The sequence below is a fragment of the Sphingobium sp. AntQ-1 genome, from assembly GCF_028538045.1.
Classification (GTDB): domain Bacteria; phylum Pseudomonadota; class Alphaproteobacteria; order Sphingomonadales; family Sphingomonadaceae; genus Sphingobium; species Sphingobium cupriresistens.
On record NZ_CP117158.1, the window covers coordinates 1,631,892 to 1,746,146 of the forward strand.

111 protein-coding genes, 1 tRNA gene, 1 riboswitch and 1 other annotated feature (2 of these 114 running past the window's edge) are annotated in these 114,255 nt (G+C 62.8%); of the genes, 57 read left to right on the top strand and 55 right to left on the bottom strand.

All coding sequences use genetic code 11. The features are described from left to right. Positions 1-164, top strand: a riboswitch (yybP-ykoY riboswitch); it begins 27 nt to the left of the window's first position. 17 nt (positions 165-181) lie between these two features. The 5 genes from sphantq_RS08120 (at position 182) to gltB (ending at position 8,833) form a co-directional block, all read left to right on the top strand. Then, entirely contained in the window at positions 182-760 is a 579-nt protein-coding gene (locus sphantq_RS08120) for a TMEM165/GDT1 family protein (RefSeq protein ID WP_066606593.1), read from the top strand. A gap of 79 nt (positions 761-839) precedes the next feature. Continuing rightward, entirely contained in the window at positions 840-1,766 is a 927-nt protein-coding gene (locus sphantq_RS08125; RefSeq protein WP_272799988.1) for a complex I NDUFA9 subunit family protein, read from the top strand. Positions 1,767-1,824: 58 nt separating this feature from the next. Next, positions 1,825-2,634 (top strand): undecaprenyl-diphosphate phosphatase, encoded by an 810-nt coding sequence (locus tag sphantq_RS08130; protein WP_129926762.1) that lies wholly within the window; start codon positions 1,825-1,827, stop codon positions 2,632-2,634. A gap of 164 nt (positions 2,635-2,798) precedes the next feature. Further along, complete coding sequence (locus sphantq_RS08135; protein WP_272799989.1) at positions 2,799-4,244, top strand: NAD(P)-dependent oxidoreductase; 1,446 nt, start codon at positions 2,799-2,801, stop codon at positions 4,242-4,244. Positions 4,245-4,294: 50 nt separating this feature from the next. After that, positions 4,295-8,833 (top strand): glutamate synthase large subunit, encoded by a 4,539-nt coding sequence (gltB, locus tag sphantq_RS08140; protein WP_272799990.1) that lies wholly within the window; start codon positions 4,295-4,297, stop codon positions 8,831-8,833. 7 nt (positions 8,834-8,840) lie between these two features. On the opposite strand, the gene sphantq_RS08145 is transcribed toward gltB, so the two are convergent. Continuing rightward, positions 8,841-9,338 carry a hypothetical protein gene (locus sphantq_RS08145; protein ID WP_129926759.1) on the bottom strand — a complete coding sequence of 166 codons (498 nt, stop codon included), beginning with the start codon at positions 9,336-9,338 and terminating at the stop codon, positions 8,841-8,843. A 160-nt stretch (positions 9,339-9,498) separates the two neighbouring features. Between sphantq_RS08145 and sphantq_RS08150 the strand changes: the two genes are divergently transcribed. The 4 genes from sphantq_RS08150 (at position 9,499) to sphantq_RS08165 (ending at position 16,433) form a co-directional block, all read left to right on the top strand. After that, positions 9,499-9,585 (top strand) — tRNA-Leu (locus tag sphantq_RS08150). A 124-nt stretch (positions 9,586-9,709) separates the two neighbouring features. Then, a complete protein-coding gene (locus sphantq_RS08155) occupies positions 9,710-13,069 on the top strand; it encodes a transglutaminase family protein (RefSeq protein WP_272799991.1) in 3,360 nt (1,119 codons plus the stop codon). After that, positions 13,069-15,540: a circularly permuted type 2 ATP-grasp protein gene (locus sphantq_RS08160; RefSeq protein ID WP_272799992.1), complete on the top strand. Its 2,472-nt coding sequence runs from the start codon at positions 13,069-13,071 to the stop codon at positions 15,538-15,540. Before sphantq_RS08155 ends, sphantq_RS08160 begins: the two co-directional genes overlap by 1 nt. Further along, positions 15,537-16,433 carry a transglutaminase family protein gene (locus sphantq_RS08165; protein WP_272799993.1) on the top strand — a complete coding sequence of 299 codons (897 nt, stop codon included), beginning with the start codon at positions 15,537-15,539 and terminating at the stop codon, positions 16,431-16,433. Before sphantq_RS08160 ends, sphantq_RS08165 begins: the two co-directional genes overlap by 4 nt. Here sphantq_RS08165 and sphantq_RS08170 read toward each other — a convergent pair. Further along, the gene (locus sphantq_RS08170; RefSeq protein ID WP_272799994.1) at positions 16,426-17,787 is read right to left on the bottom strand and encodes a cytochrome P450; all 1,362 of its coding nucleotides are present in this window, start codon (positions 17,785-17,787) and stop codon (positions 16,426-16,428) included. The genes sphantq_RS08165 and sphantq_RS08170 overlap by 8 nt on opposite strands. Continuing rightward, positions 17,784-18,917 (bottom strand): hypothetical protein, encoded by a 1,134-nt coding sequence (locus sphantq_RS08175; protein ID WP_272799995.1) that lies wholly within the window; start codon positions 18,915-18,917, stop codon positions 17,784-17,786. Before sphantq_RS08175 ends, sphantq_RS08170 begins: the two co-directional genes overlap by 4 nt. 22 nt (positions 18,918-18,939) lie before the next feature. Here sphantq_RS08175 and sphantq_RS08180 point away from each other — a divergent pair, with 22 nt between their 5' ends. Further along, positions 18,940-19,233: a hypothetical protein gene (locus tag sphantq_RS08180; protein ID WP_066606615.1), complete on the top strand. Its 294-nt coding sequence runs from the start codon at positions 18,940-18,942 to the stop codon at positions 19,231-19,233. A gap of 5 nt (positions 19,234-19,238) precedes the next feature. After that, a complete protein-coding gene (kdsA, locus tag sphantq_RS08185) occupies positions 19,239-20,066 on the top strand; it encodes a 3-deoxy-8-phosphooctulonate synthase (protein WP_272800202.1) in 828 nt (275 codons plus the stop codon). 82 nt (positions 20,067-20,148) lie between these two features. On the opposite strand, the gene sphantq_RS08190 is transcribed toward kdsA, so the two are convergent. The 4 genes from sphantq_RS08190 to sphantq_RS08205 all read right to left on the bottom strand — a co-directional run bounded on the left by sphantq_RS08190 (position 20,149) and on the right by sphantq_RS08205 (position 25,926). After that, positions 20,149-21,414, bottom strand: a complete 1,266-nt coding sequence (locus sphantq_RS08190; protein WP_066606618.1) for a glutamate-5-semialdehyde dehydrogenase — start codon at positions 21,412-21,414, stop codon at positions 20,149-20,151. 220 nt (positions 21,415-21,634) lie between these two features. Next, positions 21,635-22,735 carry a helix-turn-helix transcriptional regulator gene (locus sphantq_RS08195; protein WP_129926754.1) on the bottom strand — a complete coding sequence of 367 codons (1,101 nt, stop codon included), beginning with the start codon at positions 22,733-22,735 and terminating at the stop codon, positions 21,635-21,637. Positions 22,736-22,843: 108 nt separating this feature from the next. Beyond that, complete coding sequence (locus sphantq_RS08200; protein ID WP_066606622.1) at positions 22,844-23,488, bottom strand: class I SAM-dependent methyltransferase; 645 nt, start codon at positions 23,486-23,488, stop codon at positions 22,844-22,846. A 143-nt stretch (positions 23,489-23,631) separates the two neighbouring features. Beyond that, the gene (locus sphantq_RS08205; protein ID WP_066606624.1) at positions 23,632-25,926 is read right to left on the bottom strand and encodes a CDC48 family AAA ATPase; all 2,295 of its coding nucleotides are present in this window, start codon (positions 25,924-25,926) and stop codon (positions 23,632-23,634) included. Between the two features lie 153 nt (positions 25,927-26,079). On the opposite strand from sphantq_RS08205, the gene sphantq_RS08210 reads away from it, so the two are divergent. From sphantq_RS08210 to sphantq_RS08220, 3 genes are read left to right on the top strand one after another with little or no spacing between them, the layout of a single operon-like run. Beyond that, on the top strand, positions 26,080-26,256 hold the full coding sequence (locus sphantq_RS08210; RefSeq protein WP_165363622.1) for a hypothetical protein: 177 nt from the start codon (positions 26,080-26,082) through the stop codon (positions 26,254-26,256). 6 nt (positions 26,257-26,262) lie between these two features. Then, the gene (locus sphantq_RS08215) at positions 26,263-27,141 is read left to right on the top strand and encodes a LysR substrate-binding domain-containing protein (RefSeq protein WP_272799996.1); all 879 of its coding nucleotides are present in this window, start codon (positions 26,263-26,265) and stop codon (positions 27,139-27,141) included. Between the two features lie 58 nt (positions 27,142-27,199). Further along, entirely contained in the window at positions 27,200-28,357 is a 1,158-nt protein-coding gene (locus sphantq_RS08220; protein WP_066607460.1) for a GGDEF domain-containing protein, read from the top strand. Positions 28,358-28,362: 5 nt separating this feature from the next. Here the strand turns inward: sphantq_RS08220 and sphantq_RS08225 are convergent, their stop codons facing one another. Further along, positions 28,363-29,034 carry a glutathione S-transferase family protein gene (locus sphantq_RS08225; RefSeq protein WP_066606631.1) on the bottom strand — a complete coding sequence of 224 codons (672 nt, stop codon included), beginning with the start codon at positions 29,032-29,034 and terminating at the stop codon, positions 28,363-28,365. 184 nt (positions 29,035-29,218) lie between these two features. Here sphantq_RS08225 and acs point away from each other — a divergent pair, with 184 nt between their 5' ends. Together acs and sphantq_RS08235 are read left to right on the top strand one after the other, a co-directional pair. Further along, a complete protein-coding gene (acs, locus tag sphantq_RS08230) occupies positions 29,219-31,162 on the top strand; it encodes an acetate--CoA ligase (protein ID WP_272799997.1) in 1,944 nt (647 codons plus the stop codon). A gap of 96 nt (positions 31,163-31,258) precedes the next feature. Further along, positions 31,259-31,771 carry a cytochrome b gene (locus tag sphantq_RS08235; protein ID WP_272799998.1) on the top strand — a complete coding sequence of 171 codons (513 nt, stop codon included), beginning with the start codon at positions 31,259-31,261 and terminating at the stop codon, positions 31,769-31,771. A 15-nt stretch (positions 31,772-31,786) separates the two neighbouring features. Here sphantq_RS08235 and sphantq_RS08240 read toward each other — a convergent pair whose 3' ends face one another. The 3 genes from sphantq_RS08240 to sphantq_RS08250 all read right to left on the bottom strand — a co-directional run bounded on the left by sphantq_RS08240 (position 31,787) and on the right by sphantq_RS08250 (position 35,907). Beyond that, positions 31,787-33,268 carry a SulP family inorganic anion transporter gene (locus sphantq_RS08240; RefSeq protein WP_066606635.1) on the bottom strand — a complete coding sequence of 494 codons (1,482 nt, stop codon included), beginning with the start codon at positions 33,266-33,268 and terminating at the stop codon, positions 31,787-31,789. A 67-nt stretch (positions 33,269-33,335) separates the two neighbouring features. Next, positions 33,336-33,391 (bottom strand) — a sequence feature (sul1 is cis-regulatory element that is thought to sense ions involved in sulfur or methionine metabolism; They are found in Alphaproteobacteria). 82 nt (positions 33,392-33,473) lie between these two features. After that, the gene (locus tag sphantq_RS08245; RefSeq protein ID WP_066606638.1) at positions 33,474-34,682 is read right to left on the bottom strand and encodes an FAD-dependent monooxygenase; all 1,209 of its coding nucleotides are present in this window, start codon (positions 34,680-34,682) and stop codon (positions 33,474-33,476) included. A 133-nt stretch (positions 34,683-34,815) separates the two neighbouring features. Next, a complete protein-coding gene (locus sphantq_RS08250) occupies positions 34,816-35,907 on the bottom strand; it encodes a branched-chain amino acid aminotransferase (protein WP_066606641.1) in 1,092 nt (363 codons plus the stop codon). Between the two features lie 157 nt (positions 35,908-36,064). Here sphantq_RS08250 and sphantq_RS08255 point away from each other — a divergent pair, with 157 nt between their 5' ends. Together sphantq_RS08255 and sphantq_RS08260 are read left to right on the top strand one after the other, a co-directional pair. After that, positions 36,065-37,084, top strand: a complete 1,020-nt coding sequence (locus tag sphantq_RS08255; RefSeq protein ID WP_272800000.1) for a threonine aldolase family protein — start codon at positions 36,065-36,067, stop codon at positions 37,082-37,084. After that, positions 37,077-37,973, top strand: coding sequence for a DMT family transporter (locus sphantq_RS08260; protein WP_272800001.1), 897 nt, complete (start codon positions 37,077-37,079; stop codon positions 37,971-37,973). Before sphantq_RS08255 ends, sphantq_RS08260 begins: the two co-directional genes overlap by 8 nt. Here the strand turns inward: sphantq_RS08260 and sphantq_RS08265 are convergent. The 11 genes from sphantq_RS08265 to sphantq_RS08315 all read right to left on the bottom strand — a co-directional run bounded on the left by sphantq_RS08265 (position 37,970) and on the right by sphantq_RS08315 (position 46,230). Next, positions 37,970-38,122, bottom strand: a complete 153-nt coding sequence (locus sphantq_RS08265; RefSeq protein ID WP_165363621.1) for a hypothetical protein — start codon at positions 38,120-38,122, stop codon at positions 37,970-37,972. The two genes, sphantq_RS08260 and sphantq_RS08265, sit on opposite strands and share 4 nt — an antisense overlap. Positions 38,123-38,198: 76 nt before the next feature. Further along, positions 38,199-38,996: an SDR family NAD(P)-dependent oxidoreductase gene (locus tag sphantq_RS08270; RefSeq protein WP_272800002.1), complete on the bottom strand. Its 798-nt coding sequence runs from the start codon at positions 38,994-38,996 to the stop codon at positions 38,199-38,201. Positions 38,997-39,042: 46 nt separating this feature from the next. Continuing rightward, positions 39,043-39,405, bottom strand: coding sequence for a HesB/IscA family protein (locus tag sphantq_RS08275; protein WP_066606657.1), 363 nt, complete (start codon positions 39,403-39,405; stop codon positions 39,043-39,045). A 108-nt stretch (positions 39,406-39,513) separates the two neighbouring features. Next, complete coding sequence (locus sphantq_RS08280) at positions 39,514-39,975, bottom strand: SUF system Fe-S cluster assembly protein (protein WP_129926747.1); 462 nt, start codon at positions 39,973-39,975, stop codon at positions 39,514-39,516. Continuing rightward, complete coding sequence (locus tag sphantq_RS08285) at positions 39,968-41,179, bottom strand: cysteine desulfurase (RefSeq protein ID WP_272800003.1); 1,212 nt, start codon at positions 41,177-41,179, stop codon at positions 39,968-39,970. The genes sphantq_RS08280 and sphantq_RS08285 overlap by 8 nt, the downstream gene beginning before the upstream one ends. Then, positions 41,176-41,928: a SufD family Fe-S cluster assembly protein gene (locus tag sphantq_RS08290; RefSeq protein WP_129926745.1), complete on the bottom strand. Its 753-nt coding sequence runs from the start codon at positions 41,926-41,928 to the stop codon at positions 41,176-41,178. The genes sphantq_RS08285 and sphantq_RS08290 overlap by 4 nt, the downstream gene beginning before the upstream one ends. Beyond that, positions 41,925-42,671: a Fe-S cluster assembly ATPase SufC gene (gene sufC / locus sphantq_RS08295; protein ID WP_066606672.1), complete on the bottom strand. Its 747-nt coding sequence runs from the start codon at positions 42,669-42,671 to the stop codon at positions 41,925-41,927. Before sufC ends, sphantq_RS08290 begins: the two co-directional genes overlap by 4 nt. A 3-nt stretch (positions 42,672-42,674) precedes the next feature. Next, entirely contained in the window at positions 42,675-43,130 is a 456-nt protein-coding gene (locus sphantq_RS08300) for a hypothetical protein (protein ID WP_066606675.1), read from the bottom strand. A gap of 39 nt (positions 43,131-43,169) precedes the next feature. Continuing rightward, the gene (sufB, locus tag sphantq_RS08305) at positions 43,170-44,669 is read right to left on the bottom strand and encodes a Fe-S cluster assembly protein SufB (RefSeq protein ID WP_129926744.1); all 1,500 of its coding nucleotides are present in this window, start codon (positions 44,667-44,669) and stop codon (positions 43,170-43,172) included. Further along, positions 44,666-45,076: an RrF2 family transcriptional regulator gene (locus tag sphantq_RS08310; protein ID WP_066606680.1), complete on the bottom strand. Its 411-nt coding sequence runs from the start codon at positions 45,074-45,076 to the stop codon at positions 44,666-44,668. Before sphantq_RS08310 ends, sufB begins: the two co-directional genes overlap by 4 nt. Before the next feature lie 212 nt (positions 45,077-45,288). Continuing rightward, positions 45,289-46,230 carry a helix-turn-helix domain-containing protein gene (locus sphantq_RS08315; RefSeq protein ID WP_066606682.1) on the bottom strand — a complete coding sequence of 314 codons (942 nt, stop codon included), beginning with the start codon at positions 46,228-46,230 and terminating at the stop codon, positions 45,289-45,291. 352 nt (positions 46,231-46,582) lie between these two features. On the opposite strand from sphantq_RS08315, the gene sphantq_RS08320 reads away from it, so the two are divergent. Continuing rightward, positions 46,583-47,638, top strand: coding sequence for a quinone-dependent dihydroorotate dehydrogenase (locus sphantq_RS08320; RefSeq protein WP_129926743.1), 1,056 nt, complete (start codon positions 46,583-46,585; stop codon positions 47,636-47,638). Positions 47,639-47,961: 323 nt separating this feature from the next. After that, positions 47,962-49,662: a gamma-glutamyltransferase gene (ggt, locus tag sphantq_RS08325; protein ID WP_129926742.1), complete on the top strand. Its 1,701-nt coding sequence runs from the start codon at positions 47,962-47,964 to the stop codon at positions 49,660-49,662. Between the two features lie 121 nt (positions 49,663-49,783). Here the strand turns inward: ggt and sphantq_RS08330 are convergent, their stop codons facing one another. The 3 genes from sphantq_RS08330 to sphantq_RS08340 form a co-directional block, all read right to left on the bottom strand. After that, positions 49,784-50,278: a hypothetical protein gene (locus sphantq_RS08330; RefSeq protein ID WP_272800004.1), complete on the bottom strand. Its 495-nt coding sequence runs from the start codon at positions 50,276-50,278 to the stop codon at positions 49,784-49,786. Positions 50,279-50,336: 58 nt separating this feature from the next. Further along, complete coding sequence (locus sphantq_RS08335) at positions 50,337-50,762, bottom strand: SufE family protein (protein WP_129926740.1); 426 nt, start codon at positions 50,760-50,762, stop codon at positions 50,337-50,339. Between the two features lie 104 nt (positions 50,763-50,866). Next, a complete protein-coding gene (locus tag sphantq_RS08340) occupies positions 50,867-51,403 on the bottom strand; it encodes a hypothetical protein (RefSeq protein ID WP_129926739.1) in 537 nt (178 codons plus the stop codon). Between the two features lie 124 nt (positions 51,404-51,527). Here sphantq_RS08340 and sphantq_RS08345 point away from each other — a divergent pair, with 124 nt between their 5' ends. Both sphantq_RS08345 and sphantq_RS08350 read left to right on the top strand, forming a co-directional pair. Then, a complete protein-coding gene (locus sphantq_RS08345) occupies positions 51,528-52,418 on the top strand; it encodes an aldose 1-epimerase family protein (RefSeq protein ID WP_242496037.1) in 891 nt (296 codons plus the stop codon). 121 nt (positions 52,419-52,539) lie between these two features. Beyond that, complete coding sequence (locus sphantq_RS08350) at positions 52,540-54,117, top strand: peptide chain release factor 3 (RefSeq protein ID WP_129926737.1); 1,578 nt, start codon at positions 52,540-52,542, stop codon at positions 54,115-54,117. Here the strand turns inward: sphantq_RS08350 and sphantq_RS08355 are convergent, their stop codons facing one another. Both sphantq_RS08355 and sphantq_RS24380 read right to left on the bottom strand, forming a co-directional pair. Then, the gene (locus tag sphantq_RS08355; RefSeq protein ID WP_272800005.1) at positions 54,118-54,315 is read right to left on the bottom strand and encodes a hypothetical protein; all 198 of its coding nucleotides are present in this window, start codon (positions 54,313-54,315) and stop codon (positions 54,118-54,120) included. Between the two features lie 202 nt (positions 54,316-54,517). Continuing rightward, positions 54,518-54,943 (bottom strand): DUF6538 domain-containing protein, encoded by a 426-nt coding sequence (locus tag sphantq_RS24380; protein WP_443021541.1) that lies wholly within the window; start codon positions 54,941-54,943, stop codon positions 54,518-54,520. A 560-nt stretch (positions 54,944-55,503) separates the two neighbouring features. Between sphantq_RS24380 and sphantq_RS08360 the strand changes: the two genes are divergently transcribed. Beyond that, positions 55,504-55,812: a hypothetical protein gene (locus sphantq_RS08360; RefSeq protein WP_272800006.1), complete on the top strand. Its 309-nt coding sequence runs from the start codon at positions 55,504-55,506 to the stop codon at positions 55,810-55,812. An 84-nt stretch (positions 55,813-55,896) separates the two neighbouring features. Beyond that, the gene (locus tag sphantq_RS08365; protein WP_272800007.1) at positions 55,897-57,000 is read left to right on the top strand and encodes a Fic family protein; all 1,104 of its coding nucleotides are present in this window, start codon (positions 55,897-55,899) and stop codon (positions 56,998-57,000) included. A 300-nt stretch (positions 57,001-57,300) separates the two neighbouring features. Here the strand turns inward: sphantq_RS08365 and sphantq_RS08370 are convergent, their stop codons facing one another. Next, positions 57,301-57,822, bottom strand: a complete 522-nt coding sequence (locus sphantq_RS08370; protein WP_272800008.1) for an MgtC/SapB family protein — start codon at positions 57,820-57,822, stop codon at positions 57,301-57,303. Between the two features lie 121 nt (positions 57,823-57,943). Next, the gene (locus tag sphantq_RS08375; RefSeq protein WP_272800009.1) at positions 57,944-58,780 is read right to left on the bottom strand and encodes an IS5 family transposase; all 837 of its coding nucleotides are present in this window, start codon (positions 58,778-58,780) and stop codon (positions 57,944-57,946) included. Positions 58,781-58,950: 170 nt separating this feature from the next. Between sphantq_RS08375 and sphantq_RS08380 the strand changes: the two genes are divergently transcribed. The 9 genes from sphantq_RS08380 to sphantq_RS08420 all read left to right on the top strand — a co-directional run bounded on the left by sphantq_RS08380 (position 58,951) and on the right by sphantq_RS08420 (position 63,651). Then, positions 58,951-59,337, top strand: coding sequence for a response regulator (locus sphantq_RS08380; protein ID WP_272800010.1), 387 nt, complete (start codon positions 58,951-58,953; stop codon positions 59,335-59,337). 139 nt (positions 59,338-59,476) lie between these two features. Beyond that, positions 59,477-60,145, top strand: a complete 669-nt coding sequence (locus sphantq_RS08385) for a class I SAM-dependent methyltransferase (protein ID WP_272800011.1) — start codon at positions 59,477-59,479, stop codon at positions 60,143-60,145. Further along, positions 60,142-60,354 carry a hypothetical protein gene (locus sphantq_RS08390; RefSeq protein WP_272800012.1) on the top strand — a complete coding sequence of 71 codons (213 nt, stop codon included), beginning with the start codon at positions 60,142-60,144 and terminating at the stop codon, positions 60,352-60,354. The genes sphantq_RS08385 and sphantq_RS08390 overlap by 4 nt, the downstream gene beginning before the upstream one ends. A 15-nt stretch (positions 60,355-60,369) precedes the next feature. Continuing rightward, on the top strand, positions 60,370-60,618 hold the full coding sequence (locus sphantq_RS08395) for a hypothetical protein (RefSeq protein WP_272800013.1): 249 nt from the start codon (positions 60,370-60,372) through the stop codon (positions 60,616-60,618). Between the two features lie 224 nt (positions 60,619-60,842). Continuing rightward, the gene (locus sphantq_RS08400; RefSeq protein WP_272800014.1) at positions 60,843-61,139 is read left to right on the top strand and encodes a DUF3175 domain-containing protein; all 297 of its coding nucleotides are present in this window, start codon (positions 60,843-60,845) and stop codon (positions 61,137-61,139) included. Then, on the top strand, positions 61,126-61,422 hold the full coding sequence (locus sphantq_RS08405; RefSeq protein WP_120251133.1) for a plasmid stabilization protein: 297 nt from the start codon (positions 61,126-61,128) through the stop codon (positions 61,420-61,422). Before sphantq_RS08400 ends, sphantq_RS08405 begins: the two co-directional genes overlap by 14 nt. 240 nt (positions 61,423-61,662) lie before the next feature. Then, entirely contained in the window at positions 61,663-62,433 is a 771-nt protein-coding gene (locus tag sphantq_RS08410; protein ID WP_272800015.1) for a Crp/Fnr family transcriptional regulator, read from the top strand. 58 nt (positions 62,434-62,491) lie between these two features. Continuing rightward, on the top strand, positions 62,492-62,734 hold the full coding sequence (locus tag sphantq_RS08415; RefSeq protein WP_008992969.1) for a DUF6894 family protein: 243 nt from the start codon (positions 62,492-62,494) through the stop codon (positions 62,732-62,734). A gap of 158 nt (positions 62,735-62,892) precedes the next feature. After that, entirely contained in the window at positions 62,893-63,651 is a 759-nt protein-coding gene (locus sphantq_RS08420) for an ATP-binding protein (RefSeq protein WP_272800016.1), read from the top strand. A gap of 3 nt (positions 63,652-63,654) precedes the next feature. Here sphantq_RS08420 and sphantq_RS08425 read toward each other — a convergent pair whose 3' ends face one another. The 8 genes from sphantq_RS08425 to sphantq_RS08460 all read right to left on the bottom strand — a co-directional run bounded on the left by sphantq_RS08425 (position 63,655) and on the right by sphantq_RS08460 (position 73,816). Continuing rightward, on the bottom strand, positions 63,655-63,837 hold the full coding sequence (locus sphantq_RS08425) for a DUF6894 family protein (protein ID WP_272800017.1): 183 nt from the start codon (positions 63,835-63,837) through the stop codon (positions 63,655-63,657). 89 nt (positions 63,838-63,926) lie between these two features. After that, positions 63,927-64,781: an SDR family oxidoreductase gene (locus sphantq_RS08430; protein WP_272800018.1), complete on the bottom strand. Its 855-nt coding sequence runs from the start codon at positions 64,779-64,781 to the stop codon at positions 63,927-63,929. Between the two features lie 169 nt (positions 64,782-64,950). After that, a complete protein-coding gene (locus sphantq_RS08435; protein ID WP_272800019.1) occupies positions 64,951-67,020 on the bottom strand; it encodes an NAD(+) synthase in 2,070 nt (689 codons plus the stop codon). Beyond that, positions 67,010-67,534, bottom strand: coding sequence for a CinA family protein (locus sphantq_RS08440; protein ID WP_272800020.1), 525 nt, complete (start codon positions 67,532-67,534; stop codon positions 67,010-67,012). The genes sphantq_RS08435 and sphantq_RS08440 overlap by 11 nt, the downstream gene beginning before the upstream one ends. A 133-nt stretch (positions 67,535-67,667) precedes the next feature. Then, positions 67,668-68,051: a response regulator gene (locus sphantq_RS08445; RefSeq protein WP_272800021.1), complete on the bottom strand. Its 384-nt coding sequence runs from the start codon at positions 68,049-68,051 to the stop codon at positions 67,668-67,670. After that, entirely contained in the window at positions 68,048-69,124 is a 1,077-nt protein-coding gene (locus sphantq_RS08450) for a sensor histidine kinase (protein WP_272800022.1), read from the bottom strand. The genes sphantq_RS08445 and sphantq_RS08450 overlap by 4 nt, the downstream gene beginning before the upstream one ends. Further along, on the bottom strand, positions 69,121-70,560 hold the full coding sequence (locus sphantq_RS08455) for an ATPase domain-containing protein (protein WP_120251143.1): 1,440 nt from the start codon (positions 70,558-70,560) through the stop codon (positions 69,121-69,123). The genes sphantq_RS08450 and sphantq_RS08455 overlap by 4 nt, the downstream gene beginning before the upstream one ends. 571 nt (positions 70,561-71,131) lie before the next feature. After that, a complete protein-coding gene (locus tag sphantq_RS08460; protein ID WP_272800023.1) occupies positions 71,132-73,816 on the bottom strand; it encodes a PAS domain S-box protein in 2,685 nt (894 codons plus the stop codon). 514 nt (positions 73,817-74,330) lie between these two features. Between sphantq_RS08460 and sphantq_RS08465 the strand changes: the two genes are divergently transcribed. The 6 genes from sphantq_RS08465 to sphantq_RS08490 all read left to right on the top strand — a co-directional run bounded on the left by sphantq_RS08465 (position 74,331) and on the right by sphantq_RS08490 (position 78,845). Continuing rightward, the gene (locus sphantq_RS08465; RefSeq protein WP_272800203.1) at positions 74,331-74,924 is read left to right on the top strand and encodes an SRPBCC family protein; all 594 of its coding nucleotides are present in this window, start codon (positions 74,331-74,333) and stop codon (positions 74,922-74,924) included. Continuing rightward, complete coding sequence (locus sphantq_RS08470; protein ID WP_272800024.1) at positions 74,924-76,117, top strand: zinc-dependent alcohol dehydrogenase; 1,194 nt, start codon at positions 74,924-74,926, stop codon at positions 76,115-76,117. The genes sphantq_RS08465 and sphantq_RS08470 overlap by 1 nt, the downstream gene beginning before the upstream one ends. A 25-nt stretch (positions 76,118-76,142) precedes the next feature. Beyond that, positions 76,143-76,727: a DUF4142 domain-containing protein gene (locus sphantq_RS08475; RefSeq protein ID WP_272800025.1), complete on the top strand. Its 585-nt coding sequence runs from the start codon at positions 76,143-76,145 to the stop codon at positions 76,725-76,727. 12 nt (positions 76,728-76,739) lie between these two features. Further along, positions 76,740-77,525: an SDR family NAD(P)-dependent oxidoreductase gene (locus tag sphantq_RS08480; protein ID WP_272800026.1), complete on the top strand. Its 786-nt coding sequence runs from the start codon at positions 76,740-76,742 to the stop codon at positions 77,523-77,525. A gap of 296 nt (positions 77,526-77,821) precedes the next feature. Continuing rightward, the gene (locus sphantq_RS08485; protein ID WP_272800027.1) at positions 77,822-78,223 is read left to right on the top strand and encodes a DUF6766 family protein; all 402 of its coding nucleotides are present in this window, start codon (positions 77,822-77,824) and stop codon (positions 78,221-78,223) included. Between the two features lie 109 nt (positions 78,224-78,332). Beyond that, complete coding sequence (locus sphantq_RS08490) at positions 78,333-78,845, top strand: hemerythrin domain-containing protein (protein ID WP_272800028.1); 513 nt, start codon at positions 78,333-78,335, stop codon at positions 78,843-78,845. 295 nt (positions 78,846-79,140) lie between these two features. On the opposite strand, the gene sphantq_RS08495 is transcribed toward sphantq_RS08490, so the two are convergent. From sphantq_RS08495 to sphantq_RS08515, 5 genes are all read right to left on the bottom strand, one after another. Continuing rightward, positions 79,141-79,641, bottom strand: coding sequence for a cupin domain-containing protein (locus sphantq_RS08495; RefSeq protein WP_272800029.1), 501 nt, complete (start codon positions 79,639-79,641; stop codon positions 79,141-79,143). After that, positions 79,641-80,450, bottom strand: a complete 810-nt coding sequence (gene xth, locus sphantq_RS08500) for an exodeoxyribonuclease III (protein ID WP_272800030.1) — start codon at positions 80,448-80,450, stop codon at positions 79,641-79,643. Before xth ends, sphantq_RS08495 begins: the two co-directional genes overlap by 1 nt. Further along, entirely contained in the window at positions 80,447-81,241 is a 795-nt protein-coding gene (ligD, locus tag sphantq_RS08505) for a non-homologous end-joining DNA ligase (RefSeq protein WP_336314449.1), read from the bottom strand. Before ligD ends, xth begins: the two co-directional genes overlap by 4 nt. Next, positions 81,242-81,424: a hypothetical protein gene (locus sphantq_RS08510; protein WP_272800031.1), complete on the bottom strand. Its 183-nt coding sequence runs from the start codon at positions 81,422-81,424 to the stop codon at positions 81,242-81,244. 74 nt (positions 81,425-81,498) lie between these two features. Beyond that, complete coding sequence (locus sphantq_RS08515; RefSeq protein WP_272800032.1) at positions 81,499-82,080, bottom strand: ATP-dependent DNA ligase; 582 nt, start codon at positions 82,078-82,080, stop codon at positions 81,499-81,501. Positions 82,081-82,496: 416 nt separating this feature from the next. Here sphantq_RS08515 and sphantq_RS08520 point away from each other — a divergent pair, with 416 nt between their 5' ends. The 5 genes from sphantq_RS08520 (at position 82,497) to sphantq_RS08540 (ending at position 88,047) form a co-directional block, all read left to right on the top strand. After that, on the top strand, positions 82,497-82,673 hold the full coding sequence (locus tag sphantq_RS08520; RefSeq protein ID WP_272800033.1) for a DUF3606 domain-containing protein: 177 nt from the start codon (positions 82,497-82,499) through the stop codon (positions 82,671-82,673). Between the two features lie 723 nt (positions 82,674-83,396). Next, positions 83,397-83,948, top strand: coding sequence for a PRC-barrel domain-containing protein (locus sphantq_RS08525; protein WP_272800034.1), 552 nt, complete (start codon positions 83,397-83,399; stop codon positions 83,946-83,948). Between the two features lie 3 nt (positions 83,949-83,951). Further along, positions 83,952-84,911 (top strand): NAD(P)/FAD-dependent oxidoreductase, encoded by a 960-nt coding sequence (locus sphantq_RS08530; RefSeq protein ID WP_272800035.1) that lies wholly within the window; start codon positions 83,952-83,954, stop codon positions 84,909-84,911. A gap of 381 nt (positions 84,912-85,292) precedes the next feature. Continuing rightward, entirely contained in the window at positions 85,293-87,500 is a 2,208-nt protein-coding gene (locus tag sphantq_RS08535) for a catalase (protein ID WP_272800036.1), read from the top strand. Positions 87,501-87,570: 70 nt separating this feature from the next. After that, the gene (locus sphantq_RS08540) at positions 87,571-88,047 is read left to right on the top strand and encodes an ankyrin repeat domain-containing protein (protein ID WP_272800037.1); all 477 of its coding nucleotides are present in this window, start codon (positions 87,571-87,573) and stop codon (positions 88,045-88,047) included. A gap of 1,138 nt (positions 88,048-89,185) precedes the next feature. Here the strand turns inward: sphantq_RS08540 and sphantq_RS08545 are convergent. The 3 genes from sphantq_RS08545 to sphantq_RS24385 all read right to left on the bottom strand — a co-directional run bounded on the left by sphantq_RS08545 (position 89,186) and on the right by sphantq_RS24385 (position 91,088). Beyond that, positions 89,186-89,521: a hypothetical protein gene (locus sphantq_RS08545; RefSeq protein ID WP_272800038.1), complete on the bottom strand. Its 336-nt coding sequence runs from the start codon at positions 89,519-89,521 to the stop codon at positions 89,186-89,188. 191 nt (positions 89,522-89,712) lie between these two features. Further along, entirely contained in the window at positions 89,713-90,234 is a 522-nt protein-coding gene (locus sphantq_RS08550) for a hypothetical protein (RefSeq protein ID WP_272800039.1), read from the bottom strand. A gap of 377 nt (positions 90,235-90,611) precedes the next feature. Further along, entirely contained in the window at positions 90,612-91,088 is a 477-nt protein-coding gene (locus tag sphantq_RS24385; RefSeq protein WP_443021542.1) for a Crp/Fnr family transcriptional regulator, read from the bottom strand. A 140-nt stretch (positions 91,089-91,228) separates the two neighbouring features. On the opposite strand from sphantq_RS24385, the gene sphantq_RS08565 reads away from it, so the two are divergent. Further along, entirely contained in the window at positions 91,229-91,429 is a 201-nt protein-coding gene (locus sphantq_RS08565; protein WP_272800042.1) for a DUF5818 domain-containing protein, read from the top strand. Positions 91,430-91,606: 177 nt separating this feature from the next. Further along, the gene (locus sphantq_RS08570) at positions 91,607-91,972 is read left to right on the top strand and encodes a PilZ domain-containing protein (RefSeq protein ID WP_272800043.1); all 366 of its coding nucleotides are present in this window, start codon (positions 91,607-91,609) and stop codon (positions 91,970-91,972) included. Positions 91,973-92,139: 167 nt separating this feature from the next. Here the strand turns inward: sphantq_RS08570 and sphantq_RS08575 are convergent, their stop codons facing one another. Further along, positions 92,140-92,286 (bottom strand): hypothetical protein, encoded by a 147-nt coding sequence (locus tag sphantq_RS08575; protein WP_272800044.1) that lies wholly within the window; start codon positions 92,284-92,286, stop codon positions 92,140-92,142. Positions 92,287-92,484: 198 nt separating this feature from the next. Here sphantq_RS08575 and sphantq_RS08580 point away from each other — a divergent pair, with 198 nt between their 5' ends. From sphantq_RS08580 to sphantq_RS08600, 5 genes are all read left to right on the top strand, one after another. Further along, on the top strand, positions 92,485-92,679 hold the full coding sequence (locus sphantq_RS08580) for a DUF6961 family protein (protein WP_272800045.1): 195 nt from the start codon (positions 92,485-92,487) through the stop codon (positions 92,677-92,679). A gap of 101 nt (positions 92,680-92,780) precedes the next feature. Beyond that, complete coding sequence (locus sphantq_RS08585) at positions 92,781-93,257, top strand: MucR family transcriptional regulator (protein ID WP_272800046.1); 477 nt, start codon at positions 92,781-92,783, stop codon at positions 93,255-93,257. 52 nt (positions 93,258-93,309) lie between these two features. After that, entirely contained in the window at positions 93,310-93,588 is a 279-nt protein-coding gene (locus tag sphantq_RS08590) for a hypothetical protein (protein ID WP_272800047.1), read from the top strand. Between the two features lie 436 nt (positions 93,589-94,024). Further along, positions 94,025-94,782 (top strand): IS5 family transposase gene (locus tag sphantq_RS08595; protein ID WP_272800048.1). Its coding sequence is split into 2 segments (ribosomal slippage): positions 94,025-94,358 and positions 94,358-94,782, totalling 759 coding nucleotides; the frame shifts between segments, so codons are not numbered across the junction. 910 nt (positions 94,783-95,692) lie between these two features. Further along, complete coding sequence (locus tag sphantq_RS08600; protein ID WP_272800049.1) at positions 95,693-96,028, top strand: hypothetical protein; 336 nt, start codon at positions 95,693-95,695, stop codon at positions 96,026-96,028. A gap of 87 nt (positions 96,029-96,115) precedes the next feature. Here sphantq_RS08600 and sphantq_RS08605 read toward each other — a convergent pair whose 3' ends face one another. Genes sphantq_RS08605 through sphantq_RS08620 form a run of 4 tightly spaced genes read right to left on the bottom strand, consistent with a single transcriptional unit; the run spans position 96,116 to position 98,407 of the window. Continuing rightward, the gene (locus sphantq_RS08605; RefSeq protein WP_272800050.1) at positions 96,116-96,994 is read right to left on the bottom strand and encodes a 3'-5' exonuclease; all 879 of its coding nucleotides are present in this window, start codon (positions 96,992-96,994) and stop codon (positions 96,116-96,118) included. Positions 96,995-97,010: 16 nt separating this feature from the next. Beyond that, a complete protein-coding gene (locus tag sphantq_RS08610; protein WP_443021555.1) occupies positions 97,011-97,736 on the bottom strand; it encodes an RES family NAD+ phosphorylase in 726 nt (241 codons plus the stop codon). After that, positions 97,730-98,143: an MbcA/ParS/Xre antitoxin family protein gene (locus tag sphantq_RS08615; RefSeq protein ID WP_272800052.1), complete on the bottom strand. Its 414-nt coding sequence runs from the start codon at positions 98,141-98,143 to the stop codon at positions 97,730-97,732. The genes sphantq_RS08610 and sphantq_RS08615 overlap by 7 nt, the downstream gene beginning before the upstream one ends. An 18-nt stretch (positions 98,144-98,161) precedes the next feature. Continuing rightward, complete coding sequence (locus sphantq_RS08620) at positions 98,162-98,407, bottom strand: hypothetical protein (RefSeq protein ID WP_272800053.1); 246 nt, start codon at positions 98,405-98,407, stop codon at positions 98,162-98,164. Between the two features lie 220 nt (positions 98,408-98,627). Here sphantq_RS08620 and sphantq_RS08625 point away from each other — a divergent pair, with 220 nt between their 5' ends. From sphantq_RS08625 to sphantq_RS08645, 5 genes are all read left to right on the top strand, one after another. After that, positions 98,628-99,644 carry an IS110 family transposase gene (locus tag sphantq_RS08625; protein ID WP_272800054.1) on the top strand — a complete coding sequence of 339 codons (1,017 nt, stop codon included), beginning with the start codon at positions 98,628-98,630 and terminating at the stop codon, positions 99,642-99,644. 219 nt (positions 99,645-99,863) lie between these two features. Further along, positions 99,864-100,937, top strand: a complete 1,074-nt coding sequence (locus sphantq_RS08630; protein ID WP_272800205.1) for an IS5 family transposase — start codon at positions 99,864-99,866, stop codon at positions 100,935-100,937. A gap of 509 nt (positions 100,938-101,446) precedes the next feature. Beyond that, entirely contained in the window at positions 101,447-101,812 is a 366-nt protein-coding gene (locus sphantq_RS08635; RefSeq protein ID WP_272800055.1) for a hypothetical protein, read from the top strand. Between the two features lie 37 nt (positions 101,813-101,849). Next, a complete protein-coding gene (locus sphantq_RS08640; protein WP_272800056.1) occupies positions 101,850-102,200 on the top strand; it encodes a hypothetical protein in 351 nt (116 codons plus the stop codon). Then, positions 102,197-103,300 carry an ImmA/IrrE family metallo-endopeptidase gene (locus sphantq_RS08645; protein ID WP_272800057.1) on the top strand — a complete coding sequence of 368 codons (1,104 nt, stop codon included), beginning with the start codon at positions 102,197-102,199 and terminating at the stop codon, positions 103,298-103,300. Before sphantq_RS08640 ends, sphantq_RS08645 begins: the two co-directional genes overlap by 4 nt. A 40-nt stretch (positions 103,301-103,340) precedes the next feature. On the opposite strand, the gene sphantq_RS08650 is transcribed toward sphantq_RS08645, so the two are convergent. From sphantq_RS08650 to sphantq_RS08660, 3 genes are all read right to left on the bottom strand, one after another. Further along, complete coding sequence (locus sphantq_RS08650) at positions 103,341-104,267, bottom strand: alpha-glutamyl/putrescinyl thymine pyrophosphorylase clade 3 protein (protein WP_272800058.1); 927 nt, start codon at positions 104,265-104,267, stop codon at positions 103,341-103,343. After that, positions 104,268-105,248, bottom strand: a complete 981-nt coding sequence (locus sphantq_RS08655) for a thymidylate synthase (protein ID WP_272800059.1) — start codon at positions 105,246-105,248, stop codon at positions 104,268-104,270. 507 nt (positions 105,249-105,755) lie between these two features. After that, positions 105,756-106,697: a hypothetical protein gene (locus sphantq_RS08660; protein ID WP_272800060.1), complete on the bottom strand. Its 942-nt coding sequence runs from the start codon at positions 106,695-106,697 to the stop codon at positions 105,756-105,758. A 147-nt stretch (positions 106,698-106,844) separates the two neighbouring features. On the opposite strand from sphantq_RS08660, the gene sphantq_RS08665 reads away from it, so the two are divergent. Then, positions 106,845-107,456 carry a thermonuclease family protein gene (locus tag sphantq_RS08665; RefSeq protein WP_272800061.1) on the top strand — a complete coding sequence of 204 codons (612 nt, stop codon included), beginning with the start codon at positions 106,845-106,847 and terminating at the stop codon, positions 107,454-107,456. 2 nt (positions 107,457-107,458) lie between these two features. Here the strand turns inward: sphantq_RS08665 and sphantq_RS08670 are convergent, their stop codons facing one another. Together sphantq_RS08670 and sphantq_RS08675 are read right to left on the bottom strand one after the other, a co-directional pair. Beyond that, entirely contained in the window at positions 107,459-108,775 is a 1,317-nt protein-coding gene (locus sphantq_RS08670) for a hypothetical protein (protein ID WP_272800062.1), read from the bottom strand. Continuing rightward, positions 108,772-114,255 carry the 3' portion of an AAA domain-containing protein gene (locus sphantq_RS08675; RefSeq protein WP_272800063.1) on the bottom strand. The gene runs 792 nt beyond the window's last position, so the window shows 5,484 of its 6,276 coding nt (coding positions 793-6,276); its start codon lies off the right edge, out of view; its stop codon occupies positions 108,772-108,774. The genes sphantq_RS08670 and sphantq_RS08675 overlap by 4 nt, the downstream gene beginning before the upstream one ends.

Consider the following 114,255-nt stretch of genomic DNA (forward strand, 5'->3'; position numbering starts at 1 on the left):
CGTTCCGTGTCAGGAACGGGCCATGCGTCAACATATTCGGCCGAGAGGTCGTGGCGTATGGGAGGCGGCGAAAAGCCGCATCGGGCGAGACCAATGGCATCGGCGCTTATCTGTCCGGCCGGGCGGGAGGCGACGGTGGCATTGCGTCTGTTTCACTTCCGCCCGGCCCCGGAAATTCACGATGGAAGCTCTCTTCACTTCCGCCGCGCTCGTCGCGCTAGCCGAAATGGGCGACAAGACGCAGTTGCTGGCCATGCTGCTCGCCACCCGCTTTCGCAAGCCGGTGCCGATCATCCTGGGCATTTTCGCGGCCACGGTCGCCAATCATTTCCTCGCCGCGCTGGTCGGCCATTCGATCGCAGGCGTTCTGACGCAGGACTGGTTTCGCTACGCCGTCGCCGCTTCCTTCATCGCCATGGCCGCCTGGACGCTGATCCCCGACACGTTCGACGAGGATGCGCCGCTGAAAGCCCCGACCAAGGCAGGCGTGTTCGTGACGACGCTGGTCGCCTTCTTTCTGGTCGAGATGGGCGACAAGACGCAGGTTGCGACCGTGGCGCTGGGCGCGCGGTTCGACAATCTGGTCGCCGTCACCATGGGCACGACGTTGGGCATGATGGTCGCCAATGTGCCGGCCGTCCTGTTCGGCGAGGCGCTGGCCAAGAAGGTGCCGATGCGCGCGTTGCAGATCGGCGCGGCGTTGCTGTTCCTGGGTCTGGGCCTGTGGATGCTGGCCGATCTGCAAGGCTGGTTCGGCTAAAGGCGGTTGTCAGCGCGCGGCGGCTGTTGCAAGGGGTTGGCGGAGTCATTCCCTTAAATTTGGACATGGGACGCGCGTGATGAAGGACAGTCTGGTTACGGTGTTCGGCGGCGGCGGCTTTCTGGGCCGGCAGGTCGCCCAGGCGCTGATGGCGCAGGGCGCGCGGGTGCGGATAGCCCAGCGCGACCTGGCCACCGCGATGAAGGTCAAGACGCTGGGCAATCTGGGCCAGACCCAGTTCGTCGCCGCGGACATCCGCAAGCCCGACAGCGTAGCCCGCGCCATCCATGGCAGCGACGTCGTCGTCAATCTGGTCGGCATATTGGCGGGCGATTTCGACGCTTTTCACCACGTCGGCGCGGCCAATGTGGCGAAAGCCGCCGGCGCGGCGGGCATGCGGGCGCTGGTCCATGTCTCGGCGATCGGTGCGGACGCCGAAAGCCCGTCGGCCTATGGCCGGTCGAAGGCGGCGGGCGAGACCGCGGTCAAGGCCGCCTTCCCCACCGCGACCGTCATTCGCCCGTCGATCATCTTCGGGCCGGAGGACCAGTTTCTCAACCGCTTCGCCGACATCATCAGCCTGTTCCCGGTCGTTCCGGTGATTGCGCCTGCGACCAAATTCCAGCCGGTCTATGTCGGCGACGTCGCCGACGCGATCGCCCATGCAGCGGCGCAGCCCGGCGTGCATGGCGGCAACACCTATGAAGTCGCCGGCCCGCAGGTGATGAGTATGAAAGAAATCAACGCCTGGATCGCCAAGGCGATCGGCCGCGACAAGCCGTTGATCGATGTGCCGCGGGGCGTCGCTTCGCTGTTGGCGATGCTGCCGGGCGGACCGATCAGCCGCGACCAACTCGCCATGCTGGGCCGCGACAATGTCGTGGCGGCCGGCTCGGAAGGGCTGGAAGCGCTCGGCGTGGCCCCCACCCCGCTGGGCGCGGTCGCCGACAAATGGATGGTCCGCTATCGCCGCCACGGCCGTTTCGCCGGCCGCGCACGCGCCTGACATATCCTCGTGCTCCCGCGCAGGCGGGAGTATGCTGCGCCAAAAGGCTAGCCCATCCATGGACCTGCATTACCTCACCGTCATCCTGCTGGGCATCGTGGAGGGGCTGACCGAGTTCCTGCCGGTATCCTCGACCGGCCACCTTATCCTGGCGAGCGAATTGTTGGGCTATGATTCGGCGACCTGGGCGATGTTCAACGTCGTGATCCAGCTCGGCGCGATCCTGGCGGTGGTGGTGCTCTACTGGCGCACCTTCTGGGCAGTGGGCATGGGGCTGCTGCGACGCGAGCCGGTGAGTTGGCGGTTCCTGCGCAACCTCCTGCTCGCCTTCATGCCCGCCGCCATCGTCGGCCTGGCGCTGCACGATTATGTCGAGATGCTGCTGGGCGCGCCCAAGGTCGTCGCCTGGGCGCTGATCGTGGGCGGCGTGGCGATCCTGCTCATCGAACGCATGGTGAAGGAGCAGCGGTTTCACGGCATCGCCGACATTCCCGCCATCCGCGCGCTGGGCGTGGGCCTGATCCAGTGCATTTCGATGATTCCGGGCGTCAGCCGGTCGGGCGCGACCATCATGGGCGCGCTGACGCTGGGCGTCGAACGGCGCACCGCGGCGGAATTCAGCTTCTTCCTCGCCATCCCGACCATGTTGGGCGCGACGACATTGGAACTGCTAAAGAAGGGCGACCAGATCACCAGCGCGGCTGTGGGCTGGGACAGTATCGCGCTGGGCTTCATCGTCTCTTTCTTCGTCGCGCTGCTGGTCATCAAATGGTTCGTCGGGCTGGTGTCCAAACATGGATTCACCCCTTTTGCCTGGTATCGAATCGTCGCTGGCTGCGCTGCACTCATCTGGTTGGGGATGCGATAGGTCCGAATCGCTACTTATATCTGGTTAGTTTTTGCGATCTATTCGCAACTATGCGACAAATTGGCATTTTATTAGTAAGCTTTGCTGTCCTAAATGCTAGAATCCACGTGACTGCGTGGGTTTTTCTGCTATGCGCGCTACTGAAACAGATTCAGAGGCGATCCATGGCTGACAATCCGATGCTGAAATTTGTGGGCAAAGTGCAATCCTACCCGGAAAAGCGGGCGGCAGATGACCGCGCCGACGATTTCCTGGAAATCAGCCGCAGCTTCATTCTCGACAAAGCAGAGGAACAGGCGTCGCGCTGCTCGCAATGCGGCGTCCCCTATTGCTCGACCCATTGCCCGCTGCACAATCATATCCCCGACTGGCTGCGCCTGACCGCCGAAGGCCGGTTGCGCGAAGCCTATGAGCTGTCGAACCTGACCAGCACCATGCCGGAAATCTGTGGCCGCATCTGCCCGCAGGACCGCCTGTGCGAAGGCAATTGCGTCATCGAATTTTCCGGCCACGGCGCCGTCACCATCGGCAGCGTCGAAAAATACATCACCGACACCGCCTGGAAGGAAGGCTGGGTCGAACCTCTGGTCCCCGGCGCGGCGCGCGGCCAGTCGGTCGGCGTCATCGGTGCGGGACCGGCCGGCCTGACGACGGCGGAATATCTGCGCGTGGCGGGCTATGAGGTCCATGTCTACGACCGGCACGATCGCGCTGGCGGCCTGCTGACTTATGGCATCCCCGGCTTCAAACTGGAGAAGGACGTGGTCATGCGCCGCATCCAGCGACTCAAGGACGGCGACATAGTCTTCCATGATAATTTTGAGATCGGCCGCGACGCGACGCTGGACGCGCTGCGCGCCAAGCATGACGCGATCCTGATCGCGACCGGCGTCTACAAGCCGCGCGACATCAAGGCGCCGGGCGTCGGCGCCGCGGGCGTGGTCAAGGCGCTCGACTATCTCACCGCCTCCAACAAGGCGGGCTTCGGCGACGCCGTGCCGGAACATGACGACGGGTCGCTGCTGGCGACCGGCAAGAATGTCGTCGTCATCGGCGGCGGCGACACCGCGATGGACTGCGTCCGCACCGCCATCCGCCAGGGCGCTAAGTCGGTAAAGTGCCTCTATCGCCGCGACCGGGAAAATATGCCCGGATCGCAGCGCGAAGTCGCCAATGCGGAAGAAGAAGGGGTCGAATTTGTCTGGCTGACCGCCCCGATCGCCTTTGAAGGCACGGAGCATGTCACCGGCGTCAAGGTCACCAAGATGCGCCTCGGCCAGCCCGACGCCTCCGGTCGTCGTGCGCCGGAAGCCGATCCGGGCAGCGAACATACGCTGGAAGCCGATCTCGTCATCAAGGCGCTGGGCTACGACCCTGAAGAACTGCCCAGGCTGTTCGGCGCCGACGACCTGTCGGTCACCCGCTGGGGCACGCTTCGCGTCGATCACAAGACGATGATGACCAGCGTGGACGGCGTGTTCGCCGCAGGCGACATCGTGCGCGGCGCATCGCTGGTCGTCTGGGCGATCCGCGACGGCCGCGACGTGACCGAGCATATGCACAAATATCTAAAGGCCAAGGCGAAGACGGGCGAAAGGGTCGCGGCGTAAGCCGCCCCTCGCCCGTTCAACACCATCATCATCGGAAGGAAGGCCCGATCATGACCGACACCAATTTCATGGCCAGCCCCGAAGAACGCGCACGGATCGCGGCCGAGGGCATGTATCACCCCGAAATGGAAGGCGACGCCTGTGGCGTGGGCCTGGTCGCCGCGACCGATGGTCGCCCCAGCCGCCGCGTCGTCGCCTCCGCGATCGATGCGCTCAAGGCCGTGTGGCACCGCGGCGCGGTCGATGCCGATGGCAAGACCGGCGACGGCGCGGGCATCCATGTCGACCTGCCGGTGCGCTTCTTCGACGATGCGATCGCGGATTCGGGCCACAAGCCGCTGCCCAATCGCCTCGCCGTCGGCATGATCTTCCTGCCGCGCACGGACCTCAGCGCCCAGGAAACCTGCCGTACTATCGTGGAAGCCGAAATCATCGAGGCCGGCTACACCATCTATGGCTGGCGCCAGGTGCCGGTGGACGTGTCGGTCATCGGCGAAAAGGCGCAGCGCACGCGCCCCGAAATCGAGCAGATCATGATCGCCGGCCCGATGCCGGAGGAACGCGACCAAGCCGAATTCGAAAAGGATCTCTACCTGATCCGCCGCCGGATCGAAAAGCAGGTCATCGCCGCGCAGATCCAGGATTTCTACGTCTGCTCGCTGTCGTGCCGGTCGATCATCTACAAGGGGCTGTTCCTCGCCGAATCGCTGTCGGTCTTCTTCCCCGATCTGCAGGACGAGCGGTTCGAAAGCCGGGTCGCGATCTTTCACCAGCGCTATTCGACCAACACCTTCCCGCAATGGTGGCTAGCCCAGCCGTTCCGCACTCTCGCCCATAATGGCGAGATCAACACGATCCGCGGCAACAAGAACTGGATGAAGAGCCACGAGATCAAGATGGCGAGCCTCGCCTTCGGCGAGCAGTCGGAGGACATCAAGCCGGTGATCCCGGCGGGTGCGTCCGATACCGCCGCGCTCGACGCCGTGTTCGAAGCGATCTGCCGGTCGGGCCGCGACGCGCCGACGGCCAAGCTGATGCTGGTCCCCGAAGCCTGGCAGGCCAAAAGCGCCGACCTGCCCAAGGCCCATGCCGACATGTACGACTATCTCGCCTCCGTCATGGAGCCGTGGGATGGCCCGGCCGCGCTCGCCATGACCGACGGCCGCTGGGTGGTGGCTGGTGTCGATCGCAATGCGCTGCGTCCGCTGCGCTACACGCTGACCGGCGACAATCTGCTGATCGTAGGGTCGGAAACCGGCATGGTCGTCGTGCCCGAAACCACCATCGTCAAGAAGGGCCGCATGGGGCCAGGCCAGATGATCGCCGTCGACCTGCTCGAAGGCGAAATCTATGACGACCGCGCGATCAAGGACCGGATCGCGGGCGAACGCCCCTATGGCGAACTGATCAAGGACTTCCTGGCCGTGGAAGACCTGGCCGAAGCGCCGACCGCGCTGCCGGCTTGGGACAAGGCTGAACTGACCCGCCGCCAGGTCGCCGCCAACCTGACGCTGGAGGATCTGGAACTGATCCTCGCGCCCATGGTGGAGGACGCCAAGGAAGCCATCGGATCAATGGGCGACGACACGCCGCTGGCCGTCATTTCCGACAAGCCGCGCACGATCAGCCATTTCTTCCGGCAGAATTTCAGCCAGGTCACCAACCCGCCGATCGACCCCTTGCGCGAACGGCACGTCATGAGCCTCAAGACGCGCTTCTCCAACCTCCACAACATTCTGGAGGAAGGCGCACAGAACAGCCATGTGCTGGTGCTGGAATCGCCGGTCGTGACGAGCGCCGAATGGGCGCGGCTGAAGGCCTATTTCGGTCCGTCCGTGGCCGTGATCGACTGCACCTTCCCCGCGAGCGGCGGGCAGGAGCAACTGCGCGCCGCCATTTCCCGCATTCGCGAGGAGGCCGAGCAGGCGGTGCGCGAGGGGCGCACCGAAATCTTCCTGACCGACGAGGGCGTCAATGCCGATCGTGCGGCGATCGCCGGCGTGCTGGCGGCGGCGGCGGTCCATACGCATCTGGTGCGCAAGGGGCTGCGCAGCTACGCATCGATCAACGTGCGGTCGTGCGAAGCGCTCGACACCCATTATTTCGCGGTGCTGATCGGCGTCGGCGCGACCACGGTGAACGCCTATTTGGCTGAAGCCAGCATCGCCGATCGCCATGCGCGTGGCCTGTTCGGGTCGCTGGACCTTGACGCCTGTTTCGAACGCTATCGCACGGCGATCAACGAAGGCCTGCTCAAGATCATGTCCAAAATGGGCATCGCGGTCATCAGCAGCTATCGCGGCGGCTATAATTTCGAGGCGGTCGGCCTGTCGCGCGCTCTGGTCAACGATCTGTTCCCCGGTATGCCAGCGAAGATTTCAGGCGAGGGCTATGCCTCGCTCCATTACAGCGCGATGCTGCGCCACGAGCAGGCGTTCGACGCCGCTGCCGTACGCCTGCCGATCGGCGGCTTCTACCGCCAGCGCCAGGGCGGCGAGAGCCATGCCTATTCGGCGCAGCTGATGCACCTGTTACAGACGGCCGTGGCGACCGACAGCTATTCGACCTATCTGCAATTTTCGCGCGGCGTGCGCGATTTGCCGCCGGTCTATCTGCGCGACCTGATGGAGTTCAACTTCGCCCGCGAAGCCGTGCCCATCGATGAAGTGGAAGCCACCACCGAAATCCGCAAACGCTTCGTAACGCCCGGCATGTCGCTGGGCGCGCTCAGCCCCGAAGCGCATGAAACGCTGGCGATCGCGATGAACCGCATCGGCGCCAAGGCGGTGTCGGGCGAAGGCGGCGAGGATGCGAACCGCTTCAAGCCCTATGAAAATGGCGACAACGCCAATTCGGTCATCAAGCAGATCGCGTCGGGCCGCTTCGGCGTCCATGCCGAATATCTGGCGTCGGCCGAGGAGATCGAGATCAAGGTCGCGCAGGGCGCCAAGCCCGGCGAGGGCGGCCAGTTGCCCGGCTTCAAGGTGACCGAGTTCATCGCCAAGCTGCGCCATTCGACGCCGGGCGTGACGCTGATCTCGCCGCCGCCGCACCACGACATCTATTCGATCGAGGATCTGGCGCAGCTCATCTACGACTGCAAGATGATCAACCCGCGCGCTCGCGTCTGCGTGAAGCTGGTCAGCCAGGCCGGCATAGGCACCGTCGCGGCAGGCGTGGCGAAGGCGCACGCCGACGTCATCCTGATCGCGGGCCATGTCGGCGGCACTGGCGCGTCGCCCCAGACGTCGATCAAATATGCCGGCACACCATGGGAAATGGGCCTGTCCGAAGCCAATCAGGTGCTGACCCTCAACGGGTTGCGCCACCGGGTGAAGCTGCGCACCGATGGCGGCCTGAAAACCGGGCGCGACATCGTGATCGCCGCGATATTGGGCGCGGAAGAATATGGCATCGGCACGCTGTCGCTGGTCGCCATGGGCTGCATCATGGTGCGCCAGTGCCATAGCAACACCTGCCCGGTGGGCGTGTGCGTGCAGGATGAAAAGCTGCGCCAGAAGTTCACCGGCACTCCGGAGAAGGTCATCAACCTGATGACCTTCATCGCGGAGGAAGTGCGCGAAGTCCTCGCCCGCCTCGGCTTCCGCAGCCTGGACGAAGTGATCGGGCGGACGGAACTGCTCAAGCAGGTCAATCGCGGGGCCGAACATCTCGACGATCTCGACCTCAACCCCATTCTGGCCAAGGTGGATGCCCCCGACGACCAGCGCCGGTTCAGCCTGGACCATTGGCGCAACGAAGTGCCCGACAGCCTGGACGCGCAGATGATGCGCGATGCCAAGGCCGTGTTTGAACGGGGCGAGAAGATGCAATTGACCTACACGGTGCGCAACACGCACCGTGCGGTCGGCACCCGTCTGTCGTCCGCCGTAACCGATCGTTTCGGCATGTCTACGCTGGCCGACGGGCATCTGACCGTGCGGTTGCGCGGGTCCGCCGGGCAGTCGCTGGGCGCGTTCCTGTGCAAGGGCATCACGCTTGAAGTGTTCGGCGACGCCAACGACTATGTCGGCAAGGGGCTGTCGGGCGGCATCATCAAGGTGCGCACGACCGTATCCAGCCCGCTGTCGTCAAAAGACAATACGATCATCGGCAACACCGTCCTCTACGGCGCGACCGGCGGCAAGCTGTTCGCGGCGGGTCAGGCGGGCGAGCGCTTCGCCGTCCGCAATTCGGGCGCGCAGGTCGTGGTCGAAGGCTGCGGCGCGAACGGCTGCGAATATATGACCGGCGGCACAGCCGTCATTCTGGGCAAGACCGGCGCGAATTTCGGCGCGGGCATGACCGGCGGCATGGCCTTCATCCTGGACGAGGATGGCAGCTTTCCGGCGCAGGCCAACCCCGAAGGCATTGTCTGGCAGCGACTGGACAGCGCCCATTGGGAGGCGCAGGTCAAGGCGCTGATCGCCGAACATGCGGTGGCGACCGACAGCAAATGGTCCAACACCATATTGGACGACTGGGATCGCTGGCGCCGCTATATCTGGCAGGTCTGCCCCAAGGAAATGCTGGGCCGCATCGCCCATCCGCTCAGCGACAGCGCAGCGGAAACGGTCGCCGCCGAATAGACCTGCTTTAAGGCCGGACACCCTCCGCCGTCGTCGCCACCAGCGTCGGCGGCGGAACCGCGCTTGCGCCGGTGCGCGTCACGATGGCGGGCGGCGGCGCGTCGTCGGCGAATCGCGCGGCCTGTGGCGGCACGATACGGACCGGCACAGGCGCGGCCGCAGGCATGATGTCTTCAGGCGGCTGTTCCGCCTCGTAATCCCGCATCGCTGGATCGCTACTCCCGCCGCGGGTCATGGCGTCCAATTCTAGCCCCGCCATGTCCGCCTGCCAGCGCCGCTCGGCCAGTGTCGGGCCGCAACCTGTGCAATGGATCGCCCCCGGCCCTTTCTGCATTGCAAACGACGTGTCGGTCGCCGCCTGATCGCTGATCACCGTCTCCACATATTCACTGGCGTTGCGCGCAGGCACCTGCGGGCTGGTCACATAACTGCCCAGCCCCAGCCCCATCATGGCCGCCGCGCCCAAGGTCGCGCCGGCACCCATCCAGAAATGCGCCGTCGTCATGCGGTTTCTCCTAGGCCGCTCACGCTATGGCGCGACAGCGGCATCACCTTCTCCAACCAATCACAACGCCGACGCCGATCACTTGTTGCATGGTGTAAAAGCCTTTGCTAAGGGCCGCCTCCTACCAAGGCACCGGCCCCGCCGGTTTCCCTGTTGATGTGCGGCCATGGCGGAATTGGTAGACGCGCAACGTTGAGGTCGTTGTGGGCGAAAGCCCGTGGAAGTTCGAGTCTTCTTGGCCGCACCATCATTATCCCGCGCCATCGCCATCGGGGCGAGCGGCCGGGAAAGCTGGCCGATACAGGCAATAAACTTCGTCGCTTCAGAGATTGGCTGTTGCATTGCAACAGGGGGTGGCGTTTGATCCGGCCATGCTCAAGGCCGCCCTCCACCATCTCACCGCCTATCGCTACAACCGCCCGATCCGGCTCGGCCCGCAGGTGATCCGCCTGCGCCCCGCGCCGCACAGCCGGACCAAGGTGCCCAATTATGCGCTGAAGATCGAGCCGGCGAACCATTTCCTCAACTGGCAGCAGGATCCGCACGGCAACTGGCTGGCGCGGGTGGTGTTTCCCGATCCGGTCGATCATTTCCGCATCCAGGTCGACCTGCTTGCCGATCTCGACATCATCAATCCGTTCGACTTCTTCGTGGAGCCCTATGCGGAAAATTATCCCTTCGCCTATGACGACCAGCTAAAGACCGACCTCGCCGCCTATTTCGATATCGAGGATCAGGGGCCAAGGTTCGAGGCAATGGTCGCCCAATATGACGGCTATCAAAGCCGCACCGTCGATTTCCTGGTGGAGGTGAACCGCCGCCTGCAACAACAGGTGGGTTACGTCATCCGCATGGAGGCAGGCGTACAGACGCCGGAGGAGACGCTGGACATCGGCACCGGCTCCTGCCGCGATTCCGCCTGGCTGCTGGTGCAGTTGCTGCGCCGGCTGGGCTTTGCTGCGCGCTTCGTGTCGGGCTATTCGATCCAACTCGTCGCCGATGTCGAACCGATCGAAGGGCCAAAGGGCGTCACCCAGGACGTGGTCGACCTCCACGCCTGGGCGGAAGCCTATGTGCCCGGCGCAGGCTGGGTCGCGCTCGACGCGACCAGCGGCATGTTCGCGGGCGAAGGCCATATCCCGCTCTGCGCCACCCCGCACTACAAGTCCGCCGCGCCGATCAGCGGCATGGCCGAACCGGCCGAAGTCGATTTCGAATTTGCGATGACCGTCAGCCGCATCGCCGAAGCGGTGCGCATCACCAAGCCCTTCACCGACAATCGCTGGGACGCGGTGATGGCGCTGGGGGCCAAGGTGGATGCGGACCTGATCGCGCAGGATGTGCGGCTCACTACCGGGGGCGAGCCGACCTTCGTGGCCGAAGATGGCGGCGACGCGGGCGAATGGAATGGCGATGCGGTCGGCCCGACCAAGGCCGCCTACGCCGACCGGCTGATCCGCAAGCTGCGCGCCGAATTTGCGCCCGGCGGCCTGCTGCACCATGGCCAGGGCAAATGGTATCCGGGCGAAAGCCTGCCGCGCTGGGCCTATGCGGTCTATTGGCGCAAGGACGGCACGCCGATCTGGCGCGACGACAGCCTGATCGCGCCCGACGACGCGCCCGAAGGCGCGGCGCAGGTCACGGCCGCCGACGCGAAGGCGTTCCTCGCCCACATGGCGGGCAATATGGGCTTTTCTGACGAATACACCCATGCCGTCTATGAAGATCCGGCGGTGTGGGCGGTGAAGGAAGCCGACCTGCCGCTCAACGCCAGCCCCGACGATCCCAAGATCAGCGATCCCGAAGCCCGCGCGCGCATGGTCAAGACGTTCGAGCGCGGCCTCGACCAGCCGGTCGGCTACGTCCTGCCCGTACAACGCTGGCAAAGCCAGGCCGCGACGCCCCGCTGGCAGAGCGAAATCTGGCAGCTGCGCCGCGGCCGCCTGTTCGCGGTTCCGGGCGATTCGGCGCTGGGCTATCGCCTGCCGCTGGGGTCGCTGCCCTATGTGCCGCCGTCCGACTATCCCTATATCCATCCCCGCGACACCAGCGAGCCGCGCGAACCCCTGCCCGATTTCCGTGCGCAGGCGCCGCAACAGGCCAGCATCGAGGAAGTCCGCGCCCAGCAATCGCAGCGCGTCGCCGGGCCGGACGGCGGCGTCGCCGCGCAGGACCGGGTCGAGCAGGTCTTCATCGAGGGCGCGGTGCGCACCGCCGTCACCGTCGAGCCGCGCGGCCATTATCTGTCGGTCTTCCTGCCGCCGGTGCAGGCGCTGGAAGATTATCTGGAACTGATCGCGGAAGTAGAAGCGACCGCCGAAGCGCTGCGCATCCCCGTGCGGATCGAGGGCTATGCCCCCCCGCCGGACCCGCGCATCGACGTGCTGAAAGCCACGCCCGATCCCGGCGTGATCGAGGTCAATGTCCAGCCCGCATCGAGCTGGGACGAAACGGTCGCGATCACCGAACGCCTCTATGCGCTGGCCCGCGAATGCGAACTGACCGCCGACAAGTTCATGGTGGACGGCCGCTCCGTCGGCACCGGCGGCGGCAATCATATCGTGCTGGGCGGCGCGACGCTGACCGATTCCCCGTTCATCCGCCGCCCGGACCTGCTCAAGAGCTTCGTCCTCTACTGGCAGCGGCATCCGGCCCTCTCCTACCTCTTCTCCGGCCTCTGCATCGGCCCGACGAGCCAGGCGCCGCGCATCGACGAAGCCCGGCATGACGGCCTCTACGAACTGGAGATCGCGCTGGCGCAGGTGCCCAACCCGTTCGCGGGCAATGGTGCAGCCCCGCCGCCCTGGCTGGTCGATCGCCTCTTTCGTAATCTGCTGGTCGACGTGACGGGCAACACTCACCGCACCGAAATCTGCATCGACAAGATGTTCTCGCCCGACGGCCCGACCGGCCGCCTCGGCCTGCTGGAGTTTCGCGGTTTCGAAATGCCGCCCGAAGCGCGGATGAGCCTGGCCCAGCAATTGCTGATCCGTGCGCTCGCCGCTTGGTTCTGGCGCCAGCCGCAACAGGGCGGCCTTGTTCGCTGGGGCACAACACTGCACGACCGCTTCATGCTGCCCCATTTCGTCTGGGCCGATTTCCTGGAGGTATTGTCCGACCTGCGCGGCGCAGGCTATGACTTCGACCCCAACTGGTTCGAGGCGCAGCGCCAGTTCCGCTTCCCGATCCATGGCGCGGTCGATGCCGGTGGCGTAGGGCTGGAAATCACCCATGCGCTCGAACCCTGGAACGTGCTGGGCGAAACCGGCGCGATCGGCGGCACGGTGCGCTATGTCGATTCATCGACCGAGCGGTTGCAGGTGCGCGCCACCGGGCTGGTCGCCGGGCGGCACATCGTGACCTGCAACGGTCGCCGCGTACCGATGACCGCGACCGCCGTGCCCGGCGAAGGCGTGGGCGGCGTGCGCTACAAGGCTTGGACGCCCGCCAATTGCCTCCACCCCAATCTGCCGACCAATGCGCCGCTGACCTTCGACGTGCTGGATAGCTGGAGCGGGCGGTCGCTGGGCGGCTGCGTCTATCATGTCGCCCATCCGGGCGGGCGCAATTACGACACGCTGCCGGTCAACGGCTATGAAGCGGAGGCGCGGCGCAAGGCGCGGTTCCAGGATTATGGCCATACGCCCGGCCAGGTCGACATGCCCGCCGCCGAACCCGCCAACGAGTTCCCGATGACGCTCGACCTGCGTTTCCACTATAGCGGACTGTGATGGCCGCGGACGTCCTCGCGCCCCGCGCAAGCGGTGAAGCCTGGGCGGACGCCTATCTCGCCACCGCGCCGGCCGGCGACCTGTTCGCCGGCGCGGCCCCCGCCATGGCGACGCGCTGGCGCGACATGCTGGGGCGGCTGTCGATTCAGGCGCAGGGCGATCCCGCGACGCTGGCCGACCATGTGTCGCGGCAGGCGATCGACCTCGGCATGGCGTTCCGCCTGACCGGCGACGAACAGGAACGCTCCTGGCCGCTCGGCCCGGTGCCGCTGTTGATCGACGCGGCGGAATGGGCGCAGATCGAACGCGGGCTGATGCAGCGGGCCAACCTGCTCGAACGGGTGGTGAGCGACATTTATTCGACCCAGTCGCTGGTCCGCGACGGCAAGCTGCCCGCCAGCATCGTTACCGGCAGCCCGCATTATTGGCGCGTCATGACCGGCACGCCGCCGCCGCGGGGCCATCATCTCCATTTCTACGCCGCCGATATCGGCCGCGGGCCGACCGGCGAATGGCGCGTGCTGGCCGATCGGGTGCGGACCCCCGTCGGCGTGGGCTATGCGCTGGAAAACCGGCTCGCTTTGTCCCGCGCCACCGGCGACCTGCTCGGCGCGATGAACACGCGGCGGCTCGCCCCCTTTTTCGACGAGTTGCGCCGCGGCCTCGCCGCCGATTGCGAGCGCACCGATCCGCGCATCGGCCTGCTGACGCCCGGTCGATTCAACCAGAGCTATGCCGAACAGGCGCATCTCGCCCGCTATCTCGGCCTGTTGCTGGTCGAGGGCGACGACCTGATCGTGTCGGACGGGCGGCTGTTCGTGCGGACGATTCAGGGGCTCAAGCGCATCGATGGCCTCTGGCGCTGGATGGACAGCCGCTTCCTCGACCCGCTCGCCTTCGACGGCCGGTCGCATATCGGCGTGCCCGACCTCTATAACGCCTGTGCGCGAGGCGGGCTGATGGTCAGCAACTGGCCCGGCGCGGGCGTGATCGAATCGCGCGCCTTCGCCGCGTTCCTGCCGCAACTGGCGCGCGAGTTGCTGGGCGCGGACCTGATCCTGCCCAATATCGCAACTTGGTGGTGCGGCCAGCGGCAGGAGCGCGACCATGTGCGGGCGCAGCTCGATAAACTGGTCGTCGGCTCCGCCTTCGACCAGGATGTCGCGGGCCTGCCCGACGCCCATTTCACGCCCGGATCAGGGCTGGACACCGCGCAGCGCGCCGCCCTTCTCGACGCGATGGCGCGGCGGCCGATGGACTATGTCGGGCAGGAAGTCGTCAAGCTGTCGACTACGCCCGCGATCATCGACGGGCAATTGACGCCGCTGCCCTTCACCCTGCGCATCTTCGTCGCGCGCGACGCCGCCGGCCAGTGGCGGGTGATGCCCGGCGGCTTTGCGCGGCTGGCGGGCCATGGCGACATTCGCGCCGCGCTGATGGGTCGGGGCGACATGTCCGCCGACCTGTGCGTGATCGACAGCCATCCGGTGCCGCCCGACAGCCTGCTGGGCGTCGGTGCGCCTGCCATCCGCCGCGTCGGCGGCATGTTGCCGGCCAAGGCAGCGGACAATCTCTTCTGGCTCGGCCGCTATATCGAACGGGCGGAAATGACGCTGCGGCTGGTCCGGGCGATCGTCGGCGGATCGATCGAGGCCGATCTGGGGCCGTCGCTGGCTTCGCCCACCATGGCGCGGCTGGTCGACCAGTTGGCGCTGTGGGGCGCGATCGCGGGGCGAGGCGGCGCGATCGGCCCCCTCTGCGCCACGGCGCTGGGCGATGCGCGCCAGTCGGGCAGCGTGCGCGCGCTGATGGGCGTGGTGGCCAATATCGGCGAGGGGCTGCGCGACCGGCTCGCCAGCGATTTCTGGCGACTGGTGCGCCTGCCCCTGCCCGGCTTCGACGGGAACGTCACCGAAACCCTGCTCGACGCCTCGTCCCGCATGATCGAGCGGATTTCCGCGCTGTCGGGCCTGGCCGCGGAAAATATGGGCCGGACCGAGGGCTGGCGCTTCCACGATATGGGGCGGCGGATGGAACGGGCGGTCAACGGCTGCCGCCTGCTGACCGCGTTCGGCAACGACCAGGCCTCAGCCGACGACCTGACCGTGCTGCTGGACCTGATGGACAGCCAGATCAGCTATCGCACCCGCTACCTGACCGGCCCGGCGCTGCCCCCGGTGCGCGATCTGGTTGCTTTGGAGCCGCATAATCCCCGCGCCATCGCCTATCAGGCGGCGCGGCTGGCCGAGCATGTCGCCGCTCTGCCCACGCTGCGTGCCGACGGCATGCCCGAAGAGCCCCGCCGCCTGGCCGACGCGCTGGTCGCCCGGCTCGCGCCGCTGACCGGAGACATGCTGACCATGGGCGACATCGGCGATGTTGAAAGCCGCCTGCTGCGCCTGTCGGATGCGATCGGCCAGCGTTACTTCCTGCAATTGCGCAAGACCCAGACGCCGGACCTGCTGTCATGATCTACCATGTCCGCCACCAGACCATCGTCCGCTATGCCAGTCCCGTGCGGCTCGCCCGCTTCAACCTGCGGCTGCGCCCCGCGCCCTGGACGGGCCAGTGGACGTCCGACTATGCGCTGACCGTCGATCCCTTGCCCTCCGCCATCGAATCGCGGCCCGGCGCCTGGCCGGTCAACGTCGCCCGGCTGGTGATCGAAAATCCGATCCGCCAGTTGACGATCGAAAGCCGGTTCCGGGCCGGGGTGGATAATGGCCCACAGATCTCGCCGCAAAGCGACGACCCGACCATCGCCACCGTCGCGCAAGCCGCCCTGCTGGATCGCGACATGGGGCCTTCCGCCCCCGCCCATTATCTCTACGCCTCGCCGCGCGCGCCGCTGCTCGCCCAGATCGGCGACTGGGTGGGCGCCATGCTGGCCCCGAACCGGCCGATCGTCGCCGCCGCGCTGGACCTGACCCGGCGCATCCAGGCCGAGTTCGCCTATGAACCCGGCGCGACCGATGCCTCCACCCCGGTCGCCGACGCCTTCGCCGCGCGCCATGGCGTGTGCCAGGATTTCGCGCATGTGATGGTGGTGGCGCTGCGCCTTGCCGGCCTTCCCGCCGCCTATGTCAGCGGCTATCTGCGCACCCTGCCGCCGCCCGGCCGCCCCCGGCTGATCGGCGCCGACGCGATGCACGCCTGGGTGATGCTGTGGTGCGGCCCGACGCGCGGCTGGATCGGCTTCGACCCCACCAATGGCGTCATCACGCATGACGGGCATCTGTTCGTCGCCATGGGCCGCGACTATGCCGATGTCGCGCCGATGGACGGGCTGTTCGTCGGCGGCGCGGGCCAGAGCCTGCGAGTCATGGTCGACGTCGCGCCGGAAGAAGAAACCGCGCTCAGCTGAACAGAAGCGGCATTCCCGTCCTGGGCCGAATCGTCAGGCGGCTGATCGGTTCGGGCTTGAAGCCTTCCGGCACGGCAAGGGAAAAGCGGCGCACGACGCTGGCGATCACCGTCATCACCTCCTGCTGGGCGAAGCCCGCGCCGACGCACACGCGCGGGCCGCGGCCGAACGGGAACCAGGCCTGTTTCGCCATGTCCGCATTGGCCGGATCGTCGAAGCGATCGGGATCAAAGGCATGGGGACAGGCCCAATTATCCTTGTTGCGCTGGGTCAACCAGGGCGCGACCACCAGCATCGATCCGGCTTCCAGATGCTTGTCGCGCATCGGCATCGGGCAGGTAACTTCGCGCGGCAGGAAGGACACGGGCGGATAGAGGCGCAGCGTCTCCTTGAAGATATTGCGGACCTGTCCCATGTCCTTGAGCATCGCCGCGGTCAGCGGGGCGTCGCCTGCGACCTCCGCGATCTCCGTCCGGACCCGATCCTGGATATGGGCGCATTCGGCCAGCATGTAGAGCGCCCAGGTCATGGTGCTGGCCGATGTTTCATGCCCGGCCAGGAAGATGGTCGACACCTGTTCCATCACCTGCTGACAGGTGAAGGCTAAGCCGGTCTGCGCGTCCTTCGCCTCGATCAGCGATTGCAATATGTCGCGATGCGGCGCTTGCCCGCGGGCGTGCCATCCTTCGTAGCGCGCCTCCACGATCGGCCGGAACACGTCGTGGATCGCCCGCGCCGGACCTTCGGATCTTTTCTCGAACCAGCCCGCCGGCAGGCCGTAGAGGCGCAGCATCGATGCGCTGTGGGCGAGCCGCTGGAATTTGCCAAAGGCGGTGTGGATGATGTTCGATCGCTCGGCATCCAGCGTCTGCGAAAACAGCGTGCGAAAGATGATGTCGGCCGCGACATGGGTCATCATCGGGTCGATATCGACCGGCTTGCTGCGGTCCGCCGCGTCGAGCCGGGCGAGCAGATCGTCCGCCGCTGCGACCATTAGCGGCATCGATTTGGTCAGCGCAGTATGGGCGAAGGCGGGATTGACCATCGCCCGCTGGCTTTCCCAATCCGCGCCATTGGCGGAAAAGACGCTGTTGCCGATCAGCGGGTCGAGGTTGCGCACCAGTTCGCTATGCTTGGGATAAGCGGTGCCGCCGCGCAATATCTGGTCGACCAGCCTCAGTTCGTTGGCGATGTACATGGTGCGTCCGGGCAAGCGGATCTCGCCCATCTTCATCGTATAGCTTTTGTCGAACAGCACATGGATCCAGCTATGCCAGCCGCGCAGAAACCGCTTGATCAGGCCCCGCTTGGTGCGGGGCGGCTGCGGATAGGGGGGCGTAAAAAGATCGGTCACGGGATCGTCCTGAACGCGGCGACGGCGTCGTCCACAGTGCGGCGGCCAGCGGTCAGGCTGATGAAATCGAGCGGCGAGAGCCGATCGCCGACGCGCAGATAGTCGAAATGGGCCTCATATTTGTTCGACCATCCGCCATGATAATTGTCCGGCTCGTAGAAGAGATGGAAGCGCGGCGATAGCATATCGACCCGCGCCGCATGAGCATCGGCGACGAGCCGGAACGGATTGACGTTATAATAGGCCGCGCCATCGGGCGGGGAACTGATGTCGACATAGCGGAAGGCCTTGTCGGCCAGCGCGCGCAGATCGTCATGATACCAGGTCGCGTCGCGGCGCAGGCCGATGACTGGCACCACCTGCCCCAACCCCAGCATCACGAAATGATCGGGCAGGCTGCCGCCGCGCAACGCGATCAGGCGGCGCATCAACCGCATCCCCAATATCGTCCCCGCGCTGTGCGTGACAAGTTGCACCTCGTCCCAATTCCCATCCAGTTCCTGCGCCATCCGCGCGGCGAACTGATCGATCCGCTCATCCAGCGCCGCGCCCGGTCCCTGCGCGGCCAGCGCGCCATGATAGGTCATGAAGCGCAGCAGCCAGGGCACGACCAGCTTGGCCAGGATGCGGCCCGACAGAAAGGCGCTGAACGCGATGCCGATGATCGCCCCGATCCAGAAGGGCAGTAGCAGCGACAGCAACAGCGCGGGCGCCAGCGCCAGCAACAGCGGGATCAGCACGGCCAACAGCGGCGGATAGAGGATGGTGACGACCGGCCCCTTGCGCAGCCGGCGCATCCGCAGGAAATCCATCTGACGGGCATGGCCGGCATAGGCGCGGGCCGCGCGCAGGGCGAGGTTGAGCGGATTGCGAATCCACACCTTGCCGATCAAATCCTCCCAGCGGAGATATTCATAGTCGATTTCGACTCCAGCCTGCGGGTTATCGACGGTCCAATGCGCCGATACGATCGATCCGGCTGCCCCCGCCTGCCGACCGCCCACGGCCAGCGTTTCGCCCGTCAGTGCCGCATGGCGCGCCGCCTGCTCGCGATAGAGCTGATGGTAGAAACGCACGCCACGTGGATCGAAACCGCCGAGGTAGAAGACTTTACGCTTGAACTTTTCCAACAGCATTGCCCTAATCACGCGCATGAGCACGCCCGAACGCGACTACTGCTATTTCATCGACCACCGCAAATACAACCGCAATGTCGGCTGTCGAAAGCATGACAATATGTACGGCATCAATGGCGGCGGCAGCGAACGGGACCGGTGGCGGGCCGACCTGACCTTCTACCGCCACATGAAATCCAATGGCGATCCGATGGCAATCCCTTCCTTGCTCGCCTGCCTCGCCTTCGGCTGGTTCTGCTGGAACTATCATCCGGACAAGGGGCTGTGGCGCGGGCAATTGTTGCGCCGCTTCGCCAAAGCGCCCAAATGACCGCCATGACCAATCCCAAACATGTGACCGCAGGGCCTATCACCTTCGGCAACGACCTGCCCTTCGTCTTGATTTCCGGCCCCTGCCAGATCGAAAGCCGCGACCATGCGCTGTTCATGGCCGATGCGCTGGCCAAGACGGCCGACAAAGCGGGCGTGCCCTTCATCTTCAAATCCTCCTTCGACAAGGCGAACCGGACGTCGATATCGGGCCGACGCGGCGTCGGCATTGACGCGGGGCTGGCGATTCTGGCGGACGTTAAGGCGACGCTTGGCTGCCCGGTGCTGACCGACATCCATGGTCCCGAACAGGTCGAAGCCGCGGCGCAGGCGGTGGATATCCTGCAAATCCCCGCCTTCCTCTGCCGCCAGACCGACCTGCTGCTCGCCGCCGGGCGCACCGGGGCGATCATCAACGTGAAAAAGGGCCAGTTCCTCGCGCCCTGGGACATGGCGGCAGTGGCGCAGAAAGTCGCCTCCACCGGCAACGACCGCATCCTGCTGACCGAACGCGGGGCGAGCTTCGGCTACAACAGCTTGGTCAGCGACATGCGCGCGCTGCCGACCATGGCCCAGACCGGCTATCCGGTGATCTTCGACGCCACCCATTCGGTGCAGCAGCCCGGCGGTCTAGGCACCGCATCGGGCGGCCAGCGCGAATTTGCGCCCCTTCTGGCCCGCAGCGCGGTGGCGGCAGGCGTCGGCGCGATCTTCGCCGAAGCACATGACGATCCCGACAACGCGCCCTCCGACGGCCCGGTGATGCTGCCGCTGGACTGGGTGGGGCCAATGTTGGAGAAGCTCAAGGCGATCGACGAGGTTGTGAAGGGATAAAAACCGCCGGTTCCCGCGCAGGCGGGAAGCTAGTCCCGGCCTCAGAACTGGACTCCCGCCTGCGCGGGAGCACCCCATATCTTTAAGGCCGCACCTGCCCCGTCCCGCGCACGATCCATTTATAGGTCGTCAGCCCTTCCAGCGCCACCGGCCCACGCGCATGGAGCCGCCCGGTCGAAATGCCAATCTCCGCGCCTAGCCCAAATTCGCCGCCATCGGCAAACTGGGTCGATGCGTTCCACATCACGATCGCGCTATCCACGGCGTTGAGGAAGCGCTCGGCCGTCGCGCCATCCTCCGTGATGATCGCGTCAGTATGGTGGCTGGCATGGGCGGCGATATGGGCAATGGCATCCTCCACGCCATCGACCAATCGAACCGATACGATCGCGTCGAGATATTCGGTGTCCCAGTCCGCATCCGCCGCCGCAATGACCCGCGCATCCATCGCCTGCACATCCTCGTCGCCGCGCGTTTCGCATCGGGCGTCCAGCAACGCCGTCACCAGTGCCGCCGCCGCGCCATAGGCGCGATCGATCAGCACCGTTTCGGTGGCGCCGCACACGCCCGTCCGCCGCATCTTGGCGTTGACGACCAGCGCCTGCGCCATGGCGGGGTCGGCCGCCCCGTCGACGTAGCTGTGGTTGATACCGTCCAGATGCGCCAGCACCGGCACGCGCGCCTCTTCCTGCACCCGCGCGACCAGGCTCTTGCCGCCGCGCGGCACGATCAGATCGACAAACTCGGCGGCTTTCAGCAGCGCACCCACGGCCGCGCGATCGGTCGTGGGCACCAATTGCACGACATCGGCGGGCAGGCCGGCGGCGACGATGCCCTCGACCATCGCAGCATGGATCGCACGGTTGCTCTCCTTCGCTTCGCTGCCGCCGCGCAGGATCACCGCATTGCCCGCGCGCAGGCACAAAGCCGCCGCGTCCGCCGTCACATTGGGGCGGCTTTCATAGATGATGCCGATCACGCCCAGCGGCACGCGCACCCGACTGAGTTCCAAGCCATTGGGGCGCACCACGCTGTCGATCACGCTGCCTAGCGGATTGGCGAGCGTCGCGACCTGCTCAACGCCCTCGGCGGTGGCGGCGACGCGCTCTGCGTTCAACTTCAGCCGGTCGAGGAGCGCAGGCGAGAGGCCATTGGCGACCGCATTGTCCATGTCGCGCGCATTGGCGGCGATGATCGCCGGCGCCTGATCCCGCAACGCCTGCGCCGCGCGCCGCAGCGCGTCGGCCTTTTGCGCGTCGCTCGCCTGCGCGATCGTCGCGGCGGACGCGCGCGCCCGCGCGCCCAGCATGGCGATCAACATTTCAGGGGTCTGGGTCAGGTCGTTCATGGGAAAGCTCTCGCCGAAAGGTCGGCCGCGCCTTAGCATGAAAGCGCGCCGAAACGAAAGCGGCAGACCTTGGGGAGAAATAGTGCCGACGACCGGATCATGGGTCGCAATATGATCCGGCCGCCGGCCCAGCAGGACGAACCCGCCTGCGGCATTCTCTACCCTTTCGTGATGGCCGCCACATACCCCAAAGGGGGTAGGCAACAGAAAATTCGCAAAATCAGTGACTGATCAGGCCGACGATGCGCACCAGTTGCGATTCCCGGCTGCAACCGGTCTTGTCGTAGATGCTGCGCAGTTGCACCTTGAGCGTTTCCACCGACACGCCGCGGGCCACGGCAATGTCCTTGCGCCCCTGGCCCGCCGCCAGCCGTATGGCGATGTCCGCTTCGGCAGGGGTCAGGCGGAAGGCCCGCGTCAGCGATTGCACATGCCGGTCGGTCGGCGCGCCGACGCGGGCGATGACGATCGCGCGCGGGGCGAAGGGCAGCGCCCAAGGCCGCACCGGCAAAGGATGAAACTCCAGCATGATCGCGACCCCGCCGGCATCGTCCGCCAGCGCGACCGGATCGGCCGGCAGGCCGGGCGGATCGATCACCGCACGCATCGCCCGCACCATCGCGCGCGTTTCCTCCGCCCGATCGCTGGCCAACCAGCCGTCGCTGACCCTGATTCGGCTGGACGACAGCAACGCTTCGGCGCGCGGCGTCATGCCGCCCACCCGTCCGGTCGCGTCGAGCAGCCAGCAGGCCCGGTCCATCGCCTCGAACGTGCCGGACAGCAAGGCGAAGCCCTGCTGCTCGATCGCCTGTTGGAGCCGAACGGCGTTCCGCGCATGGCCCGCAATCTGCCCGAACAGGTCACGATCCCGCTCGCTGGTCCGCCCGTCCTTGCTGTCGCGCAACAGGGCCAGTCCGATCATCTGGTCGTCATTGACCACCAGCCGCGTCTGGCACCCATCGAAAATATCGAAGTCGGAACATAGGTCCAGATAAACGTCGGACCGCAGCGATTGCCGGGCGACGTCATAATGGGCTTCATGCACGATGGTCGGCCGATCGGCCAGCCGATCCGCCGCCACCCGGAAATTCAGGTCGGGCGCGGACTGGTCGATCAATGCCGTCTTGGTGACGACGCTGGCGTCGATATCGCTGATCCAGTTGAAGCTCGACGCGCCCGGCCCAAAGCCGATCAACTGCCCATGGCGCGATCCTGTGGCGTCGGCCATCGCCTTGATGGCTTCCCCCCATTTTTCCGGTTGCAGCGCTGCGGACAGGAACAGGTCCGCCCACGGATCGCTACCTTCGGCGCGTGTCGCCATGATCTTCCCCCATGCCCCGCAACGGGGTTAGCTCAAGCGGGGCGGAAGTCAAATTCGCTTTGGAAGGCTGCCGGTTTAGTCCGGAGACTTGATCTCGATTAGGAAATTTCAGGCGGCTTGCGCCAATGCCTCCCGCCGGACCGCGCGAATCATCCGGCAGGGCGGGATGTTGCGCCATTCCAGCGAATCGCTGACATCGCCGAACAGCGGATTGAGCAGGCGCAGCACATAGCGCGAATATTGGTAGATCAGGAACGCCCCGCCCGGCCGCAATGCGCTGCGCGTTTCCGCGCAGATCGACTCGCCCACGCCTTCGGGCAGGGTCGAAAAGGGGATGCCCGACAAGACATAATCGGCCTGATAATGGCCCGCTTCCTTGATGAAGCGGCGTACATCGGCTGCCGATCCGTGGACCACGCGCAAACGCGGATCGTCGATCTTCGCCTCCAGATAGGCGACAAAGTCGAGATTGAGGTCGATCGCGAGCAACGTGCCGTCGGTCGGCAAGCGATCGAGGATCGATCGGGTGAAGGTGCCCACACCCGGCCCATATTCCACGAACAGCCGCGTATCGCGCCAATCGACCTGGTCCAGCATCCGGTCCACCAATGTCGCGGAGGACGGGATGACAGAACCTATCATGCCGGGATGCCTGACGAACTGGCGGAAGAACATGCCCCATTGGCTGAAAAATGACCCCGCCTTACCCGCGTCGGCCTTATTCTTGTTCTTCTTCAATGGAATGGAGGCCATCAACACCCGCCTATCTGGATCATGCTCACCGCCTTGCAAATCCCGGCCTTGCTGGCAAGCGGCTTTGCGACACTATCGTCATGAACGCGGCGGCGGCGGATGGGTTCAATCCGCCGCCCCGCCCGTTCAGTCGATCCGCTCGCTCAGTCAGCCCCGTCGCGCGATCGAACCATGCCTGGCGACACGAAGCCGATCGGATCGACCTGCATCGCCCGCTGCTTCAATTGCGACTGGATCTGCTCATATTCGCGCTCCATTTCGGGCGTGACGGACGCGCGGGTGTCGCCCAGCGCGCTGTCGAAATGCGCCTGCGTCACCTTGTCGACCGACAGCGACTGGCGCAGCGCGAACAGGCCCGCGCGCCGCACCAGATCCTCTAGGTCCGCGCCGGTGAAACGCTCCGTCTCGCGCGCCATATGATCGAGGTCCACATCATCGGCCAGCGGCATCTTGCCGGTATGAATGCCCAATATGCGGCGGCGGCCCGCCTCGTCGGGGACCGGCACATAGATCAGCTCGTCGAACCGCCCCGGCCGCAGCAGCGCCGGATCGATCAGGGTGGGGCGGTTGGTCGCGCCGATGACGACCACCGACTGCAACTCCTCCAGCCCGTCCATCTCGGCGAGGATGGTGTTCACGACCCGCTCCGTCACCGCCGGTTCGCCCAGCCCCCCGCCGCGCGCAGGCACTAGGCTGTCCAGTTCATCGATGAAGATGACCGTCGGCGCCACCTGCCGCGCGCGCGCGAACAGGCGAGCGATCTGCTGTTCGCTTTCGCCATACCATTTGGACAGCAGGTCGCTCGACTTGGTAGCGATGAAATTGGCCTGCGCCTCACGCGCCACCGCCTTGGCCAGCAAGGTCTTGCCGGTGCCGGGCGGGCCGTAAAGCAAAAACCCCTTTGCCGGGCGGATGCCGATGCGGCGAAAGGCGTCGGGGTCTTTCAGCGGCAGCTCAACCCCTTCCTTCAACCGCATCTGCGCATCGTCCAGCCCGCCAATATCCTCCCAACTGACATTGGGCGCCTGCACCATCACTTCGCGCATCGCCGAAGGCTGGACGCGCTTGATCGCCGACAGGAAATCCTCCCTCGTGACGGACAATTCCTCCAGCACGTCGGCCGGAATCGTCCCGTCCTCCAGGTTCAGGCGCGGCATGAAGCGGCGCACCGTCTCGATCGCCGCCTCGCGGGTCAGCGCGGCGAGGTCCGCGCCGACGAATCCATAGGTCATGCGCGCCAGTTCGGCGAGGTCGACCTTGTCACCCAGCGGCATCCCGCGGGTATGAATGCCCAATATCTCGCGCCGCCCGCGCTCGTCGGGCACGCCGACGATGATCTCGCGGTCGAACCGGCCGGGCCGCCGCAATGCCTCGTCGATCGCCTCGGGCCGGTTGGTTGCGGCGATGACGACCAGATTGGTGCGCGGCTCCAACCCGTCCATCAGCGTCAACAACTGGGCGACCAGACGCTTCTCCGTCTCACCCGTCACCTGCCCCCGTTTGGGCGCGATCGAATCAATCTCGTCGATAAACAGGATCGAAGGCGACGCCTTGGCTGCCGCCTCGAAAATCTCGCGCAACTGCTTTTCGGACTCGCCATAGGCCGACCCCATGATCTCCGGCCCGTTGATCAGGAAGAATTCAGCGTCCGATTCATTGGCGACCGCCCGCGCCAGCCGCGTCTTGCCGGTCCCCGGCGGGCCATGCAGCAGCACCCCCTTGGGCGGATCGACGCCCAGCCGGGTGAACAATTCGGGATAACGCAACGGCAGCTCGACCATCTCGCGCAGCTGGTCGATCGCATCGGCCATGCCGCCGACATCGTCATAGGTCACGTCGGCCCGGCGCGATTCGCGCGGCTCCTCATATTCAGCGCGCAGTTCCACTTCGGTATCCGCGTCGATATGGACGATGCCCTTGGGCACCGTCGACACCACGACCAGACGGATTTCCTGCAACGCATAGGCGGGCGCGGCCAGCATCTGGCGCAACTGCGGGGGCATGTCGCCGGGCGGCACCTGCTGTTGTCCCGATGTCGCGACGACGTCGCCCGCGGTCAGCGGCCGCTGATAAAAGACGCGCTTCAAGGCATCGGGATTGCCCTGCAACCGCAGATTATTTTGTGCAGGCGCGAACACCACTCGTTGGGCGGGCCGCGGCTCCGCCTTGCCGATCTCCACGAAGTCGCCAGAGCCGACCCCGGCATTGGCGCGCTGCAAGCCATCCAGGCGCAGCACATCCAAGCCCTCATCCTCCTTATACGGCCGCACGACCCGCGCCGATGTCGATCGCTTGCCCACAATCTCGATGACATCGCCTTCGGCCAGCTGCAATTCCGCCATCACCGCCAGCGGCAACCGCGCCAAACCGCGCCCCGCATCCTCCGGCCGTGCATTGGCGACCTGAATCCGGCGTCCGCTACTTTCCTGATCGGCCACAAGCCATCCCCGTCTTTCTGGTTCCGTAACGAGATAGGAAACGCAAGGACGCGCGAAAAGGGGCAAGCCGCCGGATCGACCGACGAAAAAAAGGGCCAGCCCAAAAGGCCAGCCCTGAAAGTTTTAGGAGAGGATGCCTGAAAGGCACCTCCTATGTGCGGCGCGACACATTTTATTGCAAGTGCGAAAAGAAACGCGGAGTTGCAAAAAATGCATCTTGCCATTTTGCCCATTTTCCTGCTCAGTGCGGAGAGGATGCTTGAACCCCGGCTCGCGATGCGCCCGACAAGAAGACATGACGCGGCGCAGCGCACCGGCTTTGATATTTGACGAGATATGCGCAGATTGCCGCCCCTCACGGCCCTGGAGGCCTTTGTTCAGGTTGCTCGCCTGGGCTCCGTCAAGGCGGCGGCGGAGGAACTCGCCCTTTCGACTCCGGCGCTCAGCCGCCGCGTGCAGGCGCTGGAACGCTTCATTGGCCGCCCCCTGTTCGACCGCAAGCATCAGGCGCTGGAAATCAATGCCGAAGGGCAGCGGTTGCTGGACGATATCGCGCCCGCCCTCGATTCCCTGGCGCTGGCGCTGGAAAATATTCAGAGCGGCGGCAACCAGTTGCGCCTGCGCCTGGCCGTGATGCCGCTGTTCGCGACGCAGCGCCTTTTTCCCCATCTGGGCAAGCTGCGCCAGCAACATCCACAGCTGCATATCGACATCGAAACGACGCCCCATGCGGTCGCGCGGCTGGGCGAAGGGCTGGATGCGGCGATCGTGCTGTCGAAGGACATCGATCCCGCGCTCTACGCGCATGAGTTGGATCATGAGGAAGTCTATCTGATCGGCCGGCGCGAATTGCTGGAGGGGTCACAGGCGCTCGCCTCTCCCACCGAACTGGCGCAGCAGACGATCCTGCTCCACCGCGACATGGCGATGTCGTTCGACGCCTGGAAGGAGGCGGCGGGCCTGCCCGACCTGCAACCGCTGGCGATCGACAATTATGATTCAGGGCAATTGATGCTGGAGGCCGCCGCCCAGGGGCTGGGCGTCGCGGTGATGCACGCCAGCCATTATGAACAGTCGGGCGATCCGCGGTTGGTGCGGCTGTTCCCGATCCATGTCGAAAGCCCCTATCGCTATTTCTTCGTCTGCCGGCCCCGCGCGCTGCAGACCCGCGCCGTGCGCATTTTCCGCGACTGGCTGGTCAGCGCCGACATCTGACCCGATTATTTCGCTGTCGCCGCCTTAACCTTGTTTCCCGCCGTCCGTTATGAAGCATATGAACGGGGCACAATCTTCTTCCGCCAGCCCGCAACATGGGCTGACCGATCGTCTGGCGCGCTGGGCCAGAGGGTTTTCCGGCAAATCCGAGGAGGATAGCGTCGAAGAGGAATTAAGGCCGCGCAGCGGCACCGCATCCAACCGGGAAATCAACCGCCGCCGACAGCTTTATGGCGATATAGGCGATTTCCTCTTCGCCCATGATCTCGATCTGACTCCCATCAATTTCAGCGTCGCGCTGGATTATCTGACCGGCGCCAATATTGGCGTCGAAAAGGCGATCAGGGCGGTGATGATGGAACGCGGCAAGATCACCAATGGCTGGATCGAATCGATCGCCGCCGAACAGCGCGCCGATGAGGTGACGCCCGAATCGCTGGCGACCATGTTGGACAAGGTGGAGGAAAACCTCACCCAATTCACCGGCCTGATGCATGAGTCGCGCAATTCGGCGAAGGATTATGGCGCTGCGCTGCAGGAGCAAGCCAAGGACTTGGGCGAAGGCCGCGACAATGAACCGGTATTGGCCCGCCTGGTCGGCCTGACCCGCTCAATGGTCGAAAAGACCCGTCAGGTCGAAACCCAGTTGCGCGATAATCAGCGCCAGACCCAGGCGCTCAAGTCCAGCCTGGAAAATGCCCGCCGCGCCGCCGAACATGACCATCTCACAGGCCTCCCCAACCGCCGCGCATTCGAAGGGGTGCTGCGGGAGGAAGTGGCCCTGGCGCAGCAGAATGGCGAAATGCTCTCGGTCGCCTTTTGCGACATCGACCATTTCAAGCATGTCAACGACACGCACGGCCATGATACGGGCGACCGGGTGTTGAAATTCGTCGCCGGCCTGCTGGCCAAGGCTTCGAACGACCATTGCCACGTCGCCCGCCATGGCGGCGAGGAATTTGTGATGCTGTTCCGCGGCAAGAGCGCTGCCGAAGCCTGCGAAGCGGTGGACAGCGTGCGCGAGGATTTGGCCACGCGCAGCCTGGTCAACCGCACCAATGGCGAACGGATGGAGCGAGTCAGCTTTTCCGCCGGCGTCGCCAATGTGCTGATCTACGAAGACCCGCGCGCCGCGCTCAAGGCCGCCGACCGCGCCCTTTATCTGGCCAAGGAACATGGCCGCAACCGCGTCTATCTCGCGGCCGAAACGGACTAAAACCGCTAAAAATCCGGCTTCTCATAATGCGCCGGCGGGGTGATGACCTCCATCCGTTCCGACAATAGAGGCCGGAAGGAGGGGCGCGACTTGAAGCCCGCATACCAGCGTCTGACCGGCTCATGCCCCTGCCAGTCGATCCCACCCAGATAGTCCGCCACCGACAGATGCGCCGCCGCCGCGATGTCGGCCAGGCTCAGCGTCCCACCCGCCATCCAGCTGCGATGATCCAGCAGATAGTCCATATAGTCCATATGGACATTGGCGCGCTTCATCGCCTCGCGCAGGATGCGCGCGTCGGGCGGCGCACGCTCGATCAGCCGCTTCTTCATTCGTTCGTGCAGCAGCGGGCCGACCACGTCTCCATAGAAATTCTGGTCGAAAAAGACGGTGAGCCGCCGCACTTCCGCCCGCCCTGCGGCGGTGCCGGAAATCAGCGGGAACTTCTCTACCGTCTCTTCGAAATATTCGCAGATCGCCTGACTGTCGATCAGGGTGACGCCCTTGTCCGCGTCCGCCATCACCGGCGTCGTGCCGGCCGGGTTCAGGTCCAGAAATTCGTCGCGCATCGCCCAGGGCGATTCTCGCACCAGATCATAGCCGATCCCCTTCTCGCCCAGGAGAAGCCGGACCTTGCGAGAGAAGGGACAGAGCGGGAATTGATAAAGCAGCCACATAAGCGACCCCTGTTAGGCGCGGGCGCGCCGCGGGGGAAGCAGCAAAATCGCCGCATAATATTCCATTCATAGGGCGCTATTGGCCAAAAGGATGGTGGCGATAGGCATGGTGCGGCCTTTCGATCCTGCTATCAGCGCGATAGAAGAGGCGGCAATAACGGTTTCGCGATGGAAAGGATGCCCAATGTCTGATGATTTCTTCCCGGTCCCTAAAAGCTGGGCGAAGGGAGCATTGATGGACCGGGCGGCGCGCGACGCCGATTATGCGCGCTCGATCGAGGATAGCGACGCCTATTGGCTGGAGCGGGCACAGCGGCTGGACTGGATTACAGTCCCGACCAAATGCAATGAAAGCAGCTTCGCCGAGGGCGATTTCGGCGTCAAATGGTTCGCCGACGGCGTGCTGAACGTCAGCGCCAATTGCATCGACCGCCATCTGGCGCAGCGGGCGGACCAGACCGCCATTCTGTGGGAACCCGATTCGCCCGATGCCCAGCCGCGCCGCTACAGCTATGCCCAACTGCACGAAGAGGTGTGCCGCCTCGCCAATGTGCTCAAGGCCGCCGGCGCGAAAAAGAGCGACCGCATCACCATCTATATGCCGATGATCCCGGAGGCCGCCTTCGCGCTACTCGCCTGCGCCCGCATCGGCGCGGTCCACAGCGTCGTGTTCGGCGGTTTCTCGCCCGACGCGCTGGCCGGTCGCATCCAGGATTGCGATTCGAATATCGTCATCACCGCCGACGAAGGCCGCCGCGGCGGCAAGGCGGTGCCGCTCAAGGTCAATGTCGACGCCGCGCTCGTCCATTGCCCCAGTGTGAAGAAGGTCATCGTCGTCAAGGCGACCGGCGGAACGGTGACGATGCAGGACGGCCGCGACCTGTGGCTGCATGAGGAAGCCGCCAAGACATCGCCCGACTGCCCGCCCGAACCGATGAACGCGGAAGACCCGCTGTTCATCCTCTACACCTCCGGTTCCACCGGCAAGCCCAAGGGCGTGCTGCACACGACCGGGGGCTATCTGCTCTGGGCTGCCCTCACGCACGAACTCTGCTTCGATTATCGCCCCGGCGACATCTACTGGTGCGCCGCCGATATCGGCTGGGTCACCGGCCACAGCTATATCGTGTATGGCCCGCTGGCGAACGGCGCGACGACGCTGATGTACGAAGGCGTCCCCAACTGGCCGACCCCCAGCCGCATCTGGGAAGTGGTGGACCGGCATCAGGTGCAGACCATCTTCACCGCCCCCACGGCGCTGCGCGCGCTGATGAAGGAAGGCGACGGCTTCGTCCATTCCACCAGCCGCGCCTCGCTGCGCCTGCTCGGCACGGTGGGCGAACCGATCAACCCGGAAGCCTGGCGCTGGTATCATGAAGTCGTGGGCGAAGGCCGCTGCCCGATCATCGACACCTGGTGGCAGACCGAGACGGGCGGCGCCATGATCGCCCCGACGCCGGGCGCCACCGATCTCAAGCCCGGCTCCGCCACCTTCCCCATGCCCGGCGTGGCGCCGCAGATCGTGGATGCGGAGGGCCATGTGCTGGACGGCGCGGCCGAGGGCAATCTCGTCATCGCGCAAAGCTGGCCGGGCCAGATGCGCACCGTCTGGGGCGATCATGACCGCTTCTTCCAGACCTATTTCACCACCTTCCCCGGCAAATATACCACCGGCGACGGCGCCCGGCGCGACGGCGACGGCTATTACTGGATCACCGGCCGCGTGGACGACGTCATCAACGTGTCGGGCCACCGCATGGGCACGGCGGAGGTCGAAAGCGCGCTGGTGCTGCATGAAAGCGTCGCCGAAGCCGCCGTCGTCGGCTTCCCCCACGATATCAAGGGCCAAGGCATCTACGCCTATGTGACGCTCAACAGCGGCGAGGAAGCGACCGACGATCTGCGCAAGACGCTGGTCAAATGGGTGCGCACCGAAATCGGCCCGATCGCCACGCCCGACGCAATCCAGTTCGCCCCCGGCCTGCCCAAGACCCGGTCGGGCAAGATCATGCGCCGCATCCTGCGCAAGATCGCGGAGGGCGACGTGTCGGCCCAGGCGCTGGGCGACACCAGCACCTTGGCCGACCCGTCGGTGGTGGACAATCTGATCGCCAATCGTCAGTCCTGACGGGTCGCCCGCGCGGCGGCACGTTCAGAGTGAAGCCAGGGCCATCGGACAGGATGGCCCTGGCTTCCGGCAGACATTCGCAAGAAGGAGCCGCCCATGGCCCGTTACACCGCCGTCGCCCGCGCCCTGCACTGGGCCATCGCCGTCCTGATTCTCCTCAACCTGGCGCTGGGTTTCGCCCATGACGCCTTTCCGAAGGACTGGGCGGTGATGCCGGTCCACAAGTCGATCGGCCTCACCATATTGGCGCTGACGCTGCTACGGATCGTCTGGCGCCTCGTCCACCCCGCCCCGCGCCTGCCCGCCGCCATGCCACTGTGGGAAAAGGGCGCCGCCCATGCGACGCACTTCCTCTTCTACGCGCTGATGCTGATCCTGCCGCTTTCGGGTTGGATCATGACTTCGGCGGGCACCCGTCCGCTCAACTGGTTCTTCCTGTTCGACGTTCCGAAATTCGGCGTGGGCAAGGAAGATGCGATCGTCGGGCTGTCGCGCGGCGCGCATGAACTGTTGCCCTGGCTCTGGGCCGCCCTGATCGCGATCCACGTCAGCGCGGCGCTGCGCCACCATCTTGTGCTGAAGGACGACGTGCTGCGCCGGATGCTGTGACGCAGGGAGGCTGGACTAGTCTTTCCCGCCGCCCACCGCCGGTGCGAGCCGATCGACCAGGATGGCGCTGGCCCGGTTGAGACCGATCACGTCGACCGTGGCGCCATGATGGCGCATTTTGGTGACGACCTCCTCCAGCGCGCCGACCGCCGTAATGTCCCATAAATGACTGGCGGCCAGGTCGATGCGCACCCGGCTCGCCGTGTCGCGCAGGTCGAACCGATCGGCGAAGATATCCGCGCTGGCGAAGAAGACCTGGCCAAGGACGGTGTAGGTTCGGGTATCCGTCGTCGCGTCGTAGGTCGAGGTGACATCCATCAGCCTTGTCACCTTGAAGGCGAAGAAAACGCCGCTCAGCAGGACGCCCACGGCCACACCCATCGACAGGTCGTGGGTCGCGACGGTGACCAGCACCGTGGCGAGCATGACGACGCCCGAAACCTTGGGATGGCGCGCCAGGTCGCGGATCGACCCCCAGGAAAAGGTGCTGATCGACACCATGATCATGATGGCGACCAGCGCCGCCACCGGCACCTGCGCCACCCATGGCCGCAGCGGCACCATCACCAGCAGCAGGAATACGCCCGCGACCAGCGTGGAGAGGCGTCCACGCCCGCCGTAGCGGACATTGCCGACCGTCTGGCCAATCATGCCGCACCCGGCGATGCCCCCGAACATCCCCGCTACGACATTGGCGAGGCCAAGGCCCGTGCATTCCCGCGCCTTCGAACTGCTGGTTTCGGTCAGGTCGTCGACGACGCTGGCGGTCATCATCGATTCCAGCAGACCGACCGCCGCCATGGCGAGCGCATAGGGCGTGATGATCGTCAGCGTCTGCCAGGCGAGGGGAATCACCGGGAAAGCGAAGGACGGCAGTGACGACGGCAGGCGGCCCAGGTCCGCCACGGTGTGAATCGGCATGGGAAAGGCCATGCTGACCGCGGTCAGGATCAGGATGCAGATGAGCGGCGAAGGGATCGCCGTTGTGATGCGCGGCGCCAGATAGATGATCGCCAGCCCGCCGCCGATCATCGCATAGGTGTGCCAACTGACATCCAGCATCTGCGGCACCTGCGCCAAGAAAATGAGAATGGCGAGCGCGTTGACGAAGCCGGTACGGACGGACCGCGAAACGAAGCGCATCAATATGTCGAGCTTCAGCAGGCCAAAGACGATCTGGAACACCCCCGCCAGCAGCGTAGCGGCGAGCAGATATTGCAGCCCATGGCTATGGACGAGCGCGGCGGCCACCAGCGCCACCGATCCTGCCGCGCCGGAAATCATCGCCGGTCGCCCACCCGCAAAGGCGATCACGATGCCAATCATGAAGGATGCGAACAGGCCGACCTGCGGATCGATGCCCGCCACGAAGGAAAAGGCGATGACCTCCGGGATCAAGGCGAAGGTGCCCACCATGCCGGCCAATATGTCGCGTCGGGCGCTATCCGCACCCTGAAACCATTCGGCGCGATAGCGCGCAAAAGCTATATTGTTCATATTTTGGAAAACCGACGAGGTCACAGCAATGGCGCGAACGCAATCGCGGGAATGAGTCTGTGACGCGCGTTGTTCGGCGGATCGGCGGCCGAAATAGCCACCCGGAATTGCACCGGGTCCATGCGAATGGCAGCCCTGTATCGTGGTGGACGCGCCAGCGCAATCCACTTGCGCCCCTCGCATCAGCCGCTGCTGGTCTGCCGCCTCACACCATCTCGCCGGACAGCAGCTTGGGCAACGCCCCCGATTGCCCCCGCGCTTCCGCCATGAAACGTCCTTTCAGCGCCCCGCTGCGTTGCACCGCCGCCAGCCCCGCGCGCCGCACCAACGAGGGCAGCTTGCCCGGCACATCGAACAGCCGCACCAGCCCGTCCATCGCCACGCTCGTCATCATCGCATCCAGGCCGCGCCAGCGCTGGTAGCGCGCCAGCAACTGCGCATCGCCCGGATCGAGGCCAAGCCGCATGCCGTCCACCAGCACCTCGACGAGCGCCGCGACGTCGCGAAAGCCCAGATTGACCCCCTGCCCGGCGATCGGGTGGATGGCGTGCGCGCTGTCGCCCACCAGCGCCAGCCGCGTATCGGTGACGCGCGCGGCATGATGGAAGCCCAGCGGATAGGAGGATCGCGGACCCGCGAGCCTGATCTCGCCCAGAAAGCCGCCGATCCGCTTCTGCGCCTCGGCCAGCCAGGCGCGCTCGCCCAGTTTCATCATCGCGGGGGCCTGCTCGGTCGGCACGGTCCACACCACGGCGGACCGGGTGCCCGGCAGCATCGGCAACAGCGCGAAGGGGCCACCGACATAGAAAATCTCATAGGCCGTATTGGCGTGCGGCAGTTGATGGTCGATCGCCGTGACCATGGCGGTATGCTTATATTGCCAGCGCGTCGTGTTGATCCCCGCCGCCTCGCGCGTGGGACTATTGCGCCCCTCCGCCGCTACCAGCAGCGCGCCATGGATGGTGACGCCGCTCGCCAGCGTCAGCGTGACGCCATCCTCATTGCGATCCACATGAACCGCGCGGTCGGGCTGATGGCGAGTCAGATTGACCGCCTCGGCCGCCGTCTGCGCCAGCGCGACGCGCAGGTCGCGATTGGGCACCATCGTTCCCATCACGCCATCGTCGGCATCCGGCGCGAAATCGAGCGCCCCCGGCTCCAGCCCGTCGCTCACCCATATCCGGTCGATCGGACAACCCTTGCCCGCCAGATGCTTGCCAACGCCAATGGCGTTCATCATGGCATAGCTGGTCGAGCTGATCGCCGACACGCGGCCATCGAAACCCGCGGCGGTGGTCGAAACCGGGTCAGCCGGATCGATCACGGCGCAGCGCACGCCATGGCCGGAAAGAGCGATACCCAAGGTCAGGCCGACCAGCCCGCCCCCCAATATGACGACATCGAAGCGTTCCATGCGACGCTATCTAGGCGCTTGGCCAAGAATTGAAAAGCGATCTGGACCAAATAGCATGTACTTCCGCGAAGGCGCTGAAACGAGTAGCGTGCCTCGTCTCAGCGTCTTCGCGGGAGCACGCAGCCCTATAATCTCAGACGGTACGCACCCAGCCCGCCGGATCGGCCACGATCCCGCGCTGGATACCCGTCAGCTCCGCCCGCAGCGTCTCCGTCACCAATCCACCATCGCCATTGCCGATGGTGAAGTCGCCGTCCTTGCTTTTGACCGTGCCGATCGCGGTGACGACCGCCGCGGTGCCGCAGGCAAAGGCTTCGCGCAGCGCGCCGCTGGCTGCATCCGCGCGCCACTGGGCGAAGCTGTACGGCTCCTCGCGCACATCATGGCCCTTGGCGCGGGCCAGGTCGATGATGGAATTGCGGGTGATGCCGGGCAGGATCGTGCCGCCCAGCGGCGGGGTGACGATCGACCCGTCGTCCATCACGAAGAACACGTTCATGCCGCCCAGTTCCTCGACCCACTTATTCTCGGCGGCGTCGAGGAAGACGACCTGATCGCAGCCATGGCCGATCGCCTCCTTCTGCGCGACCAGGCTCGCAGCATAGTTGCCGCCGCATTTGGCCGCGCCCGTGCCGCCGCGCGCCGCGCGGGTATAATGTTCCGACACCCACAGCGTCACGGCCTTCTTGCCGCCTTTGAAATAGGCGCCAGCAGGGGACGCGATGACGCAGAAAATATATTCGTTGGACGGGCGGACGCCCAGGAACGTCTCGCTCGCGAACAGGAAGGGGCGCAGATACAGGCTGCCCTCGCCAGTCGGAATCCAGTCGGCGTCGATCTTCACCAGTTCCTCGACCGCTTCCAGGAACAGGTCTTCGGGCAGGGCCGGCATCGCCAGCCGTTCGGCCGACGCGGCGAAGCGGCGGGCATTTTCCTCCGGGCGGAACATGGCGATGCTGCCATCTTCCAGCCGATACGCCTTCATCCCTTCGAAGATTTCCTGCGCATAATGCAGCACCGCGCAGGCGGGATCGAGCTGGAAGGGTTCGCGCGGACCAATGGCGTGGCTGTGCCAGCCCTGCCCCTCGGTATAGCGAATCGTCACCATATGGTCGGTGAAGAGCCGGCCGAAGCCCGGATCTTCCAGCAGGACCCCGCGCGCGTCAGCCGCCACAGCCTTGGTGCTGGGGGTAACGGTGAAACGCGATGTCTGCTCGGCGGCCATGGTGAGTCTCCTGTTCTGGCGTGCAAGGCGCCCGCCTATGTCACAGAGCGGCGCATGAAACAATGGGTCATATATACTGACCCATTTTGCCGAAAAGGGCCAGCGATGCCGCGCTGGCCTCTTCCCGCCGCCGGACGCCAAGGGTATCGCTGCGGCCATGCATTATTTTTCCGACAACGCCACGCCCGTCAGCCCCGCCGTCATGGCGGCCATCGCCGCCGCCGACCGCGCCGATCATGGCTATGATGGCGACGCCTGGAGCGCGCAGCTGGATGGCGCGCTCAGCGCCCTGTTCGACACCCCGGTCAGCGCGCTGTGGATCGCGACCGGCACGGCGGCCAACAGCATCGCGCTGGCCACGCTCTGCCCGCCCTATGGCGGCGTGATCTGCCATGAGGAGGCGCATATCGTCGTCGACGAATGTGGCGCGCCCGGCTTCTTCACCCATGGCGCGACGCTGATGCCGCTGCCGGGCGAAGGCGCGAAGCTGACGCCGGACGTCGTCGCCGATCGTTTGAAGGCGATCCGCCCCGACGTGCATCAGGTGCCGGCCTGCGCGATCAGCATCACCAACGCCACCGAATATGGCCTGGTCTATAGCCCGGACGAGGTCGCCGCGCTCGGCGAACTGGCGACGGCGCATGGCTTGGGCTTTCACATGGATGGCGCACGTTTCGCCAATGCCGTTGCGCACTTGGGCTGCGCACCCGCCGACATCACCTGGCGCGCCGGGGTGGATGCGCTGTCCTTTGGCTGCGTCAAAAATGGCGGCATGATCGGCGAAGCGCTGCTCTTCTTCAGCGACTCCGCACCAGCCCGCACGGCCGAAGCAAAGCGCTGGCGCAAGCGGTCGGGCCATCTCTTCTCCAAGGGCCGCTATCTCGCCGCGCAGATACTGGCGATGGTCGAAGGCGACCTGTGGCTCCGCAACGCCCGCATGGCCAATGCAGCGGCGCAGGCGATTGCGGACGTGGCCGCCAGCCGCCTGCTCCATCCCGTGCAGGCGAACGAGCTGTTCATCCGTCTCTCCGCCGCCGAGGCCGCCACCTTGCGCGCGCAGGGCTTCGATTTCTACGACTGGGGCGACGGGGCCGCGCGGCTGGTCACCAACTGGTCGCAAGACGCGGCCAGCATCGCGCCGCTGGCGCAGGCGCTGCGGGCCTTGACCGATGGCTGAGGGAAAGCAGGGCGGCGTTTTCCTGCCCTTCATCCTGGTCACCCTGATCTGGAGTTCGACCTGGATCATCATTCGCGACCAGATCGGGTCGGTGGCGGCCAGTTGGTCGGTCTGCTATCGCTTCCTGCTCGCCGGGCTGGCGATGGCCGCCTTCGCCCGCTGGCGCGGCGTATCGCTCCGCATCGGCGGGGCGGGTCTGATCTACGCCGCGCTGCTGGGCGTGGCGCAATTCGTCCTGAACTTCAACTTCGTCTATCGGGCGGAACATTATCTGACCTCCGGCCTGGTCGCGGTCGTCTATGCGATGCTGCTTATTCCCAACTCGATCCTCGCCTGGCTAATCTTCCGCCAGCCCGTCAGCCGCGCCTTCATCGGCGGGTCGCTGGTGGCGGTGACGGGCATCATATTGATGCTGGTCCATGAATATCATGCCGCGACCGTCCGGCCGGATATGGTGCTGCTGGGTGCGGCCTTCTCGCTCGCCGGGCTGATGAGCGCGTCGGCCGCTAATGTCATGCAAGGGATGGATATCGCCCGCCGCCTGCCGATGGTGGCGGTGCTGGCCTGGGCCATGCTGATCGGTGCCGGGGTGGACGCCGCCTTCGCCTGGGCCACCATCGGCCCGCCGCAGTTCGAGCCGCGGCTGGGCTATATATTGGGCATAGGCTGGCTTGGCATCGCCGGATCGGTCGTGACCTTCCCGCTCTATTTCACCTTGATCCAGCGCATGGGCGCTGGCCGCGCAGCCTATAGCAGCGTGCTGATCCCGGTGATCGCGATGCTGATCTCGACCCTGGCGGAAGGCTATCGCTGGAGCGCGCTGGCCATTGCGGGCGCGCTGCTCGCCATCGCGGGTATGGGCATCGCGCTGCGATCGAAAACGGCTTAACGCGCGCCCGGCTGATAACGCCGCTTGGCGGCATCGACTTTGGCGAGCAGGCTGGGAATCGATTCGGAAGGAGCCAAGACAGGTCGTGGCGCAGACAAATGCTGCATCTGGTCGCTGAGCGCGGAAAAGGCCTTGTCGATACGGGTCATGGATCATCCTTGCACTATGATGACCCCGCCTTCGTCCTCGCCGGTTAACAAGCCGTAAACCATACGCCAGACCGTCTCACAAGCAGGCGGCGAGGCCTTCGCGATAGGTCGGATAGCGCGGCGCCCAACCCAGCAGCCGCTTTGCCCGGCCATTGGCGACGCGGCGATTTTCGGCGTAAAAACCCCGCGCCATCGGCGACAGCGCGGCCGCCTCCATCGTCTGGAGCGGCGGCCAGGGCAGGCCCAGCAGGTCGCAGGCCGCCTCTATCACGTCATTCTGCGCGCAGGGCAGGTCGTCGGCCAGATTATAGATGCCGGGCGGCCCGGCATGGATCGACGCGATCACCCCGGCGACGATATCGTCCACATGGGCGCGGCTGAACAACTGCCCCGCCAGGGCGATGCGATGCGCCTTGCCTGTGCGCACCCGGTCCAGCGCCGACCGCCCCGGCCCATAGATGCCCGGCAGGCGAAAGCGCCGCATGTCGGCGCGCAGCACGCCCCAATCGGCATCGGCGGCGGCGCGCGCGGTGCGCCGCCCCTGCCCGACCGGGCTGGCCTCATCCACCCAGGCGCCTGCCGCATCGCCATAGACGCCGGTGGACGACAGATAGCCGGTCCAGAGCGCCGGTGCGGCGGCGAGCGCGGCGCCATAGCGGGCAAGGACGGGGTCTGCGTCCCCTTCGGGCGGCACGGAAGACAGGATATGAGTTGCGCTGGCGATGGCGGCGCGGACGGCGCTGGCGTCATCGAAGGCCAGGATATCCGCGTCGGCGCTCCGCCGAACGCCCGTAACCCGCCACCCCTCGCCACGCAAGCAAGCCTCCAGGCGAGCGGCGGTGTAGCCTAGCCCAAGGATGAGCATATGGGGCATAGATTCCCCTTCAATCATATTCCGCCTATGCGGGAACACGGCCGCCTTAAACCGTGAAGCTCTCGCCACAGCCGCAACTGCCCTTGGCGTTGGGATTGTTGAACACGAAGCCGGCGGTGAAGTCATCCTCCACCCAATCCATCGTCGATCCGATCAGGTACAGCACCGACGCGCCGTCGATATACAGCACGCCGCCGGGCGTCTCGATCTTCTCATCGAACTTCGCCTCTTCGTTCACATAATCGACCGAATAGGCCAGCCCGGAACAGCCGCGCTTGGGCGTGGACAGCTTGACGCCGATCGCGCCATCGGGCGCCTGCGCCATCAGGTCAGCGATGCGCGCCTGCGACGTCGGCGTCAGGATGACGGCGGCGGGCCGGGCGCGGATCTTGGTCTGTACGTCGGTCATTCTCTTGTCTCCTCCCCTCCATTTAGGGAGGGGTTGGGGGAGGGCATGTTGGAGCAGCCGAACCGTACAGCCACTCCCCTGACCCCTCCCTGAAGGGAGGGGAAACTTTCAGAGCATCCCCAGTTCCAGCTTGGCTTCATCGCTCATCTTTTGTGGGTCCCATGGCGGATCCCAGACCAGGTTGACCTGCGCATCGCCCACGCCTGGCACCGCGCCCACGCGCAGTTCGACTTCGCCCGGCATGGATTCAGCGACCGGGCAATGCGGCGTGGTCAGCGTCATGGTGACGACGGCGTGGCCATCGTCCGTCACATCGACGCCGTAGATCAGGCCCAGATCATAGATATTGACCGGGATCTCCGGGTCGAAAATCTCCTTCAGCGCCTCGATGATCCCGTCATAGAGGTTGCCGCCCGGTTCACCGGCCGGCGCGGCGCTGGGCTTGGCGGACAGGAAGCCGTCCAGATAGTCGCGCTGACGCGCCTCGTCGACCCGCGCCTTGGGCGGGGCTTCCACCGCCTCGACTTCCTCGATCACGATCTTACTCTCCTCGCGATTATTGTCAGTCATTGGCGAAGATCTTCCTTACTCTTTCTAATCCCGCGACCAGCGCCTCGACATCGCTCTCGTCGCTATAAATGCCGAAACTGGCCCGCGCGGTCGCCTCGACGCCCAGATGGCGCATCAACGGCTGTGCGCAATGATGGCCGGCCCGGATCGCAACGCCCGTTTCATCCAATATGGTGCCGACATCGTGCGGATGCACCCCCTCGACCGCGAAAGACAGAATGCCCGCGCTGTCGTCCGGCCCGAACAGGCGGATGCTGTTCATCCCGCCCAGCGCCGCCCGCGCCTTGGCCACCAGCGAGCACTCATGCGCGTGGACCCTGTCCAGCCCGATGCCCTGCACATAATCGATCGCAGCGGAAAGCCCAACGACCCCGGTGATATGCGGCGTGCCCGCCTCGAACCGGTTGGGCGGGGGGGCATAGGTCGTCTTCTCGAACGTCACCTTGTCGATCATCGACCCGCCACCCTGATAGGGCGGCATGGCGTCCAGCAATTCGGTCCGTCCCCACAATATGCCGATGCCGGTTGGCCCGTACAGCTTGTGCGCGGAAAAAACGTAGAAATCGCAATCCATCGCCGCCACATCGACGGCCAGCCGTGGCACCGCCTGGCACCCGTCGATCAAGATTTTGGCACCCACCATATGCGCGATATCGGCGGCGCGGCGCACGTCCAGCACGCTGCCCAGCACGTTGGACACATGGGCCAGCGCGACCATCCGGTGCTGCGGCGTAATCATCGCGCGCATCGCGTCCAGGTCGATCTTGCCATCCTGCGTCAGCGGCACGACGTCGATCGCCGCGCCGACTTTCTCCGCGACGATCTGCCACGGCACGATATTGCTGTGATGCTCCAGCATCGACAACAGGATGCGGTCGCCCGCCTTGAGTTGCGTCCCGGCCCAGCATTGCGCGACCAGGTTGATCCCTTCGGTCGCGCCTCGGACATAGACGATCTCACCGTCGCTCGCCGCGCCGATGAAGCCGGCAACCTTGCGCCGCGCCGCTTCATAGGCGAGCGTCATGTTGGCCGACCGCTCATAGACGCCGCGATGCACCGTCGCATAATCCGGGCCATAGGCGCGCGCGATGGCGTCGATCACGGCATGGGGCTTCTGCGCGGTCGCGGCGCTGTCCAGATAGTGCCAGTCGCCCACACCGGAGAAATCATCCCGCAACCGCAAAGTCTGGGCGAGATCGTTCATACCAACGCCTCCAGCTTGGCGATCGCGGCCGCTTCCAGCGCTTGCCTGACCGCCTCGTCCGCCACATCATCAAACACACCCGCGACGAAGGATCGCAGCAGCAACGTCTTGGCCGTCGCCGGGTCCATCCCGCGGCTCGCCATATAGAACAGCGCCGCCTTGTCCAGTTCGCCCACGGTCGCGCCATGCGCGCATTTCACGTCGTCGGCGAAGATCTCCAACTCCGGCTTGGCGTTGGCCGTAGCCGTCCGGTCCAGCAGCATCGCCTTGACCGACTGAAATGCATCGGTCCGCTGCGCATCGCGCGCGACATTGATGCTGCCCAGGTAACTGCCGGTGGCGCGACCGCCCAGGATCGACCGGATCGTCTGACCGCTGGTCGAATCGGGCTTGGCGTGCGTGACGCTGGTGATGATCTCCAACGTCTGGTCACCGCCGCCCAATATCGCGCCGTTCAGCTCGAAATGCGCCTGGCTTCCGATCGTCACATGAAAGGTCACCCGCCCCAGCTTGCCGCCGATATTGAGCACATGAAAATCGCACCGCGCCCCGTCGGCGATGGTGATGACATAGTCATGCACCGCCGCCGTCCCATCCGCCGCGTCCTGCAACAGATGATGGCGCGCGACGTCCCCTGCCGCCACATCGATCCGCGTCGGGGCAGGCGTCGGCCAGATGGCGGCGACAGCCTCCACATCGCTATAGCGCCAGTCTTCCTGGCGGCGGGTTGGCAGAGCGAGAGCGTTCACGCCGCCACCACCTCGGCATAACCCTCACGCTCCAGCTCCAGCGCCAAGTTCGGCCCGCCGGACTTCACGATCCGGCCACCCGCCAGCACGTGCACATAGTCCGGTTTCACATAATCGAGCAGCCGCTGATAATGGGTAATCAGCAGCACCGCCTTGTCGGACTTGCGCATGATCGCGTTGATCCCCGCGCCCACGATCTTGAGCGCATCAATGTCGAGGCCGCTGTCCGTCTCGTCGAGGATCGCCAGCTTGGGATCAAGGATGCCCATCTGCACCATTTCGGCCCGCTTCTTCTCGCCGCCGGAAAAGCCGACATTCACCGGCCGCTTGAGCATCTCCATGTCGAGGCCCAGCAGCGCGGCCTTTTCCTTGGCCAGACGGATGAACTCGCCGCCATTCAATTCGTTCTCGCCGCGCGCCCGCTTTTGCGCATTCAGGCTCTCGCGCAGAAATTGCAGGTTGGACACGCCGGGAATCTCGACCGGATATTGAAAGCCCAGGAACAGCCCGGCCGCCGCGCGCTCATGTGGTTCCAGTTCGAACAGGTCCGCATCGTCAAACGTCGCGGTCCCGCCCGTCACGTCGTAACCCGGCCGTCCACCCAGCGTATAGGCCAGCGTCGATTTGCCCGCGCCGTTCGGCCCCATGATCGCATGGATTTCGCCCGCATTGATGGTCAGCGACAATCCCTTCAGGATCGCCTTGCCGTCGATTGCGTTGGTGAGATTGTCGATCGTCAGCATAAATTATCCCTCATGCGCCCGCTGAAGCGTCCGCGCGGTCCAGAACGCCATGTCCCGCACGTCGCCCGGCGCGGGGAACAGCGTGTCGATATGGCGCTTGATCGGCATATAGGGCCACCAGTCGGCCTCGCCCTCCGGCGGTCCCTTTTCCAGCAGCGCGACGACGAACTCGCTCACCGGCCCCATGCGGGCCAGGTTGGGCGCCTTCGCCTTGTGGAACGCCTTGTCCTTGCGCAGCTTCTCGGTCATCGCCGCGTCGGCTTTTTGCAGGGTATCGCGGCTGGTCGCCTCATAGGCGTCCAAATCGCCGAAATCGGCGCGGGCGCGCGTCTCCAGCTCGCCTTCTTCCAGCTCATAATCCTCGGTCAGGATACGGATCGCGGCGGTCCACGCCTGGCCATTGCCAACATCCTCCGCAAAATCCGCCAGGGCATCCTGAATATCGTCTTCGTCGCTCAATTTTTCTTCCTTGGTCCTGTTATGGAGCCGCGCCTGGCGTCAACCCACCGATCCTTCCAGCGAAATCCCCAGCAGCTTCTGCGCCTCGACCGCAAATTCCATCGGCAATTGCTGCAACACTTCCCGCGCGAACCCGTTCACGATCAAACTCACCGCGCTTTCCGCATCCAGCCCGCGCTGCATCGCGTAGAACAATTGGTCGTCGCTAATCTTCGACGTCGTCGCCTCATGCTCGATCTGCGCGCTGGGGTTGCGCACCTCGATATAGGGCACGGTGTGCGCGCCGCACTGGTCTCCCAGCAGCAGCGAATCGCACTGGGTGAAGTTGCGCACGCCCTCCGCCCCCGGCGCCACGCGCACCAGCCCGCGATAAGTATTGTTGCTGCGCCCGGCCGAAATCCCCTTCGACACGATGGTCGATCGCGACCCCTTGCCATTGTGGATCATCTTGGTGCCGGTATCGGCCTGTTGCAGATTGTTGGTCAGCGCGACCGAATAAAACTCCCCGACGCTATTCTCGCCGTTCAGCACGCAGGACGGATATTTCCAGGTGATCGCGGACCCGGTTTCCACCTGCGTCCAGCTTACCTTGCTGTTCTTGCCCTGACACAAAGCGCGCTTGGTCACGAAATTATAGATGCCGCCCTTGCCGTCCGCGTCGCCGGGATACCAGTTCTGGACGGTCGAATATTTGATCTCCGCATCGTCCAGCGCGACCAGTTCCACCACGGCGGCGTGCAACTGGTTCTCGTCGCGCATCGGCGCGGTGCAGCCTTCGAGGTAAGAGACATAAGACCCCTCGTCCGCGACGATCAAAGTCCGTTCGAACTGCCCGGTATTCTCCGCATTGATGCGGAAATAGGTGCTGAGTTCCATCGGGCAGCGCACGCCCCTGGGAATGTAGACGAAGGTGCCGTCGGAAAACACCGCGCAGTTGAGCGTCGCGAAATAATTGTCGTGCATCGGCACGATCTTGCCCAGCCACTTCTTCACCAGATCGGGATATTCGCGCACCGCCTCGCTGATTGAGCGGAAGATGACCCCCGCTTCCTCCAACTCCTTGCGGAAGGTCGTCGCGACGCTGACGCTGTCGAACACCGCGTCCACCGCGACCCGACGCGAACCCTTCACGCCTGCCAGCACTTCCTGTTCGGCGATGGGAATGCCCAGCTTCTTGTAGGTCGCCAATATCTCCGGATCGACCTCGTCCAGGCTGTCCAGCTCCACCTTCTTCTTCGGCTCGGCGTAATAATAGGCGTCCTGATAGTCGATCGGCGGGACGTTCAGCTTCGCCCAGTCCGGCGGCGTCATCGTCTTCCACATGGCGAACGCCTTCAACCGCCAGTCGAGCAGCCATTGCGGCTCCTTCTTCTTGGCGGAAATGAAGCGGACCGTATCCTCGTTCAGCCCCTTGGGCGCGAAATCCTGCTCGATGGCCGAAGACCAGCCATGTTCGTAGGTGGAGGCGCGATCCGCGGCCTCCTGCGCTTCCTGGTTGCGGCCAGAATAGCCTTGAACGGTGGTTGCTTGTTCGGTCATGCCATTTCTCTGCTAAGGCTGGCGATCGTCACGCCGGCCAGGGCGGATCGGATCGCTTCATTGGCCACATTCATGTGCGGGCGGATGCGGCAGTCGGTTTCCAGATTGCAGTCATGCGCCCCCAATTCGTTGCAGGCGGTCATGGCGATCGGTCCTTCGACCGCCTCCACCACATCGGCCAGCGTGATCGTCGCGGGCGGGCGCGACAGGCGCACGCCGCCGCCGGTGCCCCGGCTCGATTCGAGCAGCCCGGCCGCCGACAGCCGGCTCACCAGCTTTTGCGCGGTGGGCAGCGGGATGCCGGTTTCGGCCGAAAGCGTGGTCGCGTTCATCTTCGCCGCGCCACAATGGCGCGCCGCAGCGGACATCAATACGACCGCATAGTCAGCGAAGCTCGATAATTTCATATCAATTGCGAACCATTCTCAAATCGGATCGAATCCATCCGATTGGCCGCATGTGGCCCCGCGGGCGCGGTTAATCAAGGCATTTTTGCCTGGAAAGGCTTAGAACAACGCGCTTCACATAATCCGTTCGGGTTGAACCTGTCGAGGCATCCTGCTGGTTGCGGCCCTTCGACAGGCTGAGGGCGAATGGATATGGGAGCCGTTCTGATCGCTCAACTCAACCGATTCAGCACCGCCACGTCGCCGCCCAGCGATCGCCGCAGTAGCGTCAGTTGCGCCACCGCAGACGGCTCGGTCTGCAACTGGTGCGGGGTCAGGCCGATGAAATGCTTGATTTCCCGGATGAAGTGCGACTGGTCGTAAAAGCCGCCCTCCTCGCACAATTGCTGCCAGCTTTCCCCGTCCAGCGCGATCCGCGCCGAACAGCGCAGCGCCCGATATTTGCGCGCCAGCAATTTGGGCGGCGCGCCATAATATTTATTGGCCAGGCGGGCGAGTTGGCGCGGCGACAGGCCGGTCGTCTCCGCCAGTATTTCAATCCGCGGCGACCCTTCGTCCATCAGCCAGGCGTCGATCGCCGCCAGTAATTCCCAGGTCGCCGGGCGCAATGGCCGCGTCAGCCGCCCCAGTTCTGCCCAGCACAGCGCCGCCATGGCGTCGGCATCCTCGCCCAGCCCACGCAACCCGTCCAGCAACCGGGCATAGGCGTCGCCCCGTTCGGCGGCCAGGTCGCACAACCGGTCCGCCAACTCGCTGGCGTCGCCGCCATATAGCGCCAGCCAGCCGGCGGGCAGCAGCGAAATGCCCATCACCCGCGCCGGCCGGTCCAGTTCGAACCGGGTCGCCCCCATGGTCGGCCCCAGCAGGCAGACGTCGGGCGTCGCCATCACCGTCCCGTCCTGGAAATGATAGTCGCCGCCACCCTCCAGCATCAGCCGCAACTGCGGCACATCGGCGCGGGTGACGTCGGCATAGCGATCAGCCGACACGGTGAAATAATAAAGCGATCCGAAATAGGCGCGCAGATGCGCGGGCGGCGCGAAATAGCGCAGCCGGACAGGCCCCTGTGCGGCATCGACCGTGTAGGACAGCGGCCCGCGGTCATCCGGCAACGCGACTGCGCGCGCCACATTATCGCTGTGATGCGACCCCATGTTTTCACCCCTGCCGATCACTATGCGCCAACGCAGGCGCAGCGCAAGCGGCCGCTTGAAATATGGTAAAGTTTTTCGGCACCTAGCTTTGAAATGCGCCAAAAAAATGACCCGGCGGTTTGCACCGCCGGGTCAGTAAAAGGTCTCATTGGCCATAGGCCAGAGAGCCTTCGGGTCGCAAGGCGGCTTTACGCCCGAATCGAAGCAACTTTATTGGATGAAACGGACATTTTTGGCGCGCAAACGGTTCCATTCATGACGTTTCTTGTCATGAAATAACCTTGTCGCCGCGCTGTTGCCGCATGGCCACAGTGACTCGACGGGCCGATGGTCCGCTGGCATAGGCTTGGCGATGTCCTATCGCCTGATCCGCCCGCTGCTCTTCGCCCTGGATGCCGAGCGCGCCCACCATCTCTCGATCGCCGCCTTGCGCCTAATGCCGACCACCGCGCCGCTTGGCGTCGATCCAATGCTGGAATCGGTGGTGGCGGGAATCCGCTTCCCCAACCCCATCGGCCTCGCCGCGGGCTATGACAAGGACGGCCGGATCGCGCATAAAATGCATGGCCTGGGCTTCGGCTTCGCCGAACTGGGCACGCTGACCCCGCTGGCCCAGCCGGGCAATCCCCAGCCGCGCCTGTTCCGCTTGGTCGAGGACCGCGCCGTCATCAACCGCTTCGGCTTCAACAATGGCGGTCAGGGCGCGGCCGCGGACCGGATCGCCCGCTACCGCCAGCCCGTAAATAGCGGCGGCCCGGTGATCGGCATCAATATCGGCGCGAACAAGGATGCGACGGCGGCCGGGCGCGGCATCGCGGACTATGTGACCGGCGTCACCTGCATGGCCCCGCTGGCCGACTATCTCACCGTCAACATCTCCTCCCCCAACACGCCCGGCCTGCGCGCACTGCAGGGCCGCGCCGCGCTGGACGATCTGCTCTCTGCGGTGATGGCGGCGCGCGGCGCGGGAACGACGCCTATTTTCCTGAAGGTCGCGCCCGATCTGGAACCGGCCGACGTGGAGGATATCGCCGCGGCCTGCATCGACCATTGCGTCGACGCGCTGATCGTGTCCAACACCACTCTGTCGCGCCCGGCGCTGCGCTCGCCCCATGCGGGCGAAACGGGCGGCCTGTCCGGCGCGCCGTTGACCGACCTGTCGCTGGCGCGGCTTCGGGATTTCCGGCGCCTGGCCGGCAACCGGCTGCCGCTGATCGGCGTCGGCGGCATCGCCAATGCGACCCAAGCCTATGCCCGCATCCGCGCCGGCGCGTCGCTGGTCCAACTTTACAGCGCGCTGGTCTATGAAGGGCCGTATCTGGCCAGGCGGATCAACGCGGGGCTGAAGGCGCTGATGGCACGGGATGGCGTGAAGACGATCGCCGAATTGGTGGGCGTGGACGTCTGATATAGTGCGGCATCAATGGGTAGGCTTACCGCCATTCCGCTTTGCGCGAGGCTTCAAGCGGAAGGCGACGTAAAAATCCCGTCACCCCAGAAGGCTGGGGTCTTGTGAGGGGGGGACGCGGCGCTTCGGCTTGGCGCTTACCCAACCGCATCGCATCGTCGCCTGAGACCCCAGCCTTCGCTGGGGTGCGGTGTGGGTCATCCGCTTGCCGGTTATGCGACTGGTCTGCTGAGCGCCCGCTTCTGCCCAACCCAACGCCCTGCCATGCCCAAAAACCGCCACAAAGGGTTGCGGCGCGCAACCTTATGGCTAGGGTGACGGCCATGCTTCCCCGCCTTTCGCGCCTGCTGGCCCCGCTCGCCCTCCTTGCCCTCATCCCCGCACCTGCCGCCGCGCGCGCGCCGGTGTCGACCAACGCCACCGTGTCCGCCGCCGATCCCCGCGCGGCGCAGGCCGGACAGGAGATATTGCGCCAAGGCGGAAGCGCCACCGACGCCGCGATAGCGATGATGCTGACGCTCAACGTCGTGGAACCGCACAATAGCGGCATCGGCGGCGGCGGTTTCCTGATGCATCATGACGGCGCGACCGGCCTGCTCGAATCGATCGACGGCCGCGAAACCGCCCCCGCCGCCGCGCGGCCGGACCGCTTCATGGGCGCAGACGGCAAGCCCCTCCCCTTCATGCAGGCTTGGCCGGGCGGCTATTCCGCCGGCGTGCCGGGCAATCTGCGCATGGCGTGGGACGTGCATAAAAAATGGGGCAAGCTGCCCTGGGCCGACCTGTTCGCCCCCGCGATCCGCTATGCCGAAGATGGCTTCGACCTGGGCGAACGCACCGCCACCGCCCTGCGCGCCACCCAGAATATCTGGGCCGACTTCCCCGAAATCCAGAAGCTCTTCTGGGTGAATGGCGCCCCGCCCCCGGTGGGCGCCACACTCAAGAACCCGCCGCTCGCCGCCCTGTTCAAACGCATCGCCGCGGAAGGCCCGGACGCCTTCTATACCGGCCAAAACGCCCGCCTCATCAGCGCCGCCGTCACCAACGCCCCCAAGAATCCGGCGCCGCTCACGGAGGCCGACCTCGCGACCTACAAGGCGAAACCCCGCAAGCCCGTCTGCGGCCCCTACCGCGCCTATACCGTCTGCGGCATGGGACCGGCCTCGGCCGGCGGCGTCACCGTGTTGGAAATTCTCGGCATGGTGGAACGCTTCCCGCTGGCGCAATGGGGCAAGGATGACCCGCGTAGCTGGCACGTCATCGGCGAAGCGATGCAACTCGCCTATGCCGATCGGGAAACCTGGCTGGGCGACCCAGACTTCGTATCCGTCCCGGTCAGCGGCATGATCGACCCCGCCTATCTCAGGCGGCGCTCCTCTCTGATCCGCCTCAATAAGGCGCTGGGTGCCTACAAGCCCGGCACCCCGCCCGGCGCGCAGCCGCGCACCGCCTCGTTGCCCCAGCCCGAAAGCGGCACCAGCCATTTCGTCGCGATCGACCGCAATGGCGACATCGCCGCCTGGACCTCCACCATCGAAAGTTTCTTCGGCAGCCAACTGATCGCAAACGGCGTCATCCTCAACAATGAACTGACCGATTTCAGCTTCACCCCTGAAAAGGATGGCAAGCCTGTCGCCAACCGGGTGGAACCAGGCAAGCGCCCTCTCTCCTCTATGTCGCCCACCATCGTCTATGACGCCGGTGGCACGCCCATCTTCACCGTCGGCGCGGCGGGCGGCAAGACCATCATTATGCAGGTCGCCAAGGCGCTGATCGCCCATTTCGACTGGGGCCTCTCGGCGCAGGACTCGATCGCCCATGGCCTGCTCTTCTTCAACGGCGACGGACTGGTTCTGGAACAGGGCACGTCGCTCGAAGCCATGAAGGCGCCACTGGAGAAACTGGGCCACCGCGTCAGCGTCAACCGCATGGGCCTCAAGGCCAATGCCGCCGAGCGTCTGCCTGACGGCCACTGGCAGGGCGCCGCCGACCCGCGCAGTCCAGGCGTGTCGTTGCAGGAGTAATCCCGACAAACCCGTTCGTGCTGAGTAGGGCTGAGCTTGTCGAAGTCCGGTATCGAAGCATCCTTCGATACGCCATTTCGATTTCGCCCAATGGCTACTCAGCACGAACGGAGCATGAAGATCACCCGTTCAAATCCAGCCCCGCCAGATTAAAGTCGAACGGCGCGGTCTGTGCCTTCCCGTCCACCACCAGGTCGACCTTCATGCTCTTGGCGTCCTTGATCGCATCATAAGCCCCCTGCGACGGCGCGATCGCGATGCCGTCGTCATTGGTCGCCATCCGCCCTTTCCATTCGTGGCGCTTGCCGTCGTCAGTGGTGGCCGTGATCCGGCAGTCCGACAGGTCGCAGGTAAAGGGCGCACCGACCAGCTTGACCGTCACGTCCGCGCCGCCCTCCTTGAGCGGCTGAACCAGCAGGACCGAAAATGTGTCGGGTGCGGTCATCGTCTGCACACTGTTGGCGCTGCCGATATAGGCGACCTTGGGCTTGCCACTCTCACCGCCCTCATATTTCCATACCTGGCCGATCTGCTCGCGCTGGGTCAGCTCCTTGGGCGTGTTGTCGCTACAGGCCGCCAGCGTGGCCACAGCTGCAATCATCACAATGGCGCGCATCGCCGTTTTCCTTCCATACAGTTACGGAAGGACAATGTTTCAACCCGCCGGGAGTTTCCTATGCGGCGTAACGCGCCGCCGTGTCGCGGATCAGGGCGATCATGTTGGGAATACCCTGGGTCCGGTTGGAACTGAGCTGGTTCTTGAGGTCGAACGGCGCCAGTGCGCCCTCGATATCGGACGCGCTGATGTCGCCGGGCGCGCGATCCTGAACGGTCAGCAGCACCAGCGCAATAATCCCCTTGGTAATCGCGGCATTGCTGTCCGCCAGGAAATGTAGCCGACCATCATCCAGGACCGTAGGATAGACCCACACCGCCGCCGAACAGCCCCGCACCAAAGTCGCGTCGGTCTTGAGCGCATCGGGCATGTCCTCCAGCCCGCGCCCCAGATCGATCAGCAACCGATAACGGTCGTCCACATCGAGAAATTCATATTCTTCCTGAAGATCGGCGAGATTGGGCTGGTCGGTCATGCCCGCCATATAGGGGCAAATGGTAAAAGCGGAACCCGCTTTGCATCATGGCGCAACCTGTTCCCGCGCAGGCGGGGACAGGCATCCTCTATCTTATCTGTCCACCGCACCCGTCAGTTCGTGACCTTGCATCCCTTGGCCGCCGCATAGCCGCGCAGATAGCCGCGCCGCGCGACGCCCGCCGTCACCGCGGCCTGCAACCGCCGCTCGGCCGGGGCGGCGCCGCTGATCTCGCGCACCAGCCCGCGGAAGGGGATGAGCGAATTGACGATCGTCTTGCCGACCGCCTCGGCGATCTTGCCGGTGCGATTCTCGTTCGCCTTCGCGCCGATGGTAAAATCCTCGCCCAGCACGGCGTTGAGTTCGGCCAGAGAGGCTTTCAGCCCCTTGCAGGTCCGCGAAGGCGGCGCAGCATAGGGATTGTCCACCGCCTTGAGCAAAACGGGCGGAATCTCGTCCTTGTCCAACCCAATGTCGCGCGCCGGTTGCGTCGCGATGGTACCGGCCTTGTCCAGCGTCCCGTCACGGCGCTTTTCCGGCTCCTGCTTGGTCTGATCCGGCTTGGTCTGATCCGGCTTGGGTGCCTCCTGAGCCAGCGCCGCACCCGGCAGCATCAACATCAGGGCAATGGCGGTCGTCGTAAATTGCATGATAGTCCTCCCGGCCCATCAAACCAGCGACGGACAGGTCGGTTCCGGGCCGAAACGATTGTGGCGCAAGACAAGGCGCACCCCCCGCGCTATGCGGCACGCTCCATCCCGCAGGAGATATGTCTTGTCCCGATCCGACGCGCGCCTCACCATCGCCTCGTCCACCCTGTCCGCCGCCATCGATCCGATCGGCGCGGAACTCTGGTCTTTGCAGGACGCTGCCGGGCGCGAGATGATGACAAACGCCGATCCTCGCTGGTGGACCGGCCATGCGCCGCTGCTCTTCCCCTTCGTCGGCCGGTCGCGCGGAGACGTCTATCGACTGGACGGCCAGGACTATCCCATGCCCCAGCACGGCTTCGCCCGCCGCAGCGTCTTCCTGCCCATCGAACAGGACGATAATCACCTGCTGCTGCGGCTGGAGGCGGACCATGAGACGCGCGCCGTCTATCCCTTCGACTTCCGCCTCGACATGGCCTTCGCGTGCGAAGGCGCAACCCTGCGCATGACCGCCACCGTCACCAACCGGAGCGAAACGGCCATGCCCTTCAGCTTCGGCTATCATCCCGCCTTCGCCTGGCCGCTTCCCTATGGCGGCACAGTCGAGGATCATCGCATCCTCTTCGAAGCGCCCGAACCCGCCCCGATCCGCAAGGTCGGCAGCGAACCCGGCCTGATCGCCCGCGAACCCTTCCCCTCCCCGGTGGACGGCGACACGCTCGTCCCCACCTACGCCCTGTTCGACGGCGACGCCCTGATCTGGGACGATCTCGCCAGCCGCTCGCTGACCTGGGGTGTGCCGGGCCAACCGCATCTGAAGATCGATTTCCCCGACACCCCCTGGCTCGGACTCTGGCAAAAGCCCGGCGCGCATTATCTGTGCGTCGAGCCCTGGGCCGGCATGGCCGATCTGGTGGGCTTTACCGGCGACGTCTGGGACAAGCAGGGCATCATGGCGCTGCTGCCGGGCGACCACCGATCCTTCCGCATGGACGTGACGCTGGTGGACGTGTAACGGGCGCCTTCAAAGGATTCCGTTCGGGCTGAGCCTGTCGAAGCCCTGTCCTTTTCTCCGAAGAAAAGTGCAGCCCTTCGACAAGCTCAGGGCGAACGGATGTTTTCAAGAGCCGTTGACCATGACCATCCCATCCCGCCGCACCTTCGCGATCATTTCCCACCCCGACGCGGGCAAGACCACGCTGACCGAAAAGCTGCTGCTGGAAGGCGGCGCGATCCACCTCGCCGGTGAGGTCAAGGCGCGCGGACAAAACCGCCGCGCCAGATCCGACTGGATGAAGATCGAGCAGCAGCGCGGCATTAGCGTCACCTCCTCGGTCATGACGTTCGAACGGACCCGCGATGGGGAGACGATCACCTTCAACCTGCTCGACACGCCGGGCCATGAAGATTTCAGCGAAGACACCTATCGCACCCTGACCGCCGTCGATTCCGCCGTCATGGTGATCGACGCGGCCAAGGGGATCGAGCCGCAAACCCGCAAGCTGTTCGAAGTCTGCCGCCTGCGCAACGTCCCCATCATCACCTTCGTCAACAAGGTCGATCGCGAAGGCCGCGAAACCTTCGGCCTGCTGGACGAGGTCGCCGACCAGTTGCAGCTCGACGTGTGCCCGATGAGCTGGCCCGCCGGCATGGGCGGCGAGTTCGAAGGTATCTACGACTTCGCCACCAACCGCCTGATGCAGCCCACCGGCCCGTCCAAAGAATTTGACGGCACCCGCCACCAGTTCACCGGCCTGGACGACCCGAAACTGGCCGATTTCCTCACCCCCCATGCGCTGGAAAAACTGCGCGAGGAAGCCGAACTGGCGCAGGGCGGCTATGCCCATTTCGATCTCGACCGCTATCGCGCAGGCGACCTGACCCCGGTCTATTTCGGATCGGCGCTCAAATTGTTCGGCGTCACCGAACTGATCGACGCGCTCGGCCAGCACGCCCCGCCGCCCCGCGCCCAGCCCGCCGAACCGGCCGCGATCGAGCCGGAAAACAGCGAAGTCACCGGCTTCATCTTCAAGGTGCAGGCCAATATGGACCCGATGCACCGCGACCGCATCGCCTTCATGCGCCTCGTCTCCGGCAAGTTCAAACGCGGCATGAAGCTGACGCCCAGCGGATCGGGCAAGCCTCTCGCGGTCCACTCGCCAATCCTCTTCTTCGCGCAGGACCGCGAACTGGCCGACGAGGCGTTCCCCGGCGACATCATCGGCATCCCCAATCATGGCGCGCTGCGCGTGGGCGATACCCTGTCCGAAAAGCCCGGCCTGCGCTTCACCGGCCTGCCCAATTTCGCGCCGGAAATCCTGCGCCGCGTGCAACTCAAAGACCCGACCAAGACCAAGCAGTTGCGCAAGGCGCTGGACGACCTGTCCGAAGAGGGCGTGATTCAGGTCTTCTACCCCGAAATCGGCAGCAACTGGATCGTCGGCGTCGTCGGTCAGCTCCAGCTCGAAGTGCTGATCTCACGCCTGGAGGCCGAATATAAGGTCGCCGCAGGCCTTGAACAGTCGCCCTTCGACACCGCCCGCTGGATCAGCGGCGACGATGCGGCGATCAAGGAACTGGTCGGCCATAATGTCAGCAACATGGCCAAGGACCGCGACGGCGCCCTCGTCTTCATGGCCCGCAGCGCCTGGGACATCGGCTACCAGCAGGAACGCCACCCCAAGGTGAAATTCAGCGCGACCAAGGAACGGTAATCAGCAGCGTGCTCCCGCGAACTGGAGGCCGCCTTTGTCGTAACAGGCGAGGGCCTTCGAGGCGGGCCTTAAAACGGCATCCAAAATTCCCATGAGGGCAGCATGTCCCGTGGCGTGGATTTCGCCGCGCTTGCGAGCCCGGTCGGTGGCTTGGCGTGCGGTGAGTTTCGGGAAGCGCTTGACGGCATTGCGCGGCATGAACCGTAGCATATCGATATAGTCGCGACAGTGAGCCCGCGCGTGTGCATCGGAGCATCCTTTACAATCACCGATATAGCGAGCTTACGGCTTGTCTCATATGATTCGCGCGTTCGCGCCGACCATGCCTGTGTCGGATCGGCGAGATAACGCTCATAGGCATCGCCAAAGGTCAGGCTGGAAGGCTGGACGGGAGGTGTCGTCACCACCTGATCGATAGGGGCTGCTTCACGGATCGTCGGTCGCCTTGCCACCGCATCGTTAAGTGACGGTTCGAAAAGCGTCTGATCATGAGGGAGGCCCGCCATCCAGCGACTGTGCTCGATCTCAGCGTCGATCCGCGCCATCGCCACAGGCGACTGGCGCAGGCGACTTTGAGACTATCCGTCCGAAGCGAACGCCATATCTGCGTGCGACCGATCAGATCGCGAGCATCACGCGGAACGCGGCGACGATAGTAGAATTGTGTGCCGCGCAGACACAGCCCGACAGGCGTATTGTGTGGCAGATTTGTGTAACAGCCACTTCGACGATCACTGGCGGTTTTCCGAGGGTTTCGGGACGATTGCCGCGCAGATTGTGTAGCAAACGCGCGTCGGAGGTCGTCTGACCTACGATCTCCTCGCATTTCGAACGATATTGGGGAACTGGTGCCCAGAAGAGCTTTCGGCCGGGCGACCTAAGCGATTGATTTCGCAATAAAATCATAGACTTGCGAATTCGCCGATGGCATCATTAGCACGATCTGTATTCGTGGAAAAGGCTGGATGTGCATGGACGCTCGGCTCAGGCCCGGCTCGAGCGCCAGCCAATTCTGGACCATGCGCGCGCGACGAGCTTCCATGCGTCGAGCAATAGCCTCAATTTTATGACCCAAATAAGCTCATGGTATATTCATGGCATAAAATCCAAGATCCTTCGGACGCTGGACATAAATCGACGAACGGATCGTATCTGTCTGGACATTGGATTGTCCGAAATATGGCTACATATTTCGTACAACTGAGGGGGATCATCGCACCCGCCAAACCTGAAAACCTAAAAATCGTGCAGCAGAGAAACCTAATGGCGCGCATGACAAGGTGAACGTGGCGACCACTCCCAAAGGAGCTTCGTCGACGCGCTCTTTGCGCTTCGCGCGGTCCGGAGAGCAAGGCGCGGTGTGGGCGATATCGACAAAGTAATGCCGTGCGTGATGATCAAGCGGCCGGTTGGTTCAACGAGCGCTGGAGCGCTTCGACGGTTGCGAGGACGGCATCGCGGTCTGACAGATTGCAAAGCTTATTTGTCAGATTCATGATGCATTTTTCTGACAAATTTTGGGCCAGACAGGATGGAGATGGCAGGATTCTGGAGAGGGGAAACCTCAAGGACCCTCTTGAAACCCTGGTGATGCCCTTTGATACCGAACGCATGGATTGCTCGGCTTATGTATCGCCCAACGACGCGAAACGGGATGCATTACCCACTTGCCCGAGCGAACTGCAGCGCGACTGAAGCGCTCAAAACTGAGCGATTAAAAGAGCTTTTATAAATCAAATTTGTTGATATTATGATCGATATAAAGGTGGCCTATCGATCATGCGTTGGAACTGGCAGCAACCCGACTGGCCCAACTTCACTTACGACGCGCAGCGTCTGAGGAGTCGCGAGGACCAGTTCCTGAGAGGCGCAGGCGTTCTCATCGGTGTCTTGTCCCATCTCGACACCGGGGATCGCCAGGATTTGTCCATCGAACTCTTGGCTCAGGAAGCTGTCGACAGCTCAGCGATCGAGGGTGAGATTCTCGATCGGGCGAGCGTGCAGTCATCGGTTGCAAAGCATCTCGGAATCAAAACGGACAATCGGCGCGCCAATGCCGCCGAAGCGGGAGCGGCCGAGCTTATGGCGAACCTGTTTCGCGGCTATCGTGAGCCACTTAGCGACGCCCTACTGTTCAACTGGCATTCCCTGCTCATGAACGGCAGGCGAGATATTGCAGACATAGGCCAATATCGAAGTCATGCCGATCCGATGCAGATCGTCTCAGGCGCACTGCATGCGCCTAAGGTGCATTTCGAAGCTCCCGCGTCGGAGGCCGTGCCGGCTGAAATGAAGGCGTTCATTGCCTGGTTCAATCACAGTCGACCGGATGGTTCGTCACCCACAAGCGCTCTAGCTCGGGCCGGCGTCGCGCATTTATGGTTCGAATCCATCCATCCTTTTGAGGACGGTAATGGGCGCTTGGGTCGCGCGATCGCCGAAAAAGTTCTCGCGCAAGGACTCAATGCACCGGCAGTCACCGCGCTCGCAGAAACCATCCAACGCCACCGCAAAGACTATTATTCACAACTGCAGCGAGCGAGCCTCTCCAATCACATTGATGAATGGCTCGACTGGTTCTCGGTCATCGCGCTTGAAGCCCAGCAGCGCACGTTGGATCGAGTCAACTTCCTGCTTTCCAAAGCGAAGCTGCTCGACGGTCTTCGCGGGCGGATAAATGCTCGGCAGGAGAAGGCCCTGATCCGCATGTTCGCGGAAGGGCCGGATGGCTTCAAAGGCGGGCTGAGTGCAGCGAATTACAGGACGATCACCGACGCGGCGCCGGCGACGGCCACGCGCGATCTCGCGGAACTGGTCGAACTGAAAGCCCTTCGCAGGCAGGGAGAATTGAAGCACACTCGCTACTATCTCAATGTCGGTTGATAGCGCGTAAAGGGTAAGCCTGGTCAATCTGTCCTGACCGCTCCCCAGTCCAGCCCAAACCTTGCGAGATATTTGCGCAGCCGATCTGCATCGTTCGCGCTGGTGCGCCGCGCATGCGATGCGCCGAACAGTATCCGTCCTGCTTCTGACAACGAGCGGCTGTTGCGGCAGACACGAAGCGTTTCAGCCAGTTGCCCGTTGACGGTCGTGCCGTCGAGCAGCGCCGCCTATACCTCCCAGCCATTTCGCGCGAGGCAAGCTGGCACGATTCCAAAACATCCCGTTGGATGGCCGCTTTCCTCAACCCTTATGAATTTCTTCATCCTGCTGACTTGACGAGCCCCGCCGGTTCGGCATCCGAATATCGTCCGAAGTGCCATTGTTTTCCTGTCTATGGGACCGCGGCATGAAGCGTTCGAAGAGGAAAGCGGCAGACAGGAGAAGAAGCGCCAGGACTGTTCCGGCAAACACCAGCACATATTGTCCCGCTCCTGCCGTGATCCCTACCGCAGCGGCCATCCAAAGGCTGGCAGCCGTCGTCATGTTTCGAACGTCGCCGCCGCGCACGAAGATAAGGCCGCCTGCGATGAAACCAATCGCCTGTGCCAGGCCTTGCACGACCCTGACAGGGTCTCCCTCATTGTGTTGTTCGACCATTTCGAGCGCGGAAAGGGTTAACATCGCCGAACTGAGCGCGACGAGACCGTGGGTTCGCAAACCCGCATCATGGCCGCTTCGCTCTCGTTCAAAGCCCAGTGCCAGACCGAGGACGGTTGCGAGGCCCAATCGCGTCAAGGTGGTGGGAAGATCATTCTCAAGCATAGCGACTACCTCCCTCCCAGCAACGCGCTTCGCGCCGATGAGATGCACGGCCCCAGGTTGCGCGCTCGCAGGGCAGCGCTAGCTCTGTCGAATATGACTCAAAGCCCGATTCAGAAGTTCGTCAAATTTGACAGTACCTTGCGGTTCTGCGCGTGAGCATGCGGATTGAAGCGATGAGAGCCCAGGCCGTCGATGAGGCGATGGACCTTTCCCAATCTTTGGCCAGCCGTCGGCAACGCCCGAGCCATGCGAAGGTTCGCTCGACAACCCATCGGCGGGGTAGCACCTCGAAACCCTTGGCTTTGTCGGAACGCTTGATGATTTCGATCGTCCACTTTCCTATGCCGACGAGTGCCGACCGTAACTTTTCACCCGCATAGCCGCCATCCGCGAACACATGGCGCAGCCAGGGGAAACGGGTCCGGATTGCGGCCAGCACATCGACAGCTCCATCGCGATCCTGAATGTCGGCAGCGTGGACGAGGATGAAGATCAGAAAACCGCAGGTGTCTGTCAAAATGTGCCGTTTGCGGCCTTTGACCTTCTTGCCAGCGTCAAAGCCCGAAATTCCGCCACTTTCCGTGGTCTTCACCGACTGGCTATCGATCACTCCAGCGCTGGGCGAGGCTTCCCGTCCTTCGATTTCCCGCAAGTTCATAACCAACACGGTGTTGATGGCTTCGAACAGACTGGCATTGCGCCAGGCGTAGAAGTAGCGCCGGACAGTCGACACCGGAGGAAAGCATTTTGGTAGAAGTCGCCACGCGCACCCGCTCGCAGCTACATACAACTTCGCGTTCAGGACTTCGCGCATGTCTGCCGTTCGAGGTCGGCCTCCACGCCTTGCCGGAGGCACGAACGGCGCTGCCAACGCCCACTCAACATCGGTCATATCCGATGGATATCGCAGTCCCTCCCGGCTATGCTCGCGCCGGGAAATACCAGTCCATGTCACCATTCACTCCATCTCTTCGCAAAGAGGCGTGAATTACAACATGCTGGTATTGCTCAACAACTTTCGGATCGGGCTCTCAGCCACTTGAGCATTACCATCCACCGAACCTTTTTGAGCGGTGTGGGTTTCGATAGTTATCCAAAAGATATCACTTTGCAAAAGTGGAGGTGAGCATGGCTGAGCAACTGAAAATTCTATTCGTGGAGGACGAACCCGACATTCGCACAATCGTTGCACTAGCTTTGGGGCGGGATCCTGACTTTTCCCTCACTACATACGGCAGCGGAGTTGAAGCCCTGGAAGATATCGGAAGAAGCAGGCACTCATTTGATTTCGCCCTCCTCAACATGCGGCTGCCATCCATGACAGGCATCGAGTTACACGAAAAATTACGACAATTGCCCCACCTGTCTGGCTTGCGCACGGCCATCATCACCGCCGGAATTCGACCTCATGAGGTTGACGCTTATAAACGTCCCGGCGTTGTGGGCGTTATCGCCAAACCGTTCGACTCGCTTAGCCTTAGCGATCGGGTACGTGTGCTGGTAGCTGGTCGCTAACGATGGCTTGTCATACAAATTCTGTCGGCATAAAGTGACTTAACCAGGTTAAAGTCGCTCCATTTCCAAGCATAATCAACGGAACTGCTTGTGGACGGTCTGGTTGTCAACCTTGTCGTATTTGGCCGGCAAGGAGGACATGGTGATCAAAGCACGTGCCGACGGGATTGCGGATCGTGCCATTTCCAAGGCCACTGCTTTTCCTAGCAGTGTTCAGAGTCCTTCCCTGCGCCTGACCGTGAAGACATTCATCGAGTCTCCGACAATGGTTGGATCGGCCTTTCCAGCAAGTCATTGGCTCGTGGATCGAATGCTTGCACCAATCGACTGGCAGCGGATCCAGCTATTCGTCGAATTTGGACCGGGAACGGGGGCGTTTACAAGAGCAGTGCTGGCACGCTTGTCTACCAGCGCCGTCCTCCTCGCGCTGGACACGAGTGAGGCCTTCGTCGATCATCTCAGAGCATCAATCGACGATCCCCGGTTTGAAGCCGTCTGCGCCCCTGCGGCGAATGTCGCTGCTGTCCTGAGAGAACGCGGCCTGCCCTCTGCCGATTGCATACTCTCCGGCCTGCCCTTCTCCACGCTTGAGCGATACGAAGCCGATCGCACGATGCACGCCAGTCGCGCCGTTCTCGCATCGAACGGCATGTTTTGCGCCTATCAAATGCGCCGCACCATCGAGCCGCTGCTCGAAACATATATCGGCCCGATCCACTCTGCCTTTGAGTGGCGCAACATCCCGCCATGTCATCTCTATTGGGCTGAGGCGGGTCCTGGAAACCAGACCGTAGGAGATCACCGATGAACGAGCCGACAGACACGCCGTCAGAGGCGGTGGAAACATCCATGGACAAAAGTCCGCGCCAGGGGCCGCTGGGTGACGTTCTGCCACAGAAAGGTCCCGATCCCCGTACGCGCGGTGGCCAGCGGCAAGAGGATGTCAACGACCGTCCCGCTGTGGGGACAGTCAAGCCGGAAGACTATCCAGAGGATCAACGCGCCAAAGGCGCATGAAGGCAGGAGCGTGCCATGGAAGATGAAACGCACAGCCATGAATCTGTTCCGACCACGAAAACCCGTCGTCCCAACATCTCCACCGAGAATCAACCAGAGGGCGCCGCGCGACGGCCCAGCGATACGCTGGATCGCGAGCCGACGCGTGACCCGGTGAGCGGTGGTACCATATCGTCTGATTACAATCCCGACACTATGACGAGGCGCGGTGAGGAAAACGACACGCGGGCGGGACAAGAAATGCAGAAAGGAGGCAAATCATGATCGATGATGATGGTGTCCATCCGCGGTCCACTGAGCCAGCGGAAGGAGGCGCTGGAACGCCTCCACCGGAACAAGGTTCGCCCACGCCTTCGGACGCGGAATCCGAAAAAGGCGGCGATGACGATCAGGCTGAACCTGAAGCTGCGTCGAACCACAATCCGCTCGCACCCCCTGTAAACATAGAACCGGGAAGTTAAGCAGCTGAACGCGCCGGGAGACACGCGATGAGCAAACATAAATGGTCGCAAGATGTGACCGAGCAGAGCGACGCACTGGATCTTGATGAAGGCCTGTTCAAGCGGACTGATCCAAAAGCGATCGCCCTGTCGTTGAAACGATCCGCCGAACACAGCCATCGTCGTAAAGGCACACCCCTGCAATCTGCAATGAGCATGCTGACATTCTATATCAATCGCGCGGGGGACAATCTCAGCGCCAAGCAGCGGCACATCCTGGAGACGACCAAGGATGAGCTCCGCATGGCGTTCAGCAAGACGGAGAAACGCCATGCCCCGCGGTGACAAGTCGAGTTATACCGACAAACAAAAGCGCAAGGCCGAGCATATCGAGGAGGGGTATGAGGATCGCGGCATTCCGAAAGACGAGGCCGAGCGCCGCGCATGGGCGACGGTGAACAAGGAGTCTGGCGGTGGCAAGAAATCCGGTTCGGGGCGGGGTAAGACGGAAAGCCATGCGTCATCGAGCAAAGGCGGGCGTGTCGGCGGAGCTAGCCAGACCCATGACGAGCGATCAGCCGCTGCAAAGAAAGGGTGGGAAACCCGGCGTAAACAGGCGAAGGCCTGACGATACTCGCCGAAGCGGGGTCGCTTTTGGAGCAGGCACAGGGCGTTGTCGAGTGGGTGCCAATGTCCCGTGAAGCTGTACTGCCTATCGGTATGGCTTATCGAAACCCTCATAATGCCAGTCGATGAAATAGGTTAGGCCCTATGTTAGTGGCCATGTTAAAGACGCTATATTGCCGGGCAACTAACTGGGTGTCCCGGCGACAGAGAGATACATGTGCTCCCGCCCGGTGGAGGCTGCATGTCATCGATCACCAATTTGGATTTCTTCGCGCGACGGCTTTCGCAGCGGGCCGCGCTCGACGAAGAAGATCGCGCAGCAGTATCAGCACTCCCCTTTCAGCATCGCTACCTTAACCCAAGCGCTTATGTCGTCCGCGAGGGGGAGCCGCCCCGTCCGCATTGCAGTTTTGTCCTCTCTGGACTCGCATTTCGGCATAAGTTGACGGTGCATGGCGCGCGTCAGATCGTGTCGATCCATCTGGCTGGCGATCTGCTCGATCTACAACATTTGTTTCTCAACATTGCCGACCACAGTGTCCAGGCCCTGACCGAACTTGAGGTGGCCGACATTGATCGCGATGCTCTGCGGGAAATTGCCCTGGAGCGGCCTGCTGTCGGCCAAGCGCTCTGGATCGATGGTCTGGTGGACGCATCGATTTATCGAGAATGGGTGCTCAACGTCGGGCGGCGTGACGCAAGGGCGCGCATTGCCCATATATTGTGCGAAATCGCCGTTCGCATGCACGCTGCCGGTGTTATCGATGCGGCTGACTTTCATCTGCCGATGACGCAGGAGCAATTGGGGGACGCGACCGGGATGACCAGCGTTCATGTCAATCGAACCTTGAAGGCACTCGCGAAAGATGGCCTTATCGATCATAGCGGACGTTGGATCGCTATTCAGGACTGGAACAAGATCAGGCGAGAAGGCGACTTCAATCCGCTTTACCTGCACCTCGATCAGGTTGCGCCGCATTTACCTGGTCCCCTTTCATCGATGTTTCCTTAACCAGGTTAGAGCGTGAGTTCGGGCGAAGCATTACTGTGCGCGATGCCTGGAGGAAAAAATGCCACGCTACTTCTTTTCCGCGTCGGATGCCGATGGGGATGAAACAGGAACAGAGTTACGCGATCACGCTGCAGCAAGGCGTTTCGCCATCCAGTTTGCTGGCGAAATCATGAACGATCAGCCTGACGTACTTTGGGATGGTCGAGAGTTCAGCATCTTTGTAACGGATGAACTGAGAAGACTCTTGTTCACTATCAAAATGGTGGCCGTGAATGCGCCTGCGGGCGAAGGTACGGAGTAAATTCAGGTGAATGGCCGAATGGCGGATGAGATAGTGTCAAAACGGAAATTCTGATGCTCACATGCTCAATCCTGACCTGGACATTAACATCATGAACAATCGAGGTTAGCGACACGCCTGAACCCGCTTCCTACTCTTCTCTTGAAAGAGAGGTGCGTATGTCAGAGCGGCTCAATGGTACTCACGGGGTTGCCGGTAAACCCGCGTTGCGCGATAATATGCCCATGCATGGCACTGCCAATGAGGGCATGGGGCGGCCGCAATCATCAACTCGATCGGATGGTCGGGCGGGCGCCGAAGCGCAGGAGGCGTACAAGCGTTTGGAACTGTTATTGCGGGAGACGGTACACCGGTGCACCAACGACCTCCAACTGGTCGTCAGTCTGCTCTCCCTCCAGGCGACACGACTGAAAGATCGGGAAGGACGCGCCGCCCTTGAGGATGCGGCGGAACGGATAGCTATTCTAGCCCGAGCGCGGGCCGCCACGTCGGAAGAGGAACAGTCCGCGCTGGCGACCGCTTTGCGTCAGGTTTGCGAGGCGTTGCAGGCGCATGCGGAGCTGAGATCCGTTTTGATCTCGCTCGAAATAGGTGATGGCTGCGACGAGGTTGCTTCGCCGTTAGTCACGCCGATCTGCCTGGCCGTGAACGAACTTGCGACCAACGCGATTAAACATGCTTTCGAGGCGAAGGGTGGCAAGATTACCGTGGTCGTTCGACGGCGTGACGATGATGTCGTCGTACAGGTCGATGATGATGGCCTGCCGTTCCTCGATGCCGCTCCATCAGACGGGCATGGACTAGGCCTTGGTCTTGTCCGCCGTCTTGTGTCGTCATGTGGCGGGAAATTTCATCAGCCACCGTCGGGATCGAAGACATTCGAGATTGTCGTACCCAGCGGCCAAAACGCAAGCTAGCGTTCAAGCTCGATTGGATGCAGGCGCATCGATCGACAGCATCACGATCGTAAAAAGGAGAGCGCCCGTCTCGTTGGTGACTTCCACTCGATAGTCGCGTCCATCCCAAAGTACATCAGGCTCATCATGCATTACAGCACCGGCAAACCGGATCGCAGCCTTCCGTGCCGCGGCATCGTTCGGCAATTCAGTGCCTTCCTGGTCAAAGTCGCGCCCGCCATCAACGGTATGAAAAAAAGTAACGAGGCATCGCCTTCCCCATTCGGTAATAGATTTCAGATGAAGGGCCGCCCGCCTGTGACAGCGACCGTGGCACCCGTCGTGTAGCTGGACTCGTCGCTTGCCAGCATCACATAGGCTGAAGCCAACTCGCGGGGCTGGCCGGCGCGACCGAACGGGGTGTTTTTCCCGAAATTCTTCACGGCCTCCGGCAGCATGGTCGAGGGAATAAGCGGCGTCCAGATCGGGCCGGGCGCTACGCAATTTACCCGGATTCCCTTGTCGGCCAGCAACTGGGCAAGGCCCATCGTGAAATTCTGGATAGCGCCCTTCGTCGTTGCATAGGCAAGGAGATGGGCATTGGGCTGATCGGCATTGATCGACGTCGTATTGATGATCGAGGCCCCGGGCGCCAGGTGCGGCTCCGCCGCTTTGACAAGATAGAACATCGCATGAATGTTCGTGGCGAATGTCTGCTGCCATTCCTCGTCTGAAATGTCCCCAATCTTTTCAAAGCTCGCCTGATGGGCGGCGTTGTTGACGAGGATATGTAAATCGCCCAACTCTTCGAGTGCGCGATCGACGATCAATCGACAATGGTCGGCATCGCTGATGTCGCCAGGCACCAGCACCGCCTTGCGACCCGCCTCCTCGACCCACTTCGCCGTTTCTCGCGCATCTTCGTCTTCATTGAGATAGGAAATGAGGATGTCGGCACCCTCTCGCGCGAAAGCGATCGCAACGGCGCGCCCGATGCCGCTGTCGCCACCCGTGATGATCGCCGTCTTGCCGCTTAGCTTACCCGAACCCTGATAGCTCGTTTCGCCGTGGTCAGGGCGTGGATCCATAGGCTCGGTCAGGCCCGGCATCGATTGCTGTTGCTCTGGCTGGGGTGGTCTTGGGTCGGTCATGGTGCGCAGTCCAAATCTGTTGGGAGCAAGATTTCAACACGCAAATGCCCAATGGGTTCAACGCGATCAATCCAGTCCAATCTGACCTAAGCAGCGCTCATGCTGACGCAGGAAGCCAGGCCCGCTCAATCCCAAGGATATTGGGTGCTTGCGTAATTGTATCGGCCTTTCATGGGTCGGAGTGGTCGGGAGCGCCGGCGAACGCTGCTGCCAGTTCATCGAGCCAGACTGCTGCGGTTCCATCGGATGGTGCCCGCCAGTCTCCGCGCGGCGATAATGCCCCGCCGGATGAAACTTTGGGTCCGTTGGGGATTGCCGATCGCTTGAACTGGCTGATCGTGAAGAAGCGAAACAGGAAATTTTCAAGCCAGCGCCGGATCGATGACAGATCGTAGGAGATTTTGGCATTGTCGGGATAGCCGGGCGGCCATTCCCCCGCACCGGCATCGTGCCAGGCCTGCCAAGCCAGAAATGCCACCTTGGAGGGCGGCAGCCCGACGCGCGCCACATGGTGAAGGAAGAAATCATTGAGGGCATAAGGTCCAACCTTGCTCTCCGTGCTCTGCAGTGCGCCGCTGGCGTCGGCCGGGACAAGCTCTGGAGAGATTTCAGTGCCGAGGATAGCAGTCAGAACCGCGTCCGTGGCGGAATCGAATTGCCCTGTGGAAACGCACCAGCGTATCAGATATTGGATAAGCGTCTTGGGAACCCCGCAATTGACGGCGTAATGACTCATCTGGTCGCCCACACCATAGGTGCACCAGCCCAACGCCAGTTCGGACAGGTCACCGGTGCCGATGACGAAACCGCCGTGGCGGTTGGCGAGCCGAAACAGATAGTCGGTGCGCAGCCCCGCCTGCACATTTTCGAAAGTGATGTCGTATAGTGGCTCACCAGCAGCGAAGGGATGCTTCATGTCGGAAAGCATCTGGTGTGCAGCGGGACGGATATCGATCTCCTGGGCCGTTATGCCAAGCGCTTTCATCAGTGCCCAGGCATTCGATCGAGTCTCTTCACCGGTCGCGAAACCCGGCATGGTAAAACCAAGGATCGTCGAACGCGGGAGACCCAGCCGGTCGCATGCCTTGGCGGCCACGATCAGCGCATGCGTAGAATCGAGCCCGCCTGAAACGCCGATGATCAGATGCTTACCCGAAGTAGCTCGAAAGCGGGTGATCAGACCTTGCACCTGGATGTTGAACGCTTCGTAGCAGTCGGCATCCAACGCCATCGCGTCCGCGGGGACGAACGGAAAGCGCCGTTGCGGACGGTACAGACCCGAACGGTCGCCTTGGGCTACCCAGGAAAACTTTACGTGGCGGAACCGCTGTTCGGGGTGGCCGCATGCCGTGGCTGTATCATTGAAAGTTCCGTTGCGCATTCGTTCGAGCCGCAGACGCTGAACATCGATATCGGCCAGTGTAAGCTCCGGGTCGTCCCCGAAGCGCTTCGATTCCGCTAACAATTCCCCCAGTTCGTGCACCATTGCCTGCCCATCCCAGGCTAAGTCCGTCGTGCTTTCTCCGGGGCCTGCCGCAGAATAGGCATAGGCGGCCAAGCATCGCGCCGACTGTGAAGCCGACAACATATGCCGATCGCGCGATTTGCCGATGGTGATGTTCGACGCCGAGAGATTACACAGGATCAGCGCGCCCGCCAGCGCGCCCATCGTCGAGGGGGGCAGGGGCGACCAGTAGTCCTCGCAAATCTCGATATGAAAAATGAAGTCTGACTTCTCCTTCGCCGAAAAGATGAGGTCAGTGCCAAAGGGCGCTTGGCGGCCGGCAAGCTCGATATCGAGATCGGTCAAGCCTGCGCCGGACGCGAACCAGCGCTTCTCATAATATTCGCGATAATTGGGAAGGTAGCTTTTCGGGACCACGCCCAAAAGCTTTCCCCGGCCGATGGCCAAGGCCGCATTATAGAGCCGTCCTGCACGCCGAACAGGAGCGCCAACAAGCAGGACAGGTAAGTCGAGGCTTGCCTCGATCAGCTTGCCGATCTCTGTTTCCACGCGGTCCAGTAGCGCATCCTGCAGATGCAGATCATCGATCGCGTAGGATGATAGGCACAGCTCTGGAAACAGGACGATGTCGGCACCTGCCAATGCCGCTTTCCGCGCTAAGTCTAGGATTGCATTGGAATTGCCCCCTACATCGCCGACACTTGCAGTCGGCGTTGCCACTGCAAGGCGGATCAATCCATGCTCATCGATCAAGGCGAAGCGATCAGGCGTCACGCACGGCGTCCGTCATCATATCTAAGGCCACCGTTACGGATGCGATCCGAATGGGTCCACGGCCTACGGCACCGAAATGCTTCACCCTATGTCCTGTCGTTCCGTTTCTGCGGGTACAGGCAAAATGGACAACCCCTTCTTCTCCCCCGTCGTTGGTGGGACCTGCATAGCCGGTGATCGCAAGCGAAATGTCGGCGGCTGACTGCCGAATGGTGCCCTGCGCCATTGCAATAGCGACCTCACGACTGACGGCGCCGCACACATCAATCTGATCCCTCGCGATGCCGAGCAATTCACATTTGGCTTCTTCGCTATAGACAATGAAGCCACGCTCGAAGGCGTGGCTCGCACCCTCGACGTCGGTAAGCAGAGAGGCGAGTAGGCCCCCCGTGCAGCTTTCCGCCGTCGCAATCTTTAAACGGGCGTCGCAACAGGCACGAAGAAGCTTGGAGGCTGCGTCTTCGACCGCAGTCGGCAAGACAGGGGACAGAGTTTCTGCCGGGCTATGAGACACGTTCCCACTCCGCTCACTTACTTGCGCCGTTAACCGCTTAGATAAAAGTTCGTTCCTGTTGACATATGCTGGGCGATCCCGGAACCGCCGCAAGCATGTCGGCAAAGAGTCGATTTCTACCTGCAAACGGGGATCAGGTCCGCCCTTCCAGACGCTGGACCTTATCGGCAAAATCCTCAGCAACGATGGGTTTGGTGATCACCCCGACGACCCGGTCGGCATATAAATTCGCGATGTCCTGCTGGCCGGTCACGAAGATCGACGGAATTCCTCGTTCCTTGAGCCATGCAGCCGCATCGGGTCCGGTGCGTCCATCAGCCAGATCGATATCCACAAGCGCGCCATCTATGTTGGTCGCGCCAGGGTCAGCCGTCAGTTGGGAGAAGCTATCGGCAAAACCCGCCAGAACATGGCCTGCATCCTCAATCAGATGTTCGATATGAAACACGATCAGGGGATTATCTTCGATGCAATAGATCCGCAGTGGCTTGCGAACGCCGATGGTGTCTGATGTCATAAGCCCGAAACGCTGTCTGGTGCCTCCGAGTTGCAGGCGACGCGTCCCAATGGTCCGGTAATCTCACATCGAAGGCCTTCGGTCGCGAACATGATGTCGGGTTTGGTACCGAACAGGCCACCGAGAGCCGCACGTAGATAGCGCGTCCCATAGCCGGAGCGCGACGGCGCGACGACAGGCGGTCCATCCGTTTCCTGCCACAAGACAGACAAGTCAGGACCCAGGTCCGGCAGTATGTCCCAATGGAACGCAACTCGGCCGTTCGGCACGGACAACGCACCATATTTGATCGCGTTGGTCGTCAGTTCGTGCAGGCAGAGTGCCAGTGTTGTACCCGCCTCGCGTGTCAACATGACTGACGGGCCGGAGGCGTCGATCCGGCTGACCCCCATCTGCCGATACGGGTCGAACGTGAGCCGTGCGATCTCGGCGATCGAGATCGCCTCCCCCTTGGCCTCGAAGACGGCGGAATGTACGTTTGACAGTGCGGTCAGCCGGGCACCGAAATCATCCGCAAGCGCGTCCACACTCGTCGCGCCGCGGCGCGTCATTTCAAAGATTGAAAACACGCTCGCCAGGATATTCTTGACCCGGTGGTTCAGCTCCCTGCGGAGTTCGATCTCGCGCTCGATATGATCGCGCACTTCCCTCTGCCGCATTCGCGCCAGCAGCGCCGACTGGATGCCGCTGACCAGTTCGACTTGGGTGAGCGGGCGCTGATAGAAAAGCTGGCGCGACCGTGGCCATGCCGCCGCCAGCTGTCCACGGATTCGACTGTTCGGCGACGCGCGGTCAAGCAGGACCACGATCGGCATTTCGGACCATGGGGGCTGGGCGTTCAGATGCCGGGCGACGATATCGATGAGGGTCGGGGTCAATGCTTCATGGGTCGTCACGAACACGCCTGGCCCAGCCGCCAGATACCCCGTCAGTTCGTCTGCCGAGATGCAGGTCGCGACAGCCATGTCATATTCGGCGAGTAACTGACCCAGATAGGCCGCGTCCCGTCGATACGGCGCCAGAATAAGGACCTGGTCCAGCGCACCCGGCTCGACCAGATCGCTGCCACTCATGCCGTCGGCAGCGGATTGAACGGGACGACCCTGACGCCGTCGCTTTCGATCAACAATTCATGAACATTCAGGTCATGGGGGCCATGGCGTTTCTTGACGACGGTGATGTTGCGCCGCAGACGGCCATCATCTTCCATGATCCGCAGCAGGAGTACGGTATCGCCCAGGAAGCTCACATCGACATCGATACCGACATTCTGGCCGAGCAGACCGTGCTGGGCGACGATCAGCATTGTCAGAACGCCCGACCGCGCGAGATATTTGAGGAGAGACTGAATGTCTCGTACAGCCTTCTCGCGGTGCGGCAACGAGTTGAGGTAGCCTGTGAAACTGTCGATGACCACGACGCGGGTCTTGAAATCCTTGACGATCGACTGTGCAATCTGGGCGAATTCACCGGGAGATATCTCGTTGGGATTGAAATCCCGGATGATCAGCTGACCGTCTTCATGAAACTGCCGCAAATCCATGCCGAGGCCTTCCGATCGCCGAAAGAAGGTCTCCAGGCGTTCCTCGAACAGGAATAGCGCCACCGTTTCGCCCCGTTTGAGCGCTGCGGTTGCGTAGAGCGAGGCCATGGTCGATTTGCCGGTCCCGGACTGGCCGATGACCAGAGTGGTTGTGCCCGATTCCTGGCCGCCGCCAAACATGTCGTCGAGCGCATCGACGCCCGATTTAATTAGCTGCGGCTTGCGGGTATCGACGGCTTCGCCCGGAATGATCCGGGGGAAAACAACAACGCCTTCGCCTTCCCGGATCGCCATGTCGTGATAGCCGTCGGCAATCGGCACGCCGCGCATCTTGCTGACCTCGATCCGCCGTCGCACGGAGCCATAATCCTGCAACGACTTGTCGAAGCGGATGACGCCATGTGCAATCCCTTCGACCTCTTCTCCGTTGGGCGCTGCCTCATTGGTCTGGGTATCCAACAGGAGCGCGACGACCTTGCGCTGCGCGAGGAACGCCTTGAAGCCGAGCAGTTCGCGGCGGAACCGCGGTGTATCGCCCGTGATGAGCCGGATCTCCAGCAGCGAATCATAGACGAGGCGGTGTGGCTTATGCTCCTCGATCGCCAGCTCGATCGCCTGGCGCGTTTCGTCGAGGCGGAGTTCGGCGGTCTGGAATATGGTCTGATCGGCCGCGCCATTGATGGCGTCGGATGCGGACAGTTCCTCGATCCGAATGCCGTCCAACGTCCAGCCATGGGACAGGGCGATCGATTTCAGCTCAGCAGCAGTCTGGGAAAGGCTTACGTAGATGCATCTTTCCCCTGCTTCTACGCCTGCGCGCAAGAACTGCAGAGCAGCTGTCGTCTTGCCCGCGCCGGGCGCGCCCTGAAGCATATAGAGGTTGGATGCGGGCAGGCCGCCGCGCAGGATTTCATCCAGTCCTGCGACGCCCGTTGCAACCACAGGCTGGGCTTTGCGCTTGCTCACATATGTCTCCTCGTTTGGCATCGGATCGCACAATCGCCCCTGATTTGCCAGTACGATGGAGAAGGGTTCTCGCGCCTTCGATTAGAACATGGAAGTCTTGTCGCGTTAAGCCGGACGGGATCTCCTTGTCGTTATCCGAACCGGCGAGAAAGGAGATTTTGGGTGACACGGATCAGATGAACGGGTCGGCTCTACCTTGCGTGGCACATCCATGTCCTGCGGCCTGTCTTTGACACAAAGTAAGCGGCCATGACGACATATGTTTGCGGGAGTCGCGCCACGACGTTCCGGGGCTTCTAGAGAGCTACTCCGAAAAATAAGGTCAGGTAGGGCGGGTTCTGGTCCAATGACCAACTGGGTGCCAAGGCATGGGTAGCCGAATGTCCAAACCTGAGCAGCGAAATCGTTGCCCAGTTTCAGATTAGGTCTGGCTAGCCAGAATAACGGACATTTCACACCTAGTGACGATAAATCAGCCGAAGGTCCGGAAAAGGTCGGCTTGTGCTAAAGGATTACCCTTATGTCAGCCAGTTTGCTGCCTTTTCAAGAACTCCACGATAGGGCTGGCCCTCTATGTTTCGCCTTCCCGCCTTGACTTGTCCGCCTCGTCGATCATCTCGCGCACCTTGCCGGCGATGGCTTCTATGCCAAAGGGCTTGGTGATGACGTGCATGTCCTGACCCAGCAGGCCGTTGCCGACCACGGCATTTTCCGCATATCCCGTGATGAACAAGATTTTAAGATGCGGTCGGTGCACTCGCCCGGCGTCGGCTACCTGACGACCGTTCATTCCTCCGGGCAAACCAACATCGGTGATGAGAAGGTCGATACGCAAGTCGGACTGGAGCACTTTGAGTCCGCTCGGACCGTCCGCCGCCTCGATAACATGATAGCCGCCATCGGTGAGGACATCGACGATGAGCGAGCGAACCGAAGCCTCGTCATCGATGACCAGCACCGTCTCGCCATGGCCACCAAGCTCCAAACATAGCGACTCGCCTTCCTCCTCCGTTTCGGCCACGGCGCCGGTATGGCGGGGGAGATAAAGGCATATGGTCGTGCCGACGCCCACCTCGGAATAGATTCGCACCTGACCGCCCGATTGGCGCGCGAAGCCATAAATCATCGACAGCCCCAGGCCCGTCCCTTCGCCGAGCGGTTTGGTCGTGAAGAAGGGGTCGAAAGCGCGGGCGATCACATCGGGTGTCATGCCGGTCCCGGTATCGCTCACGCAAAGTGATACATATTGACCTTGCGGCAGTTCGCGTTCGCGCGCCATGCGGTCGTCAAGCCACTTATTAGCCGTTTCAATTGTCAGCCGACCGCCGTCCGGCATGGCATCCCGCGCGTTGATGCACAGGTTCAACAGCGCGTTTTCGAGCTGGTAGCGATCCACCAATGTCGTCCACAGCCCGCCCGACCCGACGACTTCGATTTCGACCGAAGGACCAACAGTGCGGCGCAGCAGGTCTTCCAAGCCGGAGACCAGCCGATTTACATTGACGGGCGTAGGATCGAGCGTCTGCCGGCGTGAAAAGGCGAGCAGCCTCTGGGTTAGCGCGGCAGCGCGTTTTGCCGCGCCCTGCGCCGTCTCGAGATAGCGGCTGATCGCCTCCAACCGGCCTTGCGAAATACGCAGCTCCAGCAGTTCGAGATTGCCCAGAATGCCGGCCAGCAGATTGTTGAAGTCATGGGCGATGCCGCCGGTCAACTGCCCGACCGCTTCCATCTTCTGGCTCTGGCGCAAAGCGTCTTCGGTCGCGGCGAGCGCCTCGGCCGCTTCGGTTTCAGCCGTGATGTCCCGGCCGAAAAGATAGAGCAGGCCGCCCTCAGGCACGGTGGTCCAAGCGAAGCGATGGTGGCTGCCATCCTGCGCCCGAAAGACGCTTTGGGATTCTATGACGGTCGCATCGGGCCGCGAAAGTTTCGCCAGTCTCTTGCGCGCGGCGTCCTGCTCCTCGGCCACGAACTCCAGGATATTGCGCCCGACCGTATCGGCCTCGACCCATCCGAGCACTTTCGTCCAGGATGGATTGACTGCATTGATGACGCCTTGCGTCGTCGCCACCACCTTGACGACGGGCGAGATCGCCCAGATCCGTTCCCGGTCGCGGGCAAGCAGGCGTTCCTGGGTTATGTCGCGCGCAACGGCATGAATGCGGCCGGCATCGGGAACGGCGTTCCAGTCGAGCAGCCGATAGCTGCCGTCCCGGCAGCGATAGCGATTCTCGAACAGGAGGGTAGTAACGCCCTTCGCCAGCTTTGCGACCTCCCTTGCCGTGCTGCGCAAGTCGTCGGGATGGACGAAATCGGCCAGGACCTGACCGACCATCTCATCTTCCTGCCATCCCAGGAGCCGCGTTGCCGTTGGGTTGACCGACCGGATCACGCCGTCGAAATCACACACCAGCATCAGGTCCTGACTAAGCGACCAGAGCCGGTCACGGTCGCGCCGCTGGGCCGAGACAGCATCGATCGTGGCAAGCGCGCCGGCGATCTGCACCGCGATGAGGCTGGCGAAATCGCGGGTGGCTTCATCAAGCAGGCGATAGGGATTCAAGCCGAGAATGAGCGCGCCGATGGCCCGCGCCTCTCCGGGCTGTTCGACCGCAAGGATCAACGCTTCACGCGGCGGTATCTGCCACGGTCCGGCTGGTAGGTTTCGCCCGAAACCGTCGAGCGCGATGACCGTCTGCTTCTCACCCTGTTCGACCGCGGCAACGGGCCACCGTGTCGCGTCGCCAGCGGCAGGATGGGGGCTGTCGGGCAGATCGAACAATATGAGGTCGGCGAAAGGAAAGTCCCGGCTGTCACTGCCGAAATAGGCACGAACCACCTCCCCCACGTCCGACCGGCTCTGCGCCCTGAGCAAGGCTGCGGCCAGATCGTTGAGCTGCTTGATCCGTCGTTCACTGATGACCCTGTCCGTCTCTTCGCGAACGACGCACATAAGGCCTTCTACGGCGCCGTCTCCGCCGACGAGTGGGCTGTAGGAGAAGGTGTGGTAGGTTTCTTCCGGATAGCCATTGCGCTCGAGGAACAAAAGCAGCTGCTCGTCCCACGTCGCGACGCCGTCGCGCATGACCGACACGATGCGATCCTCGACGTCCTCGAACACTTCCTTCCAGACCTGCGACATGGGCTGGCCCAGCGCGGTGGGATGTTTTGAACCCAGCGTTGGAATGTAGGCATCATTATAGAAGAAGGTCAGATCTTCCCCCCAGCCAAGCCACATCTCGAACCGCGACATGAGCATGAGCCGGAGCGATGCTTTCAGGCCTTCAGGCCACTGTTCTGGGGAACCTAACCGGGTTTTCTCCCATTCATGGGCACGCATGATGGCGCTCATCCTGGAATCACCAGGAAAAATCTCAGACATGCGGTCGGTCATGTTCCCCCAAACTACTGGTCACGAGACGGTGGCGTAACCCTAATGACTGCCTTTGCCTTAAGTTCCTCCAGCGCGGCGCTTTGCCCGCTGGACCGAGGGATATTGGCCACCATACCTTATCATTGCATTCTTGTTCTTCGCTGTGGGGGAGGCAATTCCCGCGCTGACCAAGCAGATCCTGCGCGCCCGACCAAGCATATTCCCAAGCGCTTGTTCGCCGATTGGCACATAAACCGGGCCTTGCCCTTAAGCCCACGATAATTCCTACTAACCAATGTTAATTTCGGCGTTTTTCGTCTGTGACGGACAATCAAAATTGGAACGAGCCGCCAAGAACCGGGTTGATCGGTCTATTGCCATCGTCAGCCAGGAGAGCCGCATGAGCGACACGCTTGTCCCGCCGCGCGAAGATGACGCGCCGATCACCACGTCAAAGCAGCGTAATGCCGTCGATGACGCGACAGCCAGCTTTGTCGAGGACAAGGGAGATGCGCTGATCGGCAAGACTGTCACGATCAACCGATCGCGCGCGGAGCTTTTCGCCTTTTGGCGCGACTTCTCCAATCTTCCGCGCTTCATGGAAAATCTCGTTTCCGTCGAGAAGCTCGATGATCGGCGGTCCCGGTGGGTTGTAAAGGCACCGGCCGGAAAAACGGTCGAATGGATCGCTGCGATAACCGGAGAGAAACAGGACGAATTCATCGCCTGGGCCTCGGAAGACGGCGCGGATGTTCCCAATAGCGGGCGCATCGATTTTCACGATGCACCCGGCGGGCGCGGCACCTGGGTCAGAGCGACGATCCTCTACGATCCGCCAGCCGGCATCATCGGCAAGGTCATCGCTACCATGTTTCAGCGCGAGCCCGCCATTCAGGCGCGGCGGGAGCTGCGCCGTTTCAAGCAGCTGATGGAGACCGGCGAGGTGGCGACTGCGGCTTGGACCCGTAAGCAGATGGAAGAGGAGCAGGCCTGATGCGCGCTTTGACCTGGCATGGGAAGCATGACGTGCGCGTCGATACCGTCGACGATCCGGAAATCCTGAACCCGCGCGACGCGATCATCAAGATCACATCGACCGCAATCTGCGGCTCCGACCTTCATCTCTATGACGGCTATATCCCGACCATGAAGGCGGGCGATATCCTTGGCCATGAATTCATGGGCGAAGTTGTCGAGACTGGCCCCAAATCGACACTGCGAAAGGGCCAGCGCGTCGTGGTGCCTTTCACCATCGCGTGCGGCAGCTGCTTCCATTGCAGCAAGCATCAATATTCGGCATGCGACAATGGCCTGCCAGCGGACAATCAGGATATTGCTCAGGCCGCCTATGGCCAGCCCATGTCGGGACTGTTCGGCTACAGCCATATGACCGGCGGCTATGCAGGCGGCCAGGCCGAATATGTACGCGTGCCTTTTTCCGATGTGGGACCGATCGTCGTTCCCGACGGGGTCGACGACGACAAGGTGTTGTTCCTCTCCGACATCTTGCCGACCGGCTGGATGGCCGCGGAAAATGCGGAGATCGAGCCCGGCGACACCGTGGCCGTGTGGGGCTGCGGCCCGGTCGGGCTGTTCGCGGTGCAGTCGGCTTTCCTGATGGGTGCAGAGCGCGTCATCGCGATCGACCATTTTCCGCACCGGCTCGACCTTGCGAAGAAGTTCGGCGCGGAGACGATCAATTTCGAAGAATCGAAGACCTATGAGGCGTTGATGGAGATGACCGGCGGTATCGGTCCGGACGCCTGCATCGACAGCGTGGGCCTTGAGGCGCACGGATTTTTTGCCGATAATGTCTGGGATCAGATCAAGGTCTCGACCTTCCTCGGCACCGACCGCACCCATTCGATCCGCCAGGCGATCCTCGCCTGCCGTAAGGGCGGGCGTGTCTCGATGCCGGCGGTATATGGTGGGTTCGTCGATAAATTCCCCTTGGGTGCCTTCATGGAAAAGGGCCTGACGCTCAAGACCGGCCAGACCCATGTTCAGCATTATATGCCCGGGCTGCTCAATGCGATCATGGAGGAGAAGATCGACACGACCTTTCTCATCTCGCACCGCATGCCGCTCGAACAGGCGGCGGAAGGCTACCGGCTGTTCCACGACAAGCAGAACGAAGTGACGAAGATCGTGCTGAAGCCGGGCATGGACCTGGCGCAGGCGACCTGACCCTTATCCCATAGGAGACTAGCTCATGCGTTCTTTCTTCCTTTTCACCGCAAGCGCTTTGCTTCTTGCCGGGTGCAATAGTCCCGACACATCCGATAACCAGGTCGGAGCGAATGCCATTTCCGCCAATAGCGCGTCGGAAATGGCCGATCGGGGCGTAATGGCAGACCCTGTGGCCACGCCGACCGATGCGTCTGGCTATCTTGCCAAGGCGGGTGCCGGCGACATATTTGAAATCGAATCGTCCAAAGCCCTGCTAGAAAAGAGCAAGGACGCCAAGCTGCGCGAATTTGCGCAGATGATGGTGAAGGCCCATCAGCAATCGACAGCGAAGGTCAAGGCCGCGGCAGCTGAAGCCAAGCTCACCGTGGCACCGCCAAGCCTCACCCCGGACCAGCAGAAGATGCTCGACGAGATCAAGGCTGCCTCGGCCGATACGATCGTTGCCATCTATATCAAGGATCAGAAGATCGCGCATGATGCCGCGCTCGCCCTACACGAGGGCTATGCCAGCGGCGGAGATACGCCGGCGCTCAAGCAGGCAGCCGCGCAGATCGCACCTGTCGTCAAGGAGCATATCGCCCATCTTGCGGCGTTCCCTGCCAAGTAAGGAGAAACAATCATGAGCAAATTCGCGCTCATCACCGGCGCTTCGACCGGCATAGGTTTCGAGCTGGCGCATCTGGCGGCCAAGGATGGCTATGATCTGCTAGTTGTCGCAGACGAGCCGCTGATCAATGCATCGGCGGAGGATTTCAAGCAATATGGTATGCAGGTGCAATCGGTCGAGGCGGACCTTTCCACTCTGCAAGGCGTCGATCAACTGCTCGCCGCGACCGATGGTCGACAGATCGATTTGCTCTGCGCCAATGCGGGTCGCGGCCTGGGCCATGGCTTTCTCGATCAGGATGTTGCCGACTGGCGGCGGGTCATCGATACGAACGTCATGGGTACGATCTATCTGCTACAGAAAGTGCTGAAACAGATGGTCGCCCGCGATGACGGCAGGGTTCTCATTACCGGCTCTATCGCTGGCTTCATCCCGGGTAGTTTCGAGGCGGTTTACAACGGTACCAAGGCCTTCATCGACAGTTTTGCCGATGCGATCCGCAACGAGATCAAGGAGAGCAAAGGCGTAACGGTCACGACTCTTATGCCAGGCCCCGTCGAAACGGAGTTTTTTGCGCGAGGAGATATGCTCGACACCAGCGTGGGCGCGTCGGACAGCAAGAGCGATCCCAGGGATGTGGCCAAGGACGGCTGGGACGCGCTGATGGCCGGTCATGCGCACATAGTGTCGGGCTGGAAGAACAAGGTGCAGGCGGCGGTCGCCCATGTGACGCCCGCAGCGGTTCTTGCCGAGCAGCACCGCAAGATGGCCGAACCCGGATCAGCAAAGGCGCAATAGGCAGAGGAACGAGCCGTGACCGCCCATACACGGTCTCAGGACGTAACCGAGCATGGCAATGCCGGAGGCTTGAGGCGCACAGGCAGTCGCGGCCCTGCAGCTCACCAGCCTATGGGGCGGGATGCAGTCATGATATTTTTCGGGCGGTAGGGCGCGGCGGTGGCTCCGACCATTTCAGCCATGGCGACTGACGATATGCCATTTTGGTCGTCTCCATTATCGCGCGAGAACGACATCTGTCGCGGAGCGTTGTTCTTCATGGCCGTTTCTCGAGGGTGATGAAGAGGAGAACGTTCATGAAGAAATATGCGTATGGCTGGATTACCGCCCTTTTCTTTCTTGTGTCGATTGCCGGCCACTGGATTTTTGGTTGGTATGCATTTGTCGAGGAAGCGCGCGAGCATCATCAGGTCGCGCAGGTCAGCAGCTATCTCGTCGAGATGGGCCGGGATACTTTCGAAAACTGGCAGTCGGAATTCCTGCAGCTTATCTGGCAGGTCGTTGGTCTGGCGTATTTCCTTTATATCGGCTCACCGGCGTCCAAGGAAAATGACGACCGACTCGAAGCGAAGGTGGATGAGTTGATGAAGCTTGTCGGCGGTACGGAGGCCGAAAGGCTGATCGCCACAATCGATGATCGCTATCTTCGGACCCATGGCCACGCAAAGCCGCACGCCCATGATGTAGGACACGAGTGAGACCTCGGCATTAGGCGATAGATGGCCGGATGTTTGTTGCGAGTCGTTCGCTTGGAACAACGAGCGGGTGCTCGATTTTTTGTCAGGAGCGGAGCAACAGGAGGACGTTATGGCGACCGATACATTCACCGACGCGATCGCATTGCTGAAAGCTGACCATCGCAAGGTCGATGAGCTGTTCGATCAGTTCGAGGCGACGAAGGCGGCAACGAAGAAGCAGCAGATCGCGCGCCAAATCTGTACCGAACTCAAAATCCATACTTCGATCGAAGAGGAAATTTTCTATCCGGCGTTTCGCGGGAAAATCGAGGACGATACGTTAGACGAGGCCTATGTCGAGCATGATGGTGCCAAGGTGCTTATCAACGATATCGAAGCGGGTTCAGCGGAGGATGATTTCTACGCTGCCAAGGTCAAGGTGCTGTCCGAGGAGATCAAGCATCATGTCCATGAGGAGGAAATGCCGTCGGAGGGCATGTTCGCTCAATGTCGCAAGACGGACGTCGATCTCGTCGCCCTGCGCGACCAGATGATGGCGCGCAAAGAAGAGTTGATTGCGCTCGCCGAGAGCTCCGGACTGCCAGCGGCAAAGCCAAGCGTCGTTAATCCGATCCCTGCCTGATGCAGACATGTCCGGCCGCCTTCTGACGGTCGGACATGTGGCTTCTCCGGTTACGTTCGCAACAGTGGTCAGTATCATGGCGGTGCTCACTCCGCTGGTGAACGTCGTCTTCTGGTTCGGGCGACAATTCCTGGATACAGTTCCCGCAAGAGATCAAGCATGACAGCAGATCTTCCGGTGGCGCAGCGTAACGAGTTGATTTCGCAGCCACGTCATGGACTTACGAAGTTGCCATAAGAGACGGCGCTGGGTTCTCGCGAAAGGATATGTCCGCCCCAGGATGGGCGCGCATTCGTCAGCAGCGAAAGAAGCCAGTCATTGCGCCTGCTTCTCCGGTGACCGGATCACGCCTGGGATCGGGCAACGCGTGCATCCGCGCTTGCGCCGCCTCATCGGTCGCTTCGCGGCAAATGTCCCACGCCTGCCCCTCGGGATAGGCGCCGACCACCTGGAAATCGTCGCTCGCCTCGAAGGCACGATGCCCGGTCCCGGTCGGGAGCATCACGGCATCGCCAGCGGTCACCGCGACCCGTTTCCCACCCGATCCTCCCAACTCAAGGGTCGCCTCCCCGGCGAACACGCCCAGGACCTCGTGCGCAGTCGAATGATAATGATGATAGTCGAAGATGCCATCGCGCCAGTCCGGCGGCCAGCCATGACCTTCGAACAACGCCTCGAACGCTTCGGCGAGCGCACTGCCTTCACCGCCCAGCACGTTGCGATAGAGGACAACAGGCAACCTCGCGTTGTTGGGAACCCAGCCATTTCCAGCGAGCATGAAGGTCTCAATGTGCATCAGTCAGCGCCCTTCTTCGCGCGTTTGCGTTTCGGTTTGTCCACAAGCTCGATCCACACCGGCGCATGATCGCTGGTCTTCTCCCAACCGCGGACATAGGCGTCGACTTGCGCATCAGTCAGCCGGTCGGCAAGCAGCGGGCTGAGCAGCAGATGATCGATCCTAAGGCCGGCATTGCGGCCATAGGCGTTGCGGAAATAATCCCAGAACGTGTAGATCACTTCGTCCGGGTGCATGGTGCGCAAGGCGTCGGTCCATCCCTGTCCCAATAGACGGAAATAAGCCTCGCGCACTTCAGGCGCGAACAGCGCGTCGTCGAGCCATCGCTCGGGTTTGTAGACGTCGAGGTCGGTGGGCATGACGTTGAAATCGCCCATCAGCATGACCGGCAGGCCGCTGGTGAGGAGCCCGGCGGCATGCTCGATCAATTGCTCGAACCAGCGCAGCTTATAGTCGAACTTGGGCCCCGGACTCGGGTTGCCGTTCGGCAAATATAGTCCGCCGATCAGGATGCCGTTGACCGCAGCCTCGATATAGCGGCTCTGGGCTGGATCGGGATCACCGGGAAGCCCGCGACGCGTCTCATGGATCTCGCCGACCCGGCTGAGCAGCGTGACGCCGTTCCACGATTTCTGCCCATGCCAGATTGCGTCATAGCCAACGTCACGTATCGCACTTTCGGGGAACCGCTCCTGCGGCGCCTTGAGTTCCTCCAGCACGACGATGTCGGGCTCGGCTTCTGCAAGCCAGCGCAGCAGCACCGGCTGCCGGCCGTTGACGCCGTTCACATTATAGGTCGCGATCTTCACAGGTCCGGCAACACCTGATCGGCGCGCCCCCAGCCAGCGAGCGCCTTCGAGCCGGCACGCTTGACCAGTTCGATCCCATCAAGGATCGACCAATGCGAGGGTTTGTCGATCGTCTCCATTTCCTTCCACGTGATCGGCACTGCGACCGGGGCGCCCTCGCGGGCGCGGGCGGCATAGGGCATGACTGCGGTTGCCCCCCGCTGGTTGCGCAGATAATCGACGAAAATGCGCCCCTTGCGCTGCGCCTTTGGCAAGGCCGCGGCGAAATTCTTGGGGTCTGACTGTGTGACCGCCTGCGCCAGTCGGTGGGCAAAATCCTTGACTTCAGGCCACTCGGCCTGTGGCACCAAAGGCGCGATCACATGCACGCCTTTGGTGCCGGTCAGCATCGGGAAAGTTGCGAGGCCGATCGATTTGAGGATGTCGCGGAAGTGGAAAGCCGCGGTGCGCACTGCCTCGAAGTCGAGCCCGACATCGGGATCGAGATCGAATACAAGCCGGTCGGCCTTTTCGACATCCTCGATCCGCGCACCCCAGCCATGAAACTCGATTGTGCCCATCTGCACGCAGGTCAGCAGACCATCGGCAGTGTCGATATACAGATAGGGCTCGTCATGCCCGTCCTTCTCACGAATGGCGACATGCCTGACCGCATCTCCGAAGCTGCCCGCGTCATGCTTCTGGAAGAAGCATTTCTTGGCCCGGCCCTGTGGGCAGCGCACCAGACTGATCGGTCGCGAGCCAGCGAAGGGCAGCAGGATCGGCGCGACCTGCGCATAATAGTCGGCCAGCTAGCCCTCGGTGAGCTTGCCCTCAGGGAAGATCACCCGTTCGCGACTGCTGATCGTCACGGAAGATCTCGCCATGGCGACCGTTTCAACGGGCGCCTCGGTCTCGATAACGACCGCTTCGGGCTTCTTGTCTTCGCGCATGCCGAGATAGGAGGGATGCCGCAGCGTTCCCTCATCGGTCATCTCCGTAAAGGCGATCTCGGCGACCAGCCGGGGCTTGATCTAATGCGCTCCGCAGACATCCGCGCGCGGCGCCTTCACGGTCGGTGCGTCCTGCCGAGCGGACCCATGACCGCCATCAGGTCGATGATTTCCTGGGTGTCGAAGCCGGTACCGACCTTGCCGGCATAGCGCAGCACGCCGTCTTCATGAACGCCCAGGATCAGCGAGCGAAACAGCCGAGATTTATCCGATGGGGTCCAGCCGACCACGACGAATTCCTGGCGGCGGATGCACTTGGTCTTCAGCCACCCGCCCGAGCGCGATCCGACATAGCGACCATCGATCTTTTTCGAGATCACGCCTTCGAGATTGGCATCGCAGAACTGGTGGAGCAGCTTCTCGCCATCGCCGACGATATGGTCGGAATAGCGCAGACGGTCGCCACCCTTGGGCAGGATCTTCTCGAGCCGCGCCTTGCGCTCTGTGAGCGGCAATTGCGTGAGATCCTCGCCATCAAGTTCGAGCAAGTCGACTGCACAATAATCGATATCCGCAGGCGCCCCTTTCAGAGCATTCTGCAGCGCCTGAAAGCTCGACCGGCCATCGGCATCAAGCACGACTGCCTCGCCGTCGATCAGCGCGGAGGCAACCTTGAGTTTGCTGGCCGCCTCGACCAATCCTGCGAATTTCTCCTACTAGTCGAGCCCCGAGCGTGTATAGGCAACCGCTGTGCCCCCGCCCACCGCGAGCAACACGCGGTAGCCGTCATATTTCATCTCGTGGAGCCAGCGTGTTCCGGTTGGCACGGTATCAACCAGGGTCGCCAGCTGGACCGGCCGAAACGGTGGTGGACCGGCGGCAGCGCCACTTGTGGCGGTACGCAACGTCGGCTTGTCGCTCTGCGCCGCGTTCACCCGCGCCATGATGGAATGTCTTTCGTCCACATACCTAGTAAAATTCCTGCGGCCGCGACTCGTTCCGGCGCTGGCGAGACTCGCTTCATCGCCCGGCACCGGTGGTCAGCCGCCGCCGGGAAACCAGATCTACCGTGCGGCGTTGGGACAAACAAATAACAGCTTGCAGGAGATATAGGATGGCAGACGACAAGACATTGCGCAGCCCACAGGACAGCTCGCTGATCGCAATGGGCGAAGATTATGAGGTCGCATACTGGACCGATAAATTCGGAGTCAGCCGTGAGGAGTTGGCGGATGCGGTAAAGGCAGTTGGTAACAGCGCTGAAGCAGTCTGGCAGCATCTGAAGCAATAGTGCCTACCCAACCCGTGACAACCGGTCTGGATATTGCCATCAGTGCGGTCGATAAGCCAAGATGACGGTATTTGACCGTGTTTGTCTCCATGTGCTCATGGTCCATGCCAACCGTCTCACACGTCTCGCGCACAAACCAGAAGCCGAGTCTGGGCGACTAATCGCATCACTTTGCTAAACCCATAGTATATGGTCATCAAGGACCCGGGACGGCTGACGAAGCAACGATTTTAAATCCATCCATGCGACGGGCCGAACCGCATCGAGTATCCTGAGAGTAGCGAGCTCGCCGATCTCGCCACCGCTTATTCCAAAGCCCGCAAGTTGCTCGCCATCTGTGGGCCACAGCGATATTCGAAGGCCGCGATATTGCAGTCACGCCCTTCGGGCGACCTGCAATTCGCTCCCGGCAGCAAAAGGTTCTTCATCAACAAGCTGTTGAAACCGGCAATTCAATGAACACCCAAATCCAGCTGACCAGTGTTCTACGCTACGGCACCCGTTCGGTAGGGGTTCGTATATCGACCGTCTCGCGGCGACGGATACGACTACGAAGGTCAATTCGATGGCCCTGGAAGATAGAGCGGTGCTTTTACTGCAATCCCACAGGCTTGTTCAGAATAATACCGCGGCCCCGGGCCTTCCCGCTCATCTACGCGTTTGGTGTCTGACGGGGCAGCAGGCAGACGGTGCCCGTTCGGGCAAGTACGAAGAGGAGTATCAATGGGTGACATAGCGGGATGGATCGCACTTGGCGCAACATGCCTGGCGGCCCTCATGACAGCATCGAACCTGGGACCGCGTGTGACTGGATGGGGGTTTGTTGTCTTCACGTTCGGCGCGATCGCGTGGATCGTCGTTGGCGTGGCCACGGACCAGACCCAGTTGCTCTGGAGCAATATCTTTCTTGGGGTCGTGGACCTGTTCGGTATCTGGCGCTGGCTAGGCTGGCAGACGCGGATCAGCGACACGGTCGAAGCGGAGCAGAACCGCAGCGAGACCGAAAGCGGGGAGACCCTGCTCGCTTTCTCAAAACTGGAAGGCATGCTCGTCATCGGTTCGGACGGATCGATCGTAGCCCATGCCGTCGATGCGCTGGCGGCCTGTTCGACCGGCCACTTTTCGCATCTCATCATTGCCGAAGGCGGTGTTGCCGGCGTCGGCGAAACGCTGCGCAAGCTCCCTTGGGACAAAGTCAAGATGGTGGGCGATACGCTCGTGACCGACCTGGACTCTGCGCGCATCCAGCGGCTCGAAAGTTTAGAAGCAGCATAGGGCATGGCGCCGAACCAAGAACCCGCCGCGTCGGCACCGTCCGGCGTTTGCTTAAATCCCGTCGATGTCCTGGTCGTTGGCGGCGGGCCGGCAGGCCTCACCGCTGCGATCTACCTAGCACGCTTCCATCTCAAGGTGCGTGTGGTTGATTCCGGTCAAAGCCGCGCAGCGCTGATCCCGCGCACCCGCAACCATGCCGGCTATCCTGGCGGAATTCCTGGGGTGAAGCTCCTTGGCCTGATGCGCGAGCAAGCTGCGGAGTTCGGCGTTACCGTCGAGGATGAAACGGTCGAGGCGTTGCAGATCAATGGCGACGTTTTCCATGCGCGATGCAAAACGCAGTCTATCGCCGCAAGCGCCGTCCTGCTGGCCACCGGCGTCGTTAACAACCGGCCTGAGATGGATGATGCATCGCATCAGACAGCCTTGCAGCAGGGTCTCCTGCGATATTGTCCGATATGCGACGGCTATGAGATCACGGATCGAAAGGTTGCCGTGATCGGCACCGCGACGCATGGCTACAACGAAGCGATGTTCCTTCGCACGTACACGCGCGACGTTGCGCTAATAGCGCCGGATGCGGCCCATGCGTTGACCCCGGAGGAACGCGCTCGGCTGCAAGCCGCGGGCGTCGCTATGATCGACGGGCCTTGTGGTCCGCTTGCGCTGTCAGGAGACGCCATCCTCATCCCAACTCCATCGGGCCTTGAAAGGTTCGACAGTTGCTACCCCGCCTTGGGGTCGGTCATTCGCTCAGAACTCGCGATCGCGCTGGGCGCCGAAGCAACCGAAGACGGCTGCCTGGTCATCGACCGGCACCAACGCACGACGGTTTCGGGCCTTTATGCCGCCGGCGACGTCGCGAAAGGATTGGATCAGATCAGTCATGCCATGGGAGAAGCCGCCGTCGCCGCAACGACCATCCGCAACGACCTGGCGGACAAGGCTCGCTTGCTTCGGTAGGCATCGCCTCATTCATGGGACGGAATGCAAGCATCAAGTGCCATATCTTCGCAGACTGATGCCCGATACGACGCTCACCGGGCAGAGGATCTCATGGAGCCGCGTCTCAACGGGCCGAGAGCCTACGGGCCAGAACGCCTTTGTCGTCTTCCTTCGCGATGGAGGATAGCGGGCAGAAGATCTGCTATTCTGGCTGCGGATATTGGCACACCAAGGGCGCGCATTTAACCTATGTAAGTGAAATAGTTTGGCTCGCCTCAAACATCATCTATTTTGCTCATCACCCGCAACCGTATCCCAAGTTGCAGGTTTGAAGTGGTCGGAGGCACGGCTTGTCTCATGGAGCGCGCGCCACCACCGTTTCACAAAAGGGAGCTTCTCATGGCCAAGAAACCAGCTGCACCTCGGAAAGGCGTTATTCCAGCCGACATCGCTCCTGGTGCACCGATGTCAGGAGAATCTCCCCAGAAGGCCTCTCTCATTCCCGCTGACGCGGCCGTTTCCGAAAGCTTTGCCGAGCCACAGAGTGATGGTGGCGAAACGCACCAGACAGCGGAAGGCGACATCGCGGTGCTCACCACGCAGCAGGGCGTCCCGGTCGCAGACGACCAGAACAGTCTCAAGCAAGGGGCACGCGGGCCAGTGCTGCTGGAGGATCCGCACTTCCGCGAGAAAATCTTTCACTTCGATCATGAGCGCATCCCTGAGCGCGTGGTCCATGCCCGCGGCTATGGCGCACACGGCTTTTTCGAGCTCACAGACAGCCTGGCCGACGTCACCCGCGCAGACATCTTCCAGCGTGTCGGCGAACGCACCCCCGCCTTCGTGCGCTTCTCGACGGTCGCCGGATCGAAGGGATCATTCGATCTCGCCCGTGATGTTCGAGGTTTCGCCGTCAAGCTATACACCAAGGAGGGCAATTGGGATCTGGTCGGCAACAACATTCCCGTCTTCTTCATTCAGGACGCGATCAAGTTCCCGGATCTCATTCACGCAGCCAAGCCCGAGCCCGATCGCGCCTTTCCGCAGGCGCAGACGGCGCACGACAATTTCTGGGACTTCATCACCCTGACCCCGGAAAGCATGCACATGGTCATGTGGATCATGTCGGATCGCACGATACCCCGCTCCTTCCGCACGATGGAGGGGTTCGGCGTGCACACCTTCCGTCTCGTCGATGCCGAGGGCAACTCAACCTTCGTCAAGTTTCACTGGAAGCCTAAACAGGGACTGCAGTCGGTGCTCTGGAACGAGGCCGTCAAGATCAATGGCGCCGATCCGGACTTCCATCGTCGCGACCTCTGGGATGCCATCAACGGCGGCGATTTCCCTGAGTGGGAGCTTGGCGTGCAATTGTTCGATCAGGCGTTCGCGGACAGCTTCCCGTTCGATGTTCTTGATGCAACGAAGATCATCCCAGAAGAGATCCTGCCGGTGCGCGTGGTCGGCCGACTCGTTCTCGACCGCGTCGTCGATAATTTCTTCGCGGAAACCGAGCAGGTCGCCTTTTGCACCCAGAACGTCGTACCCGGGATCGACTTCACCAACGACCCGCTGCTGCAGGGGCGCAACTTCTCGTACCTCGACACCCAGCTCAAGCGGCTCGGCGGCCCAAATTTCACGCACATCCCAATCAATGCGCCCAAGTGCCCGGTCGCCCACTTCCAGCAAGACGGGCACATGGCGATGACCAATCCACGTGGTCGGGTGAACTATGAGCCCAACAGCTGGGGTGCCACGATCGGCGGCCCGCGGGAGGATCCGGTCCGCGGGTTCACAAGCTTCGCGGCGACTGAGGATAGCGCCAAACTGCGGATCCGGCCGGAAAGCTTCGCTGACCATTACAGCCAGGCGCGCCTCTTCTATATCAGCCAGCTCCCGATCGAGCAGAAGCATATCGCCGATGCGCTCGTCTTCGAGTTAAGCAAGGTCGAACGGCCCGACATACGTGCCCGGATGGTCTCACACCTGCTCAATATTGACGAGGGCCTTGCCGCCACGGTGGCGGATGGCCTTGGCCTGCCCCAACTTCCTGCGCCGGCTCAGGCGGCCCGGCCGACCATCACCGATCTGCCGCCCTCCGACGCCCTCTCCATCGTCAAGAACGGGCCGCCCAGCTTCAAAGGTCGTAAGCTTGGCATTTTGCTTAGCGACGGGGCCGATGCCGGCTTGTTCAACGGCCTGGTGAAAGCGATCGATAAGGTCGGCGCGATCTATGAGGTGATTGCTCCAAAGATCGGCGGGGTTAATCTTTCGGACGGCACGAAGTTGGCCGCCAAGCAGAAAATCGACGGCGGGCCCTCCACTCTGTTCGACGCGGTGGCCGTTGTCGTTTCGGACGAAGGCGCTGCATTACTCGCGACCGACGCTGCCACGCAGGACTTCGTGCGCGATGCCTTCGGTCACTGCAAATATATCGGCCTGACCAAGGAAGCCCAGCCGATCTTCCTCAAGGGTGGCATCGCTGACGATCTTGACGAAGCCTGCCTCGCGCTTGCGACCGCCAAGGACGCGGCCGCCTTCGTGGATGCGATCGCTGGTCTGCGCTACTGGCCGCGGGAGCTGAAGGTCGATCTCGATGCCAAGTGAGGCAGTAGGTGGCCCAGCCAACGACGATCAGGCGCCTCCGCCACTGCCCTCGCCAGAGCGCATCCAGGAGTTGCTGTTCGATGCGGCGCGGCTAGGCCGCGACGACATGATCGCCCCGCTTTTTCAGGCGAGCGCCGACATCGCGGCGCTGGACCCGAAGGGTTACACGCCCTTGATCCTCGCAAGCTATCACGGGCATGAAGCCACGACCGCGGCGCTTTTGGTGCAAGGCGCGCCGGTCGATCAACAGGATTGCGTTCGCGGTAACACGGCGCTCATGGGCGTTGCATTCAAGGGATATACGCAGATTGCCGCACTGCTGCTCGACGCCGGTGCCAACCCCCACGTCACCAATTCGGCGGGTCAGACGGCATTGATGATGGCGGCACTCTTCGGCCATAGCGCGATTGTCGATCTGTTGATCGATCGTGGCAGCGATCCTCATGTTCAGGATGCCGCGGGCAATAGCGCGATCTCGATGGCGGAGACACAAAGCAACGAATTGATGGTCGCGCGGCTTAAGACCAGGCATCGCGTACTCGCGTGAAGTGAGGCGGCCACCAGTGTGTAGCAGCGCGTCCCGCATAAGTTGATCGACGCGGCGGTCCTCCGTCACCGCAGTAAGAGCCCGTCATGAAAGGCCACGGGTCCAGTGCCGTTAGCGCTGCCGCTTTGGCGCTGCACGCCGAAACTGAGAAAGGGCTTGCGGCCGATTGCGATGCTGAGCCTTGGCGATCAATCCGTTGATGTCAGAGCCGGTCATGATTTCCTCTGGCCGATCATCCGGCGCAACAGCGGTCCCGACAGCGGAGGCATTGCCTTACGGCTCGCCCACTGCTGGGGCGGTTGCGCGTGCATCCGCCGGACCTGCAAGCCATAGGGTGCCCTACTCGCCCTGGGCGTTGCAAGTGCGATCGGATCCCCGCAAGTGTGCTCCGCTCCAACCGCGACGCGCTCGAAATAGTACGCCTCACCATAGTGCTGACGCTGTCGCAGCCGCTGCTCATTCCTTATCTTCCACGCGACATCTCTCCGTTGGGGACTGGCGACGGTCCCCTCGATGCTCGGTCCGCGCTGACCGGCGCCAGCCGAAGGTCGTGTCGAGGCCGCGCAGCGCATGCTTTTAACCTGTCGCCGCCCCAACTTGGACAGGCATCACCTGACTCCTGGACAATGCTTACCGCCCGGTTTTGGGGTCGAGCTTGGCATCGAACGGAATCTTGTCCAGCTTCGCCATAAGGTCGGCGAACATGTCGTCCCTCGCGATGGGAAAGTGGCGTCGAAACCCTTCCCCCAACTTTACCAAGTCCCGCTCAGTCAGGAACCCTATCGACACAATCCTTTCGGACATTTTGCGCTCTCCTCAATTCACCCAACAGCCGACATCGACGGCTGTGCGCAGAATTTCGTCTGCGATACGATCGGCACCGAGCTACAGCACACCGATCCATTTCGATGCGCGCTCAGGTTCCCCCCGGCTTCGCAGACGCCCGGACAAGCTTGATCCTGTTTGAGCTCAGCCGACGGCACCTGCGCTGGCGTCGGGGCGAGGCACTTGATGGGGACTACCGGCCAGGCGGACGCGCGATGCGCAATGGCAAGCTGCAGAACAACGACGAGCATAGGGTCGGCGGATTCCAAGCGTGGCCCACGGGTGTGCGGGAATGCCCCGCGAGACCGCGGCGTTACATCGACGAAGACCCTGGAGGAAGATCGACGTCTTCTCCCGCGCCGCCTTCCTCGTTCTTGATGTCAGGCAGCGCCCTGTGCCCTTTGCCAGCATCGATCGTCGGACCGCCCCCTCCCCCTGCACTATCCTCATCATAGTCTTCCGTGCCGATCGCAGTGCCGCCAGCACCCGCGCCGCTACCGGCAACAGCGCCGGATCCTTCCTGGGCTCTGCGCCCTCTGTCAGGTCCATCAGCATCGATCAGAGGCGTGATGTTCAACTGTTCCTCGGTCGTCTTCTCGTCCCCGTCATATACCGGAGGCGAGAATGGCTTGCTGTCGTCTTTGGTCATGGTCATGAGTCCTTTGCAGGTCTAAAGGGCAATCTCGAGCCGTCGGACCAGCTGGCGCTTGACTGGCATGCATGGCGTCGGATCGTTGATGGAACTTCCAGATCGCAGGTGAGGCTGGAAGTCCCTGCCCGCCGCTTACGAGACTGGTGATCAAGATGCGACCGGGAACGCTCGCTCCCGGCCACACAGCATCACAGAGTGGCAGCCCGGGCCCGCGAAGCATTATGTCCGCCGTTGCGATAAAGAACGTCGCGGACGAGGTCCCCGTCAATGCCTGCATCGTTCACAGTGACCAATACCCTGCCATCCTTGAGGCCGCTGTTATAATAGGCTGCGTCTTCTTCTTCGATGCCATGCTTGGTCAGCACTTCGTTCAAGCTGCCCCCGACAGCTCCAAGAACAGCGCCAAGTCCGATCGCCTCAGGAACAGCCGAAGCGGCGATGGCGCCCGCGGCGGCCAGCGGACCCACACCAGGAATTGCGAGTGCCGCGACCCCCAGACCAGCCCCGAGCGCACCGCCTCCCAGAATGCCGCGAAGGACGTTTCGATGATGCTCATCGGTGATCTCGCCATCCCCCGAGCGCGTCGTCGTTGTGCCACCATGGTGGGCAATGACCGATAGGTCGGTGTCGGTCACGCCTAGCGCGCGCAGGTCGGAAACCGCGCGTTCGGCTTCAGCATGGGTGTCAAAAAGCGCTGCTGCTTGAACCATTTCCTCGATCCTCTTCTAATGTCTGGCCATCATTGTGGCTGAGACCTAACGGAGCGGGCGCATGAGTGTTCCGCTGAACACCAGGGAGGGTGCAAATCTGCTGTCAAAGGAGAACGCGGCACTGTCAGGCCAGTACCCTTGACCGGAAAGGCAAGGGGCGCAGCGGAGACTATCTGGCTCTCCCTCCGATACACGTAGTCAAACAGTCGTTAAGATTGGCCGCATGCCAAATTCCCTACAGGCAGGCCAATTGCCGACCGGAAGCTGCTGAACGCCCAATCACGTGAGTCTTGGAAGAACGGCCACGCCGCCGGGACGTCCCAAAGGGCCTGGGCGGAGGGACGTGGAGTCCCTTGCGACTATGCTTCGAGCGCAGGTCAGCCAGACGGATAGATGCCATGCAGATCGGTATCGAAATGATTTTCGATCGCTGTAGTGCATGCGCAGGCCGTCCGCCGCAGCAAATCTTCATCCTTCACCGTGAAAACGCAGCGGCGCGTTGCGATGGTGCCCTCGTCACGAAGCTTCTTGACGACACGGGTTACAAAAGTACGCCCGATACCCAGCATCTCTGCCAGCTGATCTTGGTTTATGGCGAATTCGCAGGCATAGGTGCGGCTCACGGCCGCGAGCAGCCATTTGGCGGTGCGCTGTGAAATTCTATGGGTGCCCATATCCGGCCTGTCGAAGCCAGTGGCCCCGACAGCGTCCAGAACGGTATCGCCCTGTCCGGCACCGTCTACTGGATGTTCGACCGGGGGCTTATCAGCCTCTAGGACGATCTCGACATCATGATCTCCCGTCAGGCCAATGACAGCGACAGCATCACGGGCCTTATCAACAACAGCCGCCACGCCATTCTTCCAATGCGCGCAGCAGACGGGCCACACCCCCATTTCCTGGCTTGCCACCGGGAGAATGTCTTCATGCTTTGAATGCTGAACGTGCCAAAGCAGCCTGACCCGCCCCCAACATAGCCAAGGACCATCAGCCCATGGCCAGATACCGCCCCATTATATTGGAAGGCCTGCTGATGCAGGAAGGCCGCCAGCTTATCCTGCAAATTACCGACGGTGGGCAATGGCGACTTGTCGCCCTGGGCAGGCAAGAGCATCTTCTGGGCCGCCAAGTACGCGTCGAGGGTGTGCGGGAAGACCATGATATTGTCGCCGTGGACAAGATCACCGCCAGATGATGAGGACAGCAACGGGGGCACCGCGAGCAGACCATAATGACTCTCCCGCATGGCATGCGCAGAGCGCGCAGGTGACACAATGCCGAACCCCACTGGAGCCCAAACACGACTCGGCGATCCCGACTCTGGAACAATCCAAGCGCCTGTCGGTCTTACCAAGGGGACGACAGGACAGATATGATGCGCAACGCACTTGCCCAAACACCCGAACGTCGTCGAAGTCCACGCGAGACTGCCAACGTTCCATGCACGGTCAACTGGTCAGGCCTCTATGAATTTGCCACGATCAGAAACTTGTCGATCTACGGAGCGCAGCTCGACGGGTTCGAATTTCCGCCAGCCGGTACGGCCGTTACGATCGTAGTCAATCGGGTCGAAATCTGCGCGTCGATTATCTGGGCGGACGGCGAGACATGCGGCGTGCTGCTGGCACATGATGTCGATCCCGCAGCCTTCATTCGCAAACATTCCATCCGGCCTCTGGGGCATGAAGCGCCCTCAATGGGCACCATCACGCAGATGAACGTCCTTAGCGCCTGCTGAGTGCGACGTTGCCGCACGCCTTGAGCTTCAGCTGAACGTCACAGGGGCAGGTAAAACAAAGATCCATACCGCCCGCGCTGCGTTAGACGTCCGACCAGGAGAGGCGGGGAAGGTACCTGCCAAAAATAGACCCCGTCAGCGAACGACCGCTGACGAGGCCATCGCGGCTATTGATAGCCGCCTTCCTGTTCCCGCTTTTCCGCGGCATCCTTTTGGACGTCCTCCAGTTCATCGGCGTCCTGATCTTCCTCCTCGGCATCAACATCGACGTCGACATCTTCGTCGGCGCCATCAGCGCCGGGCAGATCGTCCATGGACGTGCCCTTCATATCAGCCTGGTCATTTTCGCCTGGAATCTGTTCGGGGAACATCGCTCTCTCCTGTCAGCTATGGACTCAGCCAACCGGTGAAAGGCGAGCATGTTCCGTGCGGCTTTCGTCTGGGCCGCCACACCTCCGTCGACAGCGTGCCGGAAGGCCATCTTATTGTTGCCGGCGACAGGATCATGCCAAATGACGCTGACACAGGAGCAGATTTCATGGGGCGCGGCATCCGTGCTCATCCGCCGCCATGGCGAAGAAGCAAAAATACATGCCGACAGTAGAATTTCCGAGCTGACCGCAATCGGTGACGACCAAGGCATCGCCATTTGGAATAAAATCGCCTGCTGCATCAATGTGCTGAGCGGGACGGGACCATCAAATTAGCGTCGTCATTTGATGTTAAGCCTGCGTGACTCTATCTCGCACCTGTCGCTGTCCGTTGAAAGGCTGGCGATCTTCCTATCCTCCCTTCAGGAGCAACAAAAATGTCAGAACAGCCGGTCGCACAAGATATGCTTATCACCCTCACCGCCGACATCGTTGCGGCGCATGTATCCAACAATAGTGTCAGCGTCGGCGATCTGCCGCAGCTGATCGCCAACGTGCATCGGGCTCTTAACGGCCTGGGCACGAAAGAACCGGAAAGACCCAAGCTCGAGCCCGCCGTCTCGATCCGCGCCTCGGTGAAGCCCGATCATATCATCTGCTTAGAGGACGGTAAGAAGCTCAAAATGCTCAAGCGGCACCTAATGACCCGCTATCAGATGACCCCGGATGACTATCGCGCCAAATGGGGCCTTCCCGCCGACTATCCGATGGTTGCGTCCAGCTATGCCGCCACCCGCAAGGCGCTGGCGCTCAAAATCGGTCTGGGCCGCAAGCCCAAGGCAGCGGCTGCCGCACCTGCTGCAAAGGTGCCGGGCACCCGCAACCGCAAAGCCAAGGAACCCGAACTCGCCTGATCGAAGCGCGAGGAATCCAGAATTTCACCATGGGGTGGCATCTTACCGCCCCATGTCGTTCAAGAAGCTCTTTCGCGCTGTGCCCATTCGTGAAGGCGCGTACTATGCGGCAAGGAGGCGCAAGCGCCAGCAGCGAAGGCTTGCCGTCAAAATAGCTGCCGGAACGATGATCTTCGCTGCCGTAGGGGGCGGGACTTTCATGACGCGCGATCACCATGAAGATCGTCCCGCACGAGAACGCGGCGGCGGATGGTCCTACCCGCATTGCGATGCTGCCGCGCCGCAGGCGCTGGCCCCTTCACGTCATTGCAAAGGCCTCTCACGCGGTTGACCGAATTGAGGACGCGCCCCGCCCTGACGTCTCACCCGGTAAGTGCCGAGCTTCCTAAGTCCGGTTTTTAGGCGATCCGGACGCTAGGATCATGAGCCCTGTGGCGGTGCTCCGATAGGCTGAGGGATTGCAGGACAGCGCGGTCTTATCCGGCCCGGTGCGGTGTATGCCGTCGCCCCTCGTTATAGTAAGGAAGGCGCAGCGTGGCCCTCAGAAAATCCCAGCGATGAAAGGAGGAAAGTCCGCGGGAGCCATCGGAAAACTGACTGGTGATTTCGAGACAACATCGCCTATGAGGGCACGATTTGGAGGTCGTTACGCATGGTGAAAGTGTTTTTGGTGGTGAGACATGACGATGGCCTTTTGGAGGACCTAGGGTCAGGACCCATTGATGTGAGCGGCGCGATCTGATTCAGTCTCCTTGAGGAGACTGATTATGAGCGACCTGTACTGGCTGACGGATGAGCAGATGGCGCGTCTGCGACCGTATTTTCCCAAGAGTCACGGCAAGCCTCGCGTTGATGATCGGCGGGTGTTGAGCGGCATTGTGTTCGTCAATCGCAACGGGCTGCGATGGCGGGATGCGCCGAAGGACTATGGTCCGCACAAGACGCTGTACAATCGGTGGAAGCGCTGGGGTGAAATGGGCGTTTTCCTCCGCATGATGGAAGGGTTGGCTGCCGCTGACGCCGATCCGAAGACCGTCATGATCGACGCGACCTATCTGAAGGCGCACCGCACGGCATCGAGCCTGCGGGTAAAAAAGGGGATCTTGGGCGGCTGATCGGTCGCACCAAAGGCGGCATGAACACCAAGCTTCATGCTGTCACCGATGCAAACGGCCGCCCGCTCAGCTTCTTCATGACCGCTGGTCAGGTCAGCGATTACACCGGTGCGGCAGCGCTACTGGAAGACCTGCCGAAGGCGCGATGGCTGCTGGGCGACCGTGGCTATGACGCCGACTGGTTCAGGGATGCCTTGCAGGCGAAGGGTATCGAGCCCTGCATCCCAGGTCGAAAATCTCGGCTCCACCCCGTCAAATATGACAAGCGCCGGTACCGACGCCGCAGTCGCATTGAGATCATGTTCGGACGACTGAAGGACTGGCGCCGCGTCGCCACCCGCTACGATAGGTGTCCGACCGTCTTCTTCTCCGCCATCGCACTGGCTGCCACCGTTATCTTCTGGCTCTGATCAACGAGTCCTGACCCTAACAATCTTCGACATCCCGCACAGTCTCGGCCGTGACGAAGCAGGGCGCCGCATGACGGGTATAGGCAAGCTTGCCTCGCACATCCCAGGCGGCGCGGCCACCGTTAGCACAGCTGGCCCAGCCAGGATCAATTGTCGCTGACCGTTGCGACCATGGGCGTGGAAGTGCCATGCACGGTCGATGCTGAAGATACTCGCCTGCGTATCATCCTGCAATTGCCAGCCATGCTGAGCCTCATGTAAGGACCGATCAAGGCGATCGTTCAACAACAGGGCGAACGACTGCTGCTCGACAAGAAATCTGATCAAAGGGCCTGACCCGCGCCGCAGCGCAGGTCAGACCGTCATCTTCCTTTTCAGGCCCTTCGTTGCCGCGCGTAGAGAAGCGCTGCGACAATAGCGGCCGATCCAATCCCGACAGCGGCACCCAAGAGTTTCGCTGAACCATGTAGCTTGGCGTCCTGTTCTTCCTCGCTCGCATCGGTCGAAAGCTCATCTGCCTGTATGCTTTCTGCATGCGGCGCTGGGTGTGCGGGATAGGGTGCCGTGCTGCCTGGGGGCACGGAAGGACGATGTGTCATATTTTCTCTCCTTGGGTGGATCGAACGCGCCGGTGGCGGCGTGGTTGCGCTAGAACCCAGATCATCCGGCAACAGGCACGCCAAATGAGACAGCCTGCAACGGTGACGGTCCGACCTCGTCGTTGGAACGCGAGGTCGGACCGCCCCCGAGCCTTATTTTCGACCTTTAAGGCTGCGCCACAAGGTCGCGATGCTGGTCAGCACTGCGGCTATCCCAAGAAGAAATGATCCGTCGATTATCACCATTGCCGACTCCTTTCCTTCTCGATATGTTCGCTATATGTTCTCATGTAGGAAAGAGGGATTTTGCGATGTGCGTTTCGATCACCCCAATTCCAGATAGCGTACGCTTGGCGGTCTCCGGCGATGTCGAGACGGTGCTAACGGTGCCCTATGACGAAGATGAGCGGTTTCTGGTGGGTCTGAGCGACGGCACTTTGCTCATGGGCTATTATGATGAAGGCATGCAGTGTCGATGGGAGGTAGCACGCGACGGCGCTGGCATTGTCCGATTCGAAGGCAATGCTGCCCGAGTCGAATGGCGCGTCGAATGGCTGACTGTCGCGACGTTCGACGCGAATGTGGTGGAGCCCGGCCTGCCGCCAGCCGTACCGTTGTTTCCCGAGCTTGATCGTTGGGCGGCTTGACAGCAGGCAAGCTCAAGGACCAGTTGGCCTGATCCAGATTCTCTGAGTCCGTGCGCAATGTCCCATTGCTACTGATGATCGGGAAGTTCAGCGATGGCGCTCGCAAGCCGTGATGGGGAGGAAGGCGGGTTCGCCATATCCGCCATAGACGTCGCTCATCAGCCAGGCGCGTTCAGCGTCGCGGTCCAGCTCTGCGATGCTCTTCCACCAGAAACGCATGGTGGCATCCCAGCGATATCCGCGAGATTTCAGCCGGTCCTTGGAATCGAAAGGCGCGTCGATGGCGTTCACCCGGTAGGTCTGCTGTTCCGAGCAGGCGATCAGCTTTGCCAGGATCGTCTCTCCGTCCGGCAGGCCGTGAGAGAGCAGGTACAGAAGCGCCAGGATGTCATTCTCGGCCCTGTGCCCTTCATAAAACCAGCCGCATTGCGAAACGAGATGAGCGAGCGCGCGCCCCTCAAACCCAAGCGCCAACCAATCCAGTTCTGCCATCGAGCAGGCCCAGGGCTTGCCCGCGATGGCAGGCAGGCGACGATCCACAAACGGTCTGTCGAAAGCCGCATTGTGCGCGACAATGATGTCGGCGGAGGAGAGAATGTCGATAGCGGCCGATTCATCGATCTGCTGCTCGGCAACGTCCGCATCGGTAAGGCCGGTCAGGCTGGTGATTTTCGGATCGATCGGCATGCCTGGATCTTCGCGCCAGACCCGGGGCACCCCGACCTGGATGATTCGTCCACGCTCATCGAACCGGAAACGCTGGATCGCCAGTTCGATGATCCGATCGGTCTCTCGGTCGAGCCCGGTCGTCTCCACATCAATCGCAACCCCGATACGGCTGGAGGCCTCAGGACTTGCTGCATGGAAATGGGTGACGGGGCCAAGGCGCCGCTGCACCCGATAATCTGGATGCACGCTCAGCAGGCGTGCCGCCTGCGCGTGGGGATCGCTTGCGGCGTCGTTCATCTGGCGGCGGCTCCGCTCATGCGCCCTCTACCACCCTGAACACAGCGCCGCTTCCCGCATCCCGAACAAGATCGACCCGTTCGCCGTTCCAGTGATAATCGAGATGCCGACCTTGAACGGGGCTTGAGGCGCAATCCGGATAGAAAAGCGCGACGCATTCTCCCCCGGCCTGCCGGACGCTTGGATAGGCAATACCGTCCGAGCCTGAACTGCGCAGCGTCGCGGCGAGCTGCTGTGCTGCTTCGTAGCTGTCAGGATCGAGGCAAGGGCCCAATGCTGCTACATCCGCTCTGAGATCATGCAAATCGGCATCGACCTTCAGAATGATCTCCCGAAACTGCGATGTCCATCCGGCAGGCTCCGCCGTCCAGGCCATGAAGCGCGCATGATGATGGATCGTCTCGAACAGCGCTGTCTCATAGCTGCGCGCGACATAGAGTACGCCATGATGTCCGGCCGAGAACCGGCTTGGTCGATCGGGACTTACATGAGTGAATGACGCCATGAGATAGGAGGCGCCAACGCCGCCGACCCGTCGCGCGGGAGGGACAAGATCGATATTGCCAACCGACGTCATGATCCGCGGATTTGTCTTCTGCTCGGCGGAGATGAGGAGGGGCCAGTCTGCAGGGTCCGCAATGTCCTCGAACAGATCTATCGGAGGATAGATGCTGCGGATGATTCTGACCGCCCCCTCCCAATGGACCCTGTTGACCGGCGGACCATCAGTCACCGTCACCAGCCGCCACGCTCCGCGTCCAAATAGCGCCGCACCCGCATGATGTCGGTCAATTCGCCGCCCAGCATGACAGACAGCGCGCTTGAGCCATCAAAGACGGCGTTGGGCGCCTTGATCCAGTCATAGCCGCGCTGTGGCTCTTGAAAGATGATTCGCAGGGCCTTGTGGATGCCCATCAGGTTGGACAGCCGCGCAAGGCCGTCACGCGAGATGCGGCCCGGTCCTTCGGCCTTCCAGCGACGAAAGCTGCGCACCGGCATGTCGGTCAGCATGGCAGCCTGCTCGTCCGTGACGCCCCACTTGGCGAAAAGATTGAGGGCCGCGCGAAACATCGCGCCGCCTTCATCCTGCGTGACAGGCTCAGGCCGGAACGGCGCCGGGACCGTCTCGACAGGTTGCAACATGCTCATAACCGCCTCCATATGGCATCATATAGGAAAAATATGCCAAATGGCAATACCGAGGTTTTGTTTGCTAGCCTCGTCGAGCAATGTCCGTGATGTAAACAGGCTGGATTGAAAAACCGCCGCCAAGAGGTAGCCGAAAAGGGCGAATGGAGCGACCATGACATGCCCCAGAACATCTTCGACAGTCCCAGCTAAAGACATCAAATCGTTCGAATGCTGGACGCTGTCGGACCGTATGGACAACGAAACAGAAGAGATGTCAGCCATTCAGCCTAAGCGACTGATTTCAAAAACAAATCATGGACTTGTGAAGTCGCTGCTTTGGCATGCTTTCAATTCGTGGAAAAGACTGCACGTAGATGGAAAGGTCGCCTCCAGTCGCTGCTTTCTCTGATGCGCGTCTTAGTCTGGGACACCGCGTAATTGATGTAGCCACCCTCCTGTATGGTACGAAGTCGCATGAACGCTTCAATGCAGGAGGGTGACCATGTCGATCTACGCAGGACTGGATGTGAGTGACAAGACCACGCATGTGTGCGTGGTTGATGGCGAAGGCGCTGTGTTGCGGCGCGAGGTGTTGGCCAGCGATCCCGACGTCATCGCCAAATGGCTCGGCCGCTATTGCCCAAATCTGGTGCGAGTGGTGCTTGAGACGGGACCGCTGTCGGCGTTCCTCTATCATGGCATGGTGGCTCGCGACGTGCCGATCGAGTGCATCTGTGCTCGCCATGCCAAGGGCGTGCTGTCAGCGCGGGTCAACAAGAGTGATGTTCACGATGCTGAGGGTATTGCGCAGATGGCCCGCACGGGCTGGTTCAAGCGCATCCATATGAAGGCTTCGGCAACGCACTTCGACCGCGCAGCTGTGCGCATCCGCGCACAGTTGATCATGGCACGCACCGCCATGCTCAATCAATTGCGAGGGCTGTTGAAACTGTTCGGTCTCCGGCTCGGATCGACCAGGGCACCAGGCAAGCGCACAGAGCGTCTGGATGCGCTGTATACTCAGCGACCCGATCTGGAAGCGTTATTCGCGCCACTTCTGGCATCCATCGAAGCGATCGAGGCGCAACTGCGGACGTCGAGTCGCATATTGGAGCAGCGCGCTGCATCAGATCCGGTCTGCGCACGTCTAATGACGGTTCCCGGCGTTGGGCCGATTACCGCGCTCACCTACACCATGAGCATCGAAGATCCCCGTCGCTTTGCCAGAGGCGAAGACGTTGGCGCCTATGCTGGCCTCGTTCCGCGCCGAAGCCAGTCGGGCGAACGCGATACGCAAGGGCATATCTCCAAAGCCGGCGATCCGATGCTCCGGCGATCGTTGTACGAGGCAGCCAACATCATCCTAACCCGGGTAAAAAGGCCCTGTGCCCTTCAGAGTTGGGGCAGGAAAATAGCTGAGGCCAAAGGTCCACGGCGGGCCAAGGTCGCGGTTGCTCGCAAGCTAGCTGCATTACTGCATTCCGTTTGGTTGAACGAGACCGAGTTCCGCTGGGCCTGACCCGGCGCTCCCGATCCCGATCAGCCATGCCCGGACGATCTCGTCTGAAATGTGGAGGGTTAAACCTCGTTTGGGACCCAGAGACGTCCACCCACTACCGCTCGGCCGCGATCATGAGGCCCGGACGTTAAGCTCTCCCAGCTGGACACCCGCAAAAACTCTGGCGGATTTGTTGCATTGATGATTCATTGAGCGGGTAGCCATTGGAGGCGATCTGTGATGGATCCGAAGTCGCTTTTCAGTCTGAACGACCACCTTGAGATGCTGAGCCGTCACGGTGATCCGCTTGAGATGCTGGAACGGACGGTAGATTTTGAGTATTTTCGGGACTGGCTGGTCGAGGGGCTGGGTTATGGCGATGGGGGCAAGGGTGGTCGTCCGCCGTTTGATCCTGTCGCCATGTTCAAGATCCTGATTTTGCAGGCCCAGCATAATCTGTCGGATGCGCGGATGGAGTATATGATCCGGGACCGGCTGAGCTGGATGCGGTTTCTGGGTTTTGCACTCGGCGATCGCACTCCCGACGAGAACACAATCCGACATTTCCGCAACCGGATGACGGAGACCGGAACGCTCAAACGGGTGATGAAGGCCTTCGACTGGCAACTGCACAAGAAGGGCTACATCCCCATGTCCGGCCAGATCATTGATGCCAGCCTGGTGCCCGCGCCCAAGCAGCGCAATACCGATGATGAGCGGCAGGCCATCAAGGATGGCAAATCGGCACAGGATATCTGGCCCGACGACCCAGCCAAGGCGGCACAGAAGGACACAGATGCGCGCTGGACGCTCAAGATCGGCGGGAAGGTGCGCTACAAGGATGGCAAGCCGCTGCCGATGATCGCCTTGCCGGTGTTCGGCTATAAAAGCCATATCAGCATAGACCGCCGCTATGGGTTCATACGTGCCGGTGAGGTCACTTCGGCGGCCCATGCCGATGGGCGCATGTTGCGCCATGTGATCGCAGAAAATAGCAGCAGCGAGGTTTGGGCCGACACAGCATACCGTTCCAGGACCAACGAAACATGGCTGGCCGATCGCATGCTGACCAGTCGCATCCACCGCCGCAAGCCCAAGGGAAAGTCCATGCCCAGGGCCACCGCTCGCGCAAATGCGGCAAAGTCCGCGATCCGGGCCAGGGTCGAGCATGTGTTTGCGCATCAGAAAAACCGGTTCGGTTTGTTCATACGCACGATTGGCCTCAAGCGGGCCGAGGCGAAACTCACTTTGGCCAATCTCGCCTACAACTTCGACCGCCTGATCTTCCACGAACGACGTGCCGTCACAGCATGAGTCTGCCCTGAAACCCCCAAATTGGCATGAAATGCCCTATTTGATGACCGAAAACGGCCAAATATGGCACCCAACGCATCGGTCATTGCGACATCAGCACAACGCTCGCTTTACGTAGCCGGTTTTTGCGGGTGTCCAGCTGTCCGACGACCTCGAAGACAACCTTTGGCAATCGGGCACGGGTAAAAAGGAACCGCGATGCGAATATCAATTAGACAACATTCGCGACAGTCGGCTTCCAGGTCATGAACTCAGTGAAGCGGACGTTGGCGAAGCATGGCAGCATATCTGCTTCGCGCCAGAAACCCGCCATGTGGAGATCAAGAGGCGCTCATTTCCAGCGATCAATGGGTCCAAGCTATGCAAATTAGGTCTCCCGATGTGCAATTCGATGAATGGCGCGTAGAAATGCTGCATGTAGCAAGGTGACAACGCGTCTCGTTGAGTAACCACATTCCTCTTGTATCGTTTCGGCTACGTAAACTATGAACATGAGTCAGGGAGTTATCTTGAAAATCACGGGTTTTCAGAAGCGGGTCGAGGAATGGCTGATGGCATGTTTTCCTGCCGCAGTATGGTCCGACCGTGCCGAGCGTACACATCGCTTTCTTGAGGAAGCGCTGGAACTTGCTCAGGCGAACGGATGTTCGCGGGAAGATGCTGCAGCGTTGGTGCAGTATGTCTATGACCGGCCAGTTGGGCATCCCGATCTCGAGGTGGGCGGCACGATGGTGACCCTTGCCGCTCTGTGCAGCGCTTCTGATATCAACATGGACGAAGCAGGCGATCGGGAGCTCGATCGTAATTGGGAACGGATCGACCAGATCCGCGCGAAGCAGGCGTCCAAGCCTCACGGGTCGCCCCTGCCGCAATAATGCTTGTTCTGATGCACAGGATGGCAGCCTTTCCGGTGTGCCGATTGATCTCCATGATCTGCGAGGCGCCGTGCTGAACGTATCCTTCAGGACAGAAGCGCTCAAAAACCTTTGCACTAGGATCGAAGAGGCTCAGAGCCAGTTCGGTCCGCAAGCGGCAGCGGAATTGCACGAGCTTCTAGCCGAAGCGGAGTCCTTCTTGACCACCGATGAACTGATAGATTTTCGCGATGGTGAATTTTTGGAGGGGGATTCCCTTTCCTTCTCGTTCGGTTCACACTACCGGGCAGCGTTCAAACCGGTGGGCGAAAATCTACCACGTGCAGACGATGGTGATGTCGATTGGGGGCAGGTGCGTAGAATTATGCTGTTCGAGATTTCGCAATGACGAAGGTCGAAGTTCAGCCGTTTGGCAAGGACTGGTTCTCCCGACCGGGCGACAGCGTCCTGTCGGCGATGCGTCGACGCCAGATTTCTCCGAGCGCCGTTGCTGAACGCCTTGCAGGCGGAATGCCCCAGTTGCGCGAGATACTCAGTGGCTTCGGCGAAATCGACGACGAGGCGGCGTCGGCGCTGTCCAGCACTGTCGGCGGATCGATCCCATTCTGGATTTCTCGCCAACAGAAGTATCAGGAATCTCTTTCCCACGCCGTCGAGCAGCTGTCTGCGGAAGAGGCGGATGCCTGGCTGGAACAGATTCCCGCTCCAGGCCCCAAGCGACGGATCACCCCGAACACGCGGACGACCGAGCTTGAACGCCGCCTTGCCTATTTCGGCGTTAGCACCCTCAAGTCCTGGGATGGGCGCTATGGTCCGAACCAGCGCGTAGCCCGATTCCGGCGTTCGCTTACTTTCAGTGCCCACGACGGCGCTACGTCCCTGTGGTTGCGTGAGGGAGAGCTTGAGGCGAACCTCCGCGAGACCGAGGCTTGGTCATGCGAGGGATTGAACGCACGCCTGGCAGACATCCGTGCGCTTTCCAGGATAAGGAAGCCTTCCCGTTTTCTAAAGCCGCTAGCCGCGCTCTTGGCCGCATGTGGAGTGGCCCTTGTAATTGTGAAGGCTCCGCAGGGCTGCCGCGCAAGCGGCGCGAGCCGCATGATTGCGCCCGATAAGGCCATGATCCTTATGAGCTTCCGCCATCGTGCGGACGATCACTTCTGGTTCACCCTTTTCCACGAGATCGGACATCTGTTGCTTCATGAAGGCGCGCCCTTCGTGGATGTCGAGGGAATGGACGTCGCTGACGATCCTCAAGAGCGCGAAGCCAACGAATTCGCAGCAACGATGATCGTCCCGAAGTTTAGGGAGGCCGAGCTTGAAAGCCTGCCGGCGCGCGACGAGCCCATCCGCCGCTTTGCCGTTTCGCTCGGGGTGTCTCCGGGAATGATCCTCGGCCAGCTCCAGCATCGGGGCATTGTGCCGCACGGAGTCCTGCGCAGACTGCGGCGCCACTGGACGTGGGAAGAAATCTTCGCGGAGGACTGAGTACTGGCGCTCCTGAGGCGAACAGCACTGGCTGGTCAGTTCACCCCTTGAAATGCTGAAACACCGTGGGCGTCTTCTGCCAGTTGCAGATTGAGTCCTCTAGGACTTCCATCCCGACGCTCAGATCCGCGTCGAGGTCATCGAGCCACGCCTGGAGCGTGGCTGGTGAGACTTCAGCCTTGGGATCACCTTCGAACAAAAGCTTCAAGCCCGATTTCGGTCCCGTCGCGTTCTGAAGGTATGCCGTCCCTGCTTCAGCGGGGATAAACTGATACCGCGATAACATGGACACCCAATCGAAACGTCCCAGCCGTCCGAACCCCTTAACCGGCAGGCTGTGATAGAAGGCGTCGAAGATGACGTGCGGGTCGTTGCCTGCGTCCAGAACCGTCTGCGAAAAGAGCGTCCTGTGATCGCCTGCGGCGTTTACCCAGTTCACGTAGGTTACGATGGCAGCGCCCATCGGGCGGTTCGTGTCCGGATCTAGGCTTTCATACTTCCTGTGGTTGCCGAACTTCCCGCCGACCGCCTGCCAGTTGGCAGCCAGCCATTGCTCAAAGGCTGCCGGATCGGCGCTCACAGACGCCCAGTCCCATCTTCCAGCGCCGAGGCGGCCATAGATGTCACGCAGACGATGCCACCCGCCGATCTCCGGCTTCGCCAGATAGACCATGAGGAAGATCAGCCATGCGGCTTCATCATAGGCGTTCTGCTGGAGTAGGTGGACGACGCCGAGCTCGGCCTCAAAGGTGCCTGAGTTCGGATCCGCCCGATCGGGATTGATCGGGCCGCGTCGCTGGATCACCCTGAAATAGTCCTCGCGCCGAATGCTGGCGATCATCTGCATCGCCAGCGTGTCACGGGCGTTGGGATCGGCGATACCTGGCAACTCGCGGATGTTCTGGTGATGGTGCAGCAGAAGATCCGAGATTTCTTCCTTGCGCGCCTGACGTTGCGGCCACTTCATTCAAGCTTGCTCCACATTCACTTTCGCTGCTGCTCGACGGGCAGCCTCTGATTTTCGATCCCGCTGATCTTCGATGAAACTGTGGTAGAAATTGTTACGCATGCGTGCTGATATATCCATGATTTCATTGTCGTCCCTGGCGAAGTTGATCTGGAGCAGCCGGGCTAGGTCTGCCCAATAGTTTTGGCCCAACTCGGCGTCTGGATCGGCTTCCTCATTGACCCTGGCCTTCCGCTCGAACGCGAGCAGTTCTCCGATCATGGCGAAGGGTTCTGACCGCGGCATCGGCGGCATTTCGGCAGCACGCTGATACCCTTCGCTGATGTACTGCTCAGCTTTTCCCCTATCGGACTCGTACAGATGCATGCTGCCGACCATGTGGGTATACTCGCCTAAATCGAGGCCCAGTTCGGTGGCCACCAGTTCCTGGATCATGGTGAAGCAAAAGACGTCGTGGGGGAGGCCCAGATATGCGTCGTTCGAGCGCATCATGGCAGTCATGTGCAGGAGGCTGCCGCGTCGATGGAACTGAAGGCCCAAGGTACATGGAATGTCTAGGTCGGTAAGCAGGTCGGCCGCATCATAAAGCTGAATTACGGCCCGGCGACTACCGTCTTTCCGCCTCATTATCTCGATAACCTTTTCCAGCTGATCGAAGCCATGCCTTGTTCGGATACGCGGTCCGTAAGCTCCGTTGACGATCGAGGGTTTCCCTTTCCTTCCATAGAACGGAATGTACGGAGACACGAAGGCAGCCTCGTCGGATCCCGACAGATACCAGAGGAGCTCTCCCAAAGCGCTGAATGGACGCGCGCGAGTTTCAGATCGACTGACCCTCGCGCGGGGCTTGGCAATTCGAAGTGTCACGCCGAGGAATTCTACCGAATTGCCAATCGTGCTACTGTTCGCTTCCCCATTCTTCAGCAGTTGCTGATACAACTCGATCAGAATGTCATCGAGTCCATCGCCTGGAATTTCCACGTTGCCCCCCGTGAAGCCAAGATCACTATTTGGATGTTAGGTAGATTTCCGAGCGCGACAAGCCCGACATGCAATTCTTGCTCGAAAGGTACGAAGCATCATTTTGTGAAAAGCGGAGCAGACCGCTGAACGTTGTTGAGGGTAATAAGAGCGGACCGACCCGACTCGGGAACGGAAAATCGTAAGCGAAGTTTCCAAAAAGGGTTAGGTTGGCCAAAAACGAACGCCGGATCTGGGACAATACGGTCTTTCTCGGATTAACGCATGAGCGGCAGGTTGCGCTGCAACCTGCTATTCCTAAGCCGGAAAGCAACAGGGCATCAGTGCGCGAATTTCCTTCGTTCAGCCGCACCTAAGCTAAGTCCGATAGCTGATCCTCATTTAGTGGTGCTGATCAGAACGATGGGTGGAAACCAGAACAGCCGCTTTCGAGCCCGAAAGAGCCAATGCTGACATTTCGCTCACCTCAGCGGCGTGCTTCTCGCAACAACTCGTTCCCTTGCAGCCCTACAATTCCACTCCGAACGCTGCCGCGTTTATTGCGCTGAAGCCAACGCGCTTCGACCATTCCATGTGCGCACCCAGACGCTCGATGACCGCGATCGCTTGGGTGCGCGGCAGGTTCAGCGAACCCAGCGCCTGCGCTGTCGCTCGCAGGTGCAGGACCGGCAGCGACTGGATGTGCCCTGACCCGCGGTCGAGGATGTCGGTCAGCATCAGCACCTCGACCTCGTCAATAGGCAGCGCGGCGAGATACTCCAACGCCACGCGGATCGCCGCCGAACAGATCGCGTCACGGTGCATCTCGATGCGCTTGCCGACGGCTAGCGCCTTCACGGATGCTTTGCCTGATTTGAGTAGCGTTACAATCTCCTCAGGCATGTCCTCGAGGTTCAGCCCGTCGACAATTGCGATCGTGCGCCCGTCGAGGAGTAGCGTGTCCACGCCCTCGACCGAGAACGGGAGGCTGCCGAGCGCGCTGCGCTCGTCTAGCACCGCGACCATTGCGTCGGGGTCGCGGTCGACCACCCGCCGCGCGACGGCGATTTCGGCGTTGCGGGCCTTGGCAGCGGCCGTCTCGGCCGAATGCGCCGCGTCGTCGCACGCCTGCGCGGCCGCGACTTCGTCTGCCAGCCGGTCTCGCTGTTTCTGCTCGCGGCCGAACGTCCGCGCGAACCAGCCCGGCGTGTATTCGGCAAGCCGCGTCGTGGCCGCGTCCTCGGCCTCGGAGCGGCGCTCTGGCATCGGCAGTTCGGAAGCCGTCGCTGTCGCCAGCCAGTCTACCCGTGACAGGGGCACCCGGTGTGCGCCAGTGAGTACCTCGACGATCTCCTCGTATTCTGCCGCCGCCCTGGCCGACGCGTCGAGATGCGCCTGGTGATGCAGGGCTCGCTGGCGCGCCACACGCTGGCGCTCGGCCTGCTTCGCCGCGCGATCCATCGCGCGCATGGTGCGGCCCACGCCCCTCACGAACTGTCTTGAAGTTACCATCGCCCCCCGCCCGATTGTCGTCTGTCGCTAGCGGGTTATACCTTTGCAGAGACGTGTGGCCATAGGGAGGCGGACATTATCATCGGCGTACTGGCCTCTCTGGCGGTGACGACCTCGGCTGCGATCTCCGGAACCGCCCATGTCGCGGATGGCGACACTCTGCGCGTCGGCGCGACGCGCGTGAGGCTGTCTGGTGTTGACGCGCCCGAGCTTTTGCAGCGTTGCGGATCCGATGGCCGCATGGTCGCGTGTGGCACGATGGCCGCAGAATGGCTACGGCGGCGCGTCGAGGGCCGGCCCATCACCTGCGAGCAGGTGGACACCGACCGTTACGGAAGGTCAGTCGCCATCTGCCGCGTGGGAGGCGAGGACATCGGCGCGGCCATCGTCGAGGCCGGCTGGGCGACCGCATACCGCAGCTACAGCATGGCCTATGTGGGGCAGGAGGCCCGCGCCCGCGCGGCGCGCCGGGGCATCTGGGCGTTAGGGTTCGAGGCGCCGTCCGATTACCGCCGCGAACGCCGTCTGGCGGACGTGCCCGTGGTGCCCGATCCGCGCTGCCCGATCAAGGGCAATGTCGGCTCTTCAGGCGAGCGGATCTACCACATGCCGGGAAGCCGGGCATATCCGGAAGTCCGGATCGATGCGCGCAAGGGGGAGCGCTTGTTCTGCTCGGAGCGCGAGGCGGTCGCAGCCGGCTGGCGTCCCATCCGCTGACGTCAGCGGACGGTGCGCTCGCGCAGCGCCGGCGCCGCCGCTGCGGCCGTCGCATCCACTGCCGCCACGGCAATCCGCTTCAGCGGCGTCGCGCCGATCGGCAGCGCCTTCTCGATGACCAGGCCGCCGCCCGCGTCGCCCAACGTCTCCTGCAGCGCTGACACGTCGCCGCACCAGATCGACTCGGCGTCCCGGTCGCGCGACGGGTCCGGCCCCACGCCGCCTGCGTCGAAAGCGACCGGGCGCATCTGCATCCGCTCGCCCGCGGCGCTGACCTCCACGCCGTAGTCCGGTCGGCTCGCGCTGCGCACGACCAGCCTTCCGTCCTGCGCCCAGGTCGTCCCCATCCCCTCGGTCACCTCGTAGCCGAGGCCATTGAGGCCCTCGAGGACCGCGGCCCGACGGGCAGCCGAGGCCCGCGCCTGCCGGTGCTTCTCTAGCCCGGCGCGTCCTTCCGCGATCCGCGACGCGATGGCGGTCACGTCGAGCGCTTCTTTCCCCACGGTCAGGGCCGTCGCGTCGAGCCCGGTCGCGACGAGCTCGGCCGCCACGAGCTCGAGGTCCATCGCCGCGGCCGCTCGTGCCCGCGCTTCCGTCAGCTCGCGACCGGTCGCGACGTCGAGTCCGTCGAGGAGCAGGCCGCGCCGCGCCGGTTCGGCGTCGAGCGCCTCGTCGAGCCTCGCGCCCCACGCGGCCGAGGTCGCCTCGTCGACATACGGCCGCAACTCGGCGATGCGGGCCTCGATGTGCGTGACCGCCGGATCGGCAACGCCTGCGGGTTGCGCCGCGAGCCAGTCGGCGAACGACGCTGGTGCCTCGTCGCCGCGCAGCCGGTCTGCGAGCGAGCGCGACGCAGTGGGGTCTGCCGCGCGCTGCGCCAGCATCTTGAACCCCTCCGCCAGCGCGGCGGCGTCACCCCGCTCGAGCCGGCGCTCGAGGTCCGGTGAGAGTGGGTCGCCTCTGCTCCGCAGCGTCCGGAGCAGGCTGGCGGCCGCCTCGCGCTCGCGTCGGTCGCGCGACCGCGCCGCCGCCTGCTCCGCCGCGACCTTGGCAAGGCGGACCTGGACGTCGTCGCGCAGGAACGCCTCCTCGATCGGGGCCTGCTTCTGCAGGTCCATAAACCGGTCCGCCGTGATCAGTGCCGCAAGCGCGTCGCGCCGACGCTTGGCCGTGGCCAGCGCGTCGTCGTCGATGCAGTTGTTGCGACGGCCGATCCGCGTCCATTCGGCAAGCGCAGCGTCGACCCGGGCGAGCATCCCATGACAGATCTCGAGGATCTCCTCGCGGGTTACGATCCGCACAACCTTCGGTCCGCTCATGCCTTCACCCCCATCGCCGACGTGACCGCCGCGCGCAGTCGCTCGCGCTCGCGCTCGGGCTCGTGGAACCAGCGGTGCGACGAGACCCGGTGAATGACGGGGATCGACCGCCGAAGGACCGAAGGGCGCCATATTTCGCGCGCCCTCGCGCCCTCGAGCAGCCGGTGGCGCGGTGCGTCGCATTCGATGCCGATGCCGTAGAGCCCGGTCCGTGGATCCTCGATCGCGAAGTCGAGGCCGAACGCGCCGTTGTCCTGCACAGGGGCGGGATCCCAGCCAAGCGCACGCAGCTCCGCGGCCACCGCCTGCTCGAGCCCGTCCTCGACGTCGCGCGCGGGTCCTACCGGTCGACGCTGCTCGGGGGTCAGTCTTCCCAGTAGTGCGGACGCCGCGTCGAGGTCGCCCTCGGACAGCGTGCGCGCATACTCGAAGTAGGCCTGCAGGAAGTCGCGTGGACTCGCCGCCTGGCGGCGGGTCGTCAGCATGTCAGAGATGAGCGGGATCGGCATGGACGTGACCAGCACGACTTTGCGCTTTGCGCGGGTGATCGCGACGTTCAACCGCCGCTCGCCGCCGGCCTGTCCCAGCACCCCGAACGAGCGCCGGAAGGTCCCTTGCGCGTTGCGGCCGAAGGTCGAGGAGAACACGATGATGTCGCGCTCGTCGCCCTGCACGTTCTCGACGTTCTTGACGAAGAACCCCATGTCCTCCCCACCCTCGACGCGGTCGCGCTCCTTGGTGAGCGCCGCGCGGAAGGCCGGATCCGCCTCTGCGCGTTCCTCGAGCACGTCCTCGATCAGGTCGGCCTGCTTGCGGTTGAACGTGACCACCCCCACGGTCGGCGGATTGGGGCCGCCGTCGGCCCAGATGTCGCGCACGACGTCAGCGACCCGCTGCGCCTCGGCCGGGTTGGTCTGGTCCTCGTAGGTCCCGTCGACACGGATCAGCTCGATCGGACGCTGGCGCCTGACCTCGTCCGCCGGATGTCGGGCCGGCACGCTCAGCCGATTTACGTAGAACGAGGCGTTCGAGAACTCGATCAGCTCGCGATAAGCCGAGCGGTAGTGGATCTGGAGCGTGGTCGAGGGAAGGACCGTCTTCGCCAGCTGGAGCAGGTCGGGGCAATCCTTAATCTCGCGCCTGTTCCAGGTCTCGACCGCCTCCTCGCGCTCCTGGTCGTCGAGCCGCTCGTCGGCCTCCTGGCCCTCGAACACCTCCGCCTCGTCGCTCTCGACGCGGCTCGAGAAGAACGCGCTCGGCGGCATCTGCTTCTCGTCGCCGCTTACCACCATCGTGCGGCTGCGGTAGAGGGTGGGGAGCGCGTACTCGATCGGCATCTGGGACGCCTCGTCGAAGATGACAGTGTCGAACAGCGCCTTGCGCAATGGCAGCAGTCGGCTCGCGACGTCCGGGTTGACCAGCCACACCGGTCGCAGGCGCATTAGGCCGAGGTCCGCGCCAAGGTCGACGAACTCGCGCAGCCGCTTGGCGCGGATTCCGCTCAGCCGCGTGATGTCCTCCCACTCGCGCATCGGCCGCAGCCGGGACGCGTCGAGTCCCTCGACCAGCAGCCGCCGGTTGAGCGAGCGCATCTCGCGGTCGGCCGACGCGAGCGACGTCGACTTCGCCTCGAGCTCCCCCGCTTCGAGCAGGAGCGCGGGATGCTCACCCTCGATGCGCGACTTCCAGGCCAGCCTGCCTTCCGTCGCCAGGATGCGCCGGACCGTCGCCTCCAGCGACGCCTCGTCGAGCGCCTCCAGCCGCTCGCGTATGCGGGCGAGTTCAGAGAACGCCGCCATGGCCGCCTCGCCGAGCTGCGGCACCCGGGCGCGGAAGCGCTGGTAGGCGGCGATGTGCGGTGCCTCGGCCTCTACCGGGTCGACGGCTGTGGTGTTCGAGATATCGCGGCGCACGGTGTCGCCGCGCGCCTCGATCCACCCGTCCGACATCCACGGTCGCAGCCGGGTCAGTGCTGCCAGGCTCGCCGTACGCGCGGCGTGCCTCGCGAGCCCCTGGTCGATGCCCTCGATCATGTCCTCGACCGCTTGGCGGCTGGCCGCGCGCGCCATGGCGTAGGCGACCGGACGTTCCGGGTAGGCCTCGAGCCTGGCGACGAGTGCCTCGGCCGCCCCGAGCTGCCCAAGGTGGAGTCGAGCCACCTCCAGCAACTCGGGGATGCGCATGGGCGGCAGCGCGCCCGCCGTTTCGCCCGCGTCGACGACCGCGGCCAACAGCCGGTCGCGGACCGGTCGCAGGCCGCCCTCCCGGTGCAGCGCGGCACCGAGCGCGCGCGGGTCGGCGAGGCCGTATTCGCGCATCAGCGATCGACGTCGCCATAGCGAGATCCAACGTCCCGGCGACAGCTTCTGAAAAAAGCTCGGGCGGCTGAGCAGGCGGTCGGAGACCGCGGTCCAGCTCTCCAGCTCGCCATCGTCCATCGCACGCGCGGCCTCGACGACTTCGTCGGGCGCGTCGTCGGCCGGGAGGCCCAGCAGGTTGCGCTCGATGGTCGCGAAGTCGCGCTGGAGGGCCGTCCTTCCAGGCTCGCGTCCCGACGCCTCCTCAAACATGCCCAGCCACCGCGCGAGACGCGCGCGCGCCGTGTCGTCGATGTCGCGTAGCGCGCGGGCGTTGCCAACGGTCCATGTCCGGTAGGGTTCGGGATCCTCGATCGCGATCGCGTGGGGAGTCCGTTCGATGACGCCCATCCGCTCGCGCTCGAGCCTGGCGAACTCGGCGACGTCCGTGGTGAAGGTCTGCACCGTTCCCGGATCGACGCCGAACTGGCGCGCGTCGGCGAGCGGGCTGCCCTCGAACCTGGCGGGCAGCCACAGCCTGGCGATAGGCGCGCAGGTCTCCTGCAGCAGCGCGAGCGCACCAGGATCGAGCGCGCCGAGCTGGTGCCGCAGCGATGGCACCGCGGGCGTCGCACCTTCCCGGGAGAGGCCGATAAGATCGCCGATCACCAGCCGATACGAGAGTCCGGTCTGCTCGTCGACGGCGTGCAGCGCGCGATGCTGGCTATCGAGATCCCGCTCGAGCGATTCGATGCGCGCCGCAGCCTGCTGACGCTGCTGGCGCCAGCCGGTCGCGCCGCCCGGTCTCCTGAACAGCTCCTCGAGTTGTTCGCGGATGGACTGGATGACGGTCCGCCGGTCCTTGTTGACGTCGTTGACTATCACGATGCGCTCGCCGAGCCCGGCGGCCTCGAGCCGCTTGTACACGACCTCCAGCGCCGCCTGCTTCTGGCACACTACCAGCAGGCTGCGGCCCGTGCCGATCGCGTCCGCCACCATGTTGACGATCGTCTGGCTCTTGCCGGTGCCGGGCGGCCCCTCGACGATGAGTCCGCGGCCGGTGCGCGCCTCGAGCACCGCCGCCTCCTGCGAGGGGTCGCTGTCGGCGGTGAAGTAGCGCTCGATCTCGGAAGCGTGGACAGGCTCGGCGCGCTCGACCTCTTCGCCGACCCGGAACGCAGTCTCTAGGCTCGATCCGGTGGGCGGCGCGGACTTCAGCTGGCGCAGGTCCTCCATCACCGCTTGGCCAAGGAACGCGAGGTGGAACAAGGCGGCCGAGCAGAACAGCCGGTCCTCGCCGACGCGGGCGTTCAGGTCCTTCGATGGGAGCGGGACGAGCTCGCGTCCCTCGACCGTCGCCAGCTCGCGGAACGCGTCGAGCACCTCCGCCGGGGTCACGGTCGAGCGGCCCAGCATCTCGTTTGCGGCCTGCTGCCACCGACCGGCGGCCTCCACGCCGAGTAGTGTTTCGAATGCCGGGTTGAGGCGAACCTCCTCGCGGCCGCGGTCGAACGCGAGCGTCACCCGGCCGCGGGAGCCGACCTCCGGGTGCAGGCGGACCGGCCACAGCAGGACCGGCGCGATACGTGGCCGCACGCTGGCCTTTGTCTCCTGCATCACAAGGAACGGGAAGCCCAGGTAAAGGCCGTCGATCCCGGTGTCGCGCCTGTACAGCGTGGCGTGGGAGTGCAGCGTCCGCACGCGGCGCTCGACGCGGGGGTCGACCGTGAGCGAAGCCGGATCGATGTCGATTGTCTGGTCGTTGCGCAGCAAAAGGTGGTCGAGCAGCGACGATGCACAGCGGCGCGCGCTGTCTAGCTCCATCATGTCGATGCGCGCGGTCGTCTTGCCGATCACCATGCGGGTGAGCGGGCCGCGCATGATCGAGGCGGTGATGCGGCGTGCATAGAAGTCGAGAAGCGTCGCTACGTATGACTGGCGCGGCGGCTGGCGCCAATCGGCGGCCGGCACCGCCAGCAGCGCGAGCGCGCGGGCTAGCGGGAGGCGTCGCTCGAGCCGGAACTGGTCGGCCCACTCGTCGATGCGGTCGCGGCCGCAGCGCGCGAAGTTCTCGAGGCGTGCCTCTATCTCGGCGTTAATCTCGCGCCTCGGACGCGTGAGGCGGTCGAGCGCGGCCTCGCGGTCGAACTCGCTTAGCCCGGCGCGGGAGGCGGCCTGCGCGGCCTCATCGACGATCGCGTCCGCCGCGCGGAACTGCGCCGCCGACGCGCCGAGGAGGAGGATGAGGTCCTCCTCCTCGGTGATCCGGCGCTCGATGATGGCGAGCAGGCCGGGATGGTCGGTGTCCGGTAGGACGCGGCGGCGCTCATCCCACACCGCAGCCAGCTGGCTGCGCGAGGTCGACAGCGCGGCGGCCCTGAGCTGCGTCTCGTCGAGCTCCACGTCGAGCTGGCGCGCACGGTCCCGGACGCGCTGCTCCCGGCGCTTCAGGCGCGCCAGCCAGAGCTCGTCGTCGTCGCGCTCGAGCCGGTCGGGCACCGGTCCGGTGATCAGGGCGTAGCCTTCGTCGAGATGGTCGAGAAGCCAGCCAGGGGTCACGATCTCGCCACGCACGACGAGCGGCATCAAGGGATTGAGCGCCTTCAGCGCGAGGGCGAGCCGCAGGTCCTCGTGTACCGCGTCCAGTCCGGCTATCGCACGTAGTTCCGCGCGCAGCTCGGCATGGTGCCCCGCCTCCTCCATCCAAGTCGCGAGTTCGCCGCGGAGCATCAGTCCGCGCGCCTCGTCCCAGTTCGCGGCTTCGGCCGCCGCCAGCGCGAACCGCTCGGTCGTCGCATGGCGCGTGCCCGCGAGCGTGATCGGGCGCCGGCCGCCGGTCTCGTCCGCCCGGCGCGGTGAGGCGGGCGCGTCGGGCATGTCGCCCGCCAGCCAACGCTGCACCTCGGTCCATCCCCACCGCTGTCGGCGGTCGAGCGCGAGCAGCCCGCGCAGGAGGGTATCCACTGCCGGGGGCAGGCCGTCCGGGATCGGCGCGCCGTTGGTGAGCACGCTGATCAGGAAGGACTGGTCGTCGGCCCCGCCGAAGCATGCGCCGCGGGTCACCTGTTCCAGCAGCAGCATCCCGAGGCTCCACCAGTCGCTCGCGGCGGCGACGCCACCAGCGACGGCCTCGGGGGCGGTGTAGCGGGTGATCTCGAGCGGCGAGACGACGTCGAGGTCGTA

Bases quoted from the DNA above. Each gene is read 5' to 3' on its own strand.
- sphantq_RS08370 (WP_272800008.1), bottom strand. From the start codon at position 57,822: ATGCTTGAGAATGATCTTCCCACCACCTTGACGCGATTGGGCCTCGCA.
- sphantq_RS08265 (WP_165363621.1), bottom strand. From the start codon at position 38,122: ATGACCCGTATCGACAAGGCCTTTTCCGCGCTCAGCGACCAGATGCAG.
- sphantq_RS08235 (WP_272799998.1), top strand. From the start codon at position 31,259: ATGGCCCGTTACACCGCCGTCGCCCGCGCCCTGCACTGGGCCATCGCC.
- sphantq_RS08225 (WP_066606631.1), bottom strand. From the start codon at position 29,034: ATGTGGCTGCTTTATCAATTCCCGCTCTGTCCCTTCTCTCGCAAGGTC.
- sphantq_RS08450 (WP_272800022.1), bottom strand. From the start codon at position 69,124: ATGAGTGGCAGCGATCTGGTCGAGCCGGGTGCGCTGGACCAGGTCCTT.
- sphantq_RS08275 (WP_066606657.1), bottom strand. From the start codon at position 39,405: ATGACCGACGTACAGACCAAGATCCGCGCCCGGCCCGCCGCCGTCATC.
- sphantq_RS08250 (WP_066606641.1), bottom strand. From the start codon at position 35,907: ATGGCCGCCGAGCAGACATCGCGTTTCACCGTTACCCCCAGCACCAAG.
- sphantq_RS08270 (WP_272800002.1), bottom strand. From the start codon at position 38,996: ATGCCCCATATGCTCATCCTTGGGCTAGGCTACACCGCCGCTCGCCTG.
- sphantq_RS08420 (WP_272800016.1), top strand. From the start codon at position 62,893: ATGTCAGAGCGGCTCAATGGTACTCACGGGGTTGCCGGTAAACCCGCG.
- sphantq_RS08585 (WP_272800046.1), top strand. From the start codon at position 92,781: ATGTCAGAACAGCCGGTCGCACAAGATATGCTTATCACCCTCACCGCC.
- sphantq_RS08525 (WP_272800034.1), top strand. From the start codon at position 83,397: ATGGGTGACATAGCGGGATGGATCGCACTTGGCGCAACATGCCTGGCG.
- sphantq_RS08365 (WP_272800007.1), top strand. From the start codon at position 55,897: ATGCGTTGGAACTGGCAGCAACCCGACTGGCCCAACTTCACTTACGAC.
- sphantq_RS08120 (WP_066606593.1), top strand. From the start codon at position 182: ATGGAAGCTCTCTTCACTTCCGCCGCGCTCGTCGCGCTAGCCGAAATG.
- sphantq_RS08390 (WP_272800012.1), top strand. From the start codon at position 60,142: ATGAACGAGCCGACAGACACGCCGTCAGAGGCGGTGGAAACATCCATG.
- sphantq_RS08155 (WP_272799991.1), top strand. From the start codon at position 9,710: ATGCTCAAGGCCGCCCTCCACCATCTCACCGCCTATCGCTACAACCGC.
- sphantq_RS08605 (WP_272800050.1), bottom strand. From the start codon at position 96,994: ATGAACGACGCCGCAAGCGATCCCCACGCGCAGGCGGCACGCCTGCTG.
- sphantq_RS08285 (WP_272800003.1), bottom strand. From the start codon at position 41,179: ATGAACGATCTCGCCCAGACTTTGCGGTTGCGGGATGATTTCTCCGGT.
- sphantq_RS08260 (WP_272800001.1), top strand. From the start codon at position 37,077: ATGGCTGAGGGAAAGCAGGGCGGCGTTTTCCTGCCCTTCATCCTGGTC.
- sphantq_RS08210 (WP_165363622.1), top strand. From the start codon at position 26,080: ATGTGCGGCGCGACACATTTTATTGCAAGTGCGAAAAGAAACGCGGAG.
- sphantq_RS08670 (WP_272800062.1), bottom strand. From the start codon at position 108,775: ATGAGCGGACCGAAGGTTGTGCGGATCGTAACCCGCGAGGAGATCCTC.
- sphantq_RS08385 (WP_272800011.1), top strand. From the start codon at position 59,477: ATGGTGATCAAAGCACGTGCCGACGGGATTGCGGATCGTGCCATTTCC.
- sphantq_RS08125 (WP_272799988.1), top strand. From the start codon at position 840: ATGAAGGACAGTCTGGTTACGGTGTTCGGCGGCGGCGGCTTTCTGGGC.
- sphantq_RS08160 (WP_272799992.1), top strand. From the start codon at position 13,069: ATGGCCGCGGACGTCCTCGCGCCCCGCGCAAGCGGTGAAGCCTGGGCG.
- kdsA (WP_272800202.1), top strand. From the start codon at position 19,239: ATGACCAATCCCAAACATGTGACCGCAGGGCCTATCACCTTCGGCAAC.
- sphantq_RS08550 (WP_272800039.1), bottom strand. From the start codon at position 90,234: ATGGTTCAAGCAGCAGCGCTTTTTGACACCCATGCTGAAGCCGAACGC.
- sphantq_RS08575 (WP_272800044.1), bottom strand. From the start codon at position 92,286: ATGGACGATCTGCCCGGCGCTGATGGCGCCGACGAAGATGTCGACGTC.
- sphantq_RS08645 (WP_272800057.1), top strand. From the start codon at position 102,197: ATGACGAAGGTCGAAGTTCAGCCGTTTGGCAAGGACTGGTTCTCCCGA.
- sphantq_RS08495 (WP_272800029.1), bottom strand. From the start codon at position 79,641: ATGCACATTGAGACCTTCATGCTCGCTGGAAATGGCTGGGTTCCCAAC.
- sphantq_RS08565 (WP_272800042.1), top strand. From the start codon at position 91,229: ATGGCCAGATACCGCCCCATTATATTGGAAGGCCTGCTGATGCAGGAA.
- sphantq_RS08580 (WP_272800045.1), top strand. From the start codon at position 92,485: ATGACGCTGACACAGGAGCAGATTTCATGGGGCGCGGCATCCGTGCTC.
- sphantq_RS08165 (WP_272799993.1), top strand. From the start codon at position 15,537: ATGATCTACCATGTCCGCCACCAGACCATCGTCCGCTATGCCAGTCCC.
- sphantq_RS08355 (WP_272800005.1), bottom strand. From the start codon at position 54,315: ATGCCGCGCAATGCCGTCAAGCGCTTCCCGAAACTCACCGCACGCCAA.
- sphantq_RS08630 (WP_272800205.1), top strand. From the start codon at position 99,864: ATGGATCCGAAGTCGCTTTTCAGTCTGAACGACCACCTTGAGATGCTG.
- sphantq_RS08490 (WP_272800028.1), top strand. From the start codon at position 78,333: ATGGCGACCGATACATTCACCGACGCGATCGCATTGCTGAAAGCTGAC.
- sphantq_RS08415 (WP_008992969.1), top strand. From the start codon at position 62,492: ATGCCACGCTACTTCTTTTCCGCGTCGGATGCCGATGGGGATGAAACA.
- sphantq_RS08330 (WP_272800004.1), bottom strand. From the start codon at position 50,278: ATGCGCGCCATTGTGATGATTGCAGCTGTGGCCACGCTGGCGGCCTGT.
- sphantq_RS08240 (WP_066606635.1), bottom strand. From the start codon at position 33,268: ATGAACAATATAGCTTTTGCGCGCTATCGCGCCGAATGGTTTCAGGGT.
- sphantq_RS08340 (WP_129926739.1), bottom strand. From the start codon at position 51,403: ATGCAATTTACGACGACCGCCATTGCCCTGATGTTGATGCTGCCGGGT.
- sphantq_RS08520 (WP_272800033.1), top strand. From the start codon at position 82,497: ATGGCAGACGACAAGACATTGCGCAGCCCACAGGACAGCTCGCTGATC.
- sphantq_RS08590 (WP_272800047.1), top strand. From the start codon at position 93,310: ATGTCGTTCAAGAAGCTCTTTCGCGCTGTGCCCATTCGTGAAGGCGCG.
- sphantq_RS08320 (WP_129926743.1), top strand. From the start codon at position 46,583: ATGTCCTATCGCCTGATCCGCCCGCTGCTCTTCGCCCTGGATGCCGAG.
- sphantq_RS08315 (WP_066606682.1), bottom strand. From the start codon at position 46,230: ATGGGGTCGCATCACAGCGATAATGTGGCGCGCGCAGTCGCGTTGCCG.
- sphantq_RS08200 (WP_066606622.1), bottom strand. From the start codon at position 23,488: ATGGCCTCCATTCCATTGAAGAAGAACAAGAATAAGGCCGACGCGGGT.
- sphantq_RS08215 (WP_272799996.1), top strand. From the start codon at position 26,263: ATGCGCAGATTGCCGCCCCTCACGGCCCTGGAGGCCTTTGTTCAGGTT.
- sphantq_RS08245 (WP_066606638.1), bottom strand. From the start codon at position 34,682: ATGGAACGCTTCGATGTCGTCATATTGGGGGGCGGGCTGGTCGGCCTG.
- sufB (WP_129926744.1), bottom strand. From the start codon at position 44,669: ATGACCGAACAAGCAACCACCGTTCAAGGCTATTCTGGCCGCAACCAG.
- sphantq_RS08535 (WP_272800036.1), top strand. From the start codon at position 85,293: ATGGCCAAGAAACCAGCTGCACCTCGGAAAGGCGTTATTCCAGCCGAC.
- sphantq_RS08485 (WP_272800027.1), top strand. From the start codon at position 77,822: ATGAAGAAATATGCGTATGGCTGGATTACCGCCCTTTTCTTTCTTGTG.
- sphantq_RS08475 (WP_272800025.1), top strand. From the start codon at position 76,143: ATGCGTTCTTTCTTCCTTTTCACCGCAAGCGCTTTGCTTCTTGCCGGG.
- sphantq_RS08135 (WP_272799989.1), top strand. From the start codon at position 2,799: ATGGCTGACAATCCGATGCTGAAATTTGTGGGCAAAGTGCAATCCTAC.
- sphantq_RS08190 (WP_066606618.1), bottom strand. From the start codon at position 21,414: ATGAACGACCTGACCCAGACCCCTGAAATGTTGATCGCCATGCTGGGC.
- sphantq_RS08405 (WP_120251133.1), top strand. From the start codon at position 61,126: ATGCCCCGCGGTGACAAGTCGAGTTATACCGACAAACAAAAGCGCAAG.
- sphantq_RS08600 (WP_272800049.1), top strand. From the start codon at position 95,693: ATGTGCGTTTCGATCACCCCAATTCCAGATAGCGTACGCTTGGCGGTC.
- sphantq_RS08310 (WP_066606680.1), bottom strand. From the start codon at position 45,076: ATGAAATTATCGAGCTTCGCTGACTATGCGGTCGTATTGATGTCCGCT.
- sphantq_RS08545 (WP_272800038.1), bottom strand. From the start codon at position 89,521: ATGACCAAAGACGACAGCAAGCCATTCTCGCCTCCGGTATATGACGGG.
- sphantq_RS24380 (WP_443021541.1), bottom strand. From the start codon at position 54,943: ATGCGAGGAGATCGTAGGTCAGACGACCTCCGACGCGCGTTTGCTACA.
- sphantq_RS08145 (WP_129926759.1), bottom strand. From the start codon at position 9,338: ATGACGACGGCGCATTTCTGGATGGGTGCCGGCGCGACCTTGGGCGCG.
- acs (WP_272799997.1), top strand. From the start codon at position 29,219: ATGTCTGATGATTTCTTCCCGGTCCCTAAAAGCTGGGCGAAGGGAGCA.
- ggt (WP_129926742.1), top strand. From the start codon at position 47,962: ATGCTTCCCCGCCTTTCGCGCCTGCTGGCCCCGCTCGCCCTCCTTGCC.
- sphantq_RS08625 (WP_272800054.1), top strand. From the start codon at position 98,628: ATGTCGATCTACGCAGGACTGGATGTGAGTGACAAGACCACGCATGTG.
- sphantq_RS08615 (WP_272800052.1), bottom strand. From the start codon at position 98,143: ATGAGCATGTTGCAACCTGTCGAGACGGTCCCGGCGCCGTTCCGGCCT.
- sphantq_RS08380 (WP_272800010.1), top strand. From the start codon at position 58,951: ATGGCTGAGCAACTGAAAATTCTATTCGTGGAGGACGAACCCGACATT.
- sphantq_RS08335 (WP_129926740.1), bottom strand. From the start codon at position 50,762: ATGGCGGGCATGACCGACCAGCCCAATCTCGCCGATCTTCAGGAAGAA.
- sphantq_RS08445 (WP_272800021.1), bottom strand. From the start codon at position 68,051: ATGACATCAGACACCATCGGCGTTCGCAAGCCACTGCGGATCTATTGC.
- sphantq_RS08460 (WP_272800023.1), bottom strand. From the start codon at position 73,816: ATGCTCATGTCGCGGTTCGAGATGTGGCTTGGCTGGGGGGAAGATCTG.
- sphantq_RS08375 (WP_272800009.1), bottom strand. From the start codon at position 58,780: ATGGTGACATGGACTGGTATTTCCCGGCGCGAGCATAGCCGGGAGGGA.
- sphantq_RS08660 (WP_272800060.1), bottom strand. From the start codon at position 106,697: ATGCGCGCGATGGATCGCGCGGCGAAGCAGGCCGAGCGCCAGCGTGTG.
- sphantq_RS08470 (WP_272800024.1), top strand. From the start codon at position 74,924: ATGCGCGCTTTGACCTGGCATGGGAAGCATGACGTGCGCGTCGATACC.
- sphantq_RS08650 (WP_272800058.1), bottom strand. From the start codon at position 104,267: ATGAAGTGGCCGCAACGTCAGGCGCGCAAGGAAGAAATCTCGGATCTT.
- sufC (WP_066606672.1), bottom strand. From the start codon at position 42,671: ATGCTGACGATCGACAATCTCACCAACGCAATCGACGGCAAGGCGATC.
- sphantq_RS08130 (WP_129926762.1), top strand. From the start codon at position 1,825: ATGGACCTGCATTACCTCACCGTCATCCTGCTGGGCATCGTGGAGGGG.
- sphantq_RS08180 (WP_066606615.1), top strand. From the start codon at position 18,940: ATGAGCACGCCCGAACGCGACTACTGCTATTTCATCGACCACCGCAAA.
- sphantq_RS08400 (WP_272800014.1), top strand. From the start codon at position 60,843: ATGAGCAAACATAAATGGTCGCAAGATGTGACCGAGCAGAGCGACGCA.
- sphantq_RS08195 (WP_129926754.1), bottom strand. From the start codon at position 22,735: ATGGCGACACGCGCCGAAGGTAGCGATCCGTGGGCGGACCTGTTCCTG.
- sphantq_RS08570 (WP_272800043.1), top strand. From the start codon at position 91,607: ATGATGCGCAACGCACTTGCCCAAACACCCGAACGTCGTCGAAGTCCA.
- sphantq_RS08530 (WP_272800035.1), top strand. From the start codon at position 83,952: ATGGCGCCGAACCAAGAACCCGCCGCGTCGGCACCGTCCGGCGTTTGC.
- sphantq_RS08395 (WP_272800013.1), top strand. From the start codon at position 60,370: ATGGAAGATGAAACGCACAGCCATGAATCTGTTCCGACCACGAAAACC.
- sphantq_RS08465 (WP_272800203.1), top strand. From the start codon at position 74,331: ATGAGCGACACGCTTGTCCCGCCGCGCGAAGATGACGCGCCGATCACC.
- sphantq_RS08220 (WP_066607460.1), top strand. From the start codon at position 27,200: ATGAACGGGGCACAATCTTCTTCCGCCAGCCCGCAACATGGGCTGACC.
- sphantq_RS08410 (WP_272800015.1), top strand. From the start codon at position 61,663: ATGTCATCGATCACCAATTTGGATTTCTTCGCGCGACGGCTTTCGCAG.
- sphantq_RS08280 (WP_129926747.1), bottom strand. From the start codon at position 39,975: ATGACTGACAATAATCGCGAGGAGAGTAAGATCGTGATCGAGGAAGTC.
- sphantq_RS08620 (WP_272800053.1), bottom strand. From the start codon at position 98,407: ATGGCTGACATCTCTTCTGTTTCGTTGTCCATACGGTCCGACAGCGTC.
- gltB (WP_272799990.1), top strand. From the start codon at position 4,295: ATGACCGACACCAATTTCATGGCCAGCCCCGAAGAACGCGCACGGATC.
- sphantq_RS08510 (WP_272800031.1), bottom strand. From the start codon at position 81,424: ATGACCGATGAGGGAACGCTGCGGCATCCCTCCTATCTCGGCATGCGC.
- sphantq_RS08350 (WP_129926737.1), top strand. From the start codon at position 52,540: ATGACCATCCCATCCCGCCGCACCTTCGCGATCATTTCCCACCCCGAC.
- sphantq_RS08480 (WP_272800026.1), top strand. From the start codon at position 76,740: ATGAGCAAATTCGCGCTCATCACCGGCGCTTCGACCGGCATAGGTTTC.
- sphantq_RS08255 (WP_272800000.1), top strand. From the start codon at position 36,065: ATGCATTATTTTTCCGACAACGCCACGCCCGTCAGCCCCGCCGTCATG.
- sphantq_RS08430 (WP_272800018.1), bottom strand. From the start codon at position 64,781: ATGACCGACCCAAGACCACCCCAGCCAGAGCAACAGCAATCGATGCCG.